This is a genomic window from Kribbella swartbergensis (assembly GCF_054784135.1).
In genome coordinates, this window is the sequence record NZ_BAAGPM010000022.1 from 653288 (window position 1) to 765695 (window position 112408).

Here is a 112408-nt window from a genome sequence, read left to right on the forward strand (position 1 = left end):
ACTTCAGCCGGTGCGTCGACAGCATCGCGGTCGCCTCGACCGGTTGGCCCCCGGCGAGGTGCAGCATCAGGTACGTCGGGTGGTACCCGGTGTCGATCAGTTCGCCACCACCACTCGTCCTGCTGCTCGCCCGCCACCCCATGGTGCTCGGGTCGAAGTCGTTGTAGAAGCTGTCCGTGGTCCGGACCTCGTACACGGTCCCGATGGTGCCGGCCTCGAGCAGTTCCTTCGCCTTCGCCACAGCCGGCAGGAACAGCTGATTGTGCGCACACATCAGCGTCACGCCGTTGTCCTGCACCGCTTTCCGGACATCGGCCGCCTCGTCCGCGGTGAGGCAGAGCGGCTTCTCGCACAACACGTGCTTGCCGGCCTCGGCCGCCGCCACGATCGCGTCCCGGTGGAGGTGATGCGGCAGGCAGATGTCGACCGCGTCGAGTTCCTCGGTCTCCAGCATCCGGCGATAGTCGACGTACGACGTGGCACCCAGCTCCTTGCCCCGCGCAACCGCCGTACCCTCCACCGCGTCGGCGACGGCGGTGACCCGGATCCGGTCGGTGTGTTCGCGATAGCCCCGGATGTGGGCGCCCGCGATACCGCCGCCACCGATCAGACCGACCTTGATCTCTGGCATGTCAGCCTCCGTAGGAGATGGTTCGGCCTTCTTCGGCGGCCTGGTTCGCGGCGACGACCAGGCGGGTCAGCTCGACCGCCCGGGTCAGATTGTCGTCGGCCCGGGTGCCGTTGGTGATGTGGTCGACCCACTGGGCGAACGGGTCCGGGTTGTGGTCCGGCACCGGCACCTCCCGCTCGCCGACCCGCAGTACGTTGCCGGCGTCGGCGTAGGTCAGGCTGCCTTCGGTGCCGAAGAGCTCGATCGTGAACGGGTTCCGGCTGGTGAACCCGGCCTCGATCACGCCGATCTTCTGGTCCGGGTAGCCGACGGTCACGACGGCGTTGTCCTCGAGCCCCCGGCCGTTGACGGACCGGTAGATCGCACTGACGCTGTCCGCGTCGGTGCCGAGGAACAACTGCACCAGGTAGACCGGATGACAGCCGAGATCGGTGAGCGCTCCACCGATGGCGGCCTTCGGCTCGAAGAAGCGCTGCGGCAGCCAGCCTTCGGCTCCGTCACGCGGTACGGCGCCGTCGTGCGACAACCGGACCCGGCCGTAGGTGAGCCGCCCGAGCTCGCCGGACGCGATGACGTCCTTGATCGCCTGGGTGTACCCGTGCGCGAGCCGCGGCAGCGAGACCACCAGCTTGATTCCGTTCGCGTCCGCCGCCGCGATGATCTCCTCAGCCTCCGCCACGGTCGGCGCGAGCAGCTTCTCGGTGAAGATGTGCTTGCCGGCATTGGCCGCCTTGACCATCACGTCACGGTGCTCGTTGGTCGGCGTGGTGATCACGACGCCGTCGACGTCCGCCAGCACCCCGTCGAGGTCCTGGCTGAACGGCACCCCGAACTCGTCCGCCCCGGCCTGCCCCAGCGCAACGTCGTCGTCCCACACCGCGACGAGCTCCGTCCCGGAATGCGCCTGAGCCTGCCGCGCGTAGTCCCTCGCATGAACGTGCCAGAACCCCAGAACCGCAACCTTCAGCGGTTTCGACACCTTGCCTCCTCGCTGACCCCAGTCGTCGGAAAACGATCTCCCGCCCTACCTTGCCAACCCCCGCCCCACCCCACACCCCCACCGGCGTTTCATCCCACCACCCGGACCGCCACCCGCGTCGGCACGATAGGACTCGTGCGAACCCTCCGGACCAGCTCAGAAGCGGAGATGGTTGCAACGTTTCTTCGTGCTGAACTACGTTCGGGCCGGTTCGGCCCCACGCTCGAGCGGACCCTGGCCAGACGTGGTCTATCGCGGACGCTGCTGACCAACGCGAACCTGTCCGACCCGGAGGAGAACGAGCAGCGGCGTCAGGTGTTGGGTGAATTCCGCGGCTATCGCCAGGACCGCGAACTGTTCACCGGCTTCCCATACGAGCTCGGCTGGCAGCAGGTGGCGCTGTCGCCGTCTGAACTGCTCCGCGTGCGCTACATCGACTACAGCTACTGGACCGCGCTAACCGGCGGCACTCGACGGCCGACAGACGCCGCCCGGTGCATCCGGCGCGGAGGTCTGGTCTTCGGCCACATGCCGACCGGGCACTTCCTCGCTGTTGCGGATTCTCTGCGACAAGGGGCGAACTGGGAGCCGATCATCTGCGTACGTGCCGGTGACCATCATCCGATCGTGGTCCTCGAAGGTCACACAAGACTCACAGCTATGGCCCTGGCCTCCGACTGCCTCCCTGACGAGGTCCCCGTCCTGCTCGGCACGTCCCGCGCGATACCCGACTGGCCGTGCTACTGAGCCCCGCCCATACATCGGCGAACGCCGTGCATCCGTCACGAGGTGGGCAGTGTGTCAGCCGTCTGCACCGGGGCCAGGAAGTGTTGGGACGTCGTCTGGAAGTAGCTCTGTTCGGTAGCGGATCAGGCGGAGGGGGTGGCGGTAGTGGCCAGCCTGGAGGGCGGCGTCGGCGGTGAATTCGACGACGAGCTTGGGTTGGACCTTGAGGATCGGGGTTTTGCTGGTGCGGCCCCATTGGGTGCTGATCTCGTCCGGCCACGGATGCCGGGACCCGGCAGGCTTCAGCAGCGGCGCGATGGCGGCGGCCTGCTCGTCCTTCAGCTTCACGGTCCGGCCGACCACCTCGAGTTCCTTGCCGCGGTACCGCCCCACCACCAGGACCTCGGGCCGCTCCAGGGAACCGGTGACGGCGCCCACGATCGCCTCGGCCGTGTCCCGCTGCTTCACCTTGATCCAGTCGCGGCGGCCGGGCTGGTACCTGGTCGACGCCCCCTTCACCACCAGACCCTCGACACCGCTGGTCTTGAACGCCGCCAGCCACTCCAGCGCCTCGTCCGGGTCATCGGTCACCGGGGACAGCTGCAGCGGCGGTCGCCAGTTCGCCGCAAGGGTCTCCAACCGGTTCCGCCGTACGGTCCAGCGCATCGTGCGGATGTCGACACTGTCCGCCGCGAGCATGTCGAAGACGATGAACGACGCCGGCTGGGCAGGGGCGAGCTTGGTCCGGACGGTGGCGACGGTGTTCACCATGCGCTGTTGCAGTGCGTCGAAGTCCAGCCGCTCGCCGGTCCACACCACCAACTCGCCGTCCAGCACACAGTCAATGTCGACCTGGGCGGCCAGGGCCTTCTGTACGTCGGGGAACTTTGCGGTGAAGTCCTTGCCGTTGCGCGACCACAACCGTACGTCGCCGCCCTGGCACACCGCACCCGCGCGGAACCCGTCCCATTTCAGTTCGAACCGGGAGCCGCCCGGCATGCCGTGCTTCCCAGGCAGCTTCTCCACCGCCCGGGCCAGCTCCAGCCCGACCGGACCCAGCAGCTCCGCCGCCGGCACGAGAGGTGCGCCTGGGTCAGCTCATGTGCCGTACGGCGAGCGGTTCGGTGGCGACAGCTTGATGCCCTCCGCCTGCGCCTTGGACCTGATCGCTTCCTCGGTCCGGCCGAGCCGCACACTCATCACCCCGACCGGCGTGTTGCCCTCGGCGAGCTCACGCAGTTCCCGAAGCTCCTCGTCGGTCCACTCGTGCCCGCTGTCGGGACGAGGCGTCGTCTCCGCCATGGTCCGCTCCCTCCGTCGAAGGTTGCCTGCGGCACCGGTACCCGGTACCCGGTGAGCACAACCGGCTGAGGAGCGGTTTGCCCGCGGGCACCGGTACAACGTGAGAATCGGCGTACTGGACATCGGGTCGAATTCGGCTCAGCTGCAAGTCGTGGAGGCCTCGCCTGGTGCGCCGCCGCTACCGACCCACGCGGTGAAACACCCCACGCTGCTGGGTGAGGCGATCCAGCCGGACGGCTCGATCACCTCCGAGGGCGTGGACCGGGTGATCGAGGCGGTCCGGGGTGCCGCCGCGGCGGCTCGGTCACTGCAGGTCGAACAGCTGTTCGCTTTCGCCACGTCCGCCGTACGGGACGCCACCAACTGCGCCGACATCGCGGACCGGCTGGAGAGCGAGACCGGGATCCAGCCGCGCTTCCTGACCGGCGAGGAGGAGGCCCGGCTGACCTATCTCGCGGTACGGCGCTGGTACGGCTGGTCGGCCGGACGACTCCTGGTCCTCGACATCGGCGGCGGTTCGATGGAGATCGCGCTCGGTCGTGACGCCAGACCGGAGTTCGCCGTCTCGCTGCCCCTCGGGGCGGGCCGGCTCACCAGGGCCTTCCTGCATGACGATCCGCCGAAGCGCGAGCAGCTCCGGGAACTGCGCCGGCACGCCCGGGCGACGCTGCGTGAGGTCTCCGACCGGCTGCGCTGGGAGGGCGACCCGAAGCGGGTGATCGCCAGCTCGAAGACGTTCAAGCAGCTGGCCAGGCTGGCCGGTGCGCCGCCACAGCGGACCGGGCCGTTCGTCCGTCGTACCTTGCACAGAAGCGACGTGGCCGCGTGGGCTCCGCGGCTGGCGCGGATGCCGGCCCGGGATCGCGCCCAGCTACGCGGCGTGTCCGAGTTCCGCGCCAAACAACTCGTCGCCGGTGCGATCGTCGCGAAGGCCGCGATGACGGCACTCGACATCAAGCGCCTGGACGTCTCGCCGTGGTCACTGCGCGAAGGCGTGATCCTGCAGCACCTGGAAACCGTGATGCACCAGGACCAGCCGCTCAGCATGGACTCCCTGCAACCCACGCGCGTCCTGGAGCCCGAGAGCTCGCCCCCGGCCAACGTCAGCCCGATGCCGTCGAGAGGACTGCCCGCCCGCTAGTTGCCGCACGAATCGAATGGGGTACCGATGGGACAGGTTGTGGGGACCGTGGTGGAGGAGTGCGGGTGACTGACCACGAGATGATCCTTGCTCGGCTGGCCGGACTGGTCGCGGCCCATCCCGAGCCGGAGCATCTCGCGCTGCGGATGGCGGAGGCCTGTCAGGTGCTTCTCGGCGTCGACGGCGCCGCGATCACCATCGAGAACACCTCTCCGCGCCGGACCACGCTGTGCGCCACCGATGGCGTGGCGTGGCGCCTGGAAGATCTCCAGGAAGTGACCGGCGAGGGACCCTGTCGCGACGCCTACCGGCTCAACGAGCCGGTCGTGTTCGACCTGGAGGAGGGCGGGGTGGACCGCTGGCCCGCGTTCACCACGGCTGCCCTCCAAGCGGTCGGCCGCCACACGACGTACTCGTTCCCGATGCGCGCCGAGGGGCGTCCGTACGGTGCGATCAGCATGTACGCCGCACGTGGGCGACAGCTCAACGAATCCCTCGCCACCGCGCAACTGGTGGTCGACGCCGTCGGCGCCGTACTGCTCAGCGCACCCGCGGACGACCTCGTCGTCAGCGGCGACTTGTGGGCGTCGCGGGTGACCGTGCACCAGGCCACCGGCATGATCATCGCCCAGGCAGGCGTGCACAGCGTGGACGCCCTCGCCGTCCTGCGTGCGCACGCCTACGCCACCGACCAGCCTCTCGCCGATGTCGCCGCAGAGGTGGTCGATCGCCGCCTCGACTTCAAGGACCTGATTGACGACGACTGAGACGCGCCAGCGGGCCGGCCCCGGCGTGCGGCCGACGCCGTACCTGCAGTGATAGCAGGTACGGCGCCGTATCGGAGCTAGTGATTGCGGCCGGTCAGGGCGTCCCGGAGGCGGTCGATCATGCCGACGCCGGGGCCGAGGATCAGGTTGGCGGGCGGCTTGTCCGGCGCGGACGGGTGCGGGCGCGTGGGTGCCGACGCCTTCGCCCGGACCACCAGCCGGCCGAGCTCCTCCAGCTCCTCGACGCTGCACGCCGCCTGCATCCGCGGCAGCAGTTGCTGCTCCTCGTCCTGGATGTGGAGCCGAACGTCGCCGATCAGGGTGCCGACAAGTTCGTCGAACACCGGATCGGTCGCGTCGACCCCTTCCAGATCCTTCAGCGTGCGCTCGACCTCCGCATGCTCCTCGATCTCGTGGTCGGCGACCCTGTCACCGTCCGGCAGTACCCGGCGCGCCGCCGGGTACATGAACATCTCCTCTGCCACGGAATGACGGACCAGCTCGGTCGTCAGGTGGTCGGCCAGATCCCGCCGGTGCTGCGGCGTACCGGCGCCCGACTCCAGTTCGGCGAAGATCCGCTCGATCTCGCGGTGATCGCTCGTGATGACCGTGACCAGATCGTCCTGCCTCCCCGGTGGTACGACGCCTGCCGGTTCTCCTGACGTCACAACGCCACCTCCGTCAGCCGGCGGTCTCTTCCGCGGACAGGCGCTGGGCCAGCATCTCCTTGCCCTGCTCCCCGGCCTTGCGGTTGTTCTCCTGGATCTTGCGGAACCACTCGGCCAGCTCGGAGTCGCCGGCCGCGTCGGCGTCGGCGATGTAGGTCTCCATCTGCCAGGTCCAGTGCAACGATGCCTGCAGCACCGTCACCAGGTTGTAGTTCTTGTCCTTCACCGTGCGCTCGGGATCCTGTGCCATCACGCCTCCTCGAATGGTTGGCCGCCGTACCAGAGATCACTCCGGCGGTCCGGCGGGGTCGCCGGATTCGTGTTCGTCGCCGTCGCGCGGCGGGTCGTCGTCGGCGACCGTCGCGTCCGGCCGGCCCTCCTCCGGCGCCGTCATCGTCGGCTCCGCGTCCTGGTCCTGGTACTCGTCGTTCGGCTCGGTCATGCCGGCCCGGTACCCCCCGACGACTCACCGACACGTTCGGTTCATGCGCTCCCCGTCACGTGGATTCGCAAGGCCTTGCGAGCCGTCCGCGGGGGCGGCGGACGTTGGAGGGGTTAGCGGTAGCCCTCGCGTTGGGTTTGTTCGGCGGCTACTCGGACGCCGTAGTGGTAGGCGAGTTGACCGCCCAGCCAGCCGGAGGCCCCGAGGAGGGCGAGTGCGATCAGGCTCAGCACGAAGGCGACGACACTCGCCTCCTCGTACCCCTGGCCGGCCCGGACCGCGAAGCTGACGGCGAAGAGGATCACCACGGTCAGGTTCAGCACCATGTGGATCAGGCCTGTCCTGAAAACCTTCGTGCCGCGGGGAATGACGAGCAGATCCATCAGCCCGAACACGGCGGCCAGGACCGCACCGACGATCCCGATGCCGATCAGCCAGTACGCCCCCTCCGCGAACACGGGCTCCGAGTCGGCAGCGGCAAATGCGACCACGTCGAAGACGGCGCTGGCCACCCACGCGCCGATCGGCACGGTGACCATGACCGGATGGAACGGATGCCCGTACGGCCCGGCCAGGCTGGACTTGGGGCGCTTCGCACGCTCGAGGTCATCCATCGTCGTACTCCTGAGCTCGTCGACGGACCGTAACCGTCGCTTCTATCGCCAGTACCCACTGGCAATAGACTGCGATCGCGCCCGTGCACCCAGCGGGCACCGAGGACGGCACGCTTGACGACAGCGAGGGAGCGCCCATGACCGAGCCGAGCGCCGACGGTACGTCGTACGCACCGAAGATCGACGCGGTGGGGATCGACTGCGCGGACCCCGATGCAGTCGGGCGGTTCTGGCAGGCGCTGCTCGGCGGCGAGCTGCGACGGGCCGAGGACGGCGTCACCGAACTGCACGGTGGAGCGGTGCGGTTGGACTTCCAGCGCGTGCCGGAGGGCAAACAGGTCAAGAACCGGCTGCATCTGGATCTCTATGTTCCGCCGGAGGCGCGAGAGCAAGCCATCGAACGGGCGATCCGGTTGGGTGCGACCCGCGCCGACGACCTGTACGACGGCGGCAGGTGGCAGACGATGCGCGACATCGAAGGCAACGAATTCTGCATCGTCTGGGGTGGCGGAGACGGCGTCACGCCGGAGGCAGCCGACGGGTGAGAGGCGTCACCCAGCGATCAGTGGTTGTGACGCATCGCACAGCTGCCATCGGCGAATGGCGGGACCTGGGGCTGGGTACCTGCTCGCCACGCGATCAGGGGTCGCGCCGGCCGGTGCCCGACGTCGGCCGGTGAAATCACGCGGATTGGTGGCGCGTGGCGGTGGAGTGCGGCGAGAACCACGGGCCGGGTCTCCCCACCCCGCGCCACCAAACGTCTGCAGCCGCTACCTGGCCGGTTCGCTCGTGCAGGTGGTCGGAGTCGTTGCCTCGCCGGCGCTGATGAGCGGGTTGGCACGGTGGCGGCCGAGGTTCCACTCGAGCCAGTCGTTGTCACTTACCGCGCGATAGCGCATCGCACACCCGACCACGTCGTCGGGCAGCTTGGCCAGCACCGGTACGGCGTCGTCCGAAAGCCCTTGCAGGTGACGCCAGTCCACCTTGCCGGTCTCGGCGTACCGGTCGACGTTGTGCTGGGCGATCCAGGCGTCCGGGTTGATCGCGGCAAGCCCGAGCAGGAGGGTCGCGCCACTGAGCAGTGCCGCCCGCGGCAGCCAGCCGGCCTTCAGCGTCACCCCGGCGATCATCACGCCGATCACGAGCAGCCCCAACCAGCCCTCGAAGACGTCGACGAGCAGACGGAGTTCGGTGAAGCCGTACGCCTCCTGGTAGAGATGCATCCGATACAGGGCGGACGCGACGACGACCAAGGTCAGTAAGCACAGCAGGCCGAGTGATCCCCGCAGCCAGGCCACGTCCGCGGCCGTTGCCCGCGGAGCCTTGCGAGCGGCGGCCCACACCACGAGCAACGTGAGCGCAGTGGCCACCGTGAGCTGACCGAAGCCCTGGTGGACGTACTCGGCATACGTCAGCCCGGTGGTGCGCTCGAGATACTCGTGTCCGCCGAAGTTGGCCGTGACCTGCGCAGCGAGAAAGACCAGGAAAACGGCGTCCACGAGCAGCACCGGCACCAGCCACTCGTAGCGACGGGCGACCGGCCGCGCCGCCCCGGATCCGGTCTCGACGTTGGGCGGATTCAGCCCGAGGTACGTCGCTGCCAGCACAACTCCACCAACGGCAACGGTGACGAACGCCCGCAGTACGAACGAATCAAGCTCCAGATCCGGCACGACCGCACCCGCCCACTCCGCGAAGACCGCATCGGCCGAGGCGAACAGTAGGCCGAAGACCAGGACCCCCAGCAACGACCACACGACCGTTCGCAAGGCCGCCGCGCTCGTCCGCAGACCCTTGACGGCCTGCGCCGAACGACCGAGCCAAGGCAGTCCCCGCAATCCAGCGAGCGGCCAGGCCAGCCCGGACAGGACGAACGCCGGCAGTGTGCGGCCGTTGACCAGCCCGGCCATGCACAGCGCACCACCCGCCAGGAGGCACAGTACGACGATCCACTCCGCATCTCGGACAACGGTGGTCGCGGCCAGGAGCACGCACAGCGCGGCACAGACCTGGGTGAAGCGAGAGCGCCGATTCACGCTGAAGGCAAGGATCACTGCCCCGGCAGCCAGCAGGACGACGAACGTGCCGAGGCCGAGGTCGCGGAACGGCAAGACGATGCCGGCCAGCAGCCCGACGCCCAAGCAGTACAGGACCGCACGGACGCTCCCGGGCAGACCGGCCTCGGGCCAGAATCTGCCGAACAGCATGTCCATTCCCGACTCCGGCGGTTGCGCGGCGACGGGGGCGGGAGTGGCGACCGGTTTCGTCATGACTGGCTCCTGTGCCTTCGTGCTGACGTGGTTGTCGGCCCCGGCTGTGCGGGGGCTGTGCCGTGGTTCGCGCGGCAGGTTCGCCCGGACCCGGGCACCGGTACTGCCCGGCGCGGGATCGACGAAGTGGATGGTGCCGCCGTGGAGATCGGTCACCCAGCGGGCGATCGCCAGCCCGAGACCGGTGCCGCCGCCACCGTCGGCTCCTGTCAACGTGCCGAATCGTTCGAAGACCCGTTCCCGGTCGGCGGCCGGCACACCCGGTCCCTCGTCGGCGACCTCCAGCCGCCACCCCTCGGGCGTCGCCTCGGCGCTGATCCGAACCAGTCCCCGGGCAGGGCTGTGCCGGGAGGCGTTGTCGAGCAAGTTGGCGACCAGTTGGTGGAGCCGAGCCGGATCCGCGTACACGGTCAGATCCGGGGGTGTGACGCGTACGTCGTACCGCACCTCGCGCCCCACCACTCGCGCCTCGGCCACGGCCCGTTCCAGCAACTCCCCGACCGATACCTCGGTGGTGGACAGCCTGGCCTCACCGGCATCGATTCGGGCCAGATCGAGCAGGTCGTTGGCAAGCGCCGAAAGCCGCTCCGCCTGATCGAGCGCCGTCCGCAACGCGACGGGATCCGGCTCGGCGACGCCGTCGACCAAGTTCTCGAGTACGGCGCACAACGCGGCGAGCGGGGTCCGCAGCTCATGACTGACGTTCGCGACCAATTCGCGACGCCGGCGGTCGACGGCTGCCAGGTCCTCCGCCATCCGGTTGAACGCCCGGGCCAGCTCTCCGACCTCGTCGCTCGAACTCGCGGTGACACGTGCGGAGTAGTCGCCACGCGCCATCCGCCGAGCCGCGGCGGTCATCTCCCGCAGGGGCGACGTCATCCCGACCGCCAGCAACTGCGTCACACCCAGGGCCAAGGCCACCGTGACCGGGATGCTGAGCCACACCGGTACGCTGCCGACGGCTCCGACGGCCGCGACGATCGAGGCGACGACCACGCTGACCGCGACCAGCAGACCGAGCTTGACCTTGACCGACGTGACCTGATCCAGCAGCGGGCTGCTCATGTCGCACTCCCCGGCTCGAGGGCGTAGCCGACACCATGCGCCGTGCGCACGCGATCCGCGCCGATCTTGGCTCGCAACGCCTTCACATGGCTGTCGACCGTGCGGGTGCCCGACGCGTTCGGCCAGCCCCACACATCGGCGTACAGCTGTTCCCGGGTCAGTACGGCGCCCGGCTTCGCGGCCAGACAGAGCAGCAGATCGAACTCCGTCGGCGTCAGATGGACCTCGCTCCCCGCGATCCACACCCGGCGGGCGGCCGCGTCGATCCGCAGGTCGCCCAGCTCGGTGACCGGGCGGACAGCCAGCTCGGCGGCCCGTTCGACGCGTCGAAGCAGAGCAGCCACCCGTGCCACCAGCTCCCGCATCCGGAACGGCTTCGTCAGGTAGTCGTCGGCACCGACGCCGAGCCCGACCAGGATGTCCGCCTCGTCGTCGCGCGCGGTCAGCATCAACACGGGCACCGGCCGATCGGCCTGGATCCGCCGGCAGACCTCGTGCCCGTCGAACCCGGGCAGCATCACGTCCAGTAGGACCAGATCCGGCGCGGTCTCGGCGAACATCGCCACCGCGCCGGGCCCGTCCCAGGCCTGCACGACGTCGTACCCCGACCCCCGCAACCGGTCGGTCACCGCCTGGTTGATCACCGGCTCGTCCTCGACCACGAGGATCCTGCGGGCTGCTCCGTCGACTGCCACGGTTCGAGCGTAGGAGCGGAGCTGGTCAGGAACGGCGGACGACTCGTGAAGGTTCTGTGCAGGTCTTCCGGTCGCGGAACGCGTCGAGGTGGCGTAGTGTGAACTGATTCCGTCAAGACGCGGCGGGGTGCACCACTCCTCGACGCGGGCATCGGCTGGCCGGTTCGCGCGCCAGATTCGAGAGCCCCCATGTCGACCCCCATCGCCGCCGCGCGCGACAACCGGCAGGCGCACGCCTTCGCCGAGCTCGCGGTGCTGCTCCACGACGCGCCGACCACGGCCGAGACCGCGGAGGCCGTGGTCCGCTACGCGATCCCGGCGGTCGCCTGCGAGCACGCCGGCATCGCACTCCAGGACGCGAGCGGCGTCATCACGATCGGCACGGTGAGCAGCGACGTTCCTCGCCTGCTCTACGGGCTGCAACTCGACCACGGCGACGGGCCGATGATCGCCGCGATCGACCACAACGTCGTTCTCTACATCCCCAGCGCGGCCGACGAGACCCGATGGCCGGCCTGGAGCCGGCACGCGGTCACCTTGGGCGTCGGCAGCGTCGTACACCTGCCGCTGATTGCCGGCAGCAACACGCTCGGCGTGCTCAGTCTCTACAAGAGCGTGTGCGACGGCTTCGGCGACGACGACATCGCCATCGCCCACGTGCTCGCCCGCCATGCTGCGGTCGCGGTCGCCACCGTGCAGCGGCGCGAGGACATGACGAGCAAGGTCGACGCCCGCAAGCTGGTAGGGCAGGCCATGGGCATCCTGATGGAACGCCACGACCTCGACTCCGACCAAGCGTTCGCCGTACTGCGGCGCTACGCCGAAGGAAACGACCTCAAGCTCCAGCGGGTCGCCGAAGAGGTCGTCGCCGGCCGCAGATTCGCCACACAGAAGAAGCCGGCGCCGCCCCGCCTACCCGCGGTCGGCTGACTCGCGGGCCTCGAAGACATTCCCCGGGTCCGGCGCCGTCCGCTGCCTGCGTTCGAAGCCGAAAAAACGGACGATCGGGCCGACCAGCCGTTCGAAGACGCCGGGAAGCAGGCGGTACAGCCCGACCTCGAGGTGGCTGATCAGGCCGACCGTCGTCTCCCGACGTGGCCGCTCGATCGCCCGGACGATCCGCACCGCGACGCGTTCCACGTCGTAGACGGGCGGAATCGGCCGGCCCGGGCGGCCGAAGTACCTCGCGGCTCGGGCGTAGATCGGAGTGTCCACCGAGCCCGGCGAGACCAAGGTGACCTCGACCCCGGGTAGCTGCCGTGCCTCGAGGCGCAGTACGCGAGCGAATCCGTGAACCGCCCATTTGCTGGTCACGTACGGGCTGGAGTACGGGATCGTCACCTTGCCGAGCACCGAACTCACGATCACCAGGCATCCCTTGCCCTGGGCCCGGAACTGCCGCAGTCCGGCCCGGGCCACGTTCGCCGTACCTCGCAGGTTCGTGTCGACGACCCGATCGAAGACGGCTGCCGGGATGTCCTCGAACCGCCCGAAGGCGAGTACGGCGGCGCAGTGCACGATCGCGTCGATCCGGCCGTACGCGGCCACCGTGTCCTTGACGGCCCGGTCCACCGCAGCCGAGTCCGACACGTCCATCGGCAGCAGGAGTACGTCGGCCGCCCCTGCCTCGCGGCACTCGACAGCTGCCTCGTCGAGGCGGGCGGTCGACCGGCCGGTCAGGGCCAGCCGGCCCTGCGCCCCGGCCAACCGCCGAGCCGTCGCCCGGCCGATGCCGCTCGACGCGCCGACGACAAGGACCACTGGAACTGCCATGCCGGCTCCCCGATCGATTGTGGACGGTCCCGGTGCTGCTGGTCAGAACACCGGGACCTGGAGCCCCCGGCCTCGCGCGCGGCCAGGTGCCCCTTGGTCACCCCTGTGCCCGCGCCGAATCCCCGAGGCGCCAGGTCACGAAGGCCGTGCCGCCCGGATCACCGGAGCCGGCAGCGAGGGCGGCGATCACCAGGCCGATCGCCAGTCCACAAATGATCAACAGGCCGATGGCAAGGCCGGCCCGCTGCCGATGCGGCGGGGCAACGTCACCGGTGCCGCTGAAGTCCGGACCCCAGCCGAAGCCGAGCAGCGGCGGGCCTCCGCCCGGCATGCCCGGCAACGGATGATTGGCGTACAGCGGCATCGAGCCGTCCGGCAGGGCGGCCGGCGGCTGATGGGCTTCCTGACTCCTCACAGTGTCCGCACCCCCTTGAACGGTCCCAGGTGCTGGTTGGCTCAACACCGGGAACCTGGACGATGCCGAACCCTCGAGTGCTCCGGCTTCGTCCTGTCTCCTCAGTGCCCAGGAGACAGGCAACTATTCCGATTGGCAAGGCATGACCGCGGTTACCGGGAGGATCCCGAAACCTGGAGGCGACGATGAGCTTCGACCGACCCGGACTCGACGACAAGCACAAAACCGTTAGCGACACCGAACTGAACGACGCCCTGGAGAACGACGAACTCGAGAAGGGCGGCCTCGACTTCGACGAGGTCGAACACAGCGAAGGCGACCGCTCCCCCGGCCCCGAGCCGAACCCGGCCCGCCGCCCACCCCGCGACCAGGACGTGACCCAAGGCAACGAAGGCCGCCCGGTCGAACCGCCGGACTGACGAGTCTCGTATCCAGCCGAGAAGGGCTGGGTACCGGCTGGGTGAAGCTACTCGAGCCCAGGAGGTAGTGATGCCGAGCAAGTCGGCGAACGTCAAGAACGAGAAGCAGTACGAGGCCCTCAAGGACAAGGGCATGTCCAAGGAGCGCGCCGCCAAGATCGCCAACGCGCCGAAGTCGAGCGAACACGGCGGCAAGAAGAGCGGCAAGGGCAGCAGCAGCAGCAAACAAGGCGGCACCACCGCCCAAAAGAAAGAAGCCGGCCGCAAAGGCGGCAAAGCCGCCGCCAAGAAGAACTGAACCTTGCTAGGTGCTACCCGTGGCCCGTGAACCCTCACGGGCCACCGGCAGGCTTGCCGCCTTCCCGCCAACCTCCACCGCCTTCCGCCGACGAAGGAGCCACGCGTACGCCGCGGGGCGGCGAACTATGTTCGTGAACCCCGTGCGGTGAGACCGGGTAGGTAACCCCGGGTGGTGTTGCCGGACGATCGACGCTCACGTGACCCTTCGATCAAGCCGACGACACCACCCGCCCCACCGGGTGTACGACCCCAGCACCCACCCCACCGGGTGCACGACACCAGCACCCACCCCACCGGGTGTGCGGGAGTGGTAGCGAGCACGGCGACGGAGGAGCGCGCGTAGCTCCGCGTGGGTCAAACGGGTGCGGTCAACGCCGGTGCGGTCGCCTGACGAACAACGGCCAGGCGACCCCACACGGCTTTCAACCAAGCGGGCGACAGCACGCGCACAAAAGGGCGGGTGGGAGCGGCGGCGAGCACGGCGACGCAGGAGCCGCGCGTAGCGCCGCGCGGGTAAAACCCCCGAGGTGGAGTCGCCTGACGAACAACGGCCAGGCGACCCCACACGGCTTTCAACTAAGCGGGCGACAGCACGCGCACAAAGGGCGGGCGGGAGCGGCGGCGAGCACGGCGACGCAGGAGCCGCGCGTAGCGCCGCCGCGGGTAAAACCCCGAGGTGGAGCCGCCTGACGAACAACGGCCAGGCGACCCCACACGGCTTTCGACCAAGCGGGCGACAGCACGCGCACAAAAGGGCGGGCGGGAGCGGCGGCGAGCACGGCGACGGAGGAGCCGCGCGTAGCGCCGCGTGGGGAACCACCTGCGGCGAGATCGCGTGAGGCTTACTCGTACATCTTGTCGAGGAGGTCGGCGTACTGGTTCTCCACGTGTTTGCGCTTGAGTTTCAGGCTGGGGGTCATCTCCCCGGACTCGACGGTGAGGTCGCGGTCGAGGATGGTGAACTTCTTCACGGTTTCCCAGCGGTTCAGGCCGGCGTTGAGTTCGTCGATGTAGCCCTGGACCATGGCGCGGGCCGCGTCGGAGGTGACGATCTCGCTGTACGACTTGCCGGCCATGCCGTTCGCGGCGGTCCATCCCTGGATCGCGTCGGGGTCGAGCGTGACCAGCGCGCTGACGAAGTTCCGTTTGTTGCCGTGGACAACGAACTGGCCGACGTACGGGCAGATCATCTTGAACCGGCCCTCGATGGCCTGCGGGGCGACGTACTTGCCGCCGGAGGTCTTGAACAGGTCCTTCTTCCGGTCGGTGATGAACAGGAACTCGTCCTCGAAGTGGCCGATGTCGCCGGTGTGGAACCAGCCGTCGGCGTCGATCACCTCGGCGGTCTGCTCGGGCTGGTTGTGGTAGCCGCTCATCACGCCGGGGCCCTTGATCAGGATCTCGCCGTCCTCGGCGATCTTCGCCTCGGTGCCGGGGAAGATCGGGCCGACGCTGCCGAGCCGGTACTGCGTGGGCCGGTTCAGCGACGAGCCGGCGGCGGTCTCGGACAGGCCGTAGCCCTCGAGGATCAGCAGCCCGGCGGCGTGGAACCATTCGGCCAGTTTCTTGTCGAGCGCGGCCGAGCCGGAGACGAAGAACCGGATCCGGCCGCCGAAGCGGGCCCGGATCTTGGACAGCACCAGCTTGTCGGCGAGGGTGTACTGCGCCGCCAGAGCACCGCCGGGCTCCTTGCCGGCCTGGCGCAGCGCGGAGACCCGAGCGCCGACGCCGAAGGCCCAGTGGAAGAGCTTGGCCTTGATCCCGCCCTCTTCCTCGATCATGGTGACGATCCGGGAGTGCGCCTTCTCGAAGATCCGGGGCGCGGCGGCCATGAAGGTGGGCTGGACGACGGCGGCGTTCTCGACGATCTTGTCGATCCGCCCGTCGATCGCGGTGGCGAAGCCGATCTGGAACTGTACGGCGAGCAGCACCTGACCGAACACGTGGGACAACGGCAACCAGAGGAACTGCAGGTCGTCCGGGCTGAGCACCCGGATCCCCTCCACCGCGGCACCCTCGTAGGTCCAGACCGAGTGCGGCAACCGGACACCCTTCGGCCGGCCGGTGGTGCCGGAGGTGTAGATCAGCGTGCACAGGTGATCGGGCTTGATCTGGGCAAGCCGGTCGTCCACGGCGGCCGGGTTGTCCTTCAGGTACGACGCCCCGAGCTCGTCGAGCGCCGACAGCGACAACACCCAGGACGCGTCGTCGGCGGGCGGCTCACCGTCGATCAGCACGACCTTCTGCAGTGAGGGCGTCTCGGACCGGTGCTCCCGCAGCTTGTCCAGCTGGCTCGCGTCCTCGGCGAACACGACCTGTACGTCGGCATCCGCCACGATGAACGCGACGTCGGTGGCGATCGTGGTGGGGTAGATCGTGGTCGTGGCCGCGGCCGCGAGGACGGCGGCCAGGTAGCACTCGACCCATTCCATCCGGGTGCTGGACGCGATCGCCACCCGCTGTTCGGGCTGGACGCCGAGGGCGATCAGACCGGCGGCCCGGCGGCGGGCGAGCTCGTCGAGGTCCCGCCAGCTGACGGATTTCCACTGGTCCCCGGACGGGTACCGGAAGGCCTCGCGTGAAGGGGTCGCGGCGACCCGGTCGAGGAACATCGCGGCCATGTTCTCTTTGCGGTTGCTGAGCAGCGCGAGCTGGCCCTCATCGGCGACTGGCTTCATCTCTGGCCTCCATCGGGGGGTCAAGTAACCGGAGGGTAATCGCTACCGGGCACGGCTGACTATGCCCCTCGCTCACCCGGCCGCAGCTTCTCTATTACGTTTCCGCAACGCGCGCACACGGCCAGTGGGCTGCGTCTCACTGACAGTTCTACCCCCGCACCAGGCGGTCTCGTCAACCGGGTCGCAGCCGGTCCAGCGCGCGCCGGGCCGCCTCGGCGTCGGGGTGGTCCATCGCCTCGAGGATTTCCAGCGCCTCGCTCCAGCTCGCCCGGGCCGCGTCGCGCCGGCCGGCGAGCTCCTGTACCTGGGCCATCGACATCAGGCATTCAGCGGTCTCGTGCCGCCGGCCGAGGGCGCGCACGATGGCAACCGCGGTCGCATAACCGGCAATGGCTTCGTCGAGCCGGCCGGACCCGGCCAGGGCGAACGCCATGGTGTCGCTCACCACGGCACGCCCGTACTCGCTGTCCTGCTCCTCGTAGAGCTTCAGCGCCTGCTGCGCGTAATCAACGGCCGCGTCGTACTCACCGAGCTGCCCGTAGTACCAGCCGAGGTTGTTGAGTGCGTTCGCCCGCGCCTCGACGTGACCGGTCCGCTCGTAGATGCGGAGCGCGCGCATCGTCTTCTCGATGGCCTCCCGGTGCTCCCCAATCCGGCTCAGCACCCGCGCCTGGCTGAGCGATCCGTGCGCAACCCCGGCGTCGTCGCCCAGCTCCTCTGCGATGCCGAGGGCGAGCGCGTGCTGCCGGAGCGCGTCGTCCCATCGCCGCAGCGCCATGTGACCGCGGGCGAGGTCCCGCCGAGTCTGGGCCTGCTTGCGCAGATCACCGAGCCGCACCGCCGCCTCGAGCGCGAGCAACTCCGACTCCATGTAGCCGGGCCGTCCGCGGAAGTCGAGATAGTCCGCGATCGTCCACACGTACAACCACAACAACCCGTCGGCCCGCCCGGCGGCAGCACGCAGTACGGCGAGGCTGTTCGGTTGCTCGGAGTCGAACCAGGCGAATGCGTCCTCGCGCGTCGACAGCTGAACCGTCTCGACACCCGGATCCAGACCCGGCAACTCGACCGGGTCCCGCCCTGGGGCGAGCAGCAACGCGGCCGCCTTGCCGGTGTGAACCAGATACCCGAGCAGTCGCTCGAACGCCTCGTCGGCCTCCTGCTCCGCGCACAACTCGCGCGCGTAACTGCGGAGCAGGTCGTGCATCGTGTAGCGATCCTGCCCGAGCTCGACGAGTTGATGATTCGCCACCAGTACGGCGAGCATCCCGCGAGCCTCACGAATCGGTACGCCGGCCAACGCCGCCGCGGCGCCGACGGTGATCTCGGCCCCCGGATGCTGGGCCAGCAACCGGAACATCCGCGCGAGCTCGGGCCGCAACTGCCGGTACGACCAGGAGAAGATCGTCCGTACGTCGACGCCGTCGCTGGTCGCCAGCGCGTCCAGCGGCGCCTGGCTGAGCGTCTCGACGAACGAGTCCAGCGGCCGCCGCGGGCGCAACGCGATCTGTGCCCCGAGCAGCGAGAGGGCCAGCGGAAGCCCGGCACACCGGCTGATCAGCGCTTCGGTGCTCCGGGCATCCTCCTGCAGCCGCCGCTCGCCGACCCTTGCTGCCAGCAACTGTCTCGACTGGACCGGGTCGAGGACGTCCAGCTGGATCGGCTCCGCCTGCTCGGTCGCCACCAGCCCGGCGAGCTCGTTCCGGCTGGTGACCAAGGTGAGGCAGTTCGGCCCGGATGCCGCCAGCGGGCGGACCTGTTCGGCGGTCCGGGCATTGTCGAGGACGACCAGGACCGCCCGCTCGGCCAACAGGCTGCGGTACAACGCGATCTGCTCGTCCGCGGTGATCGGCAGCCGGTCGGCCGGGATCCCCAGTCCGGCGAGGAACCGCGGCACCACGGTCAGCGGGTCGGCGGGCTCGATGGCCGGCGAGTACCCGAGCAGGTCGGCGTACAGGATCCCGTCGGTGAAGGTGTCGGCGACCTGCCTGGCCCAGTGGATCGCGAGTGACGTCTTGCCCACGCCCGCCGGTCCGATGACGAGTCCGACGTGCGCACCGGGCAGCAGGCTGTTCAGGCGTTGCAGGTGCTCCGTCCGGCCGGTGAACGCCGGTACGGCGGTCGGCAGCTGTCGCGGCACCACCATGCTCTCGGTGTCCGTCGCCTCCAGCAGTTCGGCGTGCACCCGCTGGAGTTCGGGGCCCGGGCCCGACCCCGAGGAGCTCGCGCAGCCGGCGGGAGACTTCGCCGTACGTCGACAACGCGAGAGCGTGCCGTCCGGACGCGTGCTGGGCGCGCATCAGCTGGGCCCAGAACCGTTCGCGCGTCGGGTAGCGCTCGACGAGCTCGGTCAGCTCCGGGATCACCGCGGCCGCGTCGCCGAGCGCGAGCCGGGCATCGAACGCCGACTCCCGCGCCTGCAGGTGCTCCTCGACCAGCCGCGGGACCATCTCGCGGGTCAGCGTGCCGGCGTCCAGCCCGGCCAGCGGTTCGCCGCGCCAGAGGGCGAGCCCCTCGGTCAGGAGCGCGACCTTCCGGGCAGGATCACCGGCCTGCCCGGCACGGCGGACCAGGGACCGGAACGTCTCGAGATCGAGCTGCTCCGGGTCCGCATGCAGCGCGTAGCCTCCGTCACCGGTGCGGATCATCGTCCGGTCGGTGTCCCCGAGTGCGGCCCGCAGCCTGGAGACGTAGATCTGCAGGGCGGAGCGCGGGCTGCTCGGCAACTCGTCGTCGTCCCACAGGACGTCGACGAGATCCTCGGTCCGCACGGTCCGGTTGAGACGTAGCAGCAGCGCGGCCAGCAGGACCGCGGGCCGGTGCGACGGGAGCGGGATCACCTCACCGCCCACGGTCCGCACCTCGACCGTTCCCAGTAGGCGGAACCGCAGCTCCGAAGAGCCACCCACACGACGCCGCTCCAGCTCGGTCACCTCCCCTGGTCCCGGCCGAACAGCTGCATCACAGCAACCAGCAGGAAAGGCACACATTAGCGCCGCGGGGGCCTAGGAACGAGGTCTCTCCCCATGACATTTTCTTGACATCGGGAGGGCTCAGCGGGCGGCGAGAAGCTCCGCGATCTGGACGGCGTTGAGGGCGGCGCCCTTGCGGAGATTGTCGTTGGAGATGAACAGGGCGAGGCCGCGGTTGTCGGGGACCGACTGGTCCTGGCGGATCCGGCCGACGTACGACGGGTCCAGCCCGGCCGCGAGCAGCGGGGTCGGGAGGTCGGCGAGGGCGACACCGGGGGCGGTGCCGAGCAGCTCGGTCGCGCGCTCCGGCGTGATCGGCGAAGCGAACTCGGCGTGGATGCTGAGCGAGTGGCCGGTGAAGACCGGGACCCGGACACAGGTACCGGCGACGAGGAGATCCGGGATGTGCAGGATCTTGCGGCTCTCGTTCCGCAGCTTCTGCTCCTCGTCGGTCTCACCGGTGCCGTCGGCAACGATCGATCCGGCCAGCGGGAGCACGTTGAACGCGATCGGCCCGGCGTACACCTTGGGCTCGGGCAGCGTGATGCCGTCGGCCCCGCGGGCCAGCCGGCCGCCCGTCTCGGCGAGGGCGCGGGCCTGGTCCTCCAGCTCGCTGACGCCGGCGCCGCCGGAGCCCGAGACGGCCTGGTAGGTGGCGGCGATCAGCCGGGTCAGGGTCGCCTCGCGGTGCAGCGGGGCGAGCACCGGCATCGCGGCCATGGTGGTGCAGTTCGGGTTGGCGACGATGCCCTTCGGCAGGTTGTCCAGGTCGCCCGGGTTCACCTCGGACACGACGAGCGGTACGTCGGGGTCCATCCGCCAGGCCGACGAGTTGTCGACCACGACGGCGCCGGCCGCGGCGACCTTCGGCGCGAACTCCTTGGAGGCGGTCTTGCCGTTGGAGAACAGCGCCAGGTCGAGACCCGTGAAGTCGGCGGTGGCGGAGTCCTCGACGGTGATCTCGGCGTCACCGAACGGCAGCTTGGTCCCGGCCGACCGAGCGGACGCGAAGTACCGGATGTCGTCCACCGGGAACTTCCGCTCGACGAGCAGCTCCCGCATGACACTACCGACCTGACCCGTGGCCCCGAAAACTCCAACTCGCATGCTCAGCACCCTAGTCGCTCACCGCCCACCCGACCCCCGAATTCCACCATTCGGCGGCCTGGTCTCCCCTGCGGAAGGGGACCAGGCCGCCTGGGGAGCTCAGGCGTCGGCGACGAGGACGCCGCCGTTGGCGACGTCGGTGGTTTCGATTTCGGTGGTGTTCTGTGGCGCGGGACAGTGTTCCAGGAATCAGCCGATCGCGGCTGGCTGGCCAGATAGGGAGTGGCAAGATGACCGACATGAACTCGCCCTCGGCCATCGACAAGACGCTGATGGTGCTGGACGCCGTTCTGGAGCACTCGCGCTTCACCGACGTCGTCAACGCGACCGGCCTGGCCAAGTCGACCGTGCACCGGATCATGGCCTCGTTGGTCGAGCACGAGTTCGTCGCGCAGGCCGAGGACGGGTCGTACCACCCCGGCCCGAAGGCGCTGCGGCTCGCCGGTCATGCCCTCACCAACGTCGACCTCGCCACCGTCGCCCGCCCGGTGCTGGCCGATCTGGTCGCGCAGACTCGGTGCACGGTCCACGTCGGACTCCTGAACGGCGACGAGGCGATCTACGTCGCGCGGCTGGACGGGCCGAAGCCGTACCGGATGCCGTCCCGGGTGGGCAAGGCGATCTGGTTGCACTGCACCGGTATCGGCAAGGCGCTGCTGGCCGAACTGGACGACGCGGCACTCGACGGCCTCATCACCCGGACCGGGCTGCCCGCTCGCACTCCCCTGACCCACACGACAGCGAGGGCGTTGAAGGCGGATCTCGCCCAGGTGCGGTCGCGCGGCTACGCCCTCGACGACGAGGAGAACGAGCCGGGTATCCGCTGCGTCGCGGCCGTCATCCACGACCACACCGGCGCCGCGATCGCCGCGGTCAGCATCTCCACCCTGTCCCTGGAACAGTCGATCGCCCAGGTCGCGCTGATGGCTCCCGCAGCGATCGAGGCCGCTCGCAAGATCTCCGCCGCCCTCGGCTACCGCGAGCCGACCTGAGCCGGTCGCCGGGCCGCGGCCCAGCGTACGACGGGGACGAACAGGACCCCGACGACGGCGAACCAGACGCCGAGAATGATCCAGCCCGGCACGCCGAGGCCGAGTGGGAGCAGGGCCAGGACGGTCGGCGCGACCATGGTGCTGATCGACATGCTGGTGTTCCAGACACCCTGGTACTGCCCCTGGGCATGGTCGGCGGCGAGGTCGAAGCCGAGCAGGAACGAGCCGGACGACTGCAGCAACTCCCCCAGCACCTGCACCAGCGCACCGAGCGCGAGCAGCCCGACCGCGAGCGCGGCATCGCCCCATGACGCTCCGGCGAACAGCACCATCGATGCCATCAGCAACAATCCGGCGGTCCGGGTCGCGCGGGCGGCAGTCGCCGGGTCGGCGATGCCGCGCGACGACCGCACCTGGAACAGGGCGACGACCGCGGTGTTGATGATCAGCAGCAGCGCGACGGTCCAGCGGGGTGCGTCGGTGTGGTCGACCACCCACAGCGGGATCGCGACGTCCAGAACGGCGTACTGGATCGACATCGCGGCGTTGAGCGAGGCAACAGCCAGATAGCCGCGATCGCGGAGGGCGACCCACACTGGTCCGTCGCCGGTCCTCGGCAACGGCGCGACCCGTGGAACCGCCAGCACGACGAACGCCGCGACGATGCTCAGTACGGCGTCCAGCACGAACATGGCCCGGTACGCCGTACCCGTGTCGAAGTGGAGTGCGAACACAGCGATCCCGGCGCCGGCCATGATGCCGATGTTGGTGACGGCGCGCAGGTACGCGCGGGCCGCGACCCGGTCGGCGCCTTGGGTGATCGCAGCGATCAACGCCGCCCGGACGGCGCCCGCACCCCGGTCGATCACGGTCAGCACGACTGAGACGACGAGGAACTGCCAGAAGGTCTCCACCAGCAGGTAGAGGAGGGTCAGCCCGCAGAGCATCAGGCTGAGGACGACGAACAGCGTGCGCGGACCGCGGCGATCGGCCAGGTGACCCATCGGCACCGCCGACAACAGGCCGAACAGTCCGGCGATCGTGAGCCCGAGGCCGACCTGAGCGATCGACAATCCGACGATCCGGGTGAAGTACAGGACGCTGACCGTCATCAGCAGGCCGCTGCCGATCCGGCTGAGCAGGGTGGCGAGGGCGAGCGGGCGAAGCGGTCCGGGCGCGGGCAGCAGATCCCTCATCGACCGTCCCAGGCGTTCGGCGCTCTCACGACCGCGCGACGACGCGCAGGGCGGTCTCGCGAAGCTCGTCCATCAGGTCGACGCCGGAGTCCAGCATCCGCTGCATCTTCGCCGGATCCTGCGCGCCGAACATGTGCCCGATGGTGACCTCGTGGTCCGGCCGGCTGAGCACCTCGATCTGATCGCCCGCACCGATCGCACCGGTCCGCAGCACCTTCAGATACGCGCCAGGACGACCGGCCTGGTGGAATCGCTTCACCCAGCGCGGCTCCTGCATGCGGTGCTGGAACGTGATGCACGGGATCCGTGGCGCGCGAACCATCACCTCGACCTCCGGACCGATCCGCCACACCTCACCGAGCAGCGCACCGGTCATGTCGAGCCCTTCGGTGCGCAGGTTCTCACCGAACAACCCGGTCGGGATGTCACGGCCGAGTTCGACCGCCCACCACTGGGCGTCCTCCTCGGCGTACGCGTAGAGCGCCTGGTCGGGACCGCCGTGATTCTTGGTGTCGCACACCATGTCACCGGCCAGCCCGAGTTCACCGACCGGTACGCGGCCGGCCTGCGGTACCTTGTCGATCGCCGTCAGCCCGGTCTCTTTCGGACCAGGAATCAGTTTCTCCACCACGTTGACCGTCAGCAGCCGCATGTCCTCATCATCCGTCGATACGGCCCGCGGCTCCACCGAGTTTTCAGTCCTGGACGGCCTTCACGATGGCGATGTTGCGGGTGAGCCAGTCCTGCGGCAGCGACTGATCGGCGCCGGCGTCCTCCAGCGCCCACAGGACGTTGAGCATCTGCCGGACGATCACCCAGTCGCGGGCGCGCTCCTCGTCCAGTCCGGCGGTGTCGATCGCGGTGTAGAAGCGCCGCCGGACCGCGAACCGAAGGTCGCCGGAGGCAACGACCTCGTCCCAGCGGTTCCACACCAGGGGCGCGACCTCGTAGTACGGGTCGCCGGACAGCGGCTTGGGGTCGATCACCAGCCAGGGTTCGCGGTCCGCGGCCAGCATGTTCTCGTAGTGCAGGTCGGTGTGGATCAGCTTGCCGTCGCACGCCGGGTCGGTGATGAAGTCCTCGGCGAGCGAGATGGCCTGTTCGACGTACCGATGCGGCACCGGCGCCGACGCCGGCAACCGGCGCAACCGTTCGACCCACCGCTTCAGCTCGCCGGACAGCGTCCGGTACTGCGGGCCGGCCGGGATGTGCAGCCGTCGGTAGGTGGAGGCAACGATCTCACACGCCTCGATCGCGTCGACGGTGGTGAGATCGCGCGGCTCCAGACGCTCCAGCAGCAGGGCGAACCGGCGCGGATCCGCCCGCAGCAACTGCACCGCACCGTTTCCGCCCCAGTCGCGGAGGGCAAGGTGCTCGGTCTCGGCCTCCCAGTGCGGGAACTGCACCTTCAGCACCGCCCGCTGCCCGTCGGCCGTCACCACCGGCACGACCAGCGCACAGTTCCCGTACGACGTCCTGCCGTCGACCCGGAGTCGCCACTCGTCGAGCAGCTCACGGGTCAGCCGCGGCAACCGGTCCAGCCAGTCGGCCCAGTCCGGCCCGCGCGAGGCGACGACCAGGAAGTCCGCCGGGATCTCCACCGGCACTACTTCTTTGCCTTCTCCGCAGTGTCGGTGGTCCGCAGCGCGGCGATGAAGGCCTCCTGCGGGACCTCGACCCGGCCGACCATCTTCATCCGCTTCTTGCCTTCCTTCTGCTTCTCCAGCAGCTTGCGCTTCCGGGTGATGTCACCGCCGTAGCACTTGGCCAGCACGTCCTTGCGGATCGCGCGGATCGACTCGCGGGCGATGATCCGGGACCCGATCGCGGCCTGGATCGGTACTTCGAACTGCTGCCTGGGGATCAATTCCTTCAGCTTGCCGGCCAGCGCGACGCCGTAGGAGTACGCGTTGTCGCGGTGCACGATCGCCGAGAACGCGTCGACCGTCTCGCCCTGCAGCAGGATGTCCACCTTGACCAGTGCGGCAGCCTGCTCGCCGGTCGGCTCGTAGTCGAGCGACGCGTAGCCCTTGGTCTTGGACTTCAGCTGGTCGAAGAAGTCGAAGACGATCTCGGCGAGCGGCAGGGTGTAGCGGAGCTCGACGCGATCCTCGGACAGGTACTCCATGCCCTGCAGGTTGCCCCGCTTGGCCTGGCACAGCTCCATGATCACGCCGATGTAGTCCTTGGGGCTGAGGATCGTGGCCTTGACGACCGGCTCGTAGATCTCGGCGATCTTGCCCTCGGGGAACTCGCTCGGGTTGGTGACCGTGTGTACAACGGGCTCCTTCCCGACGGTCTCCATTTCGACCCGGTAGACGACGTTCGGCGCGGTCGAGATCAGGTCCAGGTCGAACTCACGCTCGAGCCGCTCGCGAACGATCTCCATGTGCAGCAGCCCCAGGAATCCACAGCGGAAGCCGAACCCGAGTGCACCCGACGTCTCGGGCTCGTACTGCAGCGCCGCATCGTTCAGCTGAAGCCGCTCCAGCGCGTCCCGCAGCGTGGGGTAGTCGTCGCCGTCGATCGGGAAGAGCCCGGAGTACACCATCGGCTGGGGATGCTTGTAGCCGCCGAGCGGTTCGGTCGCGCCGTGCACGGCAGCCGTGACGGTGTCACCGACCCGGGACTGGCGGACGTCCTTCACCCCGGTGATCAGGTAGCCGACCTCGCCGACCCCGATGCTCGGCGACTTCATCGGCTCCGGCGAGATGACCCCGACCTCGAGCATCTCGTGCACCGCGCCGGTCGACATCATCTTGATCCGGTCCCGGTGGTTCAGCTCGCCGTCGACCACCCGGACGTAGGTGACCACGCCGCGGTAGGTGTCGTAGACCGAGTCGAAGATCAGCGCCCGCGGCGGGGCGTCCTTCACGCCCTTCGGCGGGTCGACCTGGGCGACGATCTCGCTCAGCAGGTCCTCGACGCCCTCACCGGTCTTGGCCGACACCTTCAGCACGTCGGAGGGGTCGCAGCCGATGATGTGCGCGAGCTCGGCCGCGTACTTCTCCGGCTGCGCGCTGGGCAGGTCGATCTTGTTCAGCACCGGGATGATGTGCAGGTCCGCGTTCAGCGCCAGGTAGAGGTTCGCAAGCGTCTGGGCCTCGATCCCCTGCGCGGCGTCGACCAGCAGTACGGCGCCCTCGCACGCCTCCAGCGACCGCGACACCTCGTAGGTGAAGTCGACGTGGCCCGGGGTGTCGATCATGTTCAGGATGTACGTCGTACCCTTCGGCGCGAGCAGGCCGCCGGGGGTGTCCGGACCGGGCGTGAACGGCAGCCGGACCGCCTGCGACTTGATCGTGATGCCGCGTTCCCGCTCGATGTCCATCCGGTCCAGGTACTGCGCCCGCATCGAGCGGTCGTCGACCACGCCGGTGATCTGCAGCATCCGGTCGGCCAGCGTCGACTTGCCGTGGTCGATGTGGGCGATGATGCAGAAGTTCCGGATCAGCGAAGGGTCGGTGCGACCCGGCTGCGGCGCATTCGTGGGGCCAACGGGCACGGAGGGGATCCAGTTCGTCTCGGGTACTACCTGATAACCGGTCAATCATCCCATGCGGGTCCAGCGGAATTGAAAATCGCGGGCGGTGGCGGCGCCGCGGACCTACCGTTGTGACGTATGGCGCACGCTGCTGGGGTCCGGTTGCCCTTCGAGGAGCTGCCCGCCGTGGTGCGGGCATGGGTCGACCGTGCTCTGGGGTCGGTGGTGGTGTCCGCCGCGACCCAGCAGGGCGGCTTCTCCCCCGGCGTCGCCGCCCACCTGGTGACCGCCTCGGGACGCCGCGCCTTCGTCAAGGCCGTCGGTCCGTCGCTCAACCCCAAGACACCCGAGTTGTTCCGCAACGAGATCGCCGCCGTGCAGGCCATCGGCCGGTTGCCGTCGGCCCCGGAGCTGTACGACGTGTACGACGACGGCGACTGGGTCGGACTGCTGTTCGAGGACATCGAGGGCCGGCTGCCGTCCCACCCGTGGGAACAGCAGGAGGCCGACCGTGTCCTGGACGCCGTGAGCGAGTTGACCGACGCCCTGGACCCGTCACCGTGGCCGGACGCGCCGGTCGCCGCCGTACGCAGTCGGGAGTTCCTCAGCCGGTGGGACAACGTGATCGCCGACGGGCTCGACGTACCCGACTGGGTGGCCGGCCGCGAGGAGGAGCTGGCGGAGCTCGCCCGGACCGGACTGCGGGCCCTGGCCGAAGGGAAGGCGCTGGCGCACTGGGATCTGCGGTCCGACAACATCATCCTGACCGACGACCGCGTGGTCTTCATCGACTGGGCGCATCCGGCGCTCGCACCGCGCTGGACCGACACCGTCATCCTGCACGCGGACATGCGTGAGTCGGTCCGGCTGCCGCGGTTGCCGGGTGACGAGGCGATCACCGGGTTCATCGCCGCCATCGCGGGCGGCCTGTGGTGGGGCGCGGCCCAACCGGCCCCACCTGGTCTACCGACGATCCGCCAGTGGCAGCGTCGGCATGCGATCGTTCACCTGGACTGGGTGCGAGAACGGCTGGCTTAGGTCGACGCAGCGTTTCCGGCGGATGCGCGTCTCTGGGGGTGTGACGAATCCAATGGTGAGCACCAGCGATCCCTACTGGGCGGCGCTGGCGCAGGACGACGCGCGGTCAGCCGTGTCGGAGCTCTACCAGCGGCACTGGGCCGGACTGGTCCGGCTGGCCGTGCTGGTGATGGACGACCGGCAAGCGGCGGAGGACGTCGTACAGGAGGCGTTCGCCGACCTGTACCGGCACTGGCCGCTGCGGGACTCCGGCAAGGCGCTGGGGTATCTGCGCACAGCCGTCGTCAACCGCAGCCGCTCGGTCCTGCGCCGCCGCAAGGTCGCGCGGCTCTACACCCCGCACCACGAGGCGCCGGACGACTCCGCCGAGACGTCGGCCGTGCTCGGCGAGGACCGCTCACAGGTCCGGCAGGCGCTCCGAGCCCTCCCGACGCGGACCCGGGCGGTCCTCGTACTGCGCTACTACTTCGATCTCCCGTTCGCCGAGATCGCGGAAATCCTCGGGATCGGCGAATCCACCGCCCGGTCCACCTCCTCCCGTGGCATCGCCGTGCTGACCGACAGGCTGAAGGAACTCCGATGAACGACACCGAGACTCGCCTGCGTGACTACCTGCAGGCCACCGCTGCCACCGTCCCCGACAGGCCCCCGGGCCTCGACCTCAGGACGGACGGAACGGCGCAGCGCCGTCGCTGGCCGGTGGTCCTCGCCGCCGCGGCCATCGCCGTCGTCCTGGTGCTCGCCGTGTCGTTCCTGACCCGCCTCGCGCCCACCGAGCCCGAGCCCGCCGCGCCGCCCGCACCGGTGTCGGGCGACGCTCCGCGGGTTCCGTACACGGTGAGCGAGAAGCGCGTGCTCACGCTCCATGACGGCGACCAGCAGGTCCGTGTCGGGTTCCAGTCCGACGGCTACTTCCGCGGCCGGGCCGGCGGTGGCTGGCTGGCTCTCACGATGCCGGCCAACCGGATCATGCAGGTCGGGCTTCTCCTACCGGACGGCTCCTTCCGCCCCGTCGGCCCGCCGCGGTCGGAGAGTCCGGTGCTGTCACCTGACGGCAGCCAGATCGTGATGGTGGCACGCCGGACCGACCAGAAGGGTCGTCTTCTGGTTGTCGACGTACGGACCGGCCGCGAGGTCGCGAGCACTCCGGTGCACGGGCAGGTGCCGCTGGTGCTCGGCTGGAACCGATCCGGGATCTGGATGTCCCGCAACGAGGCTGGGCTGAGCGTGTGGAGGCCCGGATCCGGTCAGCCGCAACCTGTCGATGTGCCAGGCTTCGACGGCGCGCGGGCGATCTCGCCCCCCACCGACACCGTCGTGCTGTCGACCAGGGACGGTCAGAAACGGTGCCTGAAGGCCGGTGCCCTGCGCGGAACGACGTTCGAGGTCCAACGGGAGTACTGCGACCAAGGCGTGGAGCAGCTGTATCCAGTGCTGTCACCGGACGGCAGCACGATGATCAACAGCCTGCAGAAGGTCGCCGTCGACGTCGCCACCGGGAAGGTGACCAAGCTCCAACTGCCGGACCGCATGCTGGACTGGCCGGAGGCCGTCTTCGAGGATGCGACGCACGTGCTGGCGCTCAACGAGCGGGACGGCGAGGCCGGGGTCCTGCTGCGGGAGCTCTACCGCTGTGACGTCACCACAGGTGCGTGCAAGCTGCTGGACAAGGACGCGGGGAACCTCACGCTGCAGCAGCCCTGACATGGACGAGGGCGGCCCCCACCAGTGGGAGCCGCCCTCGTTGCGTTCTGTTAGCTGTCTACCCGGACGATGGTCGAGCCCGAGCCGTCAGCACCGTCGCTGTACTGCAGGCGGCCCAGATACCGCGTACCGGCGGTGAGAACGGTCCAAGAGGCTGTCACCGACGTCTGACCGGCTACCTGGACGGACTGGGTCGCCGGAGTGACGGTGAGGTTGCCCTCCGTGGTGAGCAGAGCCCAGTGGTTCAGCTTCACCTGCTGCTCGTTGGCGCCCGCATAGAGGTCGACGTACACGTCGTACGACCCTCCTGCCGGTGCCGGGAGGTTGACCTCCTCCTCGGCCGAGCCGCCGGTGCTGCTGCCGAGCAGGGTCGTCGTACCGGTCTTGTAGACGAAGACGTCGAGGTCGGTGCCGGCCGGGTAGTCCGCGTCGAACGTGGAGAACCGGGCGTGCTTGGTGCCGGCCGGGACGTTCACGGTGAACTTCGCGACGTGGTCGTTGACCGCCGGGTTGGTGGTCGGGAACGAGACACCGCCCGGGTTCTTCAACGTGGCCTGGTTGACGGTCGCGGCGGTCAGGCCGACGGCCGTGGTGTTCAGCGTGCCGGTGTACCCCGCGGTGATCGGCACCTGCACGGACCCCGACGTCCCGGTCCCGTTGACCTGCACCGGCGCCTTCACGGTCAGCGGCTTGATCGCCACCGTGCTGCTCACCGAGTGCTCGCCGGACTTCCAGGTCAGCTTGCCGAACGAGTACTGCTCGAGCGGCGCGTCGGTGTTCTCGATGGTGACCGTGTACGTCGCCGTCCGGCCCGGGAGCGTGACCAGCATCCGCGGCGACACCGTCACCTTGAAGCCCTTCAGCCCCTCGACCTTCGGGAAGTAGATCTCCGGCAGCTTGCCGACGTTGCGGACGGTCCGGGTGACGGTCTGCTTCCCGGCCAGGTCGCCGATCGCGATGGTCGGGTAGTTCAGGTCGCTCGGGTCGATCTTGCCGTTCGCGCACAGCTCGTGGGTGGCGGGCACCTGACCGGAGCCGCAGACGAACTTGGTCCAGTCCTCGTACGACGAGTCGTAGACCAGGCCCGGGTCCATCGCGTCCTTGGGCTGCACCAGGCCGGCGCCGTACCCGAACGGGGTGCCCGGCGAGCCGGAGTCGTTCTGGATCGGCTTGCCGCTGGTGTCCTTGTCCGTGCCGGTGGTGAGCAGCGCGGACTTGATCGCCATCGGGGACCAGTGCGGGTACTTGCTCTTCAGCACAGCCGCGGCACCCGCGATGTGCGGCGCGGCCATCGACGTACCGCTGAAGAAGGCGTACTCGCCGCCGGCCGCGCTGAACGCGGTGGTCGCGGCCAGGACGTTCGTCCCCGGCGCCATCACGTCAGGCTTGAGCAGGTCACCGTTGCCGGCCAGCGACGGGCCGCGGCTCGACGAGCTGGCCACCTTCGGCGCGACCACGCGGACCGGGGTACCGGCGCTGATCGCGGCGGTCGGGTTCGCGGTGCCACCGACGTACGCCTTGATCGCGGGCGCCGCGACGTGGTCGAGATGAACGGTCGGGACCGAGTGCAGGTCCGAGTCCAGGGTGCCCGGGGTGATGTTGACCAGGATCATGCCCACACCGCCCGCGTTCTTGACCTGCAGGCTCTTGTCGACGCGGGCGTTGCCGCCGCGGTCGCAGACCACGATCTTGCCGGTCACCTTGGCCGGGTCGAGCGTGCCCGGCATACACAGCACGAGGGTGGCCGGGTCCGCCCCGGCGAGACCGGCGTCCTTGGCCAGGACGACCGGGGAGCTCTGCACGCCGGAGCCGATACCGGCGCCGGTGTAGGACTTGCCGTCGCCGAGCGTCACCGTGGTCTGGATGTCACGGTCATGGGTGCCGTTGGCAACCGTCGTCACCCACGGGTAGTTCTTGCCGACCGTGCTGACGCCCGGTCCGGTGTTGCCGGCGCTGGTGGCGACGAACACGCCCGCCCGGGCCGCGCGCAGGAAGGCGAGGCCGGTCGCGTTCACGAACGTCGAGCCGGAGCCGGAGATCGAGTAGTTCAGGACGTCGACGCCGTCCGCGACCGCGGCGTCGATACCGGCCACGATGTCCGCGTCGGTCCCGCTGCCGCCGCCGGCCTGGTCGACCGCCCACAGCACCTTGTAGATCGCCAGCCGGGCCTGCGGGGCGATACCCGAGCCCTTGCCGTAGTCGCGGCCCAGGACGCTCATCTCGACGCCGTAGTTGCCGGCCGCCGTACTGGCCGTGTGGGTGCCGTGGCCGCCGTAGTCACGCGGCGACTTGAACTCCTCCGGGATCGGCCGGGTGCCGATGCCCTTGTCGAAGTACCGGGCCCCGATCACCTTGTTGTTGCAGGCAACGGGCGCCTCCTCGCCGACCTGGCAGGTGCCCTTCCACTTCTTCGCGATGATCGCGTCGGACGTCTTGGTGGTCTTGATCGGCGCGAAGCTGGCCCGCTCCGGGACGAAACCGGAGTCGAGGACACCGATGATGACGCCGTCGCCGGCCTTCTCGATACCACCGGCCTGCTGCCACGCCCCGCCCCTGCCGGACAGGCCGAGGAACCGCGGGGTGTCCACGGTGTCCTGGTGCTGCAGCTCGCTCGGCTCGACACTCTTCACACCGGACGACTTGGCCAGCTTGACGGCTTCGTCGTACGACATCTGCGCGGAGAAGCCGGCGTACGTGTAGCTGTAGTCGTACAGCTTCTTCACGTCCGGAACCTTGGCCAGGACCTCCTGGCGCTCACGGGCGAGGTGCTGGACGTAGCCGACGACCTGGCTGGCCGTCTTGACCAGCTTCCCCCCGGGTACGACGCGGGTGGACGGCAGACCGGCGATGTCGCCGTCGTACTCGGCCACCGGGGCGTCGTCGAGCTGGACGATGTAGGAGCCGGTCGACGACTCCTTGACCTGCGGATCGGCCGCTACGGGCGTTTCCTCGGCCTGCAGCGCGTCCGCGGCGCGGGCCGCGAGCGGCAGACCGGCCAGCGACGCGACGAGCGCGGTGGCCACGATGATCGGGGTACGGCGGGGCACTGAGATCCTCCAGAGCTTGGACGGAGCGATGGTGGAGCGTGGTCTCGCTGCTGCACCCGTGACGACCGCACACACCACACCCCCTGCGGTGATCAGCGTCACGCGGGCCTGAGTATGCCTGTGGCGGGCACCGATGTCACGCTCAGCAGGGCAGGTGTCAGCTGACAGCAAGGGAAAACCCGATGTCCGACGTGAGCGAGTCCATCACGGTGTCAGCGCCGGCGTCCGCGGTCTACAACCTGGTCAGCGACCTGCCGCGGATGGGCGAGTGGAGTCCCGAGTGCACGCGGGTCACCTGGTCCGCTCGTACGCCGGGTCCCGCAGTGGGAGCACGGTTCGTCGGGCACAACCGGGCCGGCGTGGTCCGCTGGTTCACGCAGGGCCGGGTGGTGGACGCCGTGCCGGGCCGGCGGTTCAGCTTCCTGATCCATTTCGGGTCGATCCCGGTTTCGCTCTGGTCGTACGACTTCCGGGATCTGGACCCGGGCCGCTGCGAAGTCACCGAGTCGTGGACCGACCACCGACCGGCGCCACTGCGAGTGCTCTTCCGGCCCATTTTCGGCGACCGGCCGCGGATGAACCACCACGGGATCAAGGTCACGCTCGAGCGACTGAAGCGGGCTGCCGAGTCCTCCAGCGGGCGATAAGACCGACGACCACACCAGCCCGACGGCGACGCCGGCGGAGCCGAGGACGCGGACCTTGCGCGGCCACGGAGGTCATGACGTCGTACTGCGCCGACAGCCGGGTGACCGAGGTACGGCCCGGGAAGAACGAGGTGGCCTCCCGCACCGGCATCACGGTGAAGCCCGCCACGACGATGCCCAGGACCGTCAGCGCCACGATCCGGTTGACCTGGACCGAGTCTCGCGGAGCGCGGGTTCAGGCGGCTTTCACGCCGGCCCGGTCCGGTCGTTCACGCTGGTCCGGTTTGGTGGAGGGTGGGGCTTGTTGGTAATCTAGCTCTTCGCGCCCCCACGGGTGATGCTCACTCGTGCGCGCGACACTGTTCCTGTACTGACCGCATACTCCTGATCGAGGCTCTGCTCCGTGGCGAACATCAAGTCCCAGATCAAGCGCAACCGCCAGAACGAGGCTGCGCGACTTCGCAACAAGTCGGTGAAGTCGACCCTCAAGACGGCTGTTCGCCGCTTCCGCGAGGCCGCCGAGGCCGGTGACGTCGCGAAGGCGCAGGAGCACGCCCGCGTGGCCGGCCGCCTGCTCGACAAGGCCGCCAGCAAGGGCGTCATCCACGCGAACCAGGCCGCCAACCGGAAGTCGTCCATCTTCAAGAAGGTCGCCTCTCTCTGAGGCACCGCCAAACGATCGGCCACCCACCGGGCAGGCCGATCGTTTTTGCGTCCCCGAACCCAGCCGGCCTCGCCGCCGGCTGGGTTTCGCATATCCCTGTCCACGCTTGAGGCCACGCCATACGTCAACTTGGCGGATTGGCCTGGGGTTGGAGGTACGGCGGATCGGCTAACGGCGGCCGTGGGCTCGGCTCACGGTGATGACCATGCGTTCGAGCGCGTAGCCGGCGTCCCCGGAAGCACCCTTGACGTCGGCATCGGCCTGGGCGACCGCCTTGATCGCCGCCGCCAGCCCGCCGGGCGTCCACCCGCGCGCCTGCTGTTTGAGCTGTTTCAGCTTCCACGGAGGTACGCCGACCTCGCGCGCCAGATCCGCCTCACGCAGACCGCTCGGCGCACTCGAGTACTTCGCGAGCCCGCGCAACCCACCCGCCATCGCGCTCGTCACCAGCACCGGCGCGACCCCGCAGTCCAGCGCCCACCGCAACTGCTCCAGCGCCGGCTCCGTCCGGCCCGCGATCGCCGCGTCGGCCACCGCGAAACTCGTCACCTCGGCACGACCCCCGAAGTACTGACCGATCAACTCCGCGGTGACCGCCTGGCCGCCCGAGTCCGACACCAGCTGCGAACACGCCCCGGCCAGCGCCCGCAGATCATGCCCGACCGCGTCGACCAGCGCCGACGCCGCCCGCTCGTCCACGGATCCACCGAGCAACCGGATCTCGCCGGCGACGAACTGCGGCAACTCCCACGTTTTCGGCGCGGTCGCGACCACCTCGTTGACCGATGCCTTCCGCAACTTGTCGAGGACCGCCTTGCCCTTCTGCCCGCCGGAGTGCACCAGGACGACGAGTACGTCGTCCGAGGGCGAGCCGGCGTACTCGATCAGGTACGGCGCCATCTCGGCGGGCAGGTTCTCCAGCGCCCGCAGGACGAGCACGCGCTCAGTCGCGAACAACGACGGTCCGGTCAGCTCCGCGAACACCCCCACATCCAGCGCGGCCGCCTCCACCTCCGTCACCTCGACCTCGGCGCTCCCCTTCGACACCGCCGCAATCGCCGACCGCACCGCCCGATCCGCCAAAAACGACTCGGCCCCGGTCACCAGCAAGACATCGCCCAACTTAGGCGCAGAACCCCTACGAGCAGCCACCCTCCCACCCTCCCACACCCCACCGACACAACACCCCAAAGGTATGTAGGCCGCCAAACCTCCGGAGCGCCGAGGCGGGCAGACCAAGCGTTCGGTCGAGCGGTGCCGCCGACGGACAGCCGGCGCGGGGGGAAAAGTCGGTGGAGGGGTGGGATGGGAACGGGGAGGATTGGGGGGTGACTGATGGTGTGACGGGTGTTGATGCGTTGGTTGTTGTGGATGTGCAGAGTGCGTTCGTAACGGGGACGGGCGCGGTGCCTGATGCGGCTCAGCTGGTTGAGCGGGTGAGCGAGTTGCTGGATCGGGCGCGGGAGGCGGGGGCGCTCGTCGTACACCTTCAGAACGACGGGGCGCCTGGGTCGGAGGACGAGCCTGAGACTCCCGGGTGGGAGTTGTATCTGCCGGTGAAGCCTGGGCCTCGCGAGTACGTGATTCGGAAGCCGAGGGACGATGGGTTCGACGGCACGCGACTCGGTGAGGTGCTCGTGGGCGCGGGGGTGCGGTCGGTCGCGATCTGCGGCTTGATGTCGGAGATGTGTGTGCAGGCCACCGCTCGAACCGCCCTCGCCCGCGGCTACCGCGTCGTGCTCCCGTACGACGCGCACGCGACCCACAACATCCCCGCAGTTCCTGGCGTCTGCGAGGAAATCCCGGCGTACGTCGTCTCGCGAGTCGCCTCGTGGGCTCTCGGCAGCGAGGCCAACACCACCAACCCGGCCAGCGCCCTCACCTTCATCACGCCGGCAAAGCCGTGACGTTCGCGAGCGCAGATCAGTGGGACGATCTCTTCCTTTGATATCGGGGGAAGCGCGCAGCCCGGAAGCTTTGAGCCTTCGACAGACCGAGAGATGTTTGCCGAGCATGAGGAAGCCCTCGCCGATGACTGCTCGGGAGGGCTTCCTCTGGCTTATGGATGCTTCGCAGTTCCACGCGATGCGGAATGCCCGGGTGACAGCAGGTTCAGCCGACCTGGGCGCAGGTGACCCACGGACGTACGGTCACGTCGGCGGTGCCGGTGTTGATGGCTTCCACGAGCCAGCCGTTGGCCAGGATCGAGCCGGCCGGGTCGCCCGCGATCGGTTCGTACACGACCTTGCCGGCCTTGATCTGCGTCGGCTCGGAGGCAATCACCTGGACAGCCTTGGCGGCCGCATCACCGGCGTCGGCGGCGAGACGGAACCCGCCTCCGAGCGCGACCTTGCCCTGGGCGCACTGGACCCACACCGTGTGGCTCTTGCCGTCGTTCGGCACGACCGCCGTGGAGTTGGCGCCCTGGCCCGGCCACTTCGACAGGTCGGTGCTGCCCGGGTATGGGCCGTCGGACTCGATCTTCGACAGGCGGCCCGACTTGTCGTTCAACTTCCCGTTGACCGTGGAGTCGAGGTCGCGCGAGCCGAGCGAGCCGTCCTTGATCTCAACGCCGTCCAGCGAGTTGTCGACCACCTGGGTCTTCGCGACCGACCGTGCACAGAGCGGGTAGGTGAGGGTCGCGCACCCGGTCCCCCCGGCCGCGTTCGCCGCGATGGCTCCCCCACCGATCACCACGACAGCGGCGATGCCCGCGGCAACCAACTTCTGCTTCTTGCTGAGCTTCATAGCTCGGTTCCCCTCCAAGACGCCCCGGCCAACTCCCAATCGAGGCCAGGTGCGAACGGCAACTTAGCAGACTAGACCACAAACGCAACACCCCACATCACCATGCCAACCATGAGGATCCGGCCCTCCGAGGGCCAGGCGGTTGCGGGGGTTGATGACCGTCCTGCGGAGCGGCGGGTGGTGAGGTTGTGCGGGTTGGTGGTCGTCAGGCGGCGCGACGGGTGGTGAGGGTTAGGGGGTTGTGGGGCGCTGGTCGTCAGGGGGTTTGGGGGGTGGTGAGGGTTAGGTGGTTTTGGGGGTTGGTGATGGTTAGGGGGCCGTTGGTTTGGGTTGTGGCGGTTCGGGTGGATTGGTGGGAGAGGAGGGTGAGGGTTCTGGGGGCGGGGTGGCCGTAGTCGTTGTCTCGGCCAGCGGAGATGAGGGCCAGGCGGGCGTTGGTGGCGGCTATGAACGCGGGGTCCTGTTGGGCGGAGCCGTGGTGGGGGACTTTGAGGACGTCGGCGCGCAGGTCGGCGCCGGTGGCGAGGATGGCGCGTTGGGATTCGGGTTCGAGGTCGCCGGTGAGGAGGATCCGGAGGCCGGAGATTTCGACCATCATGGTGATGCTGGCGTTGTTCTCGGGCGAGCCCTCGTCGGTGGCGGTTGCCGAGGACGTGCCGGGCGACGGCAACGCTGGTACGCGCGCCGGCCAGAGAGTGGTCCAACTCATCGAACCGACCACCCGCTTCTCCAGATAGCTCACGGTGCGCAGGCTGATGCCGTGATGGGACGCAAGGTCGACCACCCGGTCGTACTCACCGGGCGGCGAGAAGTACGGCGTCACTTCGATCACGTCGACCCGCCGATCGTTCAGTACGCCGGCCAATCCGCCGACGTGATCTGCATGGAAATGGCTGAGCACCAGGACCGGAACGTGCTCGACGCCGAGATCACGCAGACACCGGTCCATCGCGGCCGGGTCCGGACCGGTGTCGACGACCACGGCTGATTTCTCGCCTGAACGCAGTACCAGACCATCTCCTTGCCCTACATCGCACATCACGAAAAGCCAGTCGTCGGGCGGCCAGCCGAGTGAACCGACCGGACGCAGTACGACGAGGGCCAGCAGAGCAACCGCCAGCAACATGGCGACCGGACGGGCCAGGATGCGATGCAGCCCGAACACGAGCGCGATGCAGAGCACGGTCAGTATGCCGACTCCTACCGCGGTCGCCGGCCAGGCGTTGGCGGCACCTGGGAGATCCGCGCCTTCGCGGGCGATGAGGATGATCCAGCGGGCCGGCCAGCCCGCCGCCCAGCCCACCAGTTGAGCCACCTCCGTGCTGATGACGGCCACACCGGCCGCGGTGAAGCCGAGGATCGTCGCCGGACCGACAGCTGGACCGGCGAGGAGATTGGCGCCGACGGCAACCAACGACACCTCGCCGGACAGCCATGCGACGACCGGCGTACAGGCGAGTTGCGCAGCCAACGGACAGGAGATCGCATCCGCTAGCCAGACCGGCAACCATTTGGCGAGTGCGTCGCGCCACCCCGGGGCGAGCAGCACGATGCCCGCGGTCGCCAGCACGGACAACGCGAACCCGGCCGACCTCGCCAGCGACGTGTCCAGAAGCAGCAGGACGATCACCGCGACCGACAGACTGCGTACGGCGCGGCGACGCGATCCACCGCTTGTCATTGCTGCCAATGCGATCAGACCCATTGCTGCCGCACGCAAGACACTCGGCTGCGGTCTCGCGAGGATGACGAACACGACGACCGTCATCAGTCCGACCGCGGTCAGACCACGTGCGCGCACTCCGACCAGTCGCGCGAGCGGGAGGACGAACGCGAGTAGCAGGGTCAGGTTGGTGCCGGAGACCGCCGACAGGTGGGTGAGACCGGTCGTCCGGAAGTCCTCGGTGAGGTCCGCCGGCAGACCGGACTCGTCGCCCATCACCAAGGCGGGCACGAGGCCGCGTACGTCGTCAGGCTGGTTGGCGACCGACTCACGGAGACCGGCGCGGACCTCCTCCGCGGCACGCAACCACCAGGGTGGTCGGTCCACGATCCGTGGAGCCGAGCGGACCGACAGCATCGCGGCGACATCGGATCCGGGCTCGACCGCCTCGAGCCTGCCGTTCGCATCGACCCGCTGGCCGTAGCGGACCTGTTTCCACCGCTCCGAGCCGATCACCAACACCGGCGTACGCACCCGGGTGGCGGTCCCCCGCGCACGTACTTCCTCGATCGTCGCTTTCACCACCACGTACGGCGGTCGTCGGGTGCCCGGACTTCGCCGTACTGATGGATCGGCGTCGATCTTCAAGCGCACGCCGACCGTCGCATCGTCCGCCGCAAGACCTGTCACTGGCCCAGCTCGCAAGCCGTGGACTTGGAGCGCGGCGGCCGTGCCCATCCCAGCGATCACCACCAGCACTCCGACTGCGGCCCAGCCAGTTTGCTGTCGAGAGGAGCGGCGTACGACGAGAGCAAGTGAGCAGGCGAGGGTCAGGGCGACGGCTGCGGTGAGGATGCCGGCGAGGGGTCGGTGCGCGACCAGGAGTACCGCGGCCAGCCATCCGGCGGCGGCCGGAACCAGCAGCCGTATGTCGAGTGGTTCGCGGTCCTCCGTCGGCTCGTCGCCGGGAGCGTCAGACGCGGACATGGGATTTGAGGGAGTCGAACTTCTTCGGGCCTACGCCGGGGACCTCCTGGAGTTGGTCGATGGTGGTGAAGGGACCGTTCTGAGTGCGGTAGTCGAGGATGCGCTGGGCCAGGACCGGACCGACCCCGGGCAGAGCGTCGAGTTGGTCGAGGGTGGCGGTGTTGAGGTTGACGGGTGCGCCGGGCTGCGCGGTTGGTGGGTTGGATGTGGTGCCTGGTGCGGTGGTTGTGGTGCCCGGTGGTGCGGCTTGGCCGACGAGTATTTGTTCGCCGTCGGTGACCTGGCGGGCGAGGTTGAGGGTGGTGAGGTCGACGCCTGGGAGCGGGCCGCCGGCGAGAGCGAGTACGTCGGCGACGCGGGAGCCGGTGGGTGCGCGGACCAGGCCGGGGCGGCGTACCTTGCCGGCGACGTGGACGACGACGGTGCCGGTTGGCTGACCGGGAACGCCTGGCGACGCAGCGCCTGGTGAAGGTTGATTGCCGGGCGACGGTTGGGCGTTGGAGGGGCAGGCCTGGCCGCTGGGGCACGGTTGGGTGACTGGTGCGCCGGAGGTGAGGGTGGTTGGTGGGCGGGCGTCGGGGAGGGTCTCGGGCCGGGCGCGGAGGACTGACCAGGCGGCCCAGGCCAGGCCGATGCACAGTACGACGGCCAGGACCACGACGTGGCGTGGTGACAGGGTCCAGCGGGCATCACGTAGTCGCTCGGGCCGGACGGGTTCGGGGATCCATCCACCTCGCACCTCCTCATCACGCTCCTCCAGTTCTTCGTCGGTCCCGCCGGGGTGCGGTGCGCGGGCGGCAAGACGTGCCAGCGCACGCTCTCGCGCACCCGGGTCGGGTGCGGCGGGGCGGCGGAAGACCTTCACGCCAGAGAAAGTACGAGTCCGCAGCCCCGTTGGAGAGACGACTTCGTTCCTGTGGAAAACGGCGTGGTCGCACGGAGGCGAGGAGTCAGCAGGACCAAGGTCCGGAGGTCCGGTGGCCCGGGAGGCTAGGACGGGCACGAGGCTGCGCCGGATGGGTGGGCAGGCAGGGTGGACCAGGCGGGAGCGCAGGGCAGACGAGGCAAGCGCGCGGGCGGGCGGGAGCCAGGGCAGACGATGCAAGCGGGCGGGCCATGCGAGGCAAGCGCGCGGGGCATGTGAGGCCAGCGGACGGAACGGATTAGGCGGGCGGCGCGCGCGGGAGGGCAGAAGAGGCGAGGGCGGCAGGGCGGACTGGCCCGGGTGGGCAGGCGGCAAGGCCGGCGGGGGCGGAGGGGCGGAGGGGTTAGCGGGGGGCTATTACTACGGCTAGGAGGCCGGGGCCTACGTGGGCGCCTATGACGGCGCCTACTTCTCGGAGGACTATTTCGTCTGCTTGGGGTAGGCGTTCGGCGAGGCCGTCGGCGAGGGTTTGGGCCTTTTCGAGGTTGGCGAGGTGGTGGACGGCGACCTGGACCGGGCCGTCGCCGGCTCGCTGGACGGCGATGTCGGCGAGGCGGGCGATGGCGCGGCTCGAGGTGCGGACCTTCTCGAGCGGGACGATCCGGCCGCTGCTGATCGTCAGCAGCGGTTTGACCGCGAGCGCCGTACCCAGGAGGGCCTGGGCGGCGCCGATGCGGCCGCCGCGGCGGAGGTACTCGAGGGTGTCGACGTAGAAGTACGCCGAGATCGACGCCATCCGGACCCGTGCGGCGGCCTCGACGGCGGCCTGGTCCTCCCCCGCGGCGGCCGCGGCGGCCGCGGCGAGAACCGGGAACCCGAGGCCCATCGCGATCGAGCGGGAGTCGATCACCCGGACCGGGATCGGTGACTCCTTCGCGCCGATCATCGCGGCCTCGACCGTGCCGGACATCTCGCCGGAGAGGTGGATGGACACGATCGACTCGGCTCCGGCCGCGGCGCAGGCGGCGTACGCCTCGGCGAACGTCTGGGGCGCCGGGCGGCTGGTGGACACCGGCGTGAAGGTCTTGAGTGCCTCCGCGACCGCATCGGCAGAGGTGGCGCCGTCGTCGTACGACGTACCGCCGATGACGACCTGCACCGGTACGACGGTCACCGGGAGGCGGAGGAGCTCGTGTGTGGACAGACCGGCCGTGGAGTCGGTGACGACGTGCACGCGGGCTGACATGCAGCGAGGTTACCGGACGGTTCAGAGCGTGTCTCCCGGTCCCACGTCGTCGCGAGCAGGCAGGCGCGGGACCGGGCATGACGCCTTTTTGTCGGCGCTCGGTGCCAGACTCCACAAGATGAGGGAGACAGCAGCGGAAGTCGCCGAACTGCAGCAGCTCCTCGATGCGGCGTACCAGCGCTCGACGGAGCATCTGCGCACGATCATCACGGGCACCCGCCGCCTGGACGCCGAGGGGCTGGTGCGGATTCTGACCGGCATGTGCACGCTCAATCTGGCCACCGTCACGGCGCGGGGCGAGCCGCGGATCAGCGCTGTCGACGGGCACTTCCTGCACGCGCGGTGGGTGTTCAGCACGTCCGGTTCGGCGGCCAAGGCGCGGCATCTGCGCGCCAGGCCGGCGGCCAGCATCTCGTACGTCGACGGCGAGCGGATCGGCGTGTTCAGTCACGGGAACGTCGAGTTCCTGACGCCGGAGCACCCGGATTTCGACGAGATCGAGGGGCATCTGACCGCGTACTACGGGAGTTCGCCGTCGAGCTGGGGTGACGACATCGTGTACTGCCGGCTCCAGCCGTCCTGGATGGTCGGATACGGCGACCAGGCCGCGCTCCTGGCGGAGGTCGAGCAGGCGGAAGCAGCGAAGAAGTCGAAGCGGAAGAAGAAGTAGCACGAAAGCGGAAGAAGTAGACGAAACCAGCGAGGGTGAAGGCCTACCCCTCCGGGGCCTTCACCCTCGCCCAGCTGACTTCCCCCTGTGAGTCAGCCCTTCACCTCATCGCGCCGGCTTCCCCTGTGCGCCGGCGCTTCACTGCGGTGCGCTGACTTTCCCTGTGAGTCAGCGCTTCACTTCACCGCGCCGGCTTCCCCTGTGCACCGGCGCTCACCTGCCGTGCTGACTCCCCCTCGTTGTCAGCACCGAGTTCAGTTCCTCGCCGAGCTACTCCCCGTGCCGGTTCCGCGAAGGACCGGTCTGACCGCGAGCTCGCCGAGGTCCCGGGAGGCCCCAGCGGCTGACCCCGCCGGCGGGTGACCAAACCCGCCGGCTTCCCCGTGTCAGCCAGACCGGCACTCGTCCCCTGTGTCGTGTGCCCGGTCGTGTGCTGGGACCCCGCCCCGGGTGTGGTGCCCTGACGGAACACGGCACCCGGTTCAGGCAGGACAGATCCGCACGACGCAGCACTCCGGAGCTCTCGACAGCCGATCGGCGCCCCCACCGTCCGGCCGCCGGATGCCCTCCGCGTCGCCTCCCCCAAGCTGGCCGGCAGTCCGGTGCGGCACCCGTGACCACTCTGCTTCGTCACGGTTCACCACCCCTTCCCTGCCTGTGCCCGGCTTCGGTCTCTGCCTCGTGGAACCTGTCCTACGGCTGTAATTGTTCGGCCGGCAGGCATGTCAGGACGAGGCAGAAGTACCGGCAGTTACCCGGCAGCTTCAGCGGATGCGCGTCACGAAAGAGCGGTGAGTACGTCGTTCGCCAGCCGCTGCACCGCGGCAGCGGGGTCGGGCTCAGGCCAGCCGTCGGCGGCCGAAGCGGTGTCGCACGACTCCTGCAGGACCGCCCACGCGGTCGGCAGCATCGGCGGGTCCATGGACCGCTGCCACGCCAGCAGTTGGCCGCACAAGGCATCGCCCTCCGAGGACTTCCCCAGTGCGTGCAGCACGGCCACCGCCTCAGGCAGTACCTCCAGCAGGTAAACGACCCGTCCCTCGACCAGCAGTCGGTTCACAGCGTCCCGGATGCACGTCCGAGCCTGCTCCACGTCACCGGCGTCACGGGCGAGTCGTGACCGGTAGAGCATCACGAGGTAGTCGAAGTACCCCCGGTGACCGCGGATGTCGGCGTCGGCCTCGTCGAGCAGCGCCCGCGCCTCGTCGTACCGTCCGTCGTGGTACTCGACCATGGCCAGGCAGCCGGCCACCTTGGTCCGCTCGGGGTCGTCGGAGGCTTGACTGTCCCGGGCAAGCAGAGCCCAGCGCCGCGCCTCGGACAGATTGCCCAGCTCGAGCTCCACCCGGCTGAGCGCCATGTAGGCGATCTCGTCCGGGTATACGCCTGGGTTGACCAGTGCGGCCTCCCAGGCGAGCAGGAGCTTCTTGGCCTCGGGCAGGCGCCCCCACCGGAGCAGGGCGAGCCCACACGTCGCCTGGACGGTTGCTGACCGTTGGAAGTCGCCGTGCCTGCGTGCGTCTTCCACGAGCCCGGGTATCTCGGCCAGGCTCTGTGTGTCGAGCAGGTGCGAGCCGGACGACACCCAGCCGCCTCGAGCCACCAGACCCATCTCGGTCTCGCCTGGGATGAGCTGACGCGCTTCGCCGTAGTACCGCCGGGCGCCACGCACGTCACCGGTCAGACTGGACAGCCGACCGGCGATCGCCAGCAGTCTGCCGCTCACTTCCTTGTCGGTGACGTTCTCGGCACACAGAGTCGCCCAGCGGATGCCGCTCTCGGCCACACTCGCTTGGTACTGCCACGCGATCCGAAACCCGAGCACCATCCGCGCGGCCACGTCCCACTGCCCCAGCTCGGCCGCACGCTCCAGAGCCACCTCGAACAGCGCCGAGTTCGCGTGAGCGGCTCGATAGCGCCGATCGCGGTCCGGCGACGACCACGCGCCTTCCAGACCGGAGACGTACGACGAGCACCAGGCGACCGCCCGGTCCCGGAACTCGGTGAGGTCGTCTCCCTGCGACGACAGACCGGCGTACGCATGCTCCCGGATCGTCTCCAGCAACTTGTAGCGGGCGCCGTACAACTGCTCGAACTCGTTGACCGGCTGCAGCAGCGATTTCTCCACCAGTTCGGCCAGCAGCATCGGTACGTCGGCCGCGTCGATCGGATCGCCCGTGCACACGCCCGCGACCGCGTGCAGCGTGAACGGCGACCCCAGCATCGACGCCCGGTACAGCAACTGCCGAGCCGGGTCGGAGAGCGCGTCGACGCTCCACGCGATCGTGTCGGCCAGGGTCCGCTGATGAGGTGCACCGAACCGCCGCGGCCCCGAAAGCAGCCGGAACCGGTCGTCCAGCGCGGACAGGATCGTCTCCACCGACAGGGACCCGGCCCGCGCGGCCGCGAGCTCCAGAGCCAGCGGCAGCCCGTCCAGCCGGCGGCACAGCCGGGCGACGGTCGGAGCGTTCTCCTTCGTCAACTGGAAGTCCGGCCGGACGCGGACCACCCGCCGGCAGAACATCTCCACCGCCGGGCTGGCCGCGATCTCGTCGAAGTCCGTGTCGTTCGCGGGTACGTCGAGCACCGACACCCGCCGGACGACCTCGTCTGGCAGGCCGAGCGGGATCCGCGACGTGACCAGTACGCCGATGCCCGGGAAGCTGCGGACCATCCGGTTCGCGACCGTCGCGACCCCGTCGAGCACGTGCTCGGCGTTGTCCTCGACGATGACCAGGTCACCGGGCTTGCGCCCGGACAGTACGTCGTCCAGGTCCGACGTACCCGGTGCGGTGCCGAAGGCGTCCAGGATGGCCGACGGTACGGCGGCATCGCGCTGAACGGTCGTGAGGTCGACAACCACGACCGTGCTGTCGGCACCGGAGAACCGGTCGGCGGCGGCGAGTGCGAGCTCGGTCTTGCCGACACCGCCCGGGCCGACGAGCGTGACGAGCCGGTTCTGCCGCAGCAGCTCCTCCAGTTCGAGGAGCTCCCGCTCACGGCCGACGAGTCCGTCGGGAATCGGTCTGGTGCCGCGCCAGCGCAGTCCGGTCGGGGCGGGGGCGGCCACCGAGATGACCGGCCGGACACTGCCGTGCCCGGCCGCGGCGAGGAAGCGTTCGGCGTCGCCGTCGTGCAGGCCGAGCCCCACGGCGAGCAGCCGGACGGAGTCCTTGCGCGGCCGCGCCACCCGGCCGGCCTCCAGTTCGCGGATGGTGCGCACGCTGAGCCCGGCCCGTTCGGCCAGTTCCTCCTGCGAGAGCCCTGCCTGGAGCCTCAGGTCGAGCAAGAGATCGGCGAATCCCCGCCGTCCCTCAGCCCGGCCATCCGCGTCCGACAAAGCCCGTCACCCCTCCTGAGGCCTCACGTTCCGGTCACAACTTACCGTGACAGGGGCGTCCGCGCCGGACGCGCCCGGTGACGTGCGTTGCGGCACGGCTCACACCGGACGGTTGAGAATGGCAACGAATATGATTCAGGATCGAATTACTGAAGGCACAAAAAGAGCGTTTCAAGCGCTCGCGCGCACCGGGGCGGATTCCTTTTCACCGGTGTAAAGGGAAAGCACCTCGGTCCAGTCGTCGAGCCGGGCGCTGGTCGCGGCGCGGCCGGTGTCGGCGTTCAGCAGGCTTCCGTCGCAAATACCGCGGGTGGCGCGGATCAGGAGTTCGGTGCCGAGTCCCACCCACTGGGCCCGAAGAGTGTCAAGCGCTGCCATGCGGGCAATTCAAGCGGAGTCGTGTTTCGCATGCGTAACGCAACTCGCAACATCACGATAAGTCACAAGAATTCCGCACGGCCTTGTTACCGCGTGGTCCATTAACCGGGCAGCCAGGAAAGCCGCACCTGGCGGCTCGGGTTGTCCACATTGGTGTCCACCAGGCAGATCGATTGCCAGGTGCCGAGCATCATCCGGCCGTCGAGGACCGGGATGGTGGCGTACGGCGGGATCAGCGCGGGCAGGACGTGGTCCCGGCCATGGCCCGGCGTACCGTGCCGATGGCGCCAGCCGAAGTCGCGCGGGAGCACGTCCTCGAGCACCGCCAGCAGATCGGTGTCGCTGCCCGCACCGGTCTCCAGGATGGCGATCCCGGCCGTCGCGTGCGGAACGAACACGTGCAGCAGTCCGTCGCCCTGGGCCTGATGGGCCTCGGAGTTGACGAACTGCTCGCACCTGCTCGTCAGGTCGAAGACAACCTCGCTACCGCCGGTCTCGACATCGATCAGCTCAGAACGCATCTGAGCAGCTTGTCAGGCCGGGACGATGTTGACCAGTTTGGGTGCCCGGACGACGACCTTGCGGACGCCGCGGCCGTCCAGCGCCTTCTGTACCGCGTCGGAGGCAAGCGCCAGCTGCTCCAGGTCGGCGTCGGACACGTCCGGCGAGACCTCCAGCCGGTCCTTCACCTTGCCGGCGATCTGGACCACGCAGGTGACCGTGTCCTGGACCAGCAGCGCCGGGTCGACCTTCGGCCAGCCGGCCTTGGCGACGGTCGGCTCGTGGCCCAGCGTCTCCCACATGTCCTCGGCCGTGTACGGCGCGACCAGGCTCAGCAGGATCGCGACCGTCTCGACCGCCTCGCGGACGGCCGGGTCGGCGGCACCGGGGCCGGAGTCGACCGCCTTCCGGGTGGCGTTGACCAGCTCCATGATCCGGGCGACCATCACGTTGAACCGGAACGAGTCGATCAGCTCGGCCGCGTCGGACACCGTCCGGTGGGTGATCTTGCGCAGCTCGACGTCACCCGTCGCCGAGTCGGCGCCCGGCGGCGCCTCGACCGCGTGCGCCAGCCGCCAGGCCCGCTGCAGGAACTTCAGCGAGCCGCCCGGCGACATGTCGGCCCAGTCGATGTCGTCCGACGGCGGACCGGCGAAGACCATGGTCAGCCGAACCGCGTCGACGCCGTACTCGTCGATCTGGTCGCCCAGGTTGACGCCGTTGCCCAGCGACTTGCTCATCGCCTTGCCCTGGTTGATCACCTGGCCCTGGTTCAGCAGCCGGGTGAACGGCTCGACCGCGGTCAGCAGGCCCATGTCGTGCAGCGCCTTGACGAAGAAGCGCGCGTACAGGAGATGCAGTACGGCGTGTTCCTTGCCGCCGACGTACTGGTACACCGGCATCCAGCGCTCGGCCGCCTCCGGGTCGAACGGGCCCTCGGTGTAGTCCGGCGACAGGTAGCGCAGGAAGTACCAGGACGAGTCGACGAAGGTGTCCATCGTGTCGGTGTCCCGCTCGGCCTTGCCGCCGCACTTCGGGCAGTCCACCTCGACCCATTCGCGGGCGGCCGCCAGCGGCGACACACCCTTCGGCGCCAGGTCCGCACCGCGCAGGTCGGGCAGCTGCATCGGCAGCTGGTCCTCCGGGACCGGCACCTCGCCGCAGGACGGGCAGTGGATGATCGGGATCGGGCAGCCCCAGTACCGCTGCCGGCTCAGCAGCCAGTCACGCAGCCGGTAGTTGATGGTCCGCTCGCCCAGGCCCTTGCTCTCCAGCCAGTCGATGATCCGCGACTTGGCCTCGTCGACGCCCAGCCCGTTCAGGCTGATCTCGTCGTTGGCGCTGTTGATCGCCGGACCCTCGCCGGTGTACGCCTTGCCGTCGAAGTCGTCGGACGGCTGCACGGTCCGCACGATCGGCAGGCCGAACTTCTCGGCGAACTCCCAGTCCCGGGCGTCCTGGCCGGGCACGGCCATGATCGCGCCGGTGCCGTAGTCGGCCAGCACGTAGTCGGCGGCCCAGATCGGGATCCGCTCCCCGGTCACCGGGTTGATCGCGTACGAGCCCAGGAAGACGCCGGTCTTCTCCCGCTCGGTGCTCTGCCGCTCGATCTCGGTGGTCGCCTTGACGGCGGTCAGGTACTCGTCGAAGGCGGTCTGCTGCTCCGGCGTGACCAGCTCGGCCGCCAGCTTCGCGTCCGGCGCGACGACCATGAAGGTGGCACCGAACAGCGTGTCCGGCCGGGTGGTGAACACCCGAATCGGTTCGTCACGACCCTCGACCCTGAAGTCCGCGAACGCGCCCTCGGACCGGCCGATCCAGTTGCGCTGCATCAGCAGGATCTCTTCCGGCCACTGCAGCAGCTCCATGTCGTCCAGCAGCCGCTGCGCGTACTCGGTGGTCTTGAAGTACCACTGGGTCAGCTCGCGCTTGGTGACCTCGAACCCGCACCGCTCGCACCGGCCCTGCACGACCTGCTCGTTGGCCAGCACGGTCTGGTCGTTCGGGCACCAGTTGACGTACGACGCCTTGCGGTAGGCCAGCCCTCGCTCGTAGAACCGCAGGAACAGCCACTGCGTCCACCGGTAGTACTCCGGGTCGGACGTGTGCAGCCGGCGCGACCAGTCGAAGCTCAGGCCGTACCGCCGGATCGACTCCGCCTGGGTCTCGATGTTGCCGTACGTGTACGTCGCCGGGTGCTCGTTGCGCTTGATCGCGGCGTTCTCGGCGGGCAGGCCGAACGAGTCCCAGCCGATCGGGTTCAGGACGTCGTACCCCTGCTGGAACCAGTAGCGCGCCAGGACGTCGTGCAGCGCGAACACCTCGGCGTGCCCCATGTGCAGGTCGCCGGAGGGGTAGGAGAACATCGTGAGCGCGTAGCGCCGCTCGGCCGAGCCGTCGTCGCGTGCCTTGAACGGGTCCAGCTTCTCCCACACCGGCCGCCACTTGGCCTGCATGGCGTTGAAGTCGTAGCCGCCCCGGTCGATCGGGCCGTCTTCCACCTGCTCGCTCACGGTCCTACTCCTGATTTCGTGTGTCGTTGAGCCTAAATGTGCCAGAAGGCACTCCTGGAAATAAAAAAGCCCCTCGCACAGGAGGGGACGCCGCACTGACCGGCGCCGGAAGCGCCTGGATGCCAGTACGGCTAACCAAGGAGCAGGCTCACTCGCATGGAGTCAGGATAGCACCGGTGCCGCGACCTGGTGAGGCGGTCGCGGCACCGGTAGCGACGCGGTCAGCCGACCGGCACGCCGAAGGTCTTCAGCCAGTCCTGGACGACCTTGATGTCGATCCGCTGCAGGCCGTCGAGGTAGCGGCAGTTCTCGGTGTAGCCGTAGCTGGTCACGGTCACCACGTAGCCGCCGTGGTACGTCGGGCCGCCGGAGTCGCCGAAGCAGGTGCCGCCCGTGCCCCGGTTGTCGTTCTCGTTGCCGTTCACCTGCAGGATCTGCGGGGTGAGCTTCTGCCCCGGCTCCTGCGCCACCCGGCGCAGCAGCGGGTACGACATCGGCGTCGGCTTCTGCGGACCGGAGTCGGCCTTGCGGACCTCGGTGCCGTAGCCGACCGACGTGAAGAGGGTGCTGTTCAGCTTCGGCTGCTGGTAGGCGTTCAGGTAGTTGGCGGGCGCGATCTTGGCCGGTGCGATGTTGGTGACCGGCCGGTCGAGCACGATCACGCCGACATCGTTCCAGTTGGCCAGATCGGTGAAGTCGGAGTAGTTCGGGTGCGACGCCGCCGTACCGGACTTGTAGCCGGCCTTCTCCAGCTCCGCCTGCGTGTAGCCCTTGGCCGGGTCCGCGGCGACCGGGAACGGCGACGGTGGCTGCTCCGCGATCACCGAGTCGAAGGTCACCAGCGTCTTGCCGACGGTGCCCTTGGTGCAGTGGGCCGCGGTCACCAGCACGGTCGGCGTGACGAGTGTCGCGGTACAGCGGAAGCGGCCGTCCGGCATGTAGAAGAGGATCAGTCCGACGTTCGGATGACCGTTTCCGTCCGGCTCGCCACCGGTGATGGCCGACGCGGGCACCAGGGATGTGGCCGCGAGTCCCAGTGCCAGCGCGATGACGCCGGCGATCCGGCCGAGTCGACTCCTCATATGTTCCCTCCAGGGGTACGGCGGAATACCTGGGGTGCATTTGAACAGTGCTGACGCTCGGTGTCCAGCGCCGTCCTAGATGAACTCGGTTCCGCCGGCGCGGCGGTGCTCCCCCGGCGTACGCCCGTAATGCCGCCGGAACGCGGTGGAGAACGGGCGTACGTCGGAATAGCCGCAGGCACGGGCCACCTCGGTCACGGTCACCGATGGGTCCAGCAACAACTGTGCGGCCAACTCGAGCCGCAGGCGCCGGAGCGTGGCCATGATCGACGCACCGGTCTGCTGCTGGAACAGCCGTTCCGCATGGCGTTCCGAGAGATGTGCGACCGCTGCCACGTCCCGCACGGTGATCGGCCGGGACAGGTTGTCGCGGAGGTGTCGTTGCATGGCTTCGACCACCAGAGGACCGCGATCACGCCGTACGGGCTCCACTGCCAGGTCGTCGTCGAGTGCGAAGGCTCTGGCGGTCTCCAAGACCAGTGCGGAGCCGAGAGCCGCGAGTGCAGTGTTGTAGCCGGACACCGGCGTTGCCGCCTCTCCTGCCAGTGCAGTGATGAGGGCGGGCAACGAGCCGACCCGGTCGGACATGACCGGCCCATCGGACCGGGTGAGGCCGGACCACCACCCGAACTCACCGGGCGCAGCCGTCGGCCGCCCGTCGGCGGCGGGACGGGCGCCGGCAGCGGCCGGGCGGAAGGTGAAACCCCAGAAGGCTATGCCGAGAGGCGCTGCCTTGCTCGACTCGATCTCATGGACGTCACCGGGTCGGGCGAGGAACACTGACCCCGGCACCACGTCGTACTGCGAGGCGCCGGAACTGAAGCGACCTTCGCCGGAGAAGGCCAGGCAGACCTCGTGGAACGAATGGCTGTGCCAGTAGTTGCGCCAGTACTCCGGCCGGTAGTGCCCCCAGCTCAGGAAGTCGGCACGGAACCCGTCGATCTCGCAGGCCTCCAGGAGCCCCGCGAGATCGACGAAACGGTCCGCCGAAGCGACATCCGCGAGGGTCAAACGTTGCTCCTGCCGGTCGGGTCCACTCCCCTCAGCATCATGCCCTGACCGAGGGAGTGGTCGTGCGTCTTCACCGTCGGCGGGTCCGCCGGATCGCGGTACTGGACCAGCCAGGTGGTCCGGGCCTCGTCGCTCACGTTCACCCCGGACCCGTGCACGGTCAGGTAGGTGAAGAACAGTACGTCGCCCGCCTCGGCCGGCTGCGGGATCGCCGACTCGAACGGCACGTCGGGCAGGTGGAACGAGCCCTCGGGGTCGTGCTCGCGCGGACCGTCCTTGTGGCTGCCCGGGATGACCCGGACGCAGCCCTTCTCCTCCGGGGCGTCGTCGAAGTGGAAGATGGCCGCACCGACCCGGTGGTACGTGTGCGGGAAGAACGGGTGGTCCTGGTGCAGCGGGAACGGCGAACCGTTCTCCGGCGGCTTCACGAACAGCTTGGTGTGGTGCAACTGCACGTTGTCCACACCCATCACCGCGGCGGCCACGTCGGTGAATCGCGGGTCCACCAGCAGCCGGGAGAAGGCGGCGTCGTAGAACTGGGCGTCGTGCAAGTGCTGTAGCCGCGTCGCGCCGTCGGACAGGCCCATCGCCGACTTCCAGGTCGGGTCGTCGTTGCGGTTCAGGGCCGCCAGCAGGTCGTGGCTGCGCTGCCGGTAGTAGGCCGCCTCCTCCTTGCTGAGCAGGCCTTTCACCAGCACGAAGCCGTCCTCGGCGTACCGCTGGGCGAGCGTCGAGAGGTCGGTGCCGCTCGAAGTGATCGTCATCTCGAAGTTCCTCCTGATCGGGTACTTCGAGCCTAGGAACATCGGCGCCCGGGCGGCAGGACCGCTCCGGACGCCGATGTTCGTCAAACGGACATCAACCGGCGGGGGTCACAACCCGAGCTGTCCCAGCCGGACGCTGATCCGGGGATCCGTGGACACGACAGGGGAGCCGGATCGCACCCACGGATCACCCCCGAAGTAGGCCGAGAAGATCTTCTCGGCCGTCCGCGTCGCCAGCGCCTGCGTGGTCAGCGTCGGATTGGGGCCGCCGAGCCCGTTCGACAGGGCGGAGTTGTCGGCCACGAACAGCCGCTTCACCGCCCGGGTCTCGCCGCGCGGATCGAGGACCGAGTCGCGCTCCGACGACCCCATCCGCATCGACGACTGGACATGCAGGATGAGCGGCGCCCAGTCGATCCGGTAGACCTTCTTCGCACCGGCGCCGCGGAGCAGTTCGGCCGCCTTGCGGGCCATGAACTCGCGGTTCCGCAGCGTCCGCGCGGTCCGTTGCCGCTGCTTGAAGGTGACCTTCGGGATCGGCCCGTGCTCGTCCGCCGGCAGCGCGGACAACGTCACCCGGTTCTGCGCCTCGACGTCGTCGTCGGTGATCACCAGCACGCTGAGCAGCCGGTCGAGCCCGTGCGACAGGATATCCTTCAGTTCCGGACCCATCACTCGCCCGGCCGGCCCGTCCCACGGCCCGGTCCGGCCGCGGCCGTTCCTGTACTGACCCCGGATCCCGCTGTCCGACAGCGTGCCCGAGAAGGCCATCAGCGCGGGTGGCAGGCCGACGTTCTCGAGACCGCCGTACGGCGGGTAGTCCAGCCGGGCACTCGAGCCGACGCCCTTCGGATTGCCCGTGTAGTCGTCGAAGACCCCGAACACCCAGTCGAAGAAGTGATCGGTGTAGCCGCGCCCGACCCAGCCGTTCGGGTTCGGCAGGCCGCTGTTGAACCAGAGCCGCGGGTTCTCCGTGCAGCCGCCCGACATCACCACCACCCGGGCGTCCTCGCGATGCTCGATACCCTTCGACAGCCACGTCACGCCGGTCGCCGTCAGGACGCCGTGCCGCTTCTCCGCGTGCACACGGGTGACGAAGGCGTCGGCGATCAGCTCGACCGGCCGCCCGCCGCGGGACCACACGTCCGCGGTCAGTGCCATCGGCACGTAACTGTTGTCGGTCGACCGCTTGGCAAACTGGTTGCGCGGGGCACCCTTCGGCCGCATGCAGCCCTGGAAGCAGTAGCCGCAGAAGGTGCATCCGGTGGCCTGCGGGTAGGTCAGCAGGTTCTTGTCCGACGTCTTTCCGGCCGTCCCGCCGGGCTGCAGGATCGCGTTCTCCTGCGGCCGGTACGACGGCCGATGCGTCGTCTTGGTCGTCTGCACCGGCAGCCCGAGGGTCTCCGCACCGCGGAAGAACGTCTGCTCCTTGTGGCCCATCGCGGCCGTCATCACCGGCATCGTCGCCTCGACCCACTCGAAGTACGGCACCAGCTCGCCGTACGTGAACGGGAACCGGTGGTCGACGTCGTACTCGTTCCGGTCGGCGCCGTCGTAGCCCTGGAAGACGCCCGGGTACGCGCGTGGGTAGTTGCCGTAGAAGTGTTGCGTGGTGCCGCCGACGCCGGACAGCTGCCAGACGAACGAGTTCTGCGGCCACTCGCGGAACCAGGCCGGCTTCGACCGGTCGGACGGGCCCCAGCGCAGGTAGCCGGTCAGTGGGTTGTTGGCGTCGTCCTCGAAGGTGGTCCACTCCTCCCGCGGCTTCGCGTGCCGCGGCCCGGCCTCGAGCAGCAGGACGTCGAGACCCTGCGCGGCCAGTTCCTTGGCCACCACCGGTCCCCCGCCGCCGGCTCCGATCACGATGACATCGCGCATCAGTCGTGCACCTCCCGGCGCCCCTGGTAGTAACCGATGAAGTCATCCCAGCCCTCGACCGGGCCGTTCGGCTGGTAGCCGGTGTGGTTCCAGCCGACCGGCCGCTCGCGCAGCGTGCGGCTCACCTTGTCGTACACGGCCGACTCGCCGTACGCGCCGAAGGTGGCGAACTCGATCAGCGCACCGCCGACGAACTTCAGCAGCCCGGACACCGAGCCCTTCAACGGCTCGGGGAAGTGCACGTCCAGCAGCGCGACCAGGTCCGCGTCGGTCCGCTCGATCAACTCGAACGCCTTCGCCTTCTCGGCGTACGACAACCGCGCGAACGGCGACAGGTGCGGCCCGTTCACCGCCAGCGGGTTCACCTGCGTCGCCATCAGATTCAGCAGTCCGGCGATCGGGAACGACAGCGGCATCGCCTCGTCACTCTGCAGGTACGCCGCCAGGGCCCGGTCGAGCCGCCGGAGCTCGACCGGAAGCACCTCCAGACCCGGCAGGGCGATCCCCGAGTCGGCCAGGCCGGTCACCAGGGCGGCCCCGACCGGCTGGGCGACCGCGTCCGGGAACGGGACGAAGTTGTCCAGCGCGTTGATGATGAAGTCGGTCGCGCCGGCCTCGATGGCTCCCGGCGTACTGCTCGCGGTGCCCTGGGTGCGCGAGTACGGATCGGGGCCGGGCATCGCGAACACGGTGAGCCCGTTGAGGGTGTCCCGGGCCAGCTGGGCGAGCACGGGGCGGATCAGGTCCACCGTCGTCGGCAGCACCGGATTGGTGGCGGCGTCGGCGGGCGCCAGCAGCCCGCGGGCGACGAGCCCGCCACCGCCGATCGCCGCGCCGAGCACGCCGATGCGAGCCAGGAAGGCTCTTCTGGACAGGACTTGTGCACGGACCATGCGTCCTCCGCGGTGGGACCAGTGGGCTACTGGTCTCACAACGAGCGGCACGGACCGCGGTTACTCCTGCGTATGTTCCGTGATCGGTACGACGATCGGCCGCAGCCGGGCCCAGGCGACGAACACGGCGGCGAACACCAGCATGGCGAGACCGCCCCACAGGTTGATGTTGATCCCCGCCGCCTTCTCCACCTCCTGCGGGTCCGCGATGATGCCGAGGATCGTGAGCAGCACGCCGTAGATCGCGATCAGCGCCGCGATCACCACCCGGATGTCGAACGCCCCGGCCTTCTTCTTCGGGGCGGAAGTCTGGTCAGCCATGACTGTGCTCCTTTGTCAGCCGAAGACGATGTTCAAGGCGACGGTCAGCGCCAGGGAGATGCCGGCCAGCAGCACCGGCCTGCGGTACCAGCCGCCGTCACCGTGTTCGGCGACCGCGGTCCGCTGTTCCTTCGGCGTCAGCGAGTAGACCAGACCGACCAGTTCGGTGTCCCGCTTCGGCACCGTGACCAGGCTGACGATCACGCTGACCAGGATGTCGACCACGAAGGCCGCACCGGCACCGACGAAGCTGGCGCCCTGACCGGGCAGGTCGATGATGCCGTTCTCGGACAGGAGGAACACCAGGACCGCGGTCGCCGTACCGCTGACCAGGCCGATCCAGCCGGCCGCCGCGGTCATCCGCTTCCAGAACATCCCGAGGATGAACGTGGCGAACAGCGGCGCGTTGAAGAACGAGAACAGTTGCTGCAGGTAGTCCATCAGGTTGCTGTAGCCGGCCGCGATCGCCGCGGTGCCGATGGCGATCAGGGTGCCGATCACGGTCACCCAGCGGCCGGTGCGCAAGTAGAACTCGTCCGGCCGGTCCTTGATCACGTACCGCTCGATCAGGTCGTAGGACACCACGGTGTTGAACGAGCTCAGGTTGGCCGCCATACCCGCCATGAACGAGGCGAGCAGACCGGTGATGGCCAGGCCGAGCATGCCGTTCGGCAGCAGGTCGCGCATCAGGATCAGCAGCGCGTCGTTGTAGTCCACGTCACCGCTGCCGGTCGCCTTGAACTGCGCCAGTTCGGGTGCGACCACGGCCGCGATCATGCCCGGGATGATCACGATGAACGGCACGAACATCTTCGGGAACGAGCCGATGATCGGGGTCCGCCGGGCCGCCGACATGTTCTTCGACGCCATCGCCCGCTGCACCTCGACGAAGTTCGTCGTCCAGTAGCCGAACGACAGCACGAAGCCCAGACCGAAGACGATCCCGATCACCGACAGGAAGTTGTCGGTGAAACCGCTCAGCGCGTTGCCCGGCCAGGCGCTCAGTTGCTCGCCACCGCCGGGAGAGGCGCTCACCTTGTCGACCAGGCCCTGCCAGCCGCCGACCTTGTGCAGGCCGACGATGGTCAGCGGAAGCAACGCGGCGACGATGACGAAGAACTGCAGCACCTCGTTGTAGATCGCCGCGGACAGGCCGCCCAGGGTGATGTAGCTGAGCACGATCACCGCGGCGACGATGACCGAGACCCAGATCGGCCAGCCGAGCAGCACGTTGACGATGGTGGCCAGCAGGAACAGGTTCACCCCGGCGATCAGCACCTGGGCGACGGCGAAGCTGATCGCGTTCACCAGGTGCGCGGGTCTGCCGAACCGGCGCAGCATGAACTCGGGCACGCTGCGCACCTTGGAGCCGTAGTAGAACGGCATCATCACGACGCCGAGGAACAGCATCGCCGGGATGGCACCGATCCAGAAGTAGTGCACGGTCGGCATGCCGTACTCCGCGCCGTTCGCGGACATGCCCATGATCTCGATCGCGCCCAGGTTCGCCGAGATGAACGCCAGGCCGGTCACCCAGGCCGGCAGCGACCGGCCGGACAGGAAGAAGTCCAGACTGTTGGAGACCGCGCGTTTGGCCAGGTACCCGATGCCGAGCACGAAGGCGAAGTACAAGGCGATGATGACGTAGTCGATCGCCGTGGCGTCCAGTCTCAGGATGGAGTCTTGCGCAGGCATCGGCCCTCCGAATCGTCCTCTGACGCACCGTGGTGTTACCGGTGAGGAACGTTACTCCTGCCGGCCGGCACAATCGCGCCGACCCGCGCCTCCGCGTGAGCCGACCGGCGTTCTCCACCCGGATCTCCACCCCCGGGCGGTCCATGGCCGGAACCGGCGCTGCGTAGGGTGCGGCTGTGACGTCTCGGAGGCTGGGCCGGTTCGCCCTGCACGGGGAGAGTGGCTGGCTGGGCCGCGCCTGACCGCGGTCGTCGCGGTCGCCGTACTGTCGACCACCCGGCCGGCCGAGCCCTGAGCCTGGATCGTGCTCGGCGGCGGTCTGGCCGTCTTCCTGACCGGCACGGTGCTGATGTCGGCCCGTCCGCAGGTCGCGTTCGCCCTCCTCACCTCCGTTGCCGTCAGCAACGCCGCGATCGCCGGGATGGAGGACTCCGACGCCCTCGTCCGCTGATCATCAGCAGGCGACGGTGAAGACGCACATCAACAACACCTTCGCGAAGATCGGCGCCCGGCACCGTGCCGAAGCCGTGCGCTACGCGTACCGCACGGGCATCGCGGACGGTTAGATCCGCAGCTCCGCCACGACCGGGCGGTGGTCGCTGCCGGTCGGGTCCATCACCCAGGCCTTCGTCGGGGTCACCCCGCGCACCATGATGTGGTCGATCCGCGCCATCGGGAACTTCGCCGGCCAGGTGAACCCGAACCCGTAGCCCGCCGCGCCCTGCGCCGAACGCAGTCCGGCGGTCAACGGTGCCAGGCTGCGGTCGTTCGCCGTCCCGTTGAAGTCACCCATCACGATCACCCCGGCGAGTTTCTCGTCGACGATCTGCCGGCCGAGGTTCTTGATCGTGTCGTTGCGCTGGTCGGACGTGAAGCCGCTGGCGCCGACCCGGACCGAGGCGAGGTGGGCGACGTACACCGCGACCTTGCCCTCCGGCGTACTCACCTCGGCGCGCAGTGCCCGCGTCCACTTGAAGCCGACGTCGACCGACTCGCTCTCGGCCACCGGGTACTTCGACCACAGGGCGACCGTGTCGCGGGAGACCTCGTACGGGTACTTCTCGGCGAACGCGGCCTTGTAGACCTTCATGTCCGCCGCGGTGATCTCCTCCAACGCCATCACGTCCGCGTCGGCCGCGAGCAGGTCCAGCGCGGTCTGCTCCGGGTCCGGGTTGGCCGCGTCGACGTTGTGCGACAGGACACGCAGGTCATACGGGCCGCCGCCCTTGCCGGGGACCAGCAGGTTGCCGAACATCGCTGCCCACACCACGGCGGGCAGCAGCAACGCGACTCCGGCGACGGCCGAGCGGCGTACCAGGGCAGCGATCGCGAGAACCGGTACGGCGAGGCCGACCCACGGCAGGAACGTGTCGAGCAGGCTGCCCAGGTTGCCGATCGAGTTCGGCACCCAGCGGTGGAACAGCAGCGGCATCGCGGACAGCACCGCGAGGACGGCGATCACCCAGCCGCGGCGCCACTTGCTGTCCTTGCGGCGCCGCCGGGCTGCGGCACGCGTCGGCGGCTTCCGGGAGGCGACGGCGGTCTGGCGGTCCGGCATGGTGCGATTGTTGCGGACACTCGGGCCGGACCAAAGTCCACACCGGGTCAGCGACCGTTTTTCGTTCCTTGGGAGGACGGTTCCGGCCGAAATGATTAGGGCTCCCTGAGGGTGCTGGTGCGTACGGCGGATCGACCCGACAATGCCGGTATGCCGCCCGAGCAGACCATCGAACCGTTCGTCGTGAAGCGTCGCGGCCGTCGCCCGCTACGCGCCGCACGTCCCGGTCCGTGACCGCGGCCGCGTGCCGGACTGATCCAAGTCAGGGGTGAGCTGAGATGGCCAAGCTGATCTATTCGGCGATCGCGTCCCTCGACGGGTACGTCGCGGACGCCGAGGGAGGGTTCGAGTGGGCAGCGCCGGATGAGGAGGTGCACGCCTTCGTCAACGAGTTGGAGCGGCCGATCGGGACCTATCTGTACGGCCGTCGGATGTACGAGACGATGGTCTACTGGGAGACCGCGGGCGACGAGTCGAAGGTGGCGCAGGAGTTCGCGCGGATCTGGCGGGCAGCCGACAAGGTCGTGTACTCGCGGACGCTGTCGGAGACGACGAGCGCCAGGACGCGCATCTGGCGCACCTTCGAGCCTGACGCGATCCAGCGACTGAAGGAGTCCTCCGCGGCCGACCTCAGCATCGGGGGCCCGGAACTCGCCGGGCAGGCGCTCACGTCAGGTGTCGTCGACGAGATCCACCTGCTGCTGACACCGATCCTCGTGGGCGGCGGCAAACGAGCATTGCCCGATCACCTCGCCGCCCGCCTGGAACTACTCGACGAGCACCGTTTCGGCAGCGGAGTGATCCACCTCCACTACCGCGTACTCGGCTGACACCTCAGCTCCTCTACCCCTTGGGGCCGAGGAGTTTTTCGAGGTCGGTGAGGACGTCCATGGCACCGAGGGGGCCGAGGCCGAGGAACCAGACCTCGTCGTCGACGCGGGCGACCTGGCCGTTCTTCACCGCCGGCAACGCCTTCCACAGGTTGCCGTTGACAACGGTATTCTCGGCGGTGGTGTCCGGCTTGCCGTAGCTGGAGTAGAAGATCCAGTCACCGGCCGCCTGCGAGATGTTCTCCTGCGACACCTCGACCGCCAGGTCCTGGACGTCCTGCACCTTCGGCCGCGGCAGCCCGATGTCCTTCAGGATCACGCCGATGAACGACAGGTTCCCGTACAGCCGGATCTCCCCCGGCCGGAACCGGACCAGCGAGATCGTCGGCGAGCCGGAGACCTTCCCCTTCACCTCGTCGGCGCGCTTCTGGTAGTCGTTCAGGATCCCGGTGGCCTTGTCCTCCTCGCCGACCGAGTCCGCGACCAGCAGGAAGTTCTCCTTCCAGGGGAACCCGGGCCGGATGCTGAACACCGTCGGCGCGATCGCGCTGAGCTTGTCGTACAGGTCGTTGGCGCGCAGCTTGCTGCCCAGGATCAGGTCCGGCTTCAGCGCGGCGATCGCCTCGAGGTTGAGCTCGCTGATCCCGCCGACGGTCTTGATCCCCTGCGCCTTGTCCGCCAGGTACGACGGGACACCGGCCTGACCCGCGGTCGTCGCCATCCCGACCGGGGTGATCCCGAGCGCCAGGACGTCGTCGAGCTCACCGCTGTCCAGGACGACGACCTTCTCGGGCTTCTTCTCGAGCTTGGTCTCGCCGAGCGCGTGCTTCACGGTCCGCGGGAATGCACCCGGCTGGGCGTCCGACCCGAGCTTGGCGGTGTCCTCGTCCGCGGTCTTGAACAACCGCCCGCCGGTCGCCACCTCGGTGTCCCCCGGCCCGGCGTCAGTACCAGCGGTGTCGTTGCCACCACAGCCAGAGGCCAGCAGCAGGGCGGCCGCGACGACGATTCCCATGCGCATCTTCACGTCTGCTGACCCTACAACAACTTTGGTAAGGCAGACCTAATCAGGTCCACCGGTTCCCCCGGCGTCAGGTCGACGACCACCTCGCGATCCGGGAGCGCGATCCGGTGACTGCCGGCCCGCGTCGCCTGAACGGTCGCCGCGGTCAGCCGCCCGCCACGCCAGGTCACGTCGAAGATCAGCCCGCCGCGGGCCCTGAGTCCGTGGAACGAGCCGTCCGGCCAGTCGGCCGGCAAGGCCGGGAGCAGCCGGATCGTGTCGGTGTGGCTCTGGATCAGGAGTTCGGGGATGCAACCGGTCATGCCGAGGTTGGCGTCGATCTGGAAGATGTCGCCGTCGCGGTGCAACAGGTTGTCCGAGACCAGCCGGCTCAGGTAGTCGCGAATCACCGCCGAAGCCTTCTCCGGCTCGAACAGGCGGGCCCACAGCGCCACCAGCCACGCGGCCGTCCACCCGCCGTTGGTCGCACCCTTGGTTCGCAGGTCCAGCGACGCACGAGCCGCGGCCGCCCATTCCGGCGTACGGACCGGGTCGATCTCGGCACCCGGGTACAGGCCGTAGAGGTGCGACTGGTGGCGATGGTCGGTCTCGGACGGCTGCCAGTCCGTCGGCCATTCGAGCAGCCGGCCGTCGGTCGTCGTACCGATCTCCGGAAGGCGTTCGCGGGCGGCACGGGTCTTCGCGGCGAGTTCGGTGGAGAGGCCGAGTGCGTTCTCGGCTTCGGACAGGTTGGCGAACAGTTCGCGGATCAGCCAGATGTCGTACGTCGAGGTGAGGTCGACCGAGGCCTTCTCCCCCGACGGCAGGACGAAATGGTGCTCCGGTGCGGTTGACGGGATGAACTGCAGCGTGCCGTTGCGGTCCTCGACCAGCATCGACAGCACGAACTCGGCCGCGCCGGCGATCAGCGGGTAGGCCCGGTCGCGGAGGAAGTCCAGGTCCTGCTGGAACCGGTAGTGCTCCATCAGGTGTGCGGTCAGCCAGACGCCGCAGGTGGCGCACATCGCCCACACCGGGTCGTCGCCGCCCTCGCCCACCGGCCAGGTCGCGCGCCAGATGTCGGCGTTGTGATGCGCCACCCAGCCCGGTGCGTCGTACAGGATCCGCGCGGTCTCGGCACCCGACTCGGCCAGCCCCTCGATCAGATCGGTGAGCGGGTCGAAGCACTCGCTCAGGCCGGTGAGGTCGGCGAGCCAGTAGTTCATCTGGGTGTTGATGTTGTTGGTCCAGTCGCCGGCCCACATCGGCCGGCGGTCCTGATTCCAGATGCCTTGCAGGTTGGCCGCCTGCGTCCCCGGGCGGGATGAGGCCATCAACAGGTAGCGGCCGACGTTGAACATCAGCGCGACCAGGTCCGGATCGCCGCCACCGGCAGCGACCGCCTTGATCCGTTCGCCGGTCGGCAAGTCGCTCGACTCGCCGAGCCGGAGCTCGGCCCGCTCGTAGAGCAGCGCGTGATCCTCCAGGTGCCGCTCCCGCAGTTCGTCCAGGCTGACCTTGCCGAGCAGGTCCGTTGCCTCGCGCAACGCCACCAGCGGATCACGGTCGGGTGGAACCGACCAGCCGGCGAAAGTGCTTGCCGCCGACAACACCACCGTCAGGCTGTCGGCCCGGCGGACACTGACACCGCGATCGCTCACGGAGGCGGTGCCGCCGCTGTTGTGGGCCCGCAACGCGACTCCGAAACCGGTGCCGTGGCCGTCCCGGTACCGGATCGGGTCCGGGCTCGTCCGGTACTCGATGGTGAGGTCCGAAGGAGCGTGGCCGACGACACCATAGATGCCGTCGGCAACCTCTGTCCGGACCGGGTGCTGACTGGTCAGCTCCAGGTCGAGGTCGATCGCCCCCGCCTGGTCGGCCGTGATCGTCCACACCATCACCTGGTCCGGCGCGGACACGTACGTCTCCCGGCGGAACCGCACGCCGTCGACCGTGTAGTCGACGGCGGCGATCCCGGTGCGGAGATCCAGACTCCGCCGGTAGTTCTGTGGTTCGCCGGACGCCCTGATCAGCAGATCCGCGAGCGGCTGATACGACTCGACCAACGGCCCCTGCAGTGCCCGGGTCCGCTCGGTCGCCGCCAGCTGATCAGCTTCGTCCAGCAACAACCGCCGTACGTCGGCCAGCACCTGCGGACCGTCCGTCACGGTCAGCGAGCGCGGACCGTCACCCGACCAGACGTCGTCGAGGTTGAGCGCGATCCGCTCCTGGTCGACCCGGCCGAACACCTTGGCGCCGAGGTGACCGTTGCCGAGCGGCAGTGCTTCGAACCAGTCCGGGGCGGCCGTTGTGAACCACAGTTCGTGCGACATGAAGGTCTACTTGCTCCCGGACTTGTACTTGTCGTAGGCCTGTTGCTGGATCTCGAGGTACCGCTTCATCCCGGTGCTCTCGAGACCCTTCACGTAGGCGTCCCACTCGGTGTCGATGTTCTTCGATCCGGTAATGAAGGCCAACTGGTTCTGGTTCACGTAGTTGTTCAGGTTCGTCTGCAGCGTGGCCAGTTCACCGCTCAGGCTCGGGTCCGGCCAGACCGAGGTCTGCGGGAACCACTGCGACCTGTCCTCGTGACCCTCGTACAGCTTGGTCGCCTGGAACAGCCGCCGCTCGAGACCGGCGCCGGTGTAGATGTCGGCCGGCACCACCTGCGCGTTGCGGTACGCCAGCGTGTTGTTGTACTGGCCGAGCGCACCCCAGTTGATGTTCTTCGGCGCGTCCTGCTTCGGCTTGTACAGTGGCTTGACCTTCTCGTCGAGCGCGATGTCACCCGGGCCGGGCTTGGTCCAGCCGACGTTCTCCGGGCCCATGTTGGTGATCATCTGGCCCTCGTCGGTGAAGATCCAGTCGAGCATCTTGACCGCCGCGACCTGCGCCTCCTTGCTGGCCTTGTTGGTCAGCATGAACGTGTAGCCGGTGGACGTCGGGTGGTTCAGGCCGGTGTAGCTCTTGCCCTCGGGACCGGTCAGCGGCGGCGCCGCGTCGTACTGCTTGTCCCGCCCGTCCTTGGAGTCGAGCTGGACGAAGATGCCCGGCCACAGCACCGGCACCGAACCGAGCACGACCGCCTTCGGGTTGTTGCCCTGAGCCTGCAACGCCTGGGCGTTCTGGGTGAACGCGGCCTGGTCGATCAGGCCCTCCTTGTAGAGGGAGTTGATGTACTTCAGGCCCTCCCGCCACTGCGGCGACGTCACCGGGGTCACGACCTTGTCGCCGTCGAGCGTGATCAGCGACCGGACGCCGTTGTTCGCCCCGACCGGGTTGTAGGCGAACGCGTTCATCAGATACGGGATCAGGCTGCTGTCCTGGACGTCGGTGGTCATCGGGATTTCGTCGGCCTTGCCGTTGCCGTTCGGGTCCTGCGTCTTGAACGCCCGGAGCACCGCGCGCAGGTCCTCGGTCGTCTTCGGCATCTGCAGGCCGAGCTTCTTCAGCCAGGCGGTGTTGATCCATAGCTTGTCCGGGTACGTGCAGTGGTAGCAGTCGGCCCACTGCGGCAGCGCGTAGATGTGCCCGTCCGGCGCGGTCGACATCTCCTTGTACGTCTTGTTGGAGTCCAGCGCCTTCTGGATGTTCGGCGCGTGCTCCTTGATCAGGTCCTCCAACGGCACCGCGACGCCCTGCTGGCCGAGCTTCAGCACCTCGGCCTGGGTGAACGCGTCGACCCACGGGATCAGGAAGAACAGGTCCGGGTAGTCGCCGCTGGCCAGCGCGATCTGCCGCTTCTCCTTGGCCGGCCCGGCGTCGTACGTCGTGGTCTGCCAGCGGAACTGGATCTTGAACCTGTCGGTCATGATCTTGGTGACCGCGTTGGTGTCCAGGTTGGTGTTCTGGTCGGCCGGGGTGAAGGTGTCGATGACGACCTTGCCGTCGGCCGTGGTCTCGTTCGCCGCCCCCTGCGCCGACTTGTCCGAGCTGCACGCCGCGAGGGCGAGCGCGCCGGCCGCCGCGACGGCGGCGACTTTGCCCACTGTTGAGCGCATTTCGTGTGTTTCCCTTCTCGCTGTTATCCCTTGACCGCGCCGACCATCACGCCCTTGGTGAAGTGGCGGGCGACGAACGGGTAGATGATCAGTACGGGCAGGCTCGAGATGACGATGAGCGCGTACTTGAGGACATTGGCCAGCTGTTGCTGTTCGAGCTGCTGGGCCAGGTTCTGGGTGGTCGAGCCACCGGTGACGGTGTTCAGGATCAGCACGTTGCGCAGCACGATCTGCAACGGGTACAGACTCGGGTCCTTGAGGTAGACCAGCGCGTCGAAGTAGCTGTTCCACTGGAAGATCGCGTACATCAGCGCGATCACCGCGATGACGGGTTTCGACAGCGGCAGCACGATCGACCAGAGGAACCGCAGGTCGCTCGCCCCGTCGATGGTGGCCGCCTCGTAGAGCTCGTCCGGGATGGTCGAGCGGAAGAACGTGCGCGCGATGATCACCTGCCAGACCCCGATCGCGCTCGGGATCACCATCGCCCACCGGGTGTTCAGCATGCCCAGGTCCTGCACCACCAGGTACGTCGGGATCAGGCCGCCGGAGAACAGCATGGTGAAGATCAGCAGGCTCATGATCACGTTGCGGCCGAAGAAGGTCCGGCGCGACAACGGGTAGGCGATCGCGATCGTCAGCGTGACGCTGATCAGCGTGCCGCCGATCGCGTAGATGAACGAGTTCAGGTAGCCGCGCATGATCTGCGGGTCGCCGAACGCCACCTGGTACGCCTTCAGGCTCGGCTCGACCGGCCACAGCAGCACCCGGCCGGCGCTCACCGCGGACGCGCTGCTGAACGAGTTCGCGACGATGTAGATCAGTGGGACCGCGACGAGGATCAACGCGATCCAGAGCATGATCTTCACCCCGAAGAGGAAGATCTTGTCGGTCCGCGTCTCCGCGATCAGCGTCGACTCCGGACGCTTCGTCAGGGTGAGGCTCATGACCACAGTCCGTTTCCGGTGATGCGCTTGGCGGCAAAGTTCACGCCGAGCAGCAGGAACAGGTTGATCACCGAGTTGAACAGCCCGATCGCCGTCGCCATGCTGAAGTCGGCGTTCAGCAGGCCGGTCTTGTAGACGTAGGTGGCGATGATCTCGGACTGCGCCAGGTTCAGCGGGTTCTGCAGCAGGAACGCCTTCTCGAACCCGATCGACATGATGTTGCCGACGCCCAGCACCAGGATGATCACCGCGGTCGGCATGATGCCGGGCAGGTCGACGTGCCAGATCCGCTGCAGCCGGGTGGCACCGTCGATCTTGGCCGACTCGTGCAGCGCCGGATCGATGCCGGCCAGCGCTGCCAGGTAGATGACGGCCGAGTATCCGGTGGTCTGCCAGACGTCGGACCAGACGTAGATGTGCCGGAAGTAGTCCGGATTGCCGAGGAAGTCGACCGCCGGTACGCCGAACAACCCGATCGCGTCGTTGACGAAACCGAGCCGCGGCGACAGCACCAGGATCGTCATCGAGACGACCACGACGGTGGAGATGAAGTACGGCGCGTAGGTGACCAGCTGGACGACCTTCTTGAACCGCCCGTTGCGGATCTCGTTCAGCGCGATGGCCAGGATGATCGGGATCGGGAAGCTGGCCAGCACCGTGTAGGCGGCCAGGATGAAGGTGTTCTTCACCAGCGTCCAGAACACCGGGTTGGCGAAGAACAACTCGAAGTTGCGGAAGCCGACCCACTCGCTGCCCCACGGCCCCTTGACCGGGCTGTAGTTCTTGAACGCGATCACCGCGTTCGCGATCGGGATGTACTTGAAGATGACGAAGTACGCGAGCGGTACGACGACCAGCAGGTACAGCTGCCAGTGCCGCCGCAGGCTCCGCCGGGCCTGCGTCCGGCGGCTCGGGCGTGGTATCCGGGCGGACCTGACCGACTCCGGGCGGACCGGCGCGGGCGGGGCCGCCGGCTTCAGTGTTGTACTCACTCCCCATCCTCTCCGACCCGATATCCGATAGGATCTCGGGCTCTACTTCCGGGAGGATGACACAGAACCTCCGGCAGCGGAAGAGCTCCACCCCGGCGAGATCAGATGTTGACCGATCCCCGCAAATCCCTTGTCCACAAGGGATTCTGCGTGTTGCCCCCAGCAACCAAAGTGACCGGAAACGCCGACTGATCCGGTGGCATCGCCACCGGATCCGGGCATGCGGCCAGCCGGTCCGGTGGCGCTCTGAGTCACCGCCTCCGGACCGAGCCAGCTTTAATTTCCTATGTGAACTATATCGCAGTCAACCCGCCCCGCGCCCCGACTGTCAACCCCCGGCCCGATCGCGAACCGTTCTAGTCCACGACCGCGCCACAGGACAGGTTCAGTACGGCGGCCGTCATGGGGCCGGCGTGGTCGGAGGCGGCGAAGGCGGCGGTATGGGCTACCTCGGCCACCCGGGGTAGCCGCTTGAGTGCGGTCCCCTTGATGAGGTGGTCCAGACCGCCTTCCGCGATGTCCCACTCCGGGTGGGTGTCGGGCGTGAAGTTGGGCCGCAGCGCGACGACGCGGACGCCGTACCGGCCGACCTCGCCGGCCAGCGCCCGGGTGAGGGTCTCGATCGACGCGCAGGCCAGGCTGAAGCCGCCCATCTCGAACTCGGCGCCCGACTCCCGCGACGCCGACGAGGACAGCATCAAGATCACGCCGCCGCGCTGCTCGATCATCCGCCGGGCGACCGCGGTCGAGGTGATGAAGTTGGTCCGCGCCGCGTCCTCGACCGGCCGGACGAAGTCGTCCACCGACAACTCGACGAGCGGCACGTTCTGCTTCACCCGCACACTCACCGCGTTGAACACGACGTCGATCCGGCCCTCGATGGACGCCACATGCTGGTTCACCGCGTCGGCGTCGTACGCGTCGACAACGGCGACGGCGGCCTTGCCACCGGCCTCGGTGATGTCGTCGGCGACCTTCTCCAGTTTGGCCAGGGTCCGGCCGGCCAGGTGAACGGTGGCGCCCTCGGCGGCGAACGCCCGGGCGATCGCACCGCCCATCGCGCCTCCGCCGCCGTAGACGATCGCGGTCTTGTTCTCGAGCAGCATGATGGGAATCCTCTCGTCGGTCCTGACTGTCTACAGGGGCGACGGAGCCACCGGGCGATTCTCTACATCGGGCCGCGAAAACCTGACCCGACCATCACGGGGGAACGGCCGGGCCAGGCACTTCGATGGTACCTCCGATCACCGCCGCCGGACGGGTAAATCGGAGGCGGACGCGCCGGATCTTCCCTACCCTGACGGCATGCAACGTCGCTCCTGAAAGCGCACCTCCGCCGCTCACCAGCCGGGTGGGCCGCCGTCGTGCGTCACGTCAAGCGTTTGACCCATCGGGGTCGCGCTTCGTCATGCCCGCACACGCTTTCGGGAGCAACCCGCGATGCCTCTGCCTGCTTTCCGGTCGGCCGATCCGGTCCGTACCTATTACGCCTACAACGGCACCTGGGCGTTCCTCTCCGCGCTGACGTTCACGCTCAGCATGGTGTACTACGTCCGCGAGGCCGGCCTGAACCCGCTCCAGATGGTCCTGGTCGGGACCACGCTCGAGCTGGCCTGCTTCCTGTTCGAGGTGCCGACCGGCATCGTCGCCGACCTGTACAGCCGCCGGCTGTCCATCATCATCGGCTTCACGCTGATCGGCGCCGGCTTCCTGCTGCAGGGGCTGGTCCCGTCGTTCCTCGCGATCCTCGCCGCCCAGGTGCTCTGGGGTATCGGCTACACCTTCACCTCGGGCGCCGACCAGGCCTGGATCACCGACGAGATCGGAGCCGAACGAGCCGGCCCGGTGTTCGTCCGCAGCCAGCAGGTCGGGCTGGTCGCGACCATCGCCGGCACGATCAGCGCCGGCGCGCTCGGTCTGGTCAGCCTGCCGTTGCCGCTGACGCTGTCCGGTGCCGGCATGATCCTGCTCGCGTTGCTGCTGGCGACGTTCATGCGGGAGGACAACTTCCACCGCACGCCGAAGGCCGAGCGGGAGACGTTCCGGCAGATGGCCGACACGTTCAAGCACGGACTCGAGGTCGCCCGGCGGCGTCCCGTCGTACGGGCGCTGGTGCTGATCAGCCTGATCTCCGGGCTGTCCAGCGAGGCGTTCGACCGGCTGTGGTCGGTGAAGATCCTCGAGTTCAGCTTCCCGACCGTCTTCGGTACGTCGGAACCCGCGTTCTGGTTCACCGTGCTCGCCCTGGTCGGGACGCTGCTGTCCCTGATCACCTCGGTCACGCTGAACAAGCTCTCGCCGGAACGGTTGAGCGCTGCGCATCCGAACGGCGTACTCGGGCTGCTCGCCGTTCTGCAGGTCGGCGGCGTGGTCGCGTTCGCGCTGCTGGATCACCTCTGGCTGGCGCTGGCCGCGATGTGGCTGCGCACGATCGCCGGCACGCTGTCCTGGCCGATCGAGTCCGCTTGGCTGAACCGGCACCTCGACTCCCGGTCCCGCGCGACGGTGATCTCGATGGTGTCCCAGGCGAACGCGATCGGCCAGGTCGTCGGCGGTCCGCCGCTCGGAGCCGTCGGCCGTACGTCGTTGCGCACGGCCCTGCTCGCCTCCGGCCTGATCCTCACCCCGATCCCGCTGCTCTTCCTCCGGCTGCGTCCGGCGCGGGAGGACGTCAGTCTTCGGACCTGACCCGGCGGTCGTACGCTGACTTGACGAGACTGGCGAGCGTGGTGACGAACAGGGTGCCGGCGATGAAGCCGAGCGAGGTCAGGATGCCGATGTGCGGCAGGTGGATCGCTCCGATGTCGTCGATGTGCGAACCGTGCAGCGCCTCGACGATCAGCTTCACGCCGATGAAGGCAAGGATCACCGACAGGCCGACGTTCAGGTAGATGACCCGCTCCAGCAGCCCGCCGATCAGGAAGTACAACTGCCGCAGGCCCATCAGCGCGAACGCGTTGGCCGTCAGCACGATGTAGGCGTCCTGGGTGAGCCCGAAGATCGCCGGGATCGAGTCGAGCGCGAAGATCACGTTCGCCATCCCGATCGCGGAGATCACGATCACCAGCGGCGTCACCATCCGGCGGCCGTCGACCCGGGTGACCAGCCGTGCCCCGTCGTACTCGTGCGACAGCGGCAGGATCCGGCGCAACCCGCGCAGTACGGCGTTCTCCTGGCTCTCCGACCAGCTGTCGGCGGTCTCGTCGTCACTCTCGAGCGCCAGCCTGATCGCGGTGTAGACCAGGAACGCGCCGAAGACGTAGAACACCCAACTGGCCGCCGCGATCGCCGCCGCACCGGCCAGGATGAACACCGCGCGCAGGACCATCGAGACCACGATGCCGATGTACAGAACCTTGTCCTGCGCCAAGCTCGGCACGGCGAACCTCGCCATGATGATCACGAAGACGAACAGGTTGTCGACACTCAGGCTGTACTCGGTGATGTAGCCGGCCACGAACTCACCACCGGTCGTCCCCGCCGCCGGCGCGAACAGGAACAACCCGACCGCGAACATGCCGGCCAGACCGACGTAGAACAGCACCCACCGAGTCGCGTCCTTGATCGTCACGGTGTGGTCGCGCCGGGCGATCACCACCAGGTCGAAGGCGACGACCGCCAGCAACCCGACAACCGTGAGGACCCAGACAACAGGGGGCATGACAGAAACCATGACGAACCTCCGGACGACGGCGTACAGCTTGGTCCGGAGGTCTCTTCCACCCGGCCGATGTCCCCGGGCCGGCAGCACCGGTTCGGCCGCCCAGGCCTCCCGTGATGACGACACTGCCGCATTCGGACGCGCATCACGGCCGCCCGAGAGGAATACTCCCCTCCACAACGCAGCAATTGTATCGGACACCAATGCAATTGGCCGTGCAAGAGGTCACGAGGTGGTGAGGTGAGCCCTCGCAGCCTGCTACGCCCGCTCCTACGTCGCGTGCTACGCCGGCAGCCCCACCCACCCCTTTCGCGCTCGCACTGCTCGCTGGATGTGCGCGCTCGCGCTGCTCGCTGGATTTGAGTGCGGGTGGTCGCGGCCTGATGTGGATGCGGGGTTGGCGTGTGGTGGCAGCTGGGTCGGGCTGATGTGGTTGGTCGAGGTGGTGAGGTGAGCCCTCGCAGCCTGCTACGCGCGCTCCTACGTCGCGTGCTACGCCGGCAGCCCCACCCGCCCTTTCGCGCTCGCGCTGCTCGCTGGATTGAGTACGGGCGGACGCGGGCTGATGTGGATGCCGGGGTGGAGTGTGGTGGCACGTTCGGGAGGAACACTCGGCCTCTGACCACGCGGGCTGACACCACGTCAGCCCGGCCCACTGCCACCACACTCCAATCCCCGTATCCGCTTCAGCCCGCAGCAGCTCCGCTGCTGCTTCATCTAGAGATCTTCGGGGGTATCGCGAGGCTGGTCCCGTTGGGTCATGGGCAAGCTGTCAGGTGAGGGGTTAACCCACGCGATGGTGGGTGGACCCCTCAGAATCGGGTGGGTCAACCCACCATCTGCCTGGCTGACCCCTCAGATGAGGGCCGCTAGTAGGTGTCCGGCTCTCGGCAGTGCGTCGCGAACCCCTTGACGCAGAACTAGCCGCCGCCGAAGGCACCACACATGCCCTCGACCGATCAGCAACCCCACCCACCCGCCACCACACTGCAACCCCCGCATCGACGTCAGCGCGCAACCATCCGCACCCGATCCAGCGAGCAACGCGAGCGCAAGAAGGGGGGTGGGGCTGCCGGCGGAGCACGCGACGCAGGAGCGGGCGTAGCAGGCTGCGAGGGCTTACACATCCACTCGACAAACCACCCAAGGCCGCAACCACCCCGCAGTCGATCGGCGAGCATCGCGAGCAAACCCAGCGAGCATCGCGAGCGCGCGCATCCAGCGAGCAGCGCGAGCGCGAAAGGGTGGGTGGGGCTGTCGGCGTAGCACGCGACGTAGGAGCGGGCGTAGCAGGCTGCGAGGGTCGACCACTTCAACCACCTACGAGGGCAGACGTTTTCGTCGTGGTCAAAAAGTTTCCGTTTCGGGGTTGAAGTCTGTGAGATTTCGCACGTTCGCGGTACAAAGATTCTCAGTAGGTCTGTCCGCCCCTAGACCTGGAGGATCTGTCATGGCCGGAATCAACGGCGAAGTCTCGTGGTTCTGTTGCGGGAACGCGTGGGGACCCTGCGCCAGTACCGGGCGAGGTGCTTGCGGCACCTGTCACTCGGGGAACTTCCAGCACGCGTGGCCGAACACGTCGGATGCGTGCTACGACATCACCCGGCCGGACCGCTGCGGGATCACCGGGATGTCCCGGCGTACCTGCGGTTTCCGGCACTCCACGACCAACCTGTGCAACGGCGCCCGGGTGGTCACGTCGATCGCGGACTGCGGTCCGCAGACCGACCTGTTCTGCGGTGAGCGTGCCTGCTGTGGTGGCAGGTGCGCCTCCAACCGGATCATCGACCTCACTCCGGCGGCGTTCTCCGCGATCGCGAGCCTGAGTGCCGGCCTGGTCCCCTGCACTGTCGACGTCGGCTGAGGGGAGTGAGTCGAGATGACCACCACGATGGACCGCCGGTCACTGCTGTCTCGCGCCGCGCTCGGCGCCACCGGCCTGGTCGCCGCCAGTGCCATGGGTTCACTTGCTCCGGAGACCGCGTTCGCCGCGGCCTCGCAGTACCCGGACGCCGGTCAGCCGGACCCGAACTTCGCCGAAGGACTGATCATCGGCCGCAACCAGGATCTGCTGCAGGTACGGGGTTCCGACGGCCGGATGCACCGGATCCAGCTGACCGGTGTGACCAGCGTCTGGAAACTGCGCCCGACCACGCTGGACCAGGTCCGGATCGGCGACGGTCTGTATGCCCGGGGCGTGCTGATGCCGGACGGAATCCTCGCCGCCGAGTCGGTGTGGGTCAACATCGTCAACCTTGCCGTCAGCATCAACGCGATCGGCCGGACCGCTCTGCACCTCGACCACCACGGCCAGAAGGTCGTCGGGCATCTGCAACCGGGCCTCAGCGCCGCCGTCTACAACGGGACCCCGGCGGTGTCGGACCTGTCGATGCTCAAAGTCGGCCAGCACGCCCGCGTGATCGGCGCTTGGCGGCCGGGCACGAACGAGATCGACATCGCGACGATCTACGCGTCGAACTGACCGGGAGGCCGCGATGTTCGCATCTCAGGTGGCGGCTGCCCAGCCGCTGCTCATCGGGTTGCTCTTGCTGTGGTCGTCGTACGGCAAGGTCGTGGACCGGGGCAGCGCGGAGCAGGCTCGGCGTACGGCGTTGCCTCGGCTGGTCGGCGAGACGCGGGCTGCGCCGGTGTATCGCGCGGTCGGTGTGGTCGAGGCTGTGATCGGGTTGGCGTTGCTGGCGCCACCGGTCTGGACTGTCGAGGCGGTCGCGGCGGCCGTGCTGGCTGCCGGGTTCACGGGGTACCTGATCTACGCCAAGATCGTGGTGCCCGAGGCGTCGTGTGGCTGTGTCGGTTCGTCGGTCAAGCCGGTCGGCGGGCGGGCGATCGGCCGCGCCTTGTTGCTGTTGGCAACAGCCTCACTGGCGACGACGGCGAGCGCCGGATGGTGGTCGTCCGAAGTGCTCGTCCTGGTGCCGGAAGCCGCGTTGTTCGTGATGCTGTCCGCCGAGCTGGATCGGTACTGGCTGCTGCCGGTGCGCCGGCTGCGGTTGCGGATCACGCATCCATTGAGCGGTACGGCGACTGGCGCCGTACCACTGGCCGCGACACAGCGACGGCTGCTGCTCAGCCCGGCGTACCGGGCAGTCAGCGGTCTGCTGCGGTCCGACATCCGTGACTACTGGGACGACGAGGACTGGCGGTTCGTCAGTTACACCGCCAAGTACGACGGCCGCGCGGCGACCGCGGTCTTCGCCGTACCGCATCAGGACCCCACACCGGAGTCCGTCCGGGTCGCAGTGGTCGACGACACGTCCGGCCAGACCCTCTATCGACCGACCGTGCTGGCAACCGCCGGCTGACAACACCCACTCAGCCCTCGCGGAGCCCGCCCCGGCTCCGCGAGGGCCTCAGCGGCCGAAATCGGCGTACGCCGGGGTGCCAGTGGTAAGGGCTTGGAGGGCGAGGGCGAGGCGGCGAGCCAGGGACGGGCGCAGGCGCGGAGTCGCCTCGGCAAGGGTGAGGAACTGATGTGTGCGGGCTTCCACCGCGTCGATCCTCAGCCGGTCGATCGTGGACCGGTCGAGCACACCGCCGTCGAACACGAAGGCGAGGGCGTCGCTCCAGACGCCGAGCGCGGGCACCCAGTCGACGACGAGGAGCGGGCCGATCTCGAGGACCAGGCCGATCTCCTCCTCGACCTCGCGGACACAGGCCTCGTACGGCGATTCGTCGTACTCGGCGATCCCGCCGGGGATGTCGAGGGTCGGTTTGTAGGTCGGTTCGAGGAACAGGATGCGGCCGGCCTCGTCGCGGATCAGCGCACCGCCCGCCACGGTCTTGCGCGGCAACCGGGCCGCGATCCCGGGATTGAACTCCTGCTCCGGCTCACCCTCGGCGAGCAGGTCGCCGCGGCGGATGTCCTCGTCCACGGCTCAGCACCCTCCCAGCCGCCGCGCGGATCCGCAATCCGGCCTTGTTTTCGGTGCACCGAACTTCTATGTTTTCGGTGTGCCGAAAACTCTCGCCGCCCTGTCCCTGGTCCTGGCACTCGGGGTGGCGCCCGCGTGTTCGCCGAGCCAGGCCTCGGGTGACGACGAGCCGGTGGTGCTGACCACGTTCACGGTGCTCGCCGACATCGCGCGGAACGTCGCGGGCGACCACCTGAAGGTCGAGTCGATCACCAAGCCGGGCGCCGAGATCCACGGGTACGAGCCGACACCGGGCGACATCCGGAAGGCGTCGGACGCCGACCTGATCCTCGACAACGGCCTCAATCTGGAAGTGTGGTTCCAGCAGTTCGTCGAGTCGGTCGACGTACCGCACAAGGTGGTCTCCGACGGGATCGCCCCGATGGACATCACCGCGGACTCGTACGCCGGCAAGCCGAACCCGCACGCGTGGATGAGCCCGAAGAACGTGCAGCTCTACGTCGACAACATGGTCGACGCGTTCTCCGAGCTCGACCCCGGGCACGCGGCCGACTTCGCCGCGAACGGCAAGACCTACAAGGCCGAGTTGCAGAAGGTCCAGGACGGGCTCGTGTCCGAGCTGGCGGCGGTGCCGAAGAAGCAGCGGGCGCTGGTGACCTGCGAGGGTGCGTTCTCCTACCTCGCACGCGACGCGGGCCTCACCGAGAAGTACATCTGGCCGGTCAACGCCGAGCAGCAGGCGACACCGCAGCAGATCGCCTCCACGACCGAGTTCGTGAAGTCCAACGACGTACCGGCGGTGTTCTGCGAGTCGACGGTGTCGGACAAGGCGATGAGGCAGGTCGCGAACGGCACCGGCGCCGAGTTCGGCGGGACGCTGTACGTGGACTCGCTCTCCGAGGCCGATGGGCCGGTCCCGACGTACCTCGACCTGATCCGGTACGACGCCGACACGATCATCCGTGGCCTGACAGGACGCACGCCATGACGGAGTTGAATGCCGCGGTCGAGGTCGAGAACGTCGTCGCCCGGTACGGCGACGTGGTCGCGCTGGACGGGGTGTCGCTGACCGTCGAACCGGGCAGGGTGACCGGTCTGATTGGCATGAACGGATCCGGGAAGACCACGTTGTTCAAGGCGATCATGGGCATGATCCGCCCCGACCAGGGCCGGGTCCGGCTCGACGGGGTCGACCCGGCGATCGCCCGCAAACGCGGACGGGTCGGCTACGTCCCGCAGAACGAGGACGTGGACTGGACGTTCCCGGTGTCGGTGCACGACGTGGTGATGATGGGCCGTTACGGGCACCAAGGTTTCACCCGGCGGCCGCGTGCCGCCGACCACGCCGCGGTGGCCGAGGCCTTGGAACGGGTGGAGCTGACCGAGTACACCGACCGCCAGATCGGGCGGCTGTCCGGTGGGCAGAAGAAGCGTGCATTCGTTGCCCGCGGCATCGCTCAGGGTGCGCAGATCCTGCTGCTGGACGAGCCGTTTGCCGGTGTGGACAAGCGGTCCGAGGCCACCATCGTCGGGCTGCTCAGGGAGTTGGCCGCCGATGGGCGGACCGTTCTGGTGTCGACTCACGACCTGCACGCCCTGCCACAACTCGCGGACGAAGCGGTCCTGTTGCTGCAGCGGGTGCTGTTCCACGGCTCGGTCGCCGACGCGTTGCGGCCGGCCAACCTGGCTCGCGCTTTCGGTCTCGACGTACTCGAGCAGGAAGGTGCGGCATGACTCCGGTCGACTTCCTGCTCGAGCCGTTGCAGTACGACTTCATGGTCCGTGCGCTGATCACCACGGTGTTCGCGGCCGTCGTATGCGCGGTGTTGTCGTGCTGGCTCGTTCTCCTGGGCTGGTCGCTGATGGGCGATGCGGTGTCGCACGCCGTACTGCCGGGAGTCGTGATCGCCTACATCCTCGGGGCGCCGTTCGCGCTGGGGGCGGTGGTGTTCGGGTTCCTCGCGGTCGCGTTGATCGGGGTCGTGCGCGACACGAGCAGGGTGAAGGAGGACGCCGCGATCGGGATCGTGTTCACCACGTTGTTCGCGTTCGGGCTGGTGCTCGTCTCCGTCACGCCGAGCCAGACCGACCTGAACCACATTATCTTCGGCAACATCCTCGGCGTCTCGACCACGGACCTGATCCAGATCGGGATCCTCGCCGCGGTGACGCTCGCCATCTTGTTGCTCAAGCGCCGCGACCTGACGCTGTACGCGTTCGACCCGGTCCACGCCCATGCGATCGGGTTGTCGCCGCGACGCCTCGGCGCGCTCCTGCTCGGCATGCTCGCGCTCACCGCCGTCGTCGCCCTTCAGGTCGTCGGCGTGATCCTGGTGGTGGCGATGCTGATCATTCCGGGCGCGACGGCGTACCTGCTCACCGATCGGTCCGGCCGGATGCTGCTGATCGCGCCGATCATCTCCGCCGCATGTTCGGTGCTGGGCATCTACCTCAGCTACTGGCTCGACGCCGCGTCGGGCGGGCTCGTGGTTGTGGTCCAGGGTGTGGTGTTCGCCTTGGTGTACCTGTTCGGCCCACGGCACGGGGTGCTCGGCAGGCACCTGGCGACCAGCCGGCGGCGAGCTGCCGCGATCGGATGAGACGGAAGAACACGATGGAACCCAGAGTCGTCGAGAACTACCTCAAGGCCGTCTTCAACGCCCGGGAGTGGTCCGACGAGCCGGTGACCGTCGGAGCCCTCGCCGCCCGGCTCGGGCTCTCCCCCTCGACGGTGTCCGAACTCGTCCGCAAACTCACCGAACGCGGTCTGGTCTCCCATGCCCGGTACGGCGCCGTCGAACTGACCGCCGAGGGGCAGCGGATCGCGGTCGCGATGGTCCGCAAGCATCGCCTCATCGAGACGTTCCTGGTCGACTACCTCGGGTACACCTGGGACGAGGTGCACGAGGAGGCGGAGATCCTCGAACACGCCGTCTCCGACACCTTCATCGACCGGCTCGCCACCCGCCTCGGTGAGCCGGAACACGACCCCCACGGTGATCCCATCCCCCGCTCGGACGGCACGCTCCCGGACGACCACCAACTGCGGCTCGACACCGTCGGAGAAGGTGTACGGGCGCGAGTGGCCAGGGTCTCCGACAGCGATCCCGGCCTGCTGCGGCAACTCGACCAACTCGGCATCACGATCGGCACGACCGTCACGGTCAACCGCCGCCACGACGAGACAGGCACCATCGACGTCGACCACAACGGCACATCGACCACCCTCGGCCTCACAGACGCCTACGCGATCCGCGTCGTACCCACATCCTGACGGCGCGACGCTCGCGGATTTCCAGCCGCAGAAGGACGTTCGGGCGGCCTCACGAGTGCTTGAAGCCGAGCCCCCGGGAATTCAACCCTCCAGTTCTCGGGTCATCCAGATGGTGTTGCCGCGGTCCGCGTCCTCGGTGAGGCGGCCGCTGTCCGAGAAGCCCAGCTTCTCGAGTACGCGGAAGGAGGCCGTGTTCCACTCCCTCACCGTCGCCCACAGCCGCTTCCGACCAGTGGCCGCCGCGGCCTCGACCACGGCTCTGCCCGCCTCGGTCGCGTACCCGAATCCATGAGCGCGTCTGGCCAGCTCGTACGCGATCTCGGGCTCCTCGAAGGATCCACGCCCGACCGTCAGTCCGCAGTACCCGATCAGGTCGCCCCCGTCCCGCCGTACGATCTTCAGCAGGCCCAGACCAGGCTCTGCCGCGAGCGGGTTCTTCGTCAGCCACCCGCGAATGTCGTCGACCGTGGGCCGGCCTTCGTCGTCGATCCGGCGCAGGGAGCGGGGGTCGCGCTCGACCCAGAGCCCCCGGTACTGCTCGGCATCGGATGGCTCCCAGACCCGCAACTGCAACCGCTCCGTGTCCAGCTGGTTCGGGAAGGCGCGGAGGCTCGTCACACGGCAAGCCTATGCCGTACGGCGTGGGCGTCAGGGCACCGCGGCGGCATGCAGGGCCGTACGGGCGGCGGAGATGGCGGGGTGGTTGGCGGTGCCTCGGCGGTAGGCCAGGTGAGTTCTCCGTCGGATGGGCAGCGGTGTCAACAAGACCGTGGCGGGTGGTGCCCCGGCACCCAAGTCGGGTACGAACGCGACGCCTTGACCAGCTGCAACTAACGCCAGTACGACGCCGAAGTCGTCGGCGTGATGCCGGATGCGCGGCGTGAATCCGGCGGCCTCGCAGGCTCTGACAGTGAGCGCATGACACAGCGTTCCCGGGGTGCCGGCGATCCATGGGGAGTCACGCCGGGCCGTCAAAGGTTCGTCGGTCAGTGCGGCGAGATGGACGGTTTCTTCCAGCAGCGGCTCGGTCTGCAGTCCACCATCCGACGGGATCGGCACGTAGTCGTACTCCTGGATCAGCGCGATGTCGAGGCTCTCGTCGCGGAGCGCGTCGGGCACGGCGGCCGGATCCAGTTCGGTCACCGTCAGATCCAGGTCCGGGTGGTCGGTGCTCAGCGCGACGAGTGCGGGCGTGAGGATCGCCGACACCGCGCTGGGGAACACCCCGATGCTAAGGGTTCCGGTGAGCGCCGTCGCGGTGGCCGCCAGCTCGGCAGCGGCCTCCTGCAGCGTCGCGAGCAGCTCCTCGGTGCGCTCGACCAGACGAAGAGCGGCCGGTGTCAGCCGCACCCGTCGGCCGGTCCGTTCGAGCAGTGGTACGCCGGTCTCCCGTTCGAGCGCAGTCAGCTGCTGCGAAACCGCCGACGGGGTATAGGCGAGTGCCTCGGCCACGGCAGCGATTGTTCCGCGGTGAGCCAGTTCGCGCAGGAGCCGGAGTTTGCGCACATCGAGCATAAGCAGACCTTACGCTCCACCTCAGAAATGCGAACTGGACCTTCACAGCGACTACCGGCGATGGTCGAGGCATGGCATTCACAGGTCTCTTCGTTCCACTCGTCACGCCGTTCACAGCCGCCGGCGACCTCGCCGCCGATTCGCTGGAGGCGCTCGCGTACGCCGTACTCGACGAAGGTGCCGCGGGCATCGTTGCCCTGGGCACCACTGCTGAACCGGCGACACTGACCGCCGCGGAACGGCGTACGATCGTCGACATCTGTGCCGGTGCCTGCGCTGCTCGCGGCGCACACCTGATCGTCGGCGTCGGGTCCAACTCGACCGCGGCGTCGGTCGATACGCTCGCCGATGTCGATCCCCGCGCCTCCGCCGCGCTGGCCGTCGTTCCGTACTACACGCGCCCGTCCGAGGACGGCGTCGTCGAGCACTTCCGCCGACTCGCGGCGGCCAGTTCGGTGCCGTTGATCGTCTACAACGTCCCGTACCGCACCGGCAGATCCTTGAGTGCCACCACGCTCGGACGGCTCGCCCGCATCCCGAACGTTGCCGGGTTCAAGCACTCGGTCGGCGGCATCGACGACGCCACCGTCGAGTTCATGAGCACCATGCCGGCGGACTGCTCCGTCCTCGCCGGCGACGACCTCTACACCGCGCCGCTCCTGGCCCTCGGCGCCACGGGAGCGATCCTGGCCAGCGCCAACGTGGCCACCCGCGCCTACGCCGACCTGATTGCAACCTGGTCGGACGGCCCGACGGAGGAGGCTCGCACCCTGCACAACCGCCTCGTCCCCTTGTCCCGCGCCCTCTTCGCCGAACCTAATCCCACCGTCATCAAGGCCGTTCTCTCAGCTCAGGGCCGGATCCCCAGCCCGCACGTCCGCCTTCCCCTGCTCCCGGCCAGTCGTGAGGCAACCACAATCGCCCTCGCCGCCGCGGAATCGATCAGTTTTCAAGAAGCCCCCGTGCCGGGCGGCTCCGTAGTCTGAAGTCGTTCGTTCCCAACCGATCACCCAGGCAGGAGCACTCTCATGGCGACCACGGCGAAGAAGAGCAAGTCGTACGACGGTTTCACCGAGGAGGAGCGCGGCGCGATGAAGGAACGCGCCCGCGAGCTCAAGGCGTCCCGCGGCAAGGCGGAGGCGGAAGCCGCCGTACTGGAGAAGATCGCGGAACTTCCGGAGCACGAACGCGTCATGGCCCTCCGAATCCACGAGATCATCAAGGCCACCGCGCCCGAACTCTCCCCGAAGCTCTGGTACGGAATGCCCGCCTACTACAAGGACGGCAAGAACGTCTGCTTCTTCCAGGGCGCCGACAAGTTCAAGTCCCGCTACTCCACCTTCGGCTTCAACGACCCGGCCAACCTCGACGACGGCGACATGTGGCCGACCTCTTACGCTCTGACCAAACTCACCCCCGCCGTTGAAGCCCAACTCACCACGCTCATCAAGAAGGCCGTCAGCTGAGTGGCCAGCCTCCCCCACGCTCCGAACAGCAGCCGGCGACCATGACACAATCTGCCGGTGCAGATTGGGTTGCTTGGGCCGTTCGAGGTCCGCACGGTCGACGGCGGCGTGGCCGACGTGCCGGGCGCGCGGTTGCGTGGGCTGTTGGTTGCCCTCGCGCTCGAACCGGGCCGGGTGGTCCCGAAGGCGACGCTGGTCGACTGGATCTGGGGCGAGAATCCGCCCGCCGACGCGGCGAACGCCTTGCAGCGGTTGGTTTCCCGGCTGCGGAAGGTGCTGCCGGAGGGGGCGGTCGAGGGACTCCCGGACGGCTACCGGCTGAAGGTGGAGCCCGATGCCGTCGACGCGGTCCGGTTCGAACGTCTCGTCGGCCAGGCTCGCAACGACGAGGATTCGCAGGGTGTACGGCGGCTGCGCGAGGCGCTCGCGTTGTGGCGCGGCGCGGCGCTGCAGGACATCGGTCTGGTCGAGAGTGCCGCGTTCGACGCGGCGGTCACCCGGCTCGAGCGGCTGCGGCTGGCCGCCCTGGAGGATCGGTACGACGCTGAGATCACCCTCGGCCACGGTGCGGAGCTGGTCACCGAGCTGACCGATCTGGTGGCGGCGCATCCGGTCCGGGAGCGGCTCGTCGCCGCGTTGATGCGTGCCCTCGTCGCGAGTGGCCGCGACACCGAGGCACTGCTCGTGTACGAGCGCACAAGGGAGACCTTGGCCGACGAGTTGGGCGTCGATCCCTCGCCCGAGCTGTCCGCACTGCACGTCGCGCTGCTGCGGGGCGAGTTGGTACGGCGGGAGGAGACACGACAGACCAACCTGCGTGCCGAGCTGACGACGTACGTCGGCAAGGACACCGATCTGGCCGCGGTCCGCGATCTGGTTGCCGAACATCGCCTCACCACCCTGATCGGACCGGGCGGCTCGGGGAAGACCAGGATGGCCACGGAAACCGCGCGGACGCTGCTCGGCGACCTGCCCGACGGAGTCTGGCTGGTCGAGCTCGCGGCGATCGGCGCCGACGGTGACGTGGCGCAGGCGACGCTCGACGCGCTCAGACTGCGCGATGCGCTGGTCGGCGAGGTGCCGGACGCGGAGCCGACGGATCGGGTCATCGCCGCGGTCCGTGAGCGGGAGATGTTGCTGATTCTGGACAACTGCGAGCACGTCATCGACTCGGCGGCGGCGTTCGCCCACCGGGTGCTCGGAGAGTGCCGGCGGCTGCGGATCCTCGCCACCAGCCGGGAACCTCTCGGCATCACCGGTGAGGCGCTGTGGCCGGTCGCGCCGTTGGTCCTGCCCGCGGAGGGCGCCGACCCCGGCGAGATCGACGCCTCTCCGGCCGTCCGGCTGCTCCAGGACCGAGCCGCCGCAGTACGCGCTGACCTTTCCGCCGACGCCGAGACGATGGCGACGATGGCGCGCATCTGCCGGGCGCTGGACGGTATGCCACTGGCCATCGAACTCGCCGCGGCCAGGTTGCGCACCATGTCCCTCGACCAGCTCGCCCATCGGCTCGACGACCGGTTCCGGCTGCTGACCGGGGGCAGCCGAACGGCGTTGCCGCGGCACCGGACGCTGCGCGCGGTGGTCGACTGGAGCTGGGAACTGCTCAGCGAGGCCGAACGGACGGTCCTGAGCAGGCTGTCGGTCTTCGCCGGTGGCGCCGGCTTGGAGGCGGCCGAGCGAGTCTGCGCGGGCGACGAGGTAGAGCCATGGCAGGTGCTCGAACTGCTGACCGCGTTGACCGAAAAGTCGCTGCTGGTCACCGCGGGCGAGGGTGCGCCTCGCTACCGGATGCTCGGCACGATCAAGGAGTACGCCGCCGACCGGCTCGACGAGGCCGGGGAATCGGACCTGGCGCGCCGTGCGCATCTCGCGTACTTCACCGAGCTCGCCGAGACCGCGGAGCCGCATCTTCGCCGCGCCGAGCAGTTGGAATGGCTTGCCGTGCTCGAGCGCGAGCACGACAACATCGCCGCCGCGATGCGCGGTGCGCTCGCGGCCGGCGAGGCGTACGGGGCGATGCGGCTCGCCGCTGCGGCCGGCTGGTACTGGTGGCTCGGCGGGCACAAGGTGGAGGGCAACGAGCTGATCATGGCGGCCGCCGCCGTACCCGGCGAGGTGCCCGACGAGATCCAGGGCGTGGTGTACGGGTTCGTCACCGGCTTCATGACCTCCGGGCGCGGGCGCGACGAGCACCAGGCGGAGGAGTGGATCCACAAGGCGTACGAGATCAGCCAACGTGTCCAGATTCGTCACCCCGTACTGACGCTGGCCGTCCCGCTGGAACGGCTGCTCCAGGGCCCGGACATGTACCTGACCGCGTTCGAACCGTTGCTCGCCGACGAGGACCCCTGGGTACGCGCCCTCGCCCGGCTGCAGCTCGGCAAGATGCGGATCCTGCTCGGCCACGGCGACCGTGAGGCGGACGCCTATCTCGAGGCGGCACTCGCCGAGTTCCGCGCGCTCGGAGAGCGGTGGGGCATCTCGTTCGCCCTGACCGAGCTGGCCGATCGAATCGCGACGCGCGGCGAGTTCGCCGCTGCGTGCGAGTACTACGAACAGGCGGTCGCGGTCGTCACCGAGGTCGGTGCGATCGAGGATGTCGTGCGCCTGCGGTCGCGGCAGGCCCAGCTGTACTGGCTGCTGGACGACAAGGACGCCAGCGCGGCTGCCATGGCGGAGGCGCAGCGATCTGCGAACCGAGTCGCCTGGCCGGAGGCGCTGGCCGAGCTGGCTCTGGCGAAGGCCGAGCTCGCGCGCTGGAGCGGTGACGCCGAGCAGGCACGCAGTCAGCTCGACATCGCGACGGCGATGCTGGGCGACGATGCCGACCGGTCCTACGTCCGGGCGTTGAGACACGACCTGCTCGGCTATCTTGCCGAGGATGTCGACGAGGCCCGTGCCCACCGCAGCGCGGCCTTCGACGCGGCATCCGAGGCGGCGCACGGACCCCATCTCGCCCAGGTGCTGGTCGGTATCGCGGATCTTGCCCTGCGCAACGAACAGTACGAACAGGCCGCGCGGCTGCTCGCGGCCGGCGCCGGCCTGCGCGGCCTGCCGGACCGCTCCCAGCCCGATGTGACCCGGATCGAGCAGGAAGTGCGAAGTCGCCTCGGTGACACGCGGTTCACCGAGGCGACTGCCGAGGGGGCGCGGGCGAGCTGGCGGGAGTTGGCCGCGGTCACGCTCGCTTCGTGAACGTCGAGTTCGCCCACAGGTAGCCGACCAGAGCCAGGCCGACGCACCATGCGAGGGCGGGGATCACGTCACCGGCGGCCGGCGCGCCGTTCAGCAGGCCGCGCAGGGTTTCGATGATCGGCGTGAACGGCTGGTACTCCGCGAACTGGCGCACTCCGGGACCCATCTTGTCCGTCGGTGAGATGGCGCTGCTGAAGAACGGCAGCATGACCAGCGGCAACGAGGCCAGACCGGCGGTTTCCGGGGACTTCGCCGCCAGTCCCATGGCGATCGTGAGCCAGCCGGCCGCGAAACTGAGCAGTACGACGAGGCCGATCACGCCGAGCCAGTCGACCAGGCTCGCCGACGGACTGAATCCCAGCAGGAAGGCGACACCGATGATCGCCGCGACGGCCAGCAGGTTGGTCAGCACACTGGCGACGACGTGCCCGGTCAGCACCGCACTGCGCGGCACGTCCATGACCTTGAACCGGTTGATGATGCCCTTGGTCACATCGGAGTTCACCGAGATCGCCACCGACCCGAGCCCGTAGCAGACGGCCAGCAACAACAGGCCCGGTGTCGCATAGTCGACATAGTCGACACCGACGCTGAAGGCGTCACCGAACACGTACACGAACATCATCATGACCACGACCGGCATCAGGACCGCGTTGAACACCGTGGTCGGGTTCCGGACGATGTGCTTGAAGTTGCGGCGCAACATCACGATCGAGTGGTTCATTTCGCGGCAACCTCCGTGGTGTGGCCCGTCAGGGCGAGGAAAACGTCATCGAGATCAGGGGTGTGGACGGAGAACTCTTCGGCGCTGATCGAGTGCTGGTCGAGCGTGTCCAGCAGAGCCCGCAGCGACTTCGTCCCGCCGTCGCCGGGGATCCGCAGGCTCAGTGCCTCGTCGTCCCGGGTGGAGTCGGCGATCACCCGCGCGGCGGCGTCGAGTTCCGCGGCCGAGGCGAACCGGAGCCGGACGTGGGTGCCGGGGATCATCCGCTTGAGCTCGTCGGGAGTTCCCTCGGCGACGATGCGGCCCTGATCGAGGACCGCGACCCGGTCGGCGAGCTGGTCGGCCTCCTCGAGGTACTGCGTGGTGAGGAAGATGGTCACGCCGTCGGCCACCAGGTCCCGGATGATCGACCACATCGTGCGCCGGCTGCGCGGGTCCAGACCCGTCGTCGGCTCGTCCAGGAAGATGATCCGGGGGCTGCCGACAAGCGTCATCGCCAGGTCCAGCTTGCGCCGCATACCGCCGGAGTACGTCGAGGCCGGTTTCTGCGCCGCCTCGACCAGCTCGAAGCGTTCCAGCAGCTCGGCAACGATCCGCTTGCCGTCCTTCGCCCGCACCCGGCTCAGGTCCACCATCAGCTGGAGGTTCTCCTGCCCGGTCAGCAACTCGTCCACCGCCGCGAACTGGCCGGTGACCCCGATCGCCGCGCGCACCGCCTTGGCCTCGGTCGCGACGTCGTGCCCCGCCACGCGGACCGTCCCGCCGTCGGCCTTCAGCAGGCTGGTCAGCACGTTGACCGTGGTGGTCTTCCCGGCGCCGTTCGGACCGAGGAGGGAGAAGATCGTGCCCGCCGGGACATCCAGATCAATGCCGTCGAGCACCACTTTGTCTTGGTAGGCCTTCCGGAGCCCAGAAGCCGTAATCGCTGAAGTTGTCATGCGACAACCATCGGGACCCGCACTGACACCCTGCCGCCACGCCGCTGACACGACGCCGGATCCGGTGTGGGCCGCGTCAGCACAGTGGCGGCCCGATGTCAGGACGGCGGGTGATCGTGGTTCCCGATCAGCTCGACAACGCCTCAGGAGGGCACTGCCATGCGAACCTTCGACACCCCCGCACCGATCTCCGCGACCGTCGACATCGTCTTCGGAGAGATCCGATTCTCCGCCGGTGACCGTACCGACACCGTGGTCGACGTCCGCCCGGTCGACCCGTCGTGGGAGCTGGACGTCAAGGCCGCCGAACAAGTCGTCATCGAGTTCGCCGACGGGAAGCTGCACGTCAAGCACCCGAAGCTGCGTACCGCGCTCAGCACCAAGTTCGGCGCGGTCGACGTGCTCGTGAAACTGCCGACCGGGTCGGACGTGCGAGGCAACACCGCCAAGGGTGGGTACGTCGTCGAGGGCGCCGTGGGCTCGTGCGAGTTGAAGACCCCCAGTGGCGACATCCGGGTCGGCCAGGCCACCAGCGTGCAGCTGCGGACCACCAGCGGCCAGGTGATCGTGGACCACGTGACCGGACAGGCCGATGTCCGCGGGAACCGGGACATCCGGATCCGCCAGGTGGACGGCGGCGCGGTGGTCAAGAACATCGGCGGCGACAGCTGGGTCGGCGAGGTCGCCGGCGACCTGCGGGTGAGTGCGGCCAACGGCCACATCACCGTCGACGTGGCGCGTGCCGGGGTCGACGCCCGTACGGCGAGCGGCGACGTCCGAGTCGGCGAGCTCGGCAGCGGCACAGTCGACCTGTACACGGCAACCGGCGAGGTGGCGGTCGGCGTCCCCGAGGGCACCGCCGTGCAGCTCGACGCGCGCAGCACAGCCGGCCGGGTGTTCAACTCCCTGGAGGCCCCCGAACAGTCCCACCGAACGGTCAAGCTCCGCGCCCGCACCCACGGCGGCGACATCATCCTCCGCCACACGTGATCCCGAGTGATGCAGTGCCTCGAGCTGCGCGTACTCGAGAATGGTAGCCGTCTGTCCTCATGCACCGGACCACCTTCACGCCAGCGTCAGCCGGCGTGGAGGATCCGGAAGCGGTCTGGGTCCGTGGGGTCTCGATCAACGACTTGGATCGGCGTCCGAGCCCATTGCCAGACGGTGATGCCTGGGGTGCGGGAGAACTGGATGTGTCCGCGGGTGCCTTCGACGGCGACGCGCGGCCAGGATTCGGCCGTGCGCGCCCGGTCGGTGCCGTAGGAACGCAGTACGTCGGCGAGAACGGCGACCGTGTCGTACCCCTCGAAGGCGACGAAGGAAGGCGCTTCGGTCAGCCGCTCCCGGAGTGCCATCTCGACTCGTGCACCGAGTGGGGTGAGGCGCTCGGGCAGGTAGCGCAGGAACGGGATCGCGGCGCCGTCGTCACCCAACAACGTCGCCCATTCGGCGAATTCCGGTTGCCCGGCCGGAGCACCGATCATGACCTCGACGAGGCGCTGATCGTGGCGGACAGCCTTGACGATCGAAACAGCCGGCTCCGGATGACCGACCAGGAGAAGGAGGGCTGTCGCGCCGTTGTGGACGAGTTCCTCGCACACCGCCGCAGTGTCCAGCGCTCGCATGTCGAGTTCGCTCACGGTGCCGCCGCGTGGAACGAAATACTCCCGCAGAATGCTTGCCCCAGATGCCCAGTAGACACTCGGCGCGGCTGCTACGGCGATTCGACTGTGGCCCGCGCTCAGCAGGAAGTCCGCATAGATCTGCCAGCCGCGGGACTGCGGCGGGGCAAGGCGCGCGACCCAATCCGTTGGCTGTTCGGTGAGCGCGTCGAGAACCGCCGACGAGCAAAGGAACGGCAAGCCGAGCGCGTCAGCCCTGGCGGCAACGGCGCGAGCGACGACGCTGTGATACTCCCCCGCCAACGCAGCCACGCCCAGGCGAGCCAATTCATCGACCGCCGCCGCGGCCCGCTCCGGATCGGCCGCAGTGTCCCGAACCACCAGCTCAAGTGGTCGCCCGCCGATCCCGCCGGCGTCATTGACGTCGCGAAGGCCCAACTCGAGCCCGGCCAGCAAGTGCCGCCCCGCCTCGACCCACCCAGGCGGAGACAACGGTACGAGAGCGCCGATCTGAATAGTCTCGTCAGTCCGCTCAGGCCCGGGCGGCCATGGTGGCGTTTTCATACGTCGGCAGCTCCCGAGTGACGATCGTTTCCAGCTTGCCCGGACCGAACTCCATCGACGCCGACAGTAGCCGAGCCGAGTCTCGCCGGTCGGACGGCCAGAGGGGCGAAGATCGTCTAGCCGGGCGTTCCGTCGCGCTCGCTTCTTCGGGCGAGCTGCTGTCGTTGCCATTCATACACGCCGGGCAGCCAATCCTTGCCGAACGTGGCCGATGGGCCGATGCGAGGGTCATCGGGAGCATCGCCGTCACGCAAGGCCTGCACATACGCGCGATCCTGTTCGATCCGTGCGCGTACGTCGTCAGCGCCGCCGACGGACCCGTGACCGGGGATGAGGACATCAACGCCGTCCGCCACGCCCTCGAGCAGCCGCAGCCCCACGAGGTAGTCGTCGATCGGATTCGCGGCGTCCAGGTCCGGGAAGGGCATCAGGATGTCGGAAAGCATGTCGCCGGCGACGAGAACGCCGCGCTCCTCGATCAACAGCGCCGCATGGCCCTGGGCATGCGCCGGATGCTCGATGATCCGGACTTCAGGGCCGTCCCAGGGAATCTGTGCAGTTTCTGCAGGCAGACCGGTAATGAGGCCGAACAGGTCCAGCGGTATGTCGTCGGCGATTTCCGGCGGTAACCCCTCGGCAACGCGGGCCTTCCAGTCCGCGTCCGACAGCAGCTCTCGCATGAAGGCCGCACAGCGGGCTGTACCGTAACGGGGCGCGTCGCCGAGCTCGGGGTGCCAGAGCACGTGATCCCAATCAGGATGCGTCGAGAAGCCTGTCACCACGGACTGGCCCAGTTCGCGAAGGTCGTTCGCGAGGCAGGCCATTTCGCCGCCTTGTATCCCGGGGTCGATGAGCAACACGCCGGCCCGGCCCTGCACGACCACGGCTTTGTTCTGGAGTAACTCGCTCTGGTGGATCAGCACACCCTCTGCGACCTGCCTCAGCACCGAGCCCCCTGCCGCTTGTGGTTTGCAATCGCTTGTCGAGACCGTAGGACCTGACGGAAGGAGGTTGCAAGCACTCCGGCGTCCCGGAAAGTTCCTCAGAAGTCCGGGACGCGGTGTCGGATCGGAGCGGTGGTGTTCGTAGCAGGGGTGAGACCACCGACAAGGGGCGCCATCGACGATCCAGGTCTAGCCGGCCGGGCGCCCGCAGTACGCAGCGGACTGAAGTAGCTGACCACCGAACCACACTGTCTTGACACCACAGGAGATGATCTTCAGATGCGGTATCTGGTTTCCGTGATCGATGACAAGAGCAATCCCGGCAGCACGGACAGGCAGCCGGCCATCAGCGCGTTCAACGAACGGCTGATCGCCGAGGGCTACTGGGTTTTCGCCGGCGGCCTCGCAGACACCACCGCGGCCACGGTCATCGACAACCGGGGCGAGCAGGCGGTGTTCACCGACGGGCCGTTCGTGGAGTCGAAGGAGTACCTTGCCGGCGTCTGGGTGTGGGAGGCCCCTGACCTCGATGTGGCGCTCAAGCTCGCCGCCGAGGCGTCGAAGGTCTGCGATCGGAAGATCGAGGTGCGGCCGTTCCTGTGAGTGGCGTCGGGGAGGCGATCGCCCGGGTGCACCGTGAGGAATGGGCCCGGGTGCTCGCCACCCTCACGAGGCGTTTCGGTGACCTCGACGTCGCCGAGGAGGCGGCGGCCGAGGCGTTCGCGGTCGCCGTGGAGCGGTGGCCGGTCGACGGCGTACCGGCCAACCCCGGCGGCTGGCTGACCACCACCGCCCACCGCAAGGCCATCGACCGGATCCGGCGCGACAACAAGCGCGACGACAAACACAGGCAGGCCCAGATGGTGTACGACGACCCGCCCGAGCCGCTCGGCGCCGTCGACGACCCGCGGCTGCGGCTGATCTTCACCTGCTGCCACCCCGCGCTGGCCATGGACACCCGGGTGGCGCTGACGCTGCGCATGGTCGGCGGCCTGACCGTGCCCGAGATCGCCCGCGCCTTCTTGGTGGCCGAGACCGCCATGGGACAGCGGATCACCCGCGCCAAGGCCAAGATCAAGGCCGCCCGCATCCCGTACCGGGTCCCGTCCGCAGAGGATCTGCCCGAACGCGTCTCCGGCGTACTGGCCGTGCTGTTCCTCGTCTTCAACGAGGGCTACCTGGCCACTGGCCCCGACACCGACCCCGTCCGCCACGACCTGACCACCGAGGCGATCCGCCTCACCCGCCTGATCCGAACCCTCCTGCCCCACGACGGCGAGGTCACCGGGCTACTCGCGCTGATGCTCCTCACCGAGGCCCGCCGCCCCGCCCGGATCTCGGCCGGCGGCGAACTGGTCCCCCTCGACCAACAAGACCGCGCCGCCTGGGACACCGCACTGATCGCCGAAGGCCACCAGCTCGTCCGCGAACGCCTCGCCGCTGCCGCCGCCGGCGCGGCTCCGGGCCGCTACCAAATCCTCGCCGCCATCAACGCCGTCCACACCTCCGCCCGCGACGTCCGCGACACCGACTGGACCCAAATCCTCGCCCTCTACAACCAACTCATCCGCATCGACCCCACCCCGATCGTCGCCCTCAACCGCGCCATCGCCATCGCCGAACTCGACGGCCCAGACGTAGCCCTAGCAACCATCGACCGCCTCCACGACCAACTCGCCGACTACCACGCCTACCACGCCACCCGCGCCGACCTCCTCCGCCGCCTCGGCCACACCCAACAGGCACGCGCGGCCTACAACAAAGCCATCCACCTAGCCGGCAACACCGCCGAAACCGCCTACCTAACCCACCGCCGAGACCAACTGGGATAGCACACACGCATCTCCCGTGCGACATACGGCGCCCGCGCGAAGTTCTTGACACAAGACATCACCGGTGGACCGATCGGGTGTGCAACATCTGTCCGCAACCCACAGGCAATCCATCCGACGCTACCGGATTATCGGCCCACCGCGACCGGCCCACCGGATCTGTTTGACGCCGGAAGCACGACCACTGATTGCTATAGGCAACCATGAGCATGCGACTCCGCTGGCAAGCTCGACAACGAACTCGCGTACCGCCTAGCTCAAGTGAGGCTGCAAGAGATAGCTGGCATTTGGCCCGATCACAGACATCGTCGATGTGTACGACTTGCCGCACCATGACCACGCGGCTGACCGTCGCCACCTTCAACACCCGTGGGCTTCCCCTGAGGGGCACCCGCATCGCCGAGCGATTCGACGCGATTGCGGACGAGCTCGACTCCGGCGGCATCGATCTAGTCTGTCTGCAGGAGGTCTTCGCGTACCGCCCCCTGGCACACCTCCGGAGAGGGATGCCGTCCTTCTCGCATGTGGCCTATCGGCCGTCAGTGGCCGGTCCCGCTAGCGGCCTGGTCACGCCGTTGCGGCTGCGATTGGCCGAGCCGGTGGCCCGGCGCGGCGGCAGCCGCTCGATCCCTCGAGTTGAGCGACAGGGTGAGCGACCAGCTCGCGAGCCGCGGCCTCCCAGTCAGAGACCAGAGGCCCTCTCCCAACTGGGAGACGGGCTCCGACCTGCACATGTCAGGCGGTAGAGGTAGCCAGTCTGTCCTCGTCGACTGATGCGCGCACTCGTCCGCCAACTGATCTGCGGCAGCCGAAGCGCGGATCGTGTTCTGTTCACTCGGTCCATTCGGCGGTTGTGCGGGCGCGGTCTTGCCAGAGGCGTACGCCGTCGCCGGCGTTCGCTCGGCGACAGAACTCCTCCAGCCAGCGGCAGCGGTCCAGCATGGACTGGCGTCTGATCGGCCAAGGAGGCCGCTCACCGTAGGCCTCGAAGAATGCCGGCAGGTGCTCGACCGCGGCTGGGTGGTGCATGCGCACGATCCACTCACACCACGCGATGTCGACGATCCCGTCACCAACCCCGCAGAACTCCCAGTCGATCAGCGCCGTGACCTCGTGACTCGCGGGGTCGAACAGAGCGTTGTTCGGACCGAAATCGCCGTGGCAGATAACTCCGGCGGAGTGAGACGAGCCCACGAGCGCCGGGTCTAGGTCGTGAAGCCGCCGTAGCAAGGCCCCGCACGAAGACAACACCTCTGACCCCTGCCCAGCCTCGATCAAGTCCTGGCCATGTGCGCCCTCGACGTACTGGATGACAAGGCCGTCGCCACTCCACTCCAGTACGGCCGGGACAGGCATCCTGCCAGCCAGTCCGGTCAAAGCCACGTACTCAGCCCGCTCCCGCTTCGGGGCGTCAGGACCTTCGTATGTCTTGCGCACGCCGGTCTTGATCCGGTCCGTGCGGTTCGTATACCCGTGTCGCACACCCCTGAATATCGCAGACCACACGCGCATGCCAGTAGATCCGTGCGTCGCCGCGCATCCCTTGGCGGTCCGGCAGCTCCAACGTGCGGCGCGACTTCCTTGTCTTCGTGTCGCCGTCCGCTGATGCGTGCACGCGCTGCGGGACCACAAAGAGCGGCAGGACGTACGGCGCTAGCCGGCTGGGAAGCGCTGGCAGGAACAACCTCGTGTTCGCATGGGAGGTCGGTACGCAGCTCGACGCGGCCAAGGTTCAGCGGGCATTCCGGAAGGTGGCGAAGGCGGCCGGGCTGGCGGTTGAGGGGTGGACGCCCCGAGAGCTGCGACACAGCTTCGTGTCCCTGCTGTCAAGCCAGGGAGTGCCGATCGAGGACGTCGCCGCGCTGGCAGGGCACGTCAGCACGGTTGTCACCGAGAAGGTCTACCGGCACGAGCTGCGGCCGGTCCTCCGAACCGGGGCGAAGAAGATGGACGAGATCTTCCCGGATCTGCAGCTCACGGAGACTTAGCCTCCCGTTTTGTCTCCCGGGTCATGCAAGAGGCCGGTCTCCCAGACGGGAACCGGCCTCTGACCTGCGGTGGAGCTTAGGGGATTCGAACCCCTGACCTCTTCCATGCCATGGAAGCGCGCTACCAACTGCGCCAAAGCCCCGCGGTGTCTTGCGACTCCGGAAGTTTAGCGGATGAGTGGCTCCAAAGAAAAATCGGATTAGAGCCTCTCCGTGGGAGCCGTCGAACGCATCGTAGAGCACTCGCGCGAGGCCCTCGTCTCGCCTTCGGTCACTGTCTGTCGGTCCACACCTACGCCAGGGCGATGCCAGCACGTACGCCGCGAGGGGCCGCCGGGCGGGAGTAGGACAGCGCGGAAGAGCAGGCGCCGGTGAAGATGCATTCTCTGGCCGTTAGTGATTGTTGCCCAGTACATCCGCAGGAACAGTACGCCGGACTCCAGCCCACGGCACTGCCGGAGGAGCCAATGGAACTGCCGCCGCTAAGCGGTGTCCTTTCAGCGCTGGGCGGCCAGGCGCCGCCTCCGTGATTCCGCCGGGCACGGTGGGCCGGACTGCGGTTCGTGGGTGCGGCGGGGGCGCCAGAAAGGCGGCCGCCGTGGAGCGGTGTTCTTTCAGCGCCAAGTACAGGCGCCGCGGAGTGGTGTGGTTTGTCAGCGTTGGGGGTCGTCGCTCATTACTGGTTCGGGGAGGGAGCCGGCGTTCCATTCTTCGATGCGCCAGCGGTTGTGGCGGCTGGGGAGGAGGGAGACCCAGTTGCAGTTGGCGAGGCCGCCGAAGGCGGACCAGTGGGCTTGGGGGATGCCGAGGAAGAGGCAGATGCCGACGCGGGCGGCGAGGCCGTGGGTGGCGACGACGACGGTGTCTTCGGAGGTGCCTTGGGACGCGATCCGGCCGAGGGCCTCGGAGAAGCGGGCGGCGACCTCTTCGACGGTTTCGCCGGCGGTGCCGCGGCGCTGGGGTTCGCCGGCGCGGATGCGGGCGGCGGCCTCGGGGTGGATGGCGGCGAGTTCGGCCCTGGTCATGCCGGCCCAGTCGTCGACGTCGATCTCGCGGAGGGCTTCGTCGTACTCGACCTTGAGGCCGGTGAGCGCGGCGAGTTCGCCGGCGGTGGCGGCGGCGCGCTGGAGGTCGCTGGAGAACAGGCGGGTCGGCGCCAGGGCGGCGAGCCGGGCCGCGGCGGCCCGGGCCTGTCCGACGCCGACGGAGTCGAGGGGGATGTCGGCCTGGCCCTGGATCTTGTCCTGCAGGTTCCATTCGGTCCGGCCGTGCCGCCAGACGATCAGCCGTCCGGCGGTCATTCGGCGGCGGAACCCGGGACGGGTGACGGCAGGGCGATCGTCGGGCAGTCGCGCCAGAGCCGTTCGAGGGAGTAGAAGCTGCGCTCCTCGTTGTGCTGCACGTGGATGACGATCTCGAGGTAGTCGAGCAGCACCCAGCGGCCTTCGCGGGCGCCTTCGCGGCGGACCGGTTTGGCGTCGAAGTCGACCCGGAGCTTCTCCTCGATCGCGTCGACGATGGCGCGGACCTGGCGGTCGTTGGAGGCGGACGCGACCAGGAAGGCGTCGGTGATGGCGAGCTGCTCGGACACGTCGAACGCGAGAACGTTCTCGGCCTTCTTGTCGTGGGCCGCTTCGGCCGCCGCGGTGAGCAGCTCGATGGCACGTTCGCTGGCTGGCATGTGGTTCCTTCTAACGGTTGGTGTAGAGCTCACGCTTGGCGATGTACTGGACGATGCCGTCCGGGACGAGGTACCAGGTCGGGTTCCCCTTGGCGACGCGTTCGCGGCACTCGGTCGACGAGATCGCCAGCGCGGGCACCTCGAGCAGGGTGATCCGGTCCATCGGCAGCTGGTCCAGCGGCAGTTCGAGGCTTTCGGTTCCGGGCCGGGTGCAGCCGACGAACTGGGCGAGTTTGAACATCTCGTCCACGTCGCGCCAGGTGAGGATCTGGGCGAGCGCGTCGGCGCCGGTGATGAAGAACAGCTCGGCGTCCGGGTACAGCTTGGACAGGTCGCGCAGGGTGTCGATCGTGTACGTCGGTCCGGGCCGGTCGATGTCGACCCGGCTGACCGAGAACCTGGGGTTCGACGCGGTCGCGATGACCGTCATCAGGTAGCGGTCCTCGGCCGGCGAGACCTTCCGCTCCGACTTCTGCCACGGGTGGCCGGTCGGGACGAAGATCACCTCGTCCAGGTCGAAGTACGACTGCACCTCGCTGGCCGCGACCAGGTGCCCGTGGTGGATCGGGTCGAACGTGCCGCCCATCACCCCGAGGCGCCGTACCCGCTCCACTGAAGCCACGTCAGCCCTTCGTCAAGCCGCTCAGCTGTGCGGCCGGCCCTTGCCCATGATGACCGTGATGGCGAGCAGCACCACGAGAACGAACAGCGAGAACCCGCCGTACCACCACGGCGAGATGTGCCCGGCCTCGGAACCGGCCTCTTCGACGGCCGCGAGCAGCGGCAGGAGGTGCGTTTGCATGACCCGAAGCCTATCTCGTGCCGGCACCCGCGAGCGCGACCGGGCGCCCAGGTGGGCTCACCGGTCGCGCGGATCGGGTCAGCTGTGGCGGATGTAGCGGGTCAGCAGCCGGCGCCAGACGGACGGTGCGGCGGCGACGCGGTGGTACTTCGCGGCGACCCGGTGCAACTCGTCGATATGGGCACGGGCGACGTCGGGGGTGATCATGATTCCTTCACTGGGTAAGTACGACGGTGCCGGGACGGACGACCCGGACACCGACATTCTACGCCGCAAGCCTGGCACTTACAAACGAATTGAAGGTAAACTGCGCCACTGACCTAAGAATCTGTGGCACGACGGGAAGGTTGACGCCGATGGACGCAATCGACCGCCAGTTGATCGAGGTACTCCGGGCGAACGGCCGGTCCAGCTGGGCCGAGCTCGGCCGCGTGGTCGGGCTGTCCGGCCCGAGCGTCCAGGAGCGGGTCCGTCGACTCGAGGAGCGCGGCGTACTCCTCGGCTACCGCGCCGTCGTCGCCCCGGACAAGGTCGGGCTCGGCACCAGCGCGCTGATCGGCTTGTTCCAGCGTGACGACGTCGAGACCGACGACATCGTCGAGCGGGTGCGCGAGATCGCCGCGGTCGAGGACTGCTGGTTCGTGGCCGGCGACCAGGAGCTGGTCGTGAAGGTCCGCGTGCCCGACGTCACCCAGCTCGAAGCGGTGGTCGGCTCACTGCGTCGCGTCGACGGCGTGGTCCGCACCCGTACGACGGTCGTCCTCTCGACCCGCTGGGAGGGCCGCCCGGCGCCTCTCCCCGACCAGGACTAGTACGGCGCCTGCAGCGAGAGCCAGCGCGGCCGCAGCCGGGAAGAGCAGACCGGGCGCATGCTCGTACGCCGCCCCGCCGAGAGCAGGCGCGAGGAACATCCCACTGATCGACGCGGCGGCGTACAGGCTCGAGTAGCGACCGACCATCCCCTCGGGCGCCGCGTCCGCCACGTGAGCGGTGGCCGTCGGCTTGTAGAGCATCTCCCCCGCCGTGATCCCCACGATCGCCACCGCCGCCCCACCGAGCGCCGGCCAGATCCCGAGAGCCGCCAACCCCGTCCCCACCAGCGCAAATCCCACCGCGATCACCCGCAGGGGCCGGTGACCACGCAGCCGTACGGCGAGCGGCGCCTCACAGCACACGATCACCACCGAGCTCAGTCCGATCAGTACGCCGTACGCGACCGCAGGGGAACCGGCGTCCCGCAGCAGCAACGGCATCGTCGCGAACACCTGCCGATAGACCGTGTCCACCACCACGATCGTTGCCAGCAGCACCAACACCGCCCGGTCCCGCAGCAGCGCACGCCAGACGCCCGACGACGAGGACACGGCCGTACGGCGCCCGGCGGGCACGAACCGCCAGACGATCGCGGCCAGCACCAGGCTCGACACCGCGTCGAGTACGAAGACCAGCGAGAAGTCGTACGCCGCCAGCAGGCCGCCGAGCGGGGGCCCGATGGTGAACCCCGCGTTGCTCGCCGTACGGGAGAGCGCGATCCCCTCACGCCGACGCTCGTCCGGGAGCGCGGTCGCGACCAGCGCACTCAGATTGGGCCGGCTCGCTCCCCCGAAGAGCCCGGCAAGCCCAGCGACAACGGCCAGGGCCGCGGTGGGCACGAACGGCATCGCGGTGCAACTGACCGCCCACAAGACCTGACTGGCCACAGCGGCAGATCGCAGGCCGAACCGGTCGCCGAACCAGCCGCCGCCCAGGTTCCCGCCCAGCAACCCGACCCCGTACGCCGCCGCCGCGAAGCCGGCCTGCTGCGCCGACATCCCGCGGTCCTCGACCAGGTAGAGCGTCAGGTAGATCCATGCCAGCGCTCCCGCCGAACTGACCAATTGGCCGGCCATCACCGCTTTGAGCCACCCGGGCAGTTCCGCGATCCGGCGCCAATACATGAAGCCCCCAGCTATAGTGAGTTCCTAACGGGAACTTAGTCGGAAAGCTAGCCTGGCGGCAACTGGAACGGGGGTCGGCGTGCGGCGGAGCAGCTTCGAGCCCGAGCCGGATTGCGCGATCGCACAGTCCCTCGGCGTGATCGGCGACGGCTGGGAGCTGCTGATCGTCCGCGACCTGGCCCGGGGTCTCGACCGCTTCGACCAACTGGCCGAGTCGCTGCACATCTCCCGCAAGGTCCTGACCGAGCGGCTGACCGGTCTGCTCGACAGCGGGATCGTCGAGCGGTCGGCGTACCAGGACCGTCCGACCCGCTACGCCTACCGCCTCACTCCGCGCGGCCGCGCCCTGCTTCCCGTCCTTGTGGCGCTCCAGGACTGGGGCGACCGCTGGCTCCTCGGCGACGGCTCACTCACCGGCACCAACAGCGACGACGAACCGCCGGCCCACCGGATCCACCAACTGACAGGCCACCGGATCCCGGAGATCGCGCTGCCGTCCACAGCCGGTACGACGGTCGACGTACTGGACCCGGACGCACAGGCGACCGTGCTGTTCGGCTATCCGGCGACCGGGCGGCCGACTCCGTTGCCGGACGGCTGGAGCGAGATCGCCGGCGCCAGCGGCTGCACGTTGGAGAACCGCCTCTTCGCGGCGCGGTACGACGACTTCGCCGCAGAGCAGATCGCCGTACGCGGGGTGAGCACGCAGGGCCCGGACGAACAGCGGACGTTCGCAACTTCCGAGGAGCTACCACACACGCTGCTGTCCGACCTGGACCTCGAGCTCGCCGCAGCGCTCCGCCTGCCGACCTTCCGCGCCGGCGGGTACGAACGGCTGAAGCGCGTCGTACTGGTCGTCGGACCGGATCGCGTCGTCCACGCGGTCAAGTACCCGGTGACCGACATCTCGGACGCCGTCGACTGGTCGCTCAGGACGGCAGTAGGGGCGGCATGACCGAGGTCGAGGTGTGGTGGGGCCGGATCGGGCAGGTACGCGAGGATTTCACCGACGACCTCGATCCGATCGAGCGGCGACGGTACGCCGCGTACCTGCGCGCCGAGGACCGGGCACGATTCCTGCTGGGGTGCACGATCGTACGGCGGGCGCTGTCGCACCGTCTCTCATTGCCTCCAGCAAGCATCAGGCTGGATCGGACCTGCCCCGACTGCGGACAGCCGCACGGCAAGGTGCGCGTCGACGGCGCCGAGCTGTCGGTGACGCATTCCGGTGACCTGGTCGGCGTCGCCATCAGCGACCGCCCCGTCGGGCTCGACGTGGAGAAGGTCGACCCGGGCATCGACGTCGACGGGCTGGCGCAGGTCAGCCTCGCCGATGTGGAGATCGCCGCGCTGGCCGGGTACGACGCCGGCGAAAGGGTCCGCGCGTTCACGACGTACTGGACCCGGAAGGAGGCGGTCGTGAAGGCGACCGGCGAGGGAATCCGGGCGGAGCTGCGGACGGTGATCGTCAGCCGACCCGATCAACCGCCGAGGGTGGTCGAACGGACCCAGAACGACGGGTCGGTCCGGCTGATCGATCTGGAGCCGGATGCGGAGTACGTGGCGGCTCTGGCGACGCTGTCCGCCGAGCCGGCCGTCGTCCGAACGGAGTCTGCTCAGGTCCTGATCTGACCCTCGCCGGTGACGACGTACTTGGTCGACGTCATCTCCGGCAGGCCCATCGGGCCGCGGGCGTGCAGCTTCTGGGTGGAGATGCCGATCTCGGCGCCGAAGCCGAACTCGCCGCCGTCGGTGAACCGGGTGCTGGCATTCACCACGACCGCCGCCGAGTCGACCGCGGCCACGAACCGGCGGGCCGCGGCCTGCGAGCGCGTGATGATCGCGTCGGTGTGGCCGGAGCCGTACCGGCGGATGTGCTGCACGGCCGTGTCCAGCGAGTCGACCACGGCCGCCGCCAGGTCGAGCGAGTTGTACTCCTTGCCGAAGTCCTCCTCGGTCGCCGCGACGACGTCCTTGCCAGCAGCAACCACCGCCGTATCGCCGTGGACCGTCACGCCCGCCTCGGCCAGCGCCGGCAGCGCCTTCTCGAGGAAGGCGGAGGCCACCGACGAGTGCACCAGCACGGACTCGGCCGCGTTGCACACACTCGGGCGTTGAGTCTTGGCGTTGAGCAGGATCTTCACCGCGAGATCGAGATCCGCGTCCTCGTCGACGTACACGTGGCAGTTGCCGACACCGGTCTCGATCACCGGCACGGTGGACTCGCTGACCACGGTCTGGATCAGCCCGGCACCTCCGCGCGGGATCAGTACGTCGACCAGCCCGCGGGCCTGCATCAACTCCTTCACCGCGGCCCGGTCGGTCGGCACACCCTGGATCACGTCAGCCGGCAGACCAGCTTCGGAGACGGCGTCCCGCAGTACGGCGACGATCGCCTCGTTGGACGCGGCGGCCGAGGACGAGCCGCGCAGCAACACCGCGTTGCCGGACTTGAGGCAGATGCCGGCCGCGTCGGCGGTCACGTTCGGGCGCGCCTCGTAGATGATGCCGACCACGCCGAACGGCACGCGGACCTGGCGAAGCTCGAGCCCGTTCGGCAGCGTGTAGCCGCGGACGACCTCACCGACGGGATCGGTGAGTCCGGCGAGCTGCTCGAGACCGACAGCCATCGCGTCGACGCGGGCCGGGTTCAGCGCCAGGCGGTCGACGGTGGATTCCGGCGTACCGGCTTCCCGCGCGGTCGCCACGTCCTTGGCGTTGGCCGCGACGATCGTGTCCGTCTTCGCCCGCAGCGCCGCCGCCATCGACTGCAGCGCCGCGTCCTTGGTCGCCCGGGAGGCCTCCGCCAACGCGTACGACGCCTCACGCGCCCGGCGGGCCAGCTCGATGATCTCGCTCACCCTCCCATCGTAGGGCGCTCCCCCACCGGCCGGCCCAACCGTCTCAGGCCACCCAGTAGGTCCGGGTGTTGGTGAACTCGCGGAGGCCGGCAGCAGCGAGTTCACGCCCGTACCCGCTCCGCTTCGTCCCGCCGAACGGCAGCCGGGGATCGGAGGCCACGACGGCGTTGACGAAGACCGCCCCGGACGTGACCCGCCGAGCGAGCTCCACGCCTCGGCCGGGATCGCCGGTCCAGATGCTCAACCCCAGCCCGTACTGCGTCGCATCGGCCAACTCGGCCGCATGATAGGCGTCTCGCGCCACCGCCACCGCGGCGACCGGACCGAACGTCTCCTCGTCGAACGCCGGCATCCCCGGCGCGGTCCCGGTCAGCACCGTCGGCTCGAAGAAGTACCCGGGCCCCTCGATTCGTCCGCCGCCCGTCACCAGCGAGGCACCGGCAGCGACCGACTCGTCCACCTGCCGCTGCAACGCGGCTCGCAGGTCGTCCCGGGCCAGCGGACCGACCGCGACTTCCCGATCGGCCGGGTCGCCGACCGCCAGACCCTTGACCCCGACGACGAACCGGTCGACGAACTCGTCCGCCACCGCCGCCTCGACGATGAAGCGCTTCGCGCACACACAACTCTGACCCGAGTTCGTGAACCGGGCCCGGACCGCTGCCGCGGCTGCCACCTCGACATCCGCATCAGCGAGTACGACGAATGCGTCCGAGCCACCCAGCTCGAGCACCGACTTCTTCGACACCCGCCCGGCTGCCGCACCGACGGCGGCGCCGGCTCGATTGCTGCCGGTCAACGTGACGGCAGCGATCCGGTCGTCGGCGATCAACCGCTCGATCGTCGCCGGCACGTCCGGCTCCTCGACGACCAGCGTGCGGACCAGGTGCTCGGGGAAGCCGGCGGCCCGGAACAGCCGCTCGATCGCCAGCGCGGACCCGGTCACGTTCGGCGAGTGCTTCAGCAGCACTCCGTTGCCAGCGGCAAGCGTCGGTACGGCGAACCGCAGCACCTGCCAGACCGGGAAGTTCCACGGCATCACCGCGAGCACCAGCCCGATCGGCTCGTACGAGACCCAGGCCTTCGCACCGTCGACGACGACCTGCTCGTCGGCGAGGATCGCGTCCGCGTTCGCCGCGTAGTACTCGGCGGTGACGGCGGACTTCTCGATTTCGCCCTCCGCCTCGCGGATCGGCTTGCCCATCTCTGCGGTGATCAACGCGGCCAGCACGTTAGCCGACGCCCGGAGCTCGGACGCCAGGTGGGTCAGCGCCTCCAGCCGCGCACCGACCGGGACCGATCCCCACCCGGCCGCAGCCCGCGCAGCCAGTACGACAACCTGCTCGACCTGCGCCGGTGTCATCGCGTCGTACGTCGCCAGCGGCGTCCCGTCGGCGGGGTTGATCGTGGTGATCATCGGGTGCTCAGCCCGCCGCGGTCGTTCTCCGACAGGTGCTCGAACGTCTCGCCGGTCTCGGTCATGGTCCGGGTCACGTCGCGTCCGCCGTACACCCAGTAGATCCGCATCGGCGTACTGCCGCGGTTGAGGAACCGGTGCGGTACGCCGGCCGGGACCCAGGTCGCGTCGCCCGCGACCAGGTCGAATCGCTCGCCGTCGATTTCTGCGACGGCATCACCTTCGAGGATCAGCACCGACTCCTCCACGTTGTGGCTGTGCAGGGGAAGTCCGGTGCCGGGGGCGAAGACGGTCTGGCCGGTGGTGATGCGGTTGATCTCGGAGTTCCAGCGGCCGACGTACGGCAGGGTGACGACGCCGTTGCCGCGGTCGAAGGGCTCGATCTCGCCGGGACGGATCAGCAGATTCATCGGTTGTCCTCGGAGGAGTGGTGGATGAGGCGGCGGGACAGGGTGTTGACCTGGCTGCCGGGTACGACGTGCTCGGCGACGGCTTCGCGCCACACCTTGAAGTGCGGGGCCGCGCGATGCGCCTCGACGGCGGCCTCGTCGGCGTACACCTCGTAGAGCATGAAGTGGTGGTCGTCGGCCTGGTCCTGGCCGACGTCGAAGTACAGGCAACCCGGCTCGTCGGTGAACGACCGCTCGGCGTTGGTCCGGATCGCCGCGACGAACTCGTCGAGATGTCCAGGCACCACCTGGAGGGAGACGGTGAGGCTGATCATGCGGCGAGTTCCTCCGTGGGTGGCAGGTCGACCTGGGTCTCGGCGCCGAGCGTGACCAGGCTCGCCCAGGTGGTGGCGGTCAAGGTGATCCCGGTGACGGTGTGCTCGGCAAGGTTCTGGTCCTCCAGTTCGCCCGGGACGAGGATCCGGTCCGCCCAGGGCGCGGTCTCGGCCGACCGGGTGGCGTCGACCAGTGCTTCGACCCGTTCGGCGTACGACGCGGGATCGGCCATGGCGGCCACGTCGATGGTGAGCAACAGATGACCCAATCCACTGGGCGCGTCCGGTTGATACGGCCCGGCCACCTCGCTGCCGAAGGCGCTTCCGGTCAGCACGCCGGCCAGTACGTCGAACATGAACGAGATCACGTAGCCCTTGGGCCCCGCCATCGGCAGGATCAGGCCCTCGATCGCGCGGCGTGGATCAGTGGTCGGGTTGCCGTCGGCATCGGCCGCCCAGCCCTCGGGGATCTCGGTCCCGCGCTCCGCCGCGAGGTAGACCTTGCCGCGGGCAACGGCCGTGTTGGCCAGGTCCATCACCACGGTCCCGTGCCGCCCGGCCGGCGCCGCGATCGACCACGGATTCGTGCCGATGCTTTTGTGCCGGCCGCCCCAGGGCGCCATCGCCGGGCTCGCATTCGTGCAGAGGAAGGCGACACACCCTTGGCCGGCGGCCTTGCGGGTGAAGTACGCCGCCGTGCCGAAGTGGCCCGAGTTCCGGACGCCGACCGCGCTCACGCCGTACTCGCGCGCCCGCTCGACTCCGAGCCCGACCGCGTGGTCGGCGATGACCTGTCCGATGCCGTTGCCGCCGTCGAGGACGACCAGCGCGCCGCTGTCCCGGGCGCGCTCGACCCGGGTGACGCGTTCCATGGCGCCGCTGCGGAGACGGGCGACGTACCAGGGAAGCCGGAGCATGCCGTGCGACGCGTGACCCCAGAGCTCGGCCGTCACGAGAGTGTCGGCCAGGAGGTGCGCGTCGGGCCCGGGCACGCCTTCCGCGCGCAACACTGCCTCGGTGAACGCCAGCAGGGCCTCCGGGCGGGTCCGCTGAGCAGATGCCATCCGCTGCTCCGATCTGGCGGTTACGATGACGACACGTACGGAAGCATACTTGTATACAAGTGTGCAAAGGAGAGACCAGATGACGGACAAACTGCGACGCGCCTCCGGCGGCCAGGTCGTGTACGCGGAGCTGAAGCGGCAGATCCTGTCGCTCGAGCTGCCGCCGGGCCGACGGCTGTTCGAGCCCGAGCTCTCCCAGCAGTTCCAGGTGAGCCGGACCCCGTTGCGAGAGGCCCTTCGCCTTCTGCTGGCCGAGGACCTGGTGGATCAGCTGCCGACTGGTGGAATGGTCGTTCGGTCGCTGTCGGCGCAGGAGATCGACGAGCTGTACACGGTCCGGGCGGCTCTGGAGGGGTTGATGGCGGCGGAGGCGGCCGAGCGGATGACCGACGAGGCGGCCGAGGCCCTGACCCGGTTGGTGGCGCGGAACGAGCGGCTGGTCGAGTTCGCCGAGGATGCGATGAACGCCGGTCACGACTTCCATCTCGAGATCGCCGCGATCGCGGCGCACGGCTGGGCGGCCCGGCTGCACCAGCAGGTCGACGGCCAGATGGCGCGGTACCGGGCCTTCACGAACCAGTCGCAGCTGCGCCGGACCGCCGCGCTGGAGGAGCACCGCGGGATCCTGGACGCGTTGGTCAACCGCGACACCGACCGGGCCCGCCGCCTGGCCGAGGCCCACGTCCTCACCGCCCGCGACACCGCCCTCACCGCGATCGGTGAGCGGCTGCCTACCGCCTGAGCAGGCGGTAGCGGCGTTCGGGGCGGCCGGCGACGCCGTACCTGGGACGCATCTCCGCGCGGCCGATGGTGACCAGGTGTTCGAGGTAGCGGCGCGTGCTGCTACGGGACAAGCCGGTCACCGCCGCGCAGTCACTCGCGGACATCCCGTCCTCCGGAGCATCGGCCAGCGCCTTGACCACGAGATCCGTCGTCTCCGGGCTGATCCCCTTGGGAGCGGACGGCCCTCGACTGCCCTGCGCGCGGAACACGCGGTCCACCTCGGCCTGGTCGATATCGGTCAGCCGCTGGAGCTCCGCCCGGTGCTCGGCGTACTCCACCAGTTTGCTGCGCAACGACTCGATCTCGAACGGTTTCACCAGGTACTGGAACACTCCGCCACGCAACGCCGTACGCAGACTGTCGAGGTCACGCGCCGCGCTGATGACGATGACGTCGACCGGGTAGTCGGCGGCCGAGTCCCGGAACCGCCGCAGCACCTCCAGACCGCTCATGTCCGGCAGGTGGATGTCGAGCAGGACCAGATCCGGCCGCAGCGAACGGACGGCGGCCAGCGCCTCCGCACCGTTGCGCGCGGCACCGATCACCTCGAATCCGGGCTGCCTCGACACCACGCTCGAGTGCAACCGCGCGACCATGAAGTCGTCGTCGACGACCAGCACCCGGATCATGTCCGCACCACCGGCGCAAGCATCGGCAGGGTCGCCACGAACACGGCCCCCGCGTCGTTGTGCACGGTCACGTCACCACCGCGCTTGCGGCAGATCACCCGGACCAGCGCAAGCCCGATCCCGTGCTCGCCGTTCTCACTGTTCTTCGTGCTGAACCCGTGCGCGAACACGCGATGCTGCATGGCGCTGTCGACGCCCGGCCCGGAGTCCCGGACCTGGATCCGTACGGCGCCTTCCCGCTCGAGCACCTCCACGGACACGAACGGATCGGGCGCCCCGGCCGCGGCCTCGAGCGCGTTGTCGACCAGGTTGCCGAGCACGGTCGAGACATCGGTCGCTAGCCGCTCGTCCAGGCGCGGCAGCAGGCTGCTCGGCTCGATCACGAAGGTGACCCCGCGCTCGACGGCCTGCGACGACTTCGCGATCAGCAGTGCCGCCACGGCCGGATCGGCGACCCGGGCCGTGACGCCCGCGGTCAGCTCGGTCTGGTCGGCGGCGATCTGCTGGATATAGCGCAGGACTTCGTCGTACTCGCCCAGCTCGACGAGCCCGCTGACGATGTGCATCCGGTTGCTGAACTCGTGCGCCTGGGCGCGCAGCGTGTCGGTGGTGTTGCGGGTCAGGTCGAGTTCACGCTGCAGTTCGAGCAACTCGGTCCGATCGCGGACGGTCGCCACCCAGCCGATCTGGCGGCCGTGGCTGCGGACCGGCATCCGGCTCAGCGTGAGCACGCGACCGTGCAGCGGCAGGATCCGGTCGGTGACCGGCTGCGGGTCGTCGAAGATCTCCAGCAGGCGGCCGGTGTCGTCCACCTCCCCCAGCGTCTGCCCGGCCGAGGCCAGCGGGATGCCCAGCAGATGGGCGGCCTGGTCGTTCACCATGGTGATCCGCCGCTGCAGGTCGACCGCGAGCACGCCCTCCTTGATGCCGTGCAGCAGGGCCTCCCGCTGCTCCACCAGGCCGGTGATCTCGCGCGGCTCGAGGCCGAGGGTCTGGCGCTTCACGGTCCTTGCCAGGAGCAAAGACCCCAGGACGCCGAGGAGGCTGGCGATGCCCAAATAGGTGAGCAGATTGGGTACTGCCTCACGCAGGTTGTCCAGCAGGGAGGGATACTGCCGGCCGACCGCCACCACACCGTCGGTCCGCCCCGTGAACTGGTTGAGGATCGGAGCCATCGCGAGCGCGGCACCGGTCGCCTCGTCCTGACCCACCCAGCCGCGGCCGAGGAACGCGTCGGTCGCCTGGACCCGCACGACAGAATTCTTCGGCAACGGATCGGTGGAGGCGATGACGCGCCCGTCGCGCAGCGCGACCATGACGTAGGTCGAACCGGAGTACGTCCGGACGGAGTCCACCTGGGACTGCGCCTGGCCGAGGTAGCCGGTCCCGTTCGTCGCAGCCGCGCCCCGTACGCCGGACGTCACGGCCAGGTAGTCGGCGATGGCGAGGGCACGTCGGCCCTCGGTCTCACGGAAGCGGGCGTTGGACTGGGCCACCGAGGCCGCGGCGACACCGATCAGGACGACCAGCACGATCAGCAGCTGCATGGCCAGCATCCGGCCGGCCAGCGTCCAACGACGCCGGCCCGGGAGCGCTCGCCACCTCGGGATCACGGCTCGATTGTGCTCGGCGGGGCCGGATCGCGCCATCTCTGGCGTGAGCACAATGAACACAACGCACATTGCGTTCACAACGGTGACACCCTGGCCGAGACGGCGGCACGCTGACGGCTACCGGACCACCGCAAACCAAGGAGACCGCCGTGAAAGCACGGACCTGGTTCACCGCCATCACCGCCGTCCTGGCGCTCACCGCCGCGGCCACCGGTTGCGGCGTCAGCGCCGACGACAACGTCGCCGGCGGGACCGACAGCGGCCCTGTGAAGGGCCTGCGCATCCTCGTGCCGAACTCCCCCGGCAGCGGCTACGACACCACCGCGCGGGCCGCCGCCAAGGCGATGCAGGACGCGAAGCTCACCGACACCGTCGAGGTGTTCAACACCGCGGGCGCCGGCGGCACGGTCGGCCTGCAGCGGCTGGTGAACGAGAAGGGCAAGGAAGACATCCTGATGCAGATGGGACTCGGTGTCGTCGGGGCCGTCTACACCAACAAGTCGAAGGCCACCCTGCAGGACACCGTCCCGATCGCCAAGCTGATCGAGGAGGCCGAGGCGATCGTCGTACCGAAGGGATCGCCGTACACGAGCCTCGACCAGCTGGTTCAGGCCTGGAAGGCCGACCCGGGCAAGGTGCCGGTCGGCGGCGCGTCGAACCAGGGCGGTCCGGACCACCTGACCCCGATGCTGCTGGCGAAGGCTGTCGGCCTGGAGCCGAAGAGCGTCAACTACGTGCCGTACGACGGTGGCGGTGAGCTGCTGACCGCGGTCCTGGGCAAGAAGGTGGCCTTCGCCGCGACCGGGATCGGCGAGGTGGCCGAGCAGGCCAAGACCGGTGACGTGAAGATCCTGGCGGTGACCACCGAGAAGCCGGTGGAAGGCGTCGACGCGCCGACGCTGAAGAGTCTCGGCATCGATCTGGTCTTCTCCAACTGGCGTGGCATCGTCGCGCCGCCGGAGCTGCCCGACGCGAAGAAGCAGCAGTTCATCGACCTGCTGACCAAGATGCACGACTCCCCGCAGTGGAAGCAGACGCTGGCCGACCAGGGCTGGACCGATGCGTTCCAGACCGGTGACGAGTTCAAGTCGTTCCTCACCGCGGAGAACGACCGGGTCGCAGGCGTGCTGCGGGAACTGGGTCTCGTGGCCCGATGAGCACCCCGTCCACGAGCACCACGCAGGGCCGCTCCGAGCTCGGAGTGGCCCTCCTGCTCCTGGTCCTCGGCGGCTGGGCCGTGGTCGACGCACTGCGGCTCCCCGATCTCCAGGCTCGCGGGCCGGTCGACGCGAAGACGATCCCGCTGACCGTCGGGGCGCTGCTGATCCTGACCGCCGTACTGCTCGCGATCGACGTCCTGCGCGGCGGACGGGGCGAGCAGGAAGCCGGCGAGGACGTTGATCTGGGGCACGGCAGTGACTGGAAGACGCTCGGCCTGCTCACCGCGGCCTTCCTGGCCAACATCATGCTGATCGAGCGGCTCGGCTGGCCGGTGTCGGGAGCGGTGCTGTTCTTCGGCACCACCTACGCGCTCGGCAGCCGGCACCTGATCCGCAACGCGATCATCTCGATCGTCCTGTCGGTCGGCACCTGGTACCTGTTCAACCTCGCGCTGGGCATCGCCCTGCCGGTCGGCATCCTCAAGGGGATCCTCTGATGGACGCGTTCACCGAACTGCTGAACGGATTCGCCACCGCGGCCCATCCGACCAACCTGCTGTACGCCTTCGTCGGCGTCCTGCTCGGTACGGCGATCGGCGTACTGCCCGGCATCGGTCCGGCGATGACGATCGCGCTGCTGCTGCCGCTGACGTACTCGCTGGAGCCGACCCAGGCCTTCATCATGTTCGCCGGCATCTACTACGGCGGCATGTACGGCGGTTCGACCACGTCGATCCTGCTCAACACACCTGGTGAGAGCGCGTCGGTGGTCACCGCGATCGAGGGCAACAAGATGGCCCGCAGAGGCCGGGCGGCCGCGGCCCTCGCCACCGCGGCGATCGGGTCGTTCGTGGCCGGCACGATCGGCACCCTCTGCCTGGCTCTGCTGGCGCCCGCGGTGGTCAAGCTGGCCATCAAGATGGGTGCTCCGGATTACTTCGCGGTGATGGTGCTGGCGTTCATCGCCGTCACCACCGTCCTCGGCTCGTCGAAGGTCCGCGGCCTGGCGGCGCTCGCGATCGGGCTGCTGATCGGCCTGATCGGGATCGACCCGACCTCGGGTCAGCAACGACTCACGCTGGGCATCCCGGAACTTGCCGACGGCATCGATGTCGTCGTGGTCGCGGTCGGCCTGTTCGCCGTCGGCGAAGCCTTGTGGATCGCGGCGCACCTGCGCCGTACGCCGGCCGAGATCATCCCGGTCGGCGCCGCCCGGATGGGCCGGGACGACTGGCGCCGGTCCTGGAAGCCCTGGCTGCGCGGCACCGCGATCGGGTTCCCGTTCGGTGCGGTCCCGGCCGGTGGCGCCGAGATCCCGACGTTCCTGTCGTACGTCACCGAGAAGAAGCTGAGCAAGCACCCCGAGGAGTTCGGCAAGGGTGCGATCGAGGGCGTCGCCGGTCCCGAGGCGACGAACAACGCGTCGGCCGCGGGTGGTCTGGTTCCCCTGCTCACGTTGGGGATCCCGACCACCGCGACCGCCGCGGTGATGCTCGGCGCCTTCCAGGGGTACGGCATCCAGCCCGGGCCGCGGTTGCTCCAGACCCAGCCCGAGCTGGTCTGGGGTCTGGTGGCCAGCCTGTTCATCGGCAACGTCATCCTGCTCGCGCTGAACCTGCCGCTCGCCCCGATGTGGGCCAAGCTGCTGCGGATCCCCCGGCCGTACCTGTACGCCGGCATCCTGTTCTTCGCCAGCATCGGCGCGTACGCCGCGAACCTGTCCACCTTCGACCTGTGGCTGCTGCTCGTCCTGGGGGCGCTCGGCTTCGGGATGCGCCGCTACGGTCTGCCGGTGGTGCCGGCGATCATCGGCATCATCCTCGGCCCGACCGCCGAGGAGCAGATGCGGCGTGCCCTGCAGATCAGCGACGGCGCGGTCAGCGGTCTCTACAACACCTGGTTCTCCAAGACCGTGTACGTCGTCATCGTGCTGCTCCTCGTCGTACCGCCGATCGTGGGCAAACTGAGGGCCGGCCGCGGACCCAGGGACGGCGACACCGCATCGGTACCCCAGCACTCACAGCAGACAGGAGACTGATCGTGGCGATCATCGTCGGTTACGTCCCGACCCCCGAGGGCGCCGCGGCGCTGGAGGGTGCGATCGAGGAGGCCAAGCTGCGCAGGCAGCGGCTGGTGGTGGTGAACTCCAGCCGCGGCGAGTCCCTGGTCGACAGGAGGTTCGCCTCCGGGTCCGAGTGGGAGTCGGTCGAGCACCGGCTCGCCGATGCCGGTGTCGAGCACGAGCTCACTCAGGTCGTCGAGAGCAAGGACGCCGGCGAACAGATCCTCAAGCTGGCGCACGAACTCAACGCCGAACTGATCGTGATCGGCCTCCGCCGCCGCACGCCGGTCGGCAAACTCCTGCTCGGCAGTCAGGCCCAAACCATCCTGCTCCAGGCCGAATGCCCGGTCCTGGCGGTCAAACCCTAGCCCCAGGCAACCTTTTCAGAGCAGGACCAGGTCGTCGCGGTGGACGACCTCACGCTCGTACGCCGAACCCAGTTCGCGAGCCAGGTCACGGGTCGAGCGGCCGAGCAGGCCGGGCAGCTCGGCGGCGTCGTAGTTGACCAGGCCGCGGGCGATGACGACGCCCGAGGGCGAGACCAGATCGACCGGGTCACCGGCCGAGAAGGTGCCCTCGACCGCCGAGATGCCGGCCGGAAGGAGCGACGTACGGCGTTCTGTCACCGCCCGGACCGCGCCTTCGTCCAGGCACAGCCGCCCTTGACCCGAGGTGGCATGAGCCAGCCACAGCAGGCGGGTCTTGCGACGACGGCCGGTCGGGTGGAACAGAGTGCCGACCGGCAAGCCCTTCAGAGCTTCGCCGACGCGGGCGGCCGACGTCAGGACGACCGGAATCCCTGCCTCCGTGGCGATCGCGGCCGCCTCGACCTTCGTCTGCATCCCGCCGGTCCCGACACCCGACGATCCGGTCCGGCCGATCCGCAGCGGCTCGAGGTCCTTCGGTCCACGGACCTCGGCGACCATCGACGTACCGGGTCTGCGCGGATCCCCGTCGTACAGGCCGTCGACATCCGACAGCAGGAGCAACAGGTCCGCGTGCACGAGGTGACTCGTCAGCGCCGCCAGCCGGTCGTTGTCACCGAACCGGATCTCGGTGGTGGCGACCGTGTCGTTCTCGTTCACGATCGGTACGACGCCCAACTCGAGCAACCGCGCGAACGTCCGGTACGCGTTGCGGTAGTGGCTCCGGCGCGTCACGTCGTCGACCGTCAGCAACACCTGGCCGACCCGCAGGCCGTGGGCCGCGAACGCGTCGCTGTAGCGGGCCATCAACAGGCCCTGCCCGACCGACGCGGCCGCCTGCTGAGTCGCCAGGTCACGCGGTCGCGACCGCAGGCCCATCGGAGCCAGTCCGGCCGCGATCGCGCCCGACGAGACGAGCACGACCTCGGTGCCCTCCACCCGTCGCGCCGCGATCGCGTCGACGAGCAGCCGGAGCCGGTCCAGGTCGATCTTGCCGCGGTGGGTCAGCGACGACGAGCCGACCTTCACCACGATCCGCGTGGCCTTCACGGCCTCCGCGCGATGTTTCATCAGGGGTCAACCGTTCTGGTCGAGATCCTGCGCTTCGAGCTCCCGCGCCTCCTTGCGCGCCAGCTTCTCCGCCTTCTCTGCCGCCCTCTTCGCCTCGGCCGGGGACAGGTCCACCTCGTCCTCGACCCAGCCCTGACCGTACTCCGACCGGTCCGTCGATGCCCGCTGGGCGTGGTACTCGGAGTCCTTCAGCCGGCGCCGCTGAGCGGCCGGCCGGACCTCCTCCAGCCGGTGGTCCTCACCGCGCCGGGCCAGGATCTCCGCTCCGGCCTGGACCTCGGGCGCGAAGTCGAACACGATCGCGTTGGGCCCGTCGCCGATCACGACCGCGTCGCCCGCCATCGCACCCTGCTTGAGCAGCTCCTCCTCGACACCGAGCCGGTTCAGCCGGTCGGCCAGGTAGCCGGTTGCCTCCGCGTTCGCGAAGTCGGTCTGCTTCACCCAGCGCTCGGGCTTCTCACCCTGCACCAGCCAGCCGCCGTCGTCCGGCAGCTTCTTCACCTTGAACTCGGGGCCACCCTGCACCTGCGGCCGGATCACGATCCGCGTGGTGTCGGGCTTCTCCGCCTCGGCCCGTCGCCGCGCGACCAGCTCGGCCATCGCGAACTTCAGCGCCTCCAGGCCCTCGTGGCTCGCGGTCGAGATCGGGAACACCCGCAGCCCGCGCTCCTCCAACTCGGCCTGCACCATCGCGGCGATCTCCCGGGCGTCCGGTACGTCGATCTTGTTCAGGGCAACGAGTCGCGGCCGGTCCTCGAGCCCGCCGTGCGCCCGCAACTCGGCCTCGATCGTGTCCAGGTCACTGAGCGGGTCGCGGCCCGGCTCGAACGTCGCGCAGTCGATCACGTGCACCAGCGCGGCGCAGCGCTCGACGTGCCGCAGGAAGTCGTGCCCGAGCCCACGCCCCTCGCTTGCCCCCTCGATCAGGCCCGGTACGTCGGCCACGGTGAACGTGGTGTCACCGGCAACGACAACGCCGAGGTTCGGGATCAAGGTGGTGAACGGGTAGTCGGCGATCTTCGGGCGGGCGCGGCTGATCGAGGCGACCAGCGACGACTTGCCCGCACTCGGGAAGCCGACCAGGCCGATGTCGGCGACCACCTTGAGCTCGAGGACGAGGGTGCGCTCCTCGCCGTCCTCACCGAGCAGCGCGAAGCCGGGCGCCTTCCGGCTGTTGCTGGCCAGCGCCGCGTTCCCGAGACCGCCCTTGCCGCCCCGGGCCGCGACGAACTCCGCGCCGGTCCCGACGAGATCGGCGAGGACTTCGCCGTCCGGCGTACTGACGACCGTGCCGTCGGGAACCGGCAGCACGACGTCGGCGCCGTTGCTGCCGGCCTGGTGGTCACCCTTGCCCTGGGCACCGTTCGTCGCGGTGCGGTGACTGGACCGGTGGTAGTCGACCAGGGTGGTCACGTCGGGGTCGACGCGCAGGATCACACTGCCGCCGTCACCGCCGTTGCCGCCGTCCGGGCCGCCGAGCGGCTTGAACTTCTCCCGGTGCACCGAGGCGCAGCCGTTTCCGCCGCGGCCGGCGGTGACATGCACCGTGACCCGGTCGACAAAGCTGGGGATCGCCATCGGTTCTACTTCCTGTCGGGATTCACCTCGCCCGCGCCGAGCGGAGTGAGGGTGGTTCTTGTCTTGTCCTACATAGCCGAAGGGCGGGTGCGCGGTATTCCGCGACCCGCCCTTCTCAGAGCTTTGAAATACGTCCGGGTGGCGGTGTTACTCCGCCGGGGCCGGGACGATGTTGACGACGCGGCGACCGCGCCGGGTGCCGAACTCCACCGTGCCCTCGGCCAGGGCGAACAGGGTGTCGTCGCCGCCACGGCCGACCAGGTTGCCCGGGTGGAAGTGGGTGCCACGCTGCCGGACGATGATCTCGCCGGCGTTGACCAGCTGGCCGCCGTACCGCTTCACGCCGAGCCGCTGCGCGTTGGAGTCGCGACCGTTACGGGTCGACGCCGCTCCCTTTTTGTGTGCCATCTCAGATCAGCTCACTTCTTCTTAGCGTCGATCGCGGTGACCTTGACCTGGGTGTAGTGCTGACGGTGCCCCTGGCGCTTACGGTAACCGGTCTTGTTCTTGTACTTGAGGATGTTGATCTTCGGGCCCTTGGTGCGGCCCAGAACCTCGGCCGACACAGCCACATTGGCCAGCGCGGCGGCGTCGGTCGTCACGGTGTCGCCATCGACGACGAGGACTGCGGGCAGCGAAACCGTGTCGCCGACCTGGTCCGTCAGGCTGTCGATCTCGATGACATCGCCGACGGCGACCTTCTGCTGGGTGCCGCCACTGCGCACGATCGCGTACACCGTGGATCTCACTCTCTGCTGGTTCGGAAGTTCTTACGGGGGCCTGCACAGACCTGCTAGCGGCCCACACAAACATGGCACGCGGAACGCGCGCCGACGCTCAAGTTTACGGGTCGCGTCACAGCAGGGTCAAACCGGGTCAGTGGCCGGTGGTGACCAGCTCGGCGTCGGCCGCCGCACCGGTCCCCTCGTCGTTCTGGGCCTGGTCGTTGCCCTGCGCTTCGTTCCGGGACGACTTGCCCCGGCCTCGGCTGGTCCGCCGCCGCCTGGTGCCGCCGGTCTTGGCGGCCCCGTTCAGCTCCGGCTCGGCCGCGTCGGTGGTGGTCGACTCGGCCACGGTCGTCGTCGCCGCGTCCACGGGCTCCGGGAAGCCGGTGGCCTCGGGGCTCACCTGCGCCTCGGCGTCGGCGGTCACCGGGTAGCCGGTCGGCTCCGGCGTACCGGACACCTCGGCGTCCGTGACCGGGGTCACCTGCTCGTCGGACTCGTCGCTGCCGTGCTCGTCGGCCTTCTTCGCCGAGGCGGCGGCGATCTGGGCCAGCCGCTGGGCGGCGTCGCCGCTGTGCTGCGGGCTCTCCGGCTCGGGCTGCTCGTCCTCGCCGCGACCACGGCCCCGGCGCCGG

At 68.8% G+C, this 112408-nt stretch carries 111 protein-coding genes, 1 tRNA gene and 1 pseudogene (2 of these 113 cut by a window edge); 41 read left to right on the forward strand and 72 right to left on the reverse strand.

The window, feature by feature from the left end; translation table 11 throughout:
* Both ACYVOK_RS21625 and ACYVOK_RS21630 read right to left on the reverse strand, forming a co-directional pair.
* Positions 1 to 631, reverse strand: the 5' portion of a protein-coding gene (locus ACYVOK_RS21625; protein ID WP_460664298.1) for a Gfo/Idh/MocA family protein. It extends 371 nt beyond the left edge of the window; 631 of the gene's 1002 nt are visible here — the first part of the coding sequence; the start codon lies at positions 629 to 631; its stop codon lies off the left edge, out of view.
* Position 632: 1 nt separating this feature from the next.
* Entirely contained in the window at positions 633 to 1610 is a 978-nt protein-coding gene (locus ACYVOK_RS21630; protein WP_460664299.1) for a Gfo/Idh/MocA family protein, read from the reverse strand.
* A 168-nt stretch (positions 1611 to 1778) separates the two neighbouring features.
* Here ACYVOK_RS21630 and ACYVOK_RS21635 point away from each other — a divergent pair, with 168 nt between their 5' ends.
* Positions 1779 to 2357, forward strand: coding sequence for a hypothetical protein (locus tag ACYVOK_RS21635; RefSeq protein WP_460664300.1), 579 nt, complete (start codon positions 1779 to 1781; stop codon positions 2355 to 2357).
* Between the two features lie 54 nt (positions 2358 to 2411).
* Here ACYVOK_RS21635 and ACYVOK_RS21640 read toward each other — a convergent pair whose 3' ends face one another.
* Positions 2412 to 3413 carry an ATP-dependent DNA ligase gene (locus tag ACYVOK_RS21640; RefSeq protein ID WP_460664301.1) on the reverse strand — a complete coding sequence of 334 codons (1002 nt, stop codon included), beginning with the start codon at positions 3411 to 3413 and terminating at the stop codon, positions 2412 to 2414.
* A gap of 21 nt (positions 3414 to 3434) precedes the next feature.
* Positions 3435 to 3638 carry a hypothetical protein gene (locus tag ACYVOK_RS21645; protein ID WP_460664302.1) on the reverse strand — a complete coding sequence of 68 codons (204 nt, stop codon included), beginning with the start codon at positions 3636 to 3638 and terminating at the stop codon, positions 3435 to 3437.
* Positions 3639 to 3831: 193 nt separating this feature from the next.
* Between ACYVOK_RS21645 and ACYVOK_RS21650 the strand changes: the two genes are divergently transcribed.
* A complete protein-coding gene (locus tag ACYVOK_RS21650) occupies positions 3832 to 4779 on the forward strand; it encodes a Ppx/GppA family phosphatase (RefSeq protein WP_460664303.1) in 948 nt (315 codons plus the stop codon).
* A 65-nt stretch (positions 4780 to 4844) separates the two neighbouring features.
* On the forward strand, positions 4845 to 5546 hold the full coding sequence (locus ACYVOK_RS21655; protein WP_460664304.1) for a GAF and ANTAR domain-containing protein: 702 nt from the start codon (positions 4845 to 4847) through the stop codon (positions 5544 to 5546).
* Positions 5547 to 5623: 77 nt separating this feature from the next.
* On the opposite strand, the gene ACYVOK_RS21660 is transcribed toward ACYVOK_RS21655, so the two are convergent.
* The 4 genes from ACYVOK_RS21660 to ACYVOK_RS21675 all read right to left on the reverse strand — a co-directional run bounded on the left by ACYVOK_RS21660 (position 5624) and on the right by ACYVOK_RS21675 (position 7270).
* The gene (locus ACYVOK_RS21660) at positions 5624 to 6214 is read right to left on the reverse strand and encodes a hemerythrin domain-containing protein (RefSeq protein WP_460664305.1); all 591 of its coding nucleotides are present in this window, start codon (positions 6212 to 6214) and stop codon (positions 5624 to 5626) included.
* Positions 6215 to 6227: 13 nt separating this feature from the next.
* Entirely contained in the window at positions 6228 to 6464 is a 237-nt protein-coding gene (locus ACYVOK_RS21665; RefSeq protein ID WP_460664306.1) for a hypothetical protein, read from the reverse strand.
* Positions 6465 to 6500: 36 nt separating this feature from the next.
* On the reverse strand, positions 6501 to 6656 hold the full coding sequence (locus tag ACYVOK_RS21670; RefSeq protein ID WP_460664307.1) for a hypothetical protein: 156 nt from the start codon (positions 6654 to 6656) through the stop codon (positions 6501 to 6503).
* A 113-nt stretch (positions 6657 to 6769) separates the two neighbouring features.
* A complete protein-coding gene (locus ACYVOK_RS21675) occupies positions 6770 to 7270 on the reverse strand; it encodes a DUF2231 domain-containing protein (RefSeq protein ID WP_460664308.1) in 501 nt (166 codons plus the stop codon).
* A 137-nt stretch (positions 7271 to 7407) separates the two neighbouring features.
* Here ACYVOK_RS21675 and ACYVOK_RS21680 point away from each other — a divergent pair, with 137 nt between their 5' ends.
* The gene (locus ACYVOK_RS21680) at positions 7408 to 7815 is read left to right on the forward strand and encodes a VOC family protein (protein WP_460664309.1); all 408 of its coding nucleotides are present in this window, start codon (positions 7408 to 7410) and stop codon (positions 7813 to 7815) included.
* A 225-nt stretch (positions 7816 to 8040) separates the two neighbouring features.
* On the opposite strand, the gene ACYVOK_RS21685 is transcribed toward ACYVOK_RS21680, so the two are convergent.
* Together ACYVOK_RS21685 and ACYVOK_RS21690 are read right to left on the reverse strand one after the other, a co-directional pair.
* Complete coding sequence (locus tag ACYVOK_RS21685; RefSeq protein ID WP_460664310.1) at positions 8041 to 10605, reverse strand: DUF4153 domain-containing protein; 2565 nt, start codon at positions 10603 to 10605, stop codon at positions 8041 to 8043.
* Entirely contained in the window at positions 10602 to 11300 is a 699-nt protein-coding gene (locus ACYVOK_RS21690; protein WP_460664311.1) for a response regulator, read from the reverse strand. The genes ACYVOK_RS21685 and ACYVOK_RS21690 overlap by 4 nt, the downstream gene beginning before the upstream one ends.
* 189 nt (positions 11301 to 11489) lie before the next feature.
* Here ACYVOK_RS21690 and ACYVOK_RS21695 point away from each other — a divergent pair, with 189 nt between their 5' ends.
* Positions 11490 to 12230, forward strand: coding sequence for a GAF and ANTAR domain-containing protein (locus ACYVOK_RS21695; RefSeq protein WP_460664312.1), 741 nt, complete (start codon positions 11490 to 11492; stop codon positions 12228 to 12230).
* Here the strand turns inward: ACYVOK_RS21695 and ACYVOK_RS21700 are convergent.
* Both ACYVOK_RS21700 and ACYVOK_RS21705 read right to left on the reverse strand, forming a co-directional pair.
* Entirely contained in the window at positions 12213 to 13073 is an 861-nt protein-coding gene (locus ACYVOK_RS21700; protein ID WP_460664313.1) for an SDR family NAD(P)-dependent oxidoreductase, read from the reverse strand. The genes ACYVOK_RS21695 and ACYVOK_RS21700 overlap by 18 nt on opposite strands.
* A 97-nt stretch (positions 13074 to 13170) precedes the next feature.
* Entirely contained in the window at positions 13171 to 13488 is a 318-nt protein-coding gene (locus ACYVOK_RS21705; protein WP_460664314.1) for a hypothetical protein, read from the reverse strand.
* Positions 13489 to 13673: 185 nt separating this feature from the next.
* Between ACYVOK_RS21705 and ACYVOK_RS21710 the strand changes: the two genes are divergently transcribed.
* Positions 13674 to 13907, forward strand: a complete 234-nt coding sequence (locus tag ACYVOK_RS21710; RefSeq protein WP_460664315.1) for a hypothetical protein — start codon at positions 13674 to 13676, stop codon at positions 13905 to 13907.
* A 70-nt stretch (positions 13908 to 13977) separates the two neighbouring features.
* Entirely contained in the window at positions 13978 to 14205 is a 228-nt protein-coding gene (locus ACYVOK_RS21715) for a DUF7218 family protein (protein ID WP_460664316.1), read from the forward strand.
* A gap of 844 nt (positions 14206 to 15049) precedes the next feature.
* Here ACYVOK_RS21715 and ACYVOK_RS21720 read toward each other — a convergent pair.
* From ACYVOK_RS21720 to ACYVOK_RS21735, 4 genes and pseudogenes are all read right to left on the reverse strand, one after another.
* The gene (locus ACYVOK_RS21720) at positions 15050 to 16885 is read right to left on the reverse strand and encodes an AMP-dependent synthetase/ligase (protein ID WP_460664317.1); all 1836 of its coding nucleotides are present in this window, start codon (positions 16883 to 16885) and stop codon (positions 15050 to 15052) included.
* Between the two features lie 172 nt (positions 16886 to 17057).
* Positions 17058 to 19070, reverse strand: a complete 2013-nt coding sequence (locus ACYVOK_RS21725) for a tetratricopeptide repeat protein (RefSeq protein WP_460664318.1) — start codon at positions 19068 to 19070, stop codon at positions 17058 to 17060.
* Positions 19071 to 19134: 64 nt separating this feature from the next.
* Positions 19135 to 19875 (reverse strand): annotated as a pseudogene (locus tag ACYVOK_RS21730) (AfsR/SARP family transcriptional regulator); the annotation flags it as partial.
* A 63-nt stretch (positions 19876 to 19938) separates the two neighbouring features.
* Positions 19939 to 20964, reverse strand: a complete 1026-nt coding sequence (locus tag ACYVOK_RS21735; protein WP_460664319.1) for an aspartate-semialdehyde dehydrogenase — start codon at positions 20962 to 20964, stop codon at positions 19939 to 19941.
* Positions 20965 to 21194: 230 nt separating this feature from the next.
* Here ACYVOK_RS21735 and ACYVOK_RS21740 point away from each other — a divergent pair, with 230 nt between their 5' ends.
* On the forward strand, positions 21195 to 21956 hold the full coding sequence (locus ACYVOK_RS21740) for an IclR family transcriptional regulator (protein ID WP_460664320.1): 762 nt from the start codon (positions 21195 to 21197) through the stop codon (positions 21954 to 21956).
* On the opposite strand, the gene ACYVOK_RS21745 is transcribed toward ACYVOK_RS21740, so the two are convergent.
* From ACYVOK_RS21745 to lepA, 4 genes are read right to left on the reverse strand one after another with little or no spacing between them, the layout of a single operon-like run.
* Positions 21938 to 23152 carry an MFS transporter gene (locus ACYVOK_RS21745; protein WP_460664321.1) on the reverse strand — a complete coding sequence of 405 codons (1215 nt, stop codon included), beginning with the start codon at positions 23150 to 23152 and terminating at the stop codon, positions 21938 to 21940. The two genes, ACYVOK_RS21740 and ACYVOK_RS21745, sit on opposite strands and share 19 nt — an antisense overlap.
* Before the next feature lie 25 nt (positions 23153 to 23177).
* On the reverse strand, positions 23178 to 23804 hold the full coding sequence (locus tag ACYVOK_RS21750) for an MOSC domain-containing protein (protein ID WP_460664322.1): 627 nt from the start codon (positions 23802 to 23804) through the stop codon (positions 23178 to 23180).
* A gap of 43 nt (positions 23805 to 23847) precedes the next feature.
* Positions 23848 to 24753: an aminoglycoside phosphotransferase family protein gene (locus ACYVOK_RS21755; protein WP_460664323.1), complete on the reverse strand. Its 906-nt coding sequence runs from the start codon at positions 24751 to 24753 to the stop codon at positions 23848 to 23850.
* 5 nt (positions 24754 to 24758) lie between these two features.
* A complete protein-coding gene (gene lepA / locus ACYVOK_RS21760) occupies positions 24759 to 26657 on the reverse strand; it encodes a translation elongation factor 4 (protein ID WP_460664324.1) in 1899 nt (632 codons plus the stop codon).
* Between the two features lie 117 nt (positions 26658 to 26774).
* Between lepA and ACYVOK_RS21765 the strand changes: the two genes are divergently transcribed.
* The 3 genes from ACYVOK_RS21765 to ACYVOK_RS21775 are packed head-to-tail and all read left to right on the forward strand — an operon-like array spanning position 26775 to position 29378.
* Positions 26775 to 27674, forward strand: a complete 900-nt coding sequence (locus ACYVOK_RS21765) for a protein kinase family protein (RefSeq protein WP_460664325.1) — start codon at positions 26775 to 26777, stop codon at positions 27672 to 27674.
* A gap of 52 nt (positions 27675 to 27726) precedes the next feature.
* Positions 27727 to 28257 (forward strand): SigE family RNA polymerase sigma factor, encoded by a 531-nt coding sequence (locus ACYVOK_RS21770; protein WP_460664326.1) that lies wholly within the window; start codon positions 27727 to 27729, stop codon positions 28255 to 28257.
* The gene (locus ACYVOK_RS21775; protein ID WP_460664327.1) at positions 28254 to 29378 is read left to right on the forward strand and encodes a hypothetical protein; all 1125 of its coding nucleotides are present in this window, start codon (positions 28254 to 28256) and stop codon (positions 29376 to 29378) included. The genes ACYVOK_RS21770 and ACYVOK_RS21775 overlap by 4 nt, the downstream gene beginning before the upstream one ends.
* A gap of 50 nt (positions 29379 to 29428) precedes the next feature.
* Here the strand turns inward: ACYVOK_RS21775 and ACYVOK_RS21780 are convergent, their stop codons facing one another.
* Entirely contained in the window at positions 29429 to 32425 is a 2997-nt protein-coding gene (locus ACYVOK_RS21780) for a S8 family serine peptidase (RefSeq protein WP_460664328.1), read from the reverse strand.
* 182 nt (positions 32426 to 32607) lie between these two features.
* Here ACYVOK_RS21780 and ACYVOK_RS21785 point away from each other — a divergent pair, with 182 nt between their 5' ends.
* Positions 32608 to 33072: an SRPBCC family protein gene (locus tag ACYVOK_RS21785; RefSeq protein ID WP_460664329.1), complete on the forward strand. Its 465-nt coding sequence runs from the start codon at positions 32608 to 32610 to the stop codon at positions 33070 to 33072.
* A gap of 403 nt (positions 33073 to 33475) precedes the next feature.
* Positions 33476 to 33736 (forward strand): 30S ribosomal protein S20, encoded by a 261-nt coding sequence (gene rpsT / locus ACYVOK_RS21790; protein WP_460664330.1) that lies wholly within the window; start codon positions 33476 to 33478, stop codon positions 33734 to 33736.
* A gap of 168 nt (positions 33737 to 33904) precedes the next feature.
* Here the strand turns inward: rpsT and holA are convergent, their stop codons facing one another.
* The gene (holA, locus tag ACYVOK_RS21795; RefSeq protein ID WP_460664331.1) at positions 33905 to 34906 is read right to left on the reverse strand and encodes a DNA polymerase III subunit delta; all 1002 of its coding nucleotides are present in this window, start codon (positions 34904 to 34906) and stop codon (positions 33905 to 33907) included.
* Positions 34907 to 35103: 197 nt separating this feature from the next.
* On the opposite strand from holA, the gene ACYVOK_RS21800 reads away from it, so the two are divergent.
* The gene (locus ACYVOK_RS21800) at positions 35104 to 35643 is read left to right on the forward strand and encodes an isochorismatase family protein (RefSeq protein ID WP_460664521.1); all 540 of its coding nucleotides are present in this window, start codon (positions 35104 to 35106) and stop codon (positions 35641 to 35643) included.
* A 205-nt stretch (positions 35644 to 35848) separates the two neighbouring features.
* On the opposite strand, the gene ACYVOK_RS21805 is transcribed toward ACYVOK_RS21800, so the two are convergent.
* The 4 genes from ACYVOK_RS21805 to ACYVOK_RS21820 all read right to left on the reverse strand — a co-directional run bounded on the left by ACYVOK_RS21805 (position 35849) and on the right by ACYVOK_RS21820 (position 41245).
* Positions 35849 to 36484, reverse strand: coding sequence for a hypothetical protein (locus ACYVOK_RS21805; RefSeq protein WP_460664332.1), 636 nt, complete (start codon positions 36482 to 36484; stop codon positions 35849 to 35851).
* Between the two features lie 256 nt (positions 36485 to 36740).
* Positions 36741 to 39134 (reverse strand): ComEC/Rec2 family competence protein, encoded by a 2394-nt coding sequence (locus ACYVOK_RS21810; RefSeq protein ID WP_460664333.1) that lies wholly within the window; start codon positions 39132 to 39134, stop codon positions 36741 to 36743.
* Positions 39121 to 39999, reverse strand: coding sequence for a helix-hairpin-helix domain-containing protein (locus ACYVOK_RS21815; RefSeq protein ID WP_460664334.1), 879 nt, complete (start codon positions 39997 to 39999; stop codon positions 39121 to 39123). Before ACYVOK_RS21815 ends, ACYVOK_RS21810 begins: the two co-directional genes overlap by 14 nt.
* A 403-nt stretch (positions 40000 to 40402) precedes the next feature.
* The gene (locus ACYVOK_RS21820; RefSeq protein ID WP_460664335.1) at positions 40403 to 41245 is read right to left on the reverse strand and encodes a DegV family protein; all 843 of its coding nucleotides are present in this window, start codon (positions 41243 to 41245) and stop codon (positions 40403 to 40405) included.
* A 118-nt stretch (positions 41246 to 41363) separates the two neighbouring features.
* Here ACYVOK_RS21820 and ACYVOK_RS21825 point away from each other — a divergent pair, with 118 nt between their 5' ends.
* Positions 41364 to 41915 (forward strand): pyridoxamine 5'-phosphate oxidase family protein, encoded by a 552-nt coding sequence (locus tag ACYVOK_RS21825; RefSeq protein WP_460664336.1) that lies wholly within the window; start codon positions 41364 to 41366, stop codon positions 41913 to 41915.
* A 778-nt stretch (positions 41916 to 42693) separates the two neighbouring features.
* Here the strand turns inward: ACYVOK_RS21825 and ACYVOK_RS21830 are convergent.
* From ACYVOK_RS21830 to ACYVOK_RS21880, 11 genes are all read right to left on the reverse strand, one after another.
* Complete coding sequence (locus tag ACYVOK_RS21830) at positions 42694 to 45255, reverse strand: ATP-binding protein (protein ID WP_460664337.1); 2562 nt, start codon at positions 45253 to 45255, stop codon at positions 42694 to 42696.
* A 171-nt stretch (positions 45256 to 45426) separates the two neighbouring features.
* Positions 45427 to 45633: a hypothetical protein gene (locus ACYVOK_RS21835; protein ID WP_460664338.1), complete on the reverse strand. Its 207-nt coding sequence runs from the start codon at positions 45631 to 45633 to the stop codon at positions 45427 to 45429.
* 101 nt (positions 45634 to 45734) lie between these two features.
* Entirely contained in the window at positions 45735 to 46154 is a 420-nt protein-coding gene (locus ACYVOK_RS21840) for a YjbQ family protein (protein ID WP_460664339.1), read from the reverse strand.
* Positions 46155 to 46166: 12 nt separating this feature from the next.
* Positions 46167 to 48647, reverse strand: a complete 2481-nt coding sequence (gene leuS / locus ACYVOK_RS21845; RefSeq protein WP_460664340.1) for a leucine--tRNA ligase — start codon at positions 48645 to 48647, stop codon at positions 46167 to 46169.
* 221 nt (positions 48648 to 48868) lie between these two features.
* On the reverse strand, positions 48869 to 49729 hold the full coding sequence (locus ACYVOK_RS21850; protein WP_460664341.1) for a trypsin-like serine protease: 861 nt from the start codon (positions 49727 to 49729) through the stop codon (positions 48869 to 48871).
* Positions 49730 to 49804: 75 nt separating this feature from the next.
* Complete coding sequence (locus tag ACYVOK_RS21855; RefSeq protein WP_460664342.1) at positions 49805 to 50740, reverse strand: helix-turn-helix domain-containing protein; 936 nt, start codon at positions 50738 to 50740, stop codon at positions 49805 to 49807.
* A complete protein-coding gene (locus ACYVOK_RS21860; RefSeq protein ID WP_460664343.1) occupies positions 50737 to 51504 on the reverse strand; it encodes a phytanoyl-CoA dioxygenase family protein in 768 nt (255 codons plus the stop codon). Before ACYVOK_RS21860 ends, ACYVOK_RS21855 begins: the two co-directional genes overlap by 4 nt.
* 108 nt (positions 51505 to 51612) lie before the next feature.
* Positions 51613 to 53382, reverse strand: coding sequence for a GMC oxidoreductase (locus tag ACYVOK_RS21865; RefSeq protein ID WP_460664344.1), 1770 nt, complete (start codon positions 53380 to 53382; stop codon positions 51613 to 51615).
* A complete protein-coding gene (locus ACYVOK_RS21870; RefSeq protein WP_460664345.1) occupies positions 53382 to 54275 on the reverse strand; it encodes a hypothetical protein in 894 nt (297 codons plus the stop codon). The genes ACYVOK_RS21865 and ACYVOK_RS21870 overlap by 1 nt, the downstream gene beginning before the upstream one ends.
* Positions 54276 to 54335: 60 nt before the next feature.
* A complete protein-coding gene (locus tag ACYVOK_RS21875) occupies positions 54336 to 54596 on the reverse strand; it encodes a hypothetical protein (protein ID WP_460664346.1) in 261 nt (86 codons plus the stop codon).
* A 15-nt stretch (positions 54597 to 54611) separates the two neighbouring features.
* Complete coding sequence (locus tag ACYVOK_RS21880) at positions 54612 to 56291, reverse strand: sodium:solute symporter family protein (protein ID WP_460664347.1); 1680 nt, start codon at positions 56289 to 56291, stop codon at positions 54612 to 54614.
* Positions 56292 to 56595: 304 nt separating this feature from the next.
* Here ACYVOK_RS21880 and ACYVOK_RS21885 point away from each other — a divergent pair, with 304 nt between their 5' ends.
* Together ACYVOK_RS21885 and ACYVOK_RS21890 are read left to right on the forward strand one after the other, a co-directional pair.
* Positions 56596 to 56742, forward strand: coding sequence for a hypothetical protein (locus ACYVOK_RS21885; protein WP_460664348.1), 147 nt, complete (start codon positions 56596 to 56598; stop codon positions 56740 to 56742).
* Between the two features lie 16 nt (positions 56743 to 56758).
* Positions 56759 to 56857, forward strand: a complete 99-nt coding sequence (locus ACYVOK_RS21890; RefSeq protein WP_460664349.1) for a hypothetical protein — start codon at positions 56759 to 56761, stop codon at positions 56855 to 56857.
* Here ACYVOK_RS21890 and ACYVOK_RS21895 read toward each other — a convergent pair.
* Positions 56854 to 57849, reverse strand: coding sequence for an endonuclease/exonuclease/phosphatase family protein (locus ACYVOK_RS21895; protein ID WP_460664350.1), 996 nt, complete (start codon positions 57847 to 57849; stop codon positions 56854 to 56856). The genes ACYVOK_RS21890 and ACYVOK_RS21895 overlap by 4 nt on opposite strands.
* A gap of 278 nt (positions 57850 to 58127) precedes the next feature.
* Here ACYVOK_RS21895 and ACYVOK_RS21900 point away from each other — a divergent pair, with 278 nt between their 5' ends.
* Entirely contained in the window at positions 58128 to 58679 is a 552-nt protein-coding gene (locus ACYVOK_RS21900; RefSeq protein ID WP_460664351.1) for a dihydrofolate reductase family protein, read from the forward strand.
* A 13-nt stretch (positions 58680 to 58692) separates the two neighbouring features.
* Here the strand turns inward: ACYVOK_RS21900 and ACYVOK_RS21905 are convergent, their stop codons facing one another.
* The 6 genes from ACYVOK_RS21905 to ACYVOK_RS21930 form a co-directional block, all read right to left on the reverse strand.
* Positions 58693 to 59700 carry an ABC transporter substrate-binding protein gene (locus ACYVOK_RS21905; RefSeq protein WP_460664522.1) on the reverse strand — a complete coding sequence of 336 codons (1008 nt, stop codon included), beginning with the start codon at positions 59698 to 59700 and terminating at the stop codon, positions 58693 to 58695.
* A gap of 17 nt (positions 59701 to 59717) precedes the next feature.
* The gene (locus ACYVOK_RS21910) at positions 59718 to 62015 is read right to left on the reverse strand and encodes a glycoside hydrolase family 95 protein (RefSeq protein WP_460664352.1); all 2298 of its coding nucleotides are present in this window, start codon (positions 62013 to 62015) and stop codon (positions 59718 to 59720) included.
* 6 nt (positions 62016 to 62021) lie between these two features.
* Complete coding sequence (locus ACYVOK_RS21915; RefSeq protein WP_460664353.1) at positions 62022 to 63683, reverse strand: type 2 periplasmic-binding domain-containing protein; 1662 nt, start codon at positions 63681 to 63683, stop codon at positions 62022 to 62024.
* A gap of 23 nt (positions 63684 to 63706) precedes the next feature.
* Positions 63707 to 64630 (reverse strand): carbohydrate ABC transporter permease, encoded by a 924-nt coding sequence (locus ACYVOK_RS21920; protein ID WP_460664354.1) that lies wholly within the window; start codon positions 64628 to 64630, stop codon positions 63707 to 63709.
* Entirely contained in the window at positions 64627 to 65622 is a 996-nt protein-coding gene (locus ACYVOK_RS21925; RefSeq protein WP_460664355.1) for an ABC transporter permease, read from the reverse strand. The genes ACYVOK_RS21920 and ACYVOK_RS21925 overlap by 4 nt, the downstream gene beginning before the upstream one ends.
* A gap of 356 nt (positions 65623 to 65978) precedes the next feature.
* The gene (locus ACYVOK_RS21930; protein ID WP_460664356.1) at positions 65979 to 66728 is read right to left on the reverse strand and encodes an SDR family NAD(P)-dependent oxidoreductase; all 750 of its coding nucleotides are present in this window, start codon (positions 66726 to 66728) and stop codon (positions 65979 to 65981) included.
* 334 nt (positions 66729 to 67062) lie between these two features.
* On the opposite strand from ACYVOK_RS21930, the gene ACYVOK_RS21935 reads away from it, so the two are divergent.
* Positions 67063 to 68310, forward strand: coding sequence for an MFS transporter (locus tag ACYVOK_RS21935; protein WP_460664357.1), 1248 nt, complete (start codon positions 67063 to 67065; stop codon positions 68308 to 68310).
* Here ACYVOK_RS21935 and ACYVOK_RS21940 read toward each other — a convergent pair.
* Positions 68294 to 69283, reverse strand: coding sequence for a TerC/Alx family metal homeostasis membrane protein (locus ACYVOK_RS21940; protein WP_460664358.1), 990 nt, complete (start codon positions 69281 to 69283; stop codon positions 68294 to 68296). The genes ACYVOK_RS21935 and ACYVOK_RS21940 overlap by 17 nt on opposite strands.
* Before the next feature lie 1450 nt (positions 69284 to 70733).
* Between ACYVOK_RS21940 and ACYVOK_RS21945 the strand changes: the two genes are divergently transcribed.
* From ACYVOK_RS21945 to ACYVOK_RS21955, 3 genes are read left to right on the forward strand one after another with little or no spacing between them, the layout of a single operon-like run.
* Positions 70734 to 71147, forward strand: coding sequence for an RlpA-like double-psi beta-barrel domain-containing protein (locus ACYVOK_RS21945; RefSeq protein ID WP_460664359.1), 414 nt, complete (start codon positions 70734 to 70736; stop codon positions 71145 to 71147).
* Positions 71148 to 71162: 15 nt separating this feature from the next.
* Positions 71163 to 71765, forward strand: coding sequence for a cell wall protein (locus ACYVOK_RS21950; protein ID WP_460664360.1), 603 nt, complete (start codon positions 71163 to 71165; stop codon positions 71763 to 71765).
* Positions 71766 to 71778: 13 nt separating this feature from the next.
* Positions 71779 to 72606: a MauE/DoxX family redox-associated membrane protein gene (locus ACYVOK_RS21955; protein WP_460664361.1), complete on the forward strand. Its 828-nt coding sequence runs from the start codon at positions 71779 to 71781 to the stop codon at positions 72604 to 72606.
* Positions 72607 to 72654: 48 nt separating this feature from the next.
* On the opposite strand, the gene ACYVOK_RS21960 is transcribed toward ACYVOK_RS21955, so the two are convergent.
* Positions 72655 to 73176: an NUDIX domain-containing protein gene (locus tag ACYVOK_RS21960; protein WP_460664362.1), complete on the reverse strand. Its 522-nt coding sequence runs from the start codon at positions 73174 to 73176 to the stop codon at positions 72655 to 72657.
* Positions 73177 to 73255: 79 nt separating this feature from the next.
* Between ACYVOK_RS21960 and ACYVOK_RS21965 the strand changes: the two genes are divergently transcribed.
* The 4 genes from ACYVOK_RS21965 to ACYVOK_RS21980 are packed head-to-tail and all read left to right on the forward strand — an operon-like array spanning position 73256 to position 76450.
* Positions 73256 to 74164, forward strand: a complete 909-nt coding sequence (locus tag ACYVOK_RS21965) for a metal ABC transporter substrate-binding protein (RefSeq protein ID WP_460664363.1) — start codon at positions 73256 to 73258, stop codon at positions 74162 to 74164.
* Positions 74161 to 74910: a metal ABC transporter ATP-binding protein gene (locus ACYVOK_RS21970; RefSeq protein ID WP_460664364.1), complete on the forward strand. Its 750-nt coding sequence runs from the start codon at positions 74161 to 74163 to the stop codon at positions 74908 to 74910. Before ACYVOK_RS21965 ends, ACYVOK_RS21970 begins: the two co-directional genes overlap by 4 nt.
* A complete protein-coding gene (locus tag ACYVOK_RS21975) occupies positions 74907 to 75776 on the forward strand; it encodes a metal ABC transporter permease (RefSeq protein ID WP_460664365.1) in 870 nt (289 codons plus the stop codon). Before ACYVOK_RS21970 ends, ACYVOK_RS21975 begins: the two co-directional genes overlap by 4 nt.
* A 14-nt stretch (positions 75777 to 75790) precedes the next feature.
* Entirely contained in the window at positions 75791 to 76450 is a 660-nt protein-coding gene (locus ACYVOK_RS21980; protein ID WP_460664366.1) for a metal-dependent transcriptional regulator, read from the forward strand.
* A gap of 81 nt (positions 76451 to 76531) precedes the next feature.
* On the opposite strand, the gene ACYVOK_RS21985 is transcribed toward ACYVOK_RS21980, so the two are convergent.
* On the reverse strand, positions 76532 to 77068 hold the full coding sequence (locus ACYVOK_RS21985) for a GNAT family N-acetyltransferase (protein WP_460664367.1): 537 nt from the start codon (positions 77066 to 77068) through the stop codon (positions 76532 to 76534).
* 30 nt (positions 77069 to 77098) lie between these two features.
* Positions 77099 to 77965, reverse strand: coding sequence for a LysR family transcriptional regulator (locus ACYVOK_RS21990; protein WP_460664368.1), 867 nt, complete (start codon positions 77963 to 77965; stop codon positions 77099 to 77101).
* A 71-nt stretch (positions 77966 to 78036) separates the two neighbouring features.
* On the opposite strand from ACYVOK_RS21990, the gene dapA reads away from it, so the two are divergent.
* The 3 genes from dapA to ACYVOK_RS22005 are packed head-to-tail and all read left to right on the forward strand — an operon-like array spanning position 78037 to position 82629.
* The gene (dapA, locus tag ACYVOK_RS21995) at positions 78037 to 78951 is read left to right on the forward strand and encodes a 4-hydroxy-tetrahydrodipicolinate synthase (RefSeq protein ID WP_460664369.1); all 915 of its coding nucleotides are present in this window, start codon (positions 78037 to 78039) and stop codon (positions 78949 to 78951) included.
* 42 nt (positions 78952 to 78993) lie between these two features.
* Entirely contained in the window at positions 78994 to 79431 is a 438-nt protein-coding gene (locus ACYVOK_RS22000; protein WP_460664370.1) for an iron chaperone, read from the forward strand.
* 57 nt (positions 79432 to 79488) lie between these two features.
* Entirely contained in the window at positions 79489 to 82629 is a 3141-nt protein-coding gene (locus tag ACYVOK_RS22005; protein ID WP_460664371.1) for a BTAD domain-containing putative transcriptional regulator, read from the forward strand.
* Here the strand turns inward: ACYVOK_RS22005 and ACYVOK_RS22010 are convergent.
* On the reverse strand, positions 82613 to 83353 hold the full coding sequence (locus tag ACYVOK_RS22010; protein ID WP_460664372.1) for an ABC transporter permease: 741 nt from the start codon (positions 83351 to 83353) through the stop codon (positions 82613 to 82615). The genes ACYVOK_RS22005 and ACYVOK_RS22010 overlap by 17 nt on opposite strands.
* Entirely contained in the window at positions 83350 to 84291 is a 942-nt protein-coding gene (locus ACYVOK_RS22015) for an ATP-binding cassette domain-containing protein (RefSeq protein ID WP_460664373.1), read from the reverse strand. The genes ACYVOK_RS22010 and ACYVOK_RS22015 overlap by 4 nt, the downstream gene beginning before the upstream one ends.
* Before the next feature lie 159 nt (positions 84292 to 84450).
* Here ACYVOK_RS22015 and ACYVOK_RS22020 point away from each other — a divergent pair, with 159 nt between their 5' ends.
* Positions 84451 to 85281: a DUF4097 family beta strand repeat-containing protein gene (locus ACYVOK_RS22020; protein ID WP_460664374.1), complete on the forward strand. Its 831-nt coding sequence runs from the start codon at positions 84451 to 84453 to the stop codon at positions 85279 to 85281.
* Between the two features lie 86 nt (positions 85282 to 85367).
* Here ACYVOK_RS22020 and ACYVOK_RS22025 read toward each other — a convergent pair whose 3' ends face one another.
* Positions 85368 to 86477, reverse strand: coding sequence for an ABC transporter substrate-binding protein (locus tag ACYVOK_RS22025; protein ID WP_460664523.1), 1110 nt, complete (start codon positions 86475 to 86477; stop codon positions 85368 to 85370).
* Between the two features lie 116 nt (positions 86478 to 86593).
* Positions 86594 to 87424 (reverse strand): MBL fold metallo-hydrolase, encoded by an 831-nt coding sequence (locus tag ACYVOK_RS22030; protein ID WP_460664375.1) that lies wholly within the window; start codon positions 87422 to 87424, stop codon positions 86594 to 86596.
* Positions 87425 to 87700: 276 nt separating this feature from the next.
* Between ACYVOK_RS22030 and ACYVOK_RS22035 the strand changes: the two genes are divergently transcribed.
* Positions 87701 to 88024, forward strand: a complete 324-nt coding sequence (locus ACYVOK_RS22035) for a YciI family protein (protein ID WP_460664376.1) — start codon at positions 87701 to 87703, stop codon at positions 88022 to 88024.
* A complete protein-coding gene (locus ACYVOK_RS22040; RefSeq protein WP_460664377.1) occupies positions 88021 to 89253 on the forward strand; it encodes an RNA polymerase sigma factor in 1233 nt (410 codons plus the stop codon). The genes ACYVOK_RS22035 and ACYVOK_RS22040 overlap by 4 nt, the downstream gene beginning before the upstream one ends.
* Positions 89254 to 90084: 831 nt before the next feature.
* Here ACYVOK_RS22040 and ACYVOK_RS22045 read toward each other — a convergent pair.
* Positions 90085 to 90765: a phosphotransferase family protein gene (locus ACYVOK_RS22045; RefSeq protein ID WP_460664378.1), complete on the reverse strand. Its 681-nt coding sequence runs from the start codon at positions 90763 to 90765 to the stop codon at positions 90085 to 90087.
* A gap of 77 nt (positions 90766 to 90842) precedes the next feature.
* Here ACYVOK_RS22045 and ACYVOK_RS22050 point away from each other — a divergent pair, with 77 nt between their 5' ends.
* Positions 90843 to 91241, forward strand: a complete 399-nt coding sequence (locus ACYVOK_RS22050) for a tyrosine-type recombinase/integrase (RefSeq protein WP_460664524.1) — start codon at positions 90843 to 90845, stop codon at positions 91239 to 91241.
* A gap of 70 nt (positions 91242 to 91311) precedes the next feature.
* On the opposite strand, the gene ACYVOK_RS22055 is transcribed toward ACYVOK_RS22050, so the two are convergent.
* From ACYVOK_RS22055 to ACYVOK_RS22080, 6 genes are all read right to left on the reverse strand, one after another.
* Positions 91312 to 91384: transfer RNA gene (locus ACYVOK_RS22055), tRNA-Ala, on the reverse strand.
* A gap of 510 nt (positions 91385 to 91894) precedes the next feature.
* The gene (locus ACYVOK_RS22060; protein ID WP_460664379.1) at positions 91895 to 92542 is read right to left on the reverse strand and encodes a histidine phosphatase family protein; all 648 of its coding nucleotides are present in this window, start codon (positions 92540 to 92542) and stop codon (positions 91895 to 91897) included.
* Entirely contained in the window at positions 92539 to 92922 is a 384-nt protein-coding gene (rsfS, locus tag ACYVOK_RS22065) for a ribosome silencing factor (RefSeq protein ID WP_460664380.1), read from the reverse strand. Before rsfS ends, ACYVOK_RS22060 begins: the two co-directional genes overlap by 4 nt.
* A gap of 10 nt (positions 92923 to 92932) precedes the next feature.
* Complete coding sequence (gene nadD, locus ACYVOK_RS22070) at positions 92933 to 93544, reverse strand: nicotinate-nucleotide adenylyltransferase (protein ID WP_460664381.1); 612 nt, start codon at positions 93542 to 93544, stop codon at positions 92933 to 92935.
* Positions 93545 to 93565: 21 nt separating this feature from the next.
* Entirely contained in the window at positions 93566 to 93724 is a 159-nt protein-coding gene (locus tag ACYVOK_RS22075; protein WP_460664382.1) for a hypothetical protein, read from the reverse strand.
* Between the two features lie 78 nt (positions 93725 to 93802).
* Positions 93803 to 93931 carry a hypothetical protein gene (locus ACYVOK_RS22080; protein ID WP_460664383.1) on the reverse strand — a complete coding sequence of 43 codons (129 nt, stop codon included), beginning with the start codon at positions 93929 to 93931 and terminating at the stop codon, positions 93803 to 93805.
* A gap of 149 nt (positions 93932 to 94080) precedes the next feature.
* Here ACYVOK_RS22080 and ACYVOK_RS22085 point away from each other — a divergent pair, with 149 nt between their 5' ends.
* Positions 94081 to 94536: an Lrp/AsnC family transcriptional regulator gene (locus ACYVOK_RS22085; protein WP_460664384.1), complete on the forward strand. Its 456-nt coding sequence runs from the start codon at positions 94081 to 94083 to the stop codon at positions 94534 to 94536.
* On the opposite strand, the gene ACYVOK_RS22090 is transcribed toward ACYVOK_RS22085, so the two are convergent.
* Entirely contained in the window at positions 94438 to 95661 is a 1224-nt protein-coding gene (locus tag ACYVOK_RS22090; protein WP_460664385.1) for an MFS transporter, read from the reverse strand. The two genes, ACYVOK_RS22085 and ACYVOK_RS22090, sit on opposite strands and share 99 nt — an antisense overlap.
* 79 nt (positions 95662 to 95740) lie before the next feature.
* On the opposite strand from ACYVOK_RS22090, the gene ACYVOK_RS22095 reads away from it, so the two are divergent.
* Together ACYVOK_RS22095 and ACYVOK_RS22100 are read left to right on the forward strand one after the other, a co-directional pair.
* Positions 95741 to 96616, forward strand: coding sequence for a winged helix-turn-helix transcriptional regulator (locus ACYVOK_RS22095; protein WP_460664386.1), 876 nt, complete (start codon positions 95741 to 95743; stop codon positions 96614 to 96616).
* Positions 96613 to 97293 (forward strand): 4'-phosphopantetheinyl transferase family protein, encoded by a 681-nt coding sequence (locus ACYVOK_RS22100; protein WP_460664387.1) that lies wholly within the window; start codon positions 96613 to 96615, stop codon positions 97291 to 97293. The genes ACYVOK_RS22095 and ACYVOK_RS22100 overlap by 4 nt, the downstream gene beginning before the upstream one ends.
* Here the strand turns inward: ACYVOK_RS22100 and ACYVOK_RS22105 are convergent.
* Genes ACYVOK_RS22105 through ACYVOK_RS22125 form a run of 5 tightly spaced genes read right to left on the reverse strand, consistent with a single transcriptional unit; the run spans position 97278 to position 101727 of the window.
* Positions 97278 to 98522: a glutamate-5-semialdehyde dehydrogenase gene (locus ACYVOK_RS22105; protein ID WP_460664388.1), complete on the reverse strand. Its 1245-nt coding sequence runs from the start codon at positions 98520 to 98522 to the stop codon at positions 97278 to 97280. The genes ACYVOK_RS22100 and ACYVOK_RS22105 overlap by 16 nt on opposite strands.
* Before the next feature lie 43 nt (positions 98523 to 98565).
* Positions 98566 to 99939 carry an aldehyde dehydrogenase family protein gene (locus ACYVOK_RS22110; RefSeq protein ID WP_460664389.1) on the reverse strand — a complete coding sequence of 458 codons (1374 nt, stop codon included), beginning with the start codon at positions 99937 to 99939 and terminating at the stop codon, positions 98566 to 98568.
* The gene (locus tag ACYVOK_RS22115; RefSeq protein ID WP_460664390.1) at positions 99936 to 100349 is read right to left on the reverse strand and encodes a cupin domain-containing protein; all 414 of its coding nucleotides are present in this window, start codon (positions 100347 to 100349) and stop codon (positions 99936 to 99938) included. The genes ACYVOK_RS22110 and ACYVOK_RS22115 overlap by 4 nt, the downstream gene beginning before the upstream one ends.
* Positions 100346 to 100663 carry a putative quinol monooxygenase gene (locus tag ACYVOK_RS22120; RefSeq protein WP_460664391.1) on the reverse strand — a complete coding sequence of 106 codons (318 nt, stop codon included), beginning with the start codon at positions 100661 to 100663 and terminating at the stop codon, positions 100346 to 100348. The genes ACYVOK_RS22115 and ACYVOK_RS22120 overlap by 4 nt, the downstream gene beginning before the upstream one ends.
* Positions 100660 to 101727, reverse strand: a complete 1068-nt coding sequence (locus tag ACYVOK_RS22125; protein ID WP_460664392.1) for an Ldh family oxidoreductase — start codon at positions 101725 to 101727, stop codon at positions 100660 to 100662. Before ACYVOK_RS22125 ends, ACYVOK_RS22120 begins: the two co-directional genes overlap by 4 nt.
* Positions 101728 to 101806: 79 nt before the next feature.
* On the opposite strand from ACYVOK_RS22125, the gene ACYVOK_RS22130 reads away from it, so the two are divergent.
* Positions 101807 to 102469 carry a GntR family transcriptional regulator gene (locus tag ACYVOK_RS22130; RefSeq protein WP_460664393.1) on the forward strand — a complete coding sequence of 221 codons (663 nt, stop codon included), beginning with the start codon at positions 101807 to 101809 and terminating at the stop codon, positions 102467 to 102469.
* Here the strand turns inward: ACYVOK_RS22130 and ACYVOK_RS22135 are convergent.
* Complete coding sequence (locus tag ACYVOK_RS22135; protein WP_460664394.1) at positions 102459 to 103139, reverse strand: response regulator; 681 nt, start codon at positions 103137 to 103139, stop codon at positions 102459 to 102461. The genes ACYVOK_RS22130 and ACYVOK_RS22135 overlap by 11 nt on opposite strands.
* On the reverse strand, positions 103136 to 104752 hold the full coding sequence (locus ACYVOK_RS22140) for a sensor histidine kinase (protein WP_460664395.1): 1617 nt from the start codon (positions 104750 to 104752) through the stop codon (positions 103136 to 103138). The genes ACYVOK_RS22135 and ACYVOK_RS22140 overlap by 4 nt, the downstream gene beginning before the upstream one ends.
* Positions 104753 to 104901: 149 nt before the next feature.
* Between ACYVOK_RS22140 and ACYVOK_RS22145 the strand changes: the two genes are divergently transcribed.
* From ACYVOK_RS22145 to ACYVOK_RS22160, 4 genes are read left to right on the forward strand one after another with little or no spacing between them, the layout of a single operon-like run.
* Positions 104902 to 105909, forward strand: coding sequence for a Bug family tripartite tricarboxylate transporter substrate binding protein (locus ACYVOK_RS22145; protein WP_460664396.1), 1008 nt, complete (start codon positions 104902 to 104904; stop codon positions 105907 to 105909).
* Entirely contained in the window at positions 105906 to 106409 is a 504-nt protein-coding gene (locus ACYVOK_RS22150) for a tripartite tricarboxylate transporter TctB family protein (protein WP_460664397.1), read from the forward strand. Before ACYVOK_RS22145 ends, ACYVOK_RS22150 begins: the two co-directional genes overlap by 4 nt.
* Positions 106409 to 107950 carry a tripartite tricarboxylate transporter permease gene (locus ACYVOK_RS22155; RefSeq protein ID WP_460664398.1) on the forward strand — a complete coding sequence of 514 codons (1542 nt, stop codon included), beginning with the start codon at positions 106409 to 106411 and terminating at the stop codon, positions 107948 to 107950. The genes ACYVOK_RS22150 and ACYVOK_RS22155 overlap by 1 nt, the downstream gene beginning before the upstream one ends.
* A complete protein-coding gene (locus ACYVOK_RS22160) occupies positions 107950 to 108342 on the forward strand; it encodes a universal stress protein (RefSeq protein WP_460664525.1) in 393 nt (130 codons plus the stop codon). Before ACYVOK_RS22155 ends, ACYVOK_RS22160 begins: the two co-directional genes overlap by 1 nt.
* A gap of 15 nt (positions 108343 to 108357) precedes the next feature.
* Here the strand turns inward: ACYVOK_RS22160 and proB are convergent, their stop codons facing one another.
* The 5 genes from proB to ACYVOK_RS22185 all read right to left on the reverse strand — a co-directional run.
* A complete protein-coding gene (proB, locus tag ACYVOK_RS22165; protein ID WP_460664399.1) occupies positions 108358 to 109470 on the reverse strand; it encodes a glutamate 5-kinase in 1113 nt (370 codons plus the stop codon).
* A gap of 6 nt (positions 109471 to 109476) precedes the next feature.
* The gene (gene obgE, locus ACYVOK_RS22170; RefSeq protein WP_460664400.1) at positions 109477 to 111048 is read right to left on the reverse strand and encodes a GTPase ObgE; all 1572 of its coding nucleotides are present in this window, start codon (positions 111046 to 111048) and stop codon (positions 109477 to 109479) included.
* 147 nt (positions 111049 to 111195) lie between these two features.
* The gene (rpmA, locus tag ACYVOK_RS22175; RefSeq protein ID WP_132152713.1) at positions 111196 to 111456 is read right to left on the reverse strand and encodes a 50S ribosomal protein L27; all 261 of its coding nucleotides are present in this window, start codon (positions 111454 to 111456) and stop codon (positions 111196 to 111198) included.
* A gap of 11 nt (positions 111457 to 111467) precedes the next feature.
* The gene (gene rplU / locus ACYVOK_RS22180; RefSeq protein ID WP_460664401.1) at positions 111468 to 111785 is read right to left on the reverse strand and encodes a 50S ribosomal protein L21; all 318 of its coding nucleotides are present in this window, start codon (positions 111783 to 111785) and stop codon (positions 111468 to 111470) included.
* Positions 111786 to 111924: 139 nt separating this feature from the next.
* Positions 111925 to 112408: the 3' portion of an Rne/Rng family ribonuclease gene (locus tag ACYVOK_RS22185; RefSeq protein WP_460664402.1), read on the reverse strand. The gene runs 2831 nt beyond the window's last position; the window shows 484 of its 3315 coding nt (coding positions 2832-3315); its start codon lies beyond the right edge, outside the window; it ends in the stop codon at positions 111925 to 111927.

Bases quoted from the DNA above. Each gene is read 5' to 3' on its own strand.
- ACYVOK_RS21680 (WP_460664309.1), top strand. From the start codon at position 7,408: ATGACCGAGCCGAGCGCCGACGGTACGTCGTACGCACCGAAGATCGAC.
- ACYVOK_RS21860 (WP_460664343.1), bottom strand. From the start codon at position 51,504: ATGACGATCACTTCGAGCGGCACCGACCTCTCGACGCTCGCCCAGCGG.
- ACYVOK_RS22075 (WP_460664382.1), bottom strand. From the start codon at position 93,724: ATGCAAACGCACCTCCTGCCGCTGCTCGCGGCCGTCGAAGAGGCCGGT.
- ACYVOK_RS22135 (WP_460664394.1), bottom strand. From the start codon at position 103,139: ATGATCCGGGTGCTGGTCGTCGACGACGACTTCATGGTCGCGCGGTTG.
- ACYVOK_RS22100 (WP_460664387.1), top strand. From the start codon at position 96,613: ATGACCGAGGTCGAGGTGTGGTGGGGCCGGATCGGGCAGGTACGCGAG.
- ACYVOK_RS22130 (WP_460664393.1), top strand. From the start codon at position 101,807: ATGACGGACAAACTGCGACGCGCCTCCGGCGGCCAGGTCGTGTACGCG.
- ACYVOK_RS21785 (WP_460664329.1), top strand. From the start codon at position 32,608: ATGTCCGACGTGAGCGAGTCCATCACGGTGTCAGCGCCGGCGTCCGCG.
- ACYVOK_RS21880 (WP_460664347.1), bottom strand. From the start codon at position 56,291: ATGCCTGCGCAAGACTCCATCCTGAGACTGGACGCCACGGCGATCGAC.
- ACYVOK_RS21765 (WP_460664325.1), top strand. From the start codon at position 26,775: ATGGCGCACGCTGCTGGGGTCCGGTTGCCCTTCGAGGAGCTGCCCGCC.
- ACYVOK_RS21865 (WP_460664344.1), bottom strand. From the start codon at position 53,382: ATGCGCGATGTCATCGTGATCGGAGCCGGCGGCGGGGGACCGGTGGTG.
- ACYVOK_RS21720 (WP_460664317.1), bottom strand. From the start codon at position 16,885: ATGAAGCCAGTCGCCGATGAGGGCCAGCTCGCGCTGCTCAGCAACCGC.
- ACYVOK_RS21700 (WP_460664313.1), bottom strand. From the start codon at position 13,073: ATGGCAGTTCCAGTGGTCCTTGTCGTCGGCGCGTCGAGCGGCATCGGC.
- ACYVOK_RS21825 (WP_460664336.1), top strand. From the start codon at position 41,364: ATGAGGGAGACAGCAGCGGAAGTCGCCGAACTGCAGCAGCTCCTCGAT.
- ACYVOK_RS22110 (WP_460664389.1), bottom strand. From the start codon at position 99,939: ATGATCACCACGATCAACCCCGCCGACGGGACGCCGCTGGCGACGTAC.
- ACYVOK_RS21950 (WP_460664360.1), top strand. From the start codon at position 71,163: ATGACCACCACGATGGACCGCCGGTCACTGCTGTCTCGCGCCGCGCTC.
- ACYVOK_RS21970 (WP_460664364.1), top strand. From the start codon at position 74,161: ATGACGGAGTTGAATGCCGCGGTCGAGGTCGAGAACGTCGTCGCCCGG.
- ACYVOK_RS22125 (WP_460664392.1), bottom strand. From the start codon at position 101,727: ATGGCATCTGCTCAGCGGACCCGCCCGGAGGCCCTGCTGGCGTTCACC.
- ACYVOK_RS21905 (WP_460664522.1), bottom strand. From the start codon at position 59,700: ATGCGCATGGGAATCGTCGTCGCGGCCGCCCTGCTGCTGGCCTCTGGC.
- ACYVOK_RS21895 (WP_460664350.1), bottom strand. From the start codon at position 57,849: ATGCCGGACCGCCAGACCGCCGTCGCCTCCCGGAAGCCGCCGACGCGT.
- obgE (WP_460664400.1), bottom strand. From the start codon at position 111,048: ATGGCGATCCCCAGCTTTGTCGACCGGGTCACGGTGCATGTCACCGCC.
- ACYVOK_RS22020 (WP_460664374.1), top strand. From the start codon at position 84,451: ATGCGAACCTTCGACACCCCCGCACCGATCTCCGCGACCGTCGACATC.
- ACYVOK_RS21750 (WP_460664322.1), bottom strand. From the start codon at position 23,804: ATGCGGCTGCTGACGGTCAACGTGGTGGAGAAACTGATTCCTGGTCCG.
- ACYVOK_RS21875 (WP_460664346.1), bottom strand. From the start codon at position 54,596: ATGGCTGACCAGACTTCCGCCCCGAAGAAGAAGGCCGGGGCGTTCGAC.
- ACYVOK_RS21715 (WP_460664316.1), top strand. From the start codon at position 13,978: ATGCCGAGCAAGTCGGCGAACGTCAAGAACGAGAAGCAGTACGAGGCC.
- ACYVOK_RS21900 (WP_460664351.1), top strand. From the start codon at position 58,128: ATGGCCAAGCTGATCTATTCGGCGATCGCGTCCCTCGACGGGTACGTC.
- proB (WP_460664399.1), bottom strand. From the start codon at position 109,470: ATGAAACATCGCGCGGAGGCCGTGAAGGCCACGCGGATCGTGGTGAAG.
- ACYVOK_RS21980 (WP_460664366.1), top strand. From the start codon at position 75,791: ATGGAACCCAGAGTCGTCGAGAACTACCTCAAGGCCGTCTTCAACGCC.
- ACYVOK_RS22010 (WP_460664372.1), bottom strand. From the start codon at position 83,353: ATGAACCACTCGATCGTGATGTTGCGCCGCAACTTCAAGCACATCGTC.
- ACYVOK_RS21990 (WP_460664368.1), bottom strand. From the start codon at position 77,965: ATGCTCGATGTGCGCAAACTCCGGCTCCTGCGCGAACTGGCTCACCGC.
- ACYVOK_RS22150 (WP_460664397.1), top strand. From the start codon at position 105,906: ATGAGCACCCCGTCCACGAGCACCACGCAGGGCCGCTCCGAGCTCGGA.
- ACYVOK_RS22025 (WP_460664523.1), bottom strand. From the start codon at position 86,477: ATGAAAACGCCACCATGGCCGCCCGGGCCTGAGCGGACTGACGAGACT.
- ACYVOK_RS21945 (WP_460664359.1), top strand. From the start codon at position 70,734: ATGGCCGGAATCAACGGCGAAGTCTCGTGGTTCTGTTGCGGGAACGCG.
- ACYVOK_RS21935 (WP_460664357.1), top strand. From the start codon at position 67,063: ATGCCTCTGCCTGCTTTCCGGTCGGCCGATCCGGTCCGTACCTATTAC.
- ACYVOK_RS21665 (WP_460664306.1), bottom strand. From the start codon at position 6,464: ATGGCACAGGATCCCGAGCGCACGGTGAAGGACAAGAACTACAACCTG.
- ACYVOK_RS22115 (WP_460664390.1), bottom strand. From the start codon at position 100,349: ATGAATCTGCTGATCCGTCCCGGCGAGATCGAGCCCTTCGACCGCGGC.
- ACYVOK_RS22035 (WP_460664376.1), top strand. From the start codon at position 87,701: ATGCGGTATCTGGTTTCCGTGATCGATGACAAGAGCAATCCCGGCAGC.
- rsfS (WP_460664380.1), bottom strand. From the start codon at position 92,922: ATGCCAGCCAGCGAACGTGCCATCGAGCTGCTCACCGCGGCGGCCGAA.
- ACYVOK_RS21735 (WP_460664319.1), bottom strand. From the start codon at position 20,964: ATGCGAGTTGGAGTTTTCGGGGCCACGGGTCAGGTCGGTAGTGTCATG.
- ACYVOK_RS22045 (WP_460664378.1), bottom strand. From the start codon at position 90,765: ATGCGCGTGTGGTCTGCGATATTCAGGGGTGTGCGACACGGGTATACG.
- ACYVOK_RS21685 (WP_460664310.1), bottom strand. From the start codon at position 10,605: ATGAGCAGCCCGCTGCTGGATCAGGTCACGTCGGTCAAGGTCAAGCTC.
- ACYVOK_RS21710 (WP_460664315.1), top strand. From the start codon at position 13,674: ATGAGCTTCGACCGACCCGGACTCGACGACAAGCACAAAACCGTTAGC.
- ACYVOK_RS21930 (WP_460664356.1), bottom strand. From the start codon at position 66,728: ATGCTGCTCGAGAACAAGACCGCGATCGTCTACGGCGGCGGAGGCGCG.
- ACYVOK_RS21820 (WP_460664335.1), bottom strand. From the start codon at position 41,245: ATGTCAGCCCGCGTGCACGTCGTCACCGACTCCACGGCCGGTCTGTCC.
- ACYVOK_RS22120 (WP_460664391.1), bottom strand. From the start codon at position 100,663: ATGATCAGCCTCACCGTCTCCCTCCAGGTGGTGCCTGGACATCTCGAC.
- ACYVOK_RS21975 (WP_460664365.1), top strand. From the start codon at position 74,907: ATGACTCCGGTCGACTTCCTGCTCGAGCCGTTGCAGTACGACTTCATG.
- ACYVOK_RS22000 (WP_460664370.1), top strand. From the start codon at position 78,994: ATGGCGACCACGGCGAAGAAGAGCAAGTCGTACGACGGTTTCACCGAG.
- ACYVOK_RS22085 (WP_460664384.1), top strand. From the start codon at position 94,081: ATGGACGCAATCGACCGCCAGTTGATCGAGGTACTCCGGGCGAACGGC.
- ACYVOK_RS21870 (WP_460664345.1), bottom strand. From the start codon at position 54,275: ATGGTCCGTGCACAAGTCCTGTCCAGAAGAGCCTTCCTGGCTCGCATC.
- rpmA (WP_132152713.1), bottom strand. From the start codon at position 111,456: ATGGCACACAAAAAGGGAGCGGCGTCGACCCGTAACGGTCGCGACTCC.
- ACYVOK_RS21955 (WP_460664361.1), top strand. From the start codon at position 71,779: ATGTTCGCATCTCAGGTGGCGGCTGCCCAGCCGCTGCTCATCGGGTTG.
- ACYVOK_RS21770 (WP_460664326.1), top strand. From the start codon at position 27,727: ATGGTGAGCACCAGCGATCCCTACTGGGCGGCGCTGGCGCAGGACGAC.
- ACYVOK_RS21805 (WP_460664332.1), bottom strand. From the start codon at position 36,484: ATGAAGCTCAGCAAGAAGCAGAAGTTGGTTGCCGCGGGCATCGCCGCT.
- ACYVOK_RS21740 (WP_460664320.1), top strand. From the start codon at position 21,195: ATGACCGACATGAACTCGCCCTCGGCCATCGACAAGACGCTGATGGTG.
- ACYVOK_RS21745 (WP_460664321.1), bottom strand. From the start codon at position 23,152: ATGAGGGATCTGCTGCCCGCGCCCGGACCGCTTCGCCCGCTCGCCCTC.
- ACYVOK_RS21915 (WP_460664353.1), bottom strand. From the start codon at position 63,683: ATGCGCTCAACAGTGGGCAAAGTCGCCGCCGTCGCGGCGGCCGGCGCG.
- ACYVOK_RS21810 (WP_460664333.1), bottom strand. From the start codon at position 39,134: ATGTCCGCGTCTGACGCTCCCGGCGACGAGCCGACGGAGGACCGCGAA.
- ACYVOK_RS22015 (WP_460664373.1), bottom strand. From the start codon at position 84,291: ATGACAACTTCAGCGATTACGGCTTCTGGGCTCCGGAAGGCCTACCAA.
- ACYVOK_RS21695 (WP_460664312.1), top strand. From the start codon at position 11,490: ATGTCGACCCCCATCGCCGCCGCGCGCGACAACCGGCAGGCGCACGCC.
- ACYVOK_RS21645 (WP_460664302.1), bottom strand. From the start codon at position 3,638: ATGGCGGAGACGACGCCTCGTCCCGACAGCGGGCACGAGTGGACCGAC.
- ACYVOK_RS22080 (WP_460664383.1), bottom strand. From the start codon at position 93,931: ATGATCACCCCCGACGTCGCCCGTGCCCATATCGACGAGTTGCACCGG.
- ACYVOK_RS21835 (WP_460664338.1), bottom strand. From the start codon at position 45,633: ATGGCAGCGCTTGACACTCTTCGGGCCCAGTGGGTGGGACTCGGCACC.
- ACYVOK_RS21675 (WP_460664308.1), bottom strand. From the start codon at position 7,270: ATGGATGACCTCGAGCGTGCGAAGCGCCCCAAGTCCAGCCTGGCCGGG.
- ACYVOK_RS21840 (WP_460664339.1), bottom strand. From the start codon at position 46,154: ATGCGTTCTGAGCTGATCGATGTCGAGACCGGCGGTAGCGAGGTTGTC.
- ACYVOK_RS21850 (WP_460664341.1), bottom strand. From the start codon at position 49,729: ATGAGGAGTCGACTCGGCCGGATCGCCGGCGTCATCGCGCTGGCACTG.
- ACYVOK_RS21940 (WP_460664358.1), bottom strand. From the start codon at position 69,283: ATGCCCCCTGTTGTCTGGGTCCTCACGGTTGTCGGGTTGCTGGCGGTC.
- ACYVOK_RS22060 (WP_460664379.1), bottom strand. From the start codon at position 92,542: ATGACCGCCGGACGGCTGATCGTCTGGCGGCACGGCCGGACCGAATGG.
- ACYVOK_RS21910 (WP_460664352.1), bottom strand. From the start codon at position 62,015: ATGTCGCACGAACTGTGGTTCACAACGGCCGCCCCGGACTGGTTCGAA.
- ACYVOK_RS21775 (WP_460664327.1), top strand. From the start codon at position 28,254: ATGAACGACACCGAGACTCGCCTGCGTGACTACCTGCAGGCCACCGCT.
- ACYVOK_RS21920 (WP_460664354.1), bottom strand. From the start codon at position 64,630: ATGAGCCTCACCCTGACGAAGCGTCCGGAGTCGACGCTGATCGCGGAG.
- ACYVOK_RS22090 (WP_460664385.1), bottom strand. From the start codon at position 95,661: ATGTATTGGCGCCGGATCGCGGAACTGCCCGGGTGGCTCAAAGCGGTG.
- ACYVOK_RS21670 (WP_460664307.1), bottom strand. From the start codon at position 6,656: ATGACCGAGCCGAACGACGAGTACCAGGACCAGGACGCGGAGCCGACG.
- ACYVOK_RS22155 (WP_460664398.1), top strand. From the start codon at position 106,409: ATGGACGCGTTCACCGAACTGCTGAACGGATTCGCCACCGCGGCCCAT.
- ACYVOK_RS21635 (WP_460664300.1), top strand. From the start codon at position 1,779: ATGGTTGCAACGTTTCTTCGTGCTGAACTACGTTCGGGCCGGTTCGGC.
- dapA (WP_460664369.1), top strand. From the start codon at position 78,037: ATGGCATTCACAGGTCTCTTCGTTCCACTCGTCACGCCGTTCACAGCC.